Raw genomic sequence first — 114,263 nt, 5'->3', positions numbered from 1 at the left:
CGCAGTGTGTCACACCGGAGGGCGAGGGAACCGAGTTGGTGCCGAGCTGGGTGAACCCGGTTGTCTTCGGAGGTCTGGTGGTCTGTGTGCTCGCCCTCGGGGCGGGAGTCTCCTCGGGGTGGCGTCGGCGCGCCAACCGGGTGGTGGGTGCAGCAGGGACGGCGAGCCTTGCCGGCGCCGGTCGTTCGGATCAGCCCAGTTCACCGGAGTGAATCCAGACGAAAGACCCGGTCGTTACGCACTTTCGGGCCGCGGCCCGGACGCCGCCGGCGGCCTGCTGAGGCGGCCAGGTGCCGCAGGCGGCGCCCGCAAGGGCCCGCCGTACGGTGCGCCTGAGTTCCGCGTACGTCCTGGAGTGGACGCTGCACCACCTCGACCTGATCGCCCGTCTCCCAGACGTCGCGGGGCCGCCCGCCGAAGGCCTGTCCCGTTCCCGCGCGACGCTGGAAAAGATCGCCGGGGCCGCGTTCCCCACGTCGTTCTCCGACGAGGACGTGCTGCTGATCGGCACCGGACGCCGGGCACCGACCGCCGCGGAGAAGGCCGAACTCGGTGAGCTGGCCGAGAAGCTGCCGCTCGTCCTCGGCCGATACGTCCACTGCAGGCAGACCGAGCAGGTGAGGCGGAGCGAGCAGCCTCACCCGCCGGTGGCACACCGGGCAGACCCTCATCGACGCGCTCAGCATCCAGACAGACGGCCGGTGGATCTGGCCCAGCGACGAAGCCGGTGCTGTTGCTCACCGGTGGGTACGACGTCGGTCCGCCGCCTCGGAACACCGCCGACTCGGCAGGGAGTTGGCGTTCGTCCGGCCGACGTCAGGAGCTCGTGAGGATGACGAGTTGCTGGGTCGCTCGGGTCATCGCGACATAGCGGTCGACCGCTCCTTCGACGCCCTCGCCAAACTCCTCCGGGTCGATGAGGGCGACCAGGTCGAACTCGAGCCCCTTCGACAGCTCCGGGGTCAGCGACCGGACTCGGGACGTCGCCCGGAACGTGGGATCGCCGATGACACAGGCGATCCCCTCGGCACGTGCGGCGAGCCAGGTGTCGAGGATCGAGCTCAGATCCGAAGCAGAGCCGTGTACGACGGGGACGCCGCTGCTGCGGATGGAGGTCGGCACGTTGGCGTCCGGGAGCACGGCCCGGATGACCGGCTCGGCTTCCGCCATGACTTCTTCCGGCGTCCGGTAATTGATGCTCAGGGAGGCCAGGCTGATCCGGTCGAGTCCGATCCGCTCGAGCCGTTCCTGCCACGACTCCGTGAACCCGTGCCTGGCCTGGGCACGGTCCCCGACGATGGTGAAGCTCCGGGACGGGCACCGGAGCAGCAACATCTGCCACTCCGCGTCGGTCAGTTCCTGAGCCTCGTCCACGACGATGTGCGCGAACGGTCCGGCGAGCAGGTCCGGGTCGACGGTGGGCAGTTCGGACTCGTCGACCAGGCTGACCTGGGCGTCCTCGCCGCGCAGCATCGTCACCAGGCCTTCGCCGTCGTCGCCGTCGGCGCCGGAGTCGGCTACGGCCCCGATCAGGTTGTCGACGACCTGCGCCATGCGCTCGCGCTGGGCGGCGATGACGGCCTCGTGCCGACGCTTGCGCCGTGCCGCCTCCGGATCGCCGAGCCGCTGCCGTGCCGCGTCCAGGAGCGGCAGGTCGGACACCGTCCAGGCCTGGGCGTCCCCGCGCTGGAGCCTTTGAACCTCGTCGCGGCTGAGCCAGGGAGCGCACATCCGCAGGTAGGCGGGTACCGACCACAGGTCTCCGACGAGGTCAGCCGCTTCGAGCAGCGGCCACGCGCGGTTGAAGGTCGTGAGCAACTCCCTGTTCTGCAGCAGCGACTTGCGCAGCAGGTCGGCCGAGACATCGCCGTCGTGCTTGTCCACCAGGATCGTGAGCAACTCCTCCCAGACCTGGTCGCGCGCCTCGTTGTGCGGAGTACCGGGATCTGCCGCTTCGAACGCCACGGCCCAGTCGTCGGCGCTCAGCCGGATGTCGGACCAGTGGGTCGTGACCGTCATCCCCTTGGTGGGCGGCTCCTCGTAGAATCTGACGGCCGTCTCGATCGCCTTCACCATGTTCGCGGACGACTTCAGGAGGGCCACGTCCGGGTCGGCCTCGATCGCTGCCGCGGCTCCCTCGGCGACGAGGTCCCGCAGGGTGCAGGTCTGCACGCCCTCCTCTCCGAGGCTGGGGAGGACGTCGGCGACGTAGGCCAGGTAGGGCCGGTGCGGACCGACGAACAGCACGCCGCCCCGACGGTGACCGAGGCGGGGGTCGGAGTGGAGGAGGTAGGCGGAGCGGTGCAGAGCGACGACGGTCTTCCCCGTACCCGGACCGCCGTCGACGACGAGAGCGCCGCGGGATCCCGCGCGGATGATGGCGTCCTGGTCGGCCTGGATGGTGCCGAGCACGTCTCGCATCCGTGCCGACCGGTTGCCGCCCAGGCTGGCGATGAAGGCGGACTGGTCGTCGAGCGCGGCGTGCCCGACAATCCCGTCCGAGGTGAACACCTCGTCCCAGTAGTCGCTGATCCGGCCGTTGGTCCAGCGAAACCTGCGGCGGCTCGCCAGACCCATCGGGTTGGCGTGGGTGGCCCCGAAGAACGGCTCAGCCGCGGGGGAGCGCCAGTCGAGCAGCAGCCGACGACCCGCGCTGTCCGTAAGACCAAGTCGCCCGACGTACACGGGCTCAGGATCGTCCGCGCCGACCATGTGTCCGAGGCACAGGTCCAGGCCGAAGCGGCGCAGTGTGCGCAGGCGAGCGGTCAGCCGGTGGATCTCGACGTCCCGGTCCATGGCCTGCCGGCCTGTGCCGCCGGGCGCCTTGAGCTCGGCGTCGAGGCGGTCGGACAGATCGGCGATCGACTGCTCGAGGCACTCCGCGATGGCCGCGAAATGCTGCTCATCGCCGGCGATCAGCGTCGGGTCGGCCTTGGGGGAGAGGTGGTCGGGTAGGTCAAACGCCCTGGTCGTCAGGGGGTTCACGGTAAGCTCCGATCTGTGGTCACATACGACCATTTCGCGCGGCAAGGCATCTGAACCGGCGTGCCGAACCCGGCGGCCAGGACGAGTAGCGCTCCGCCTGACGTGGACCCCGTGGGCCGTTGTCGGTTCAGGTCGCCAGGGTTTGCACGTTCTCGTGTTCTGGGTGCCGGCTCGACGATCCCGCGTGGTTCACGCGGACACAGGCGGCTTTTCTCGGCTGATCTCGTCGAGCAGCAGCTTCGCGGCCACCGTCGCCCCGTCGCTGCGGATCTCGCCGGCCACGGCGGTCGCCCGTGCGCGGGTCTCGGGGGCCAGAGCCGTGCTGAGCGCGGCCGACAGGGACTCGAAGGTCGGAGTCGGACCAGCGTGTGCCGCGCCGATGCCCAGGTCGGCCACCCGGCCGGCCCAGTACGGCTGGTCCGTCGCCTGGGGTACCACCACCTGAGGCGCGCCGGCCCGGGTGGCCGTCGTAGTGGTGCCCGCGCCGCCATGGTGCACGACGGCGGCCACCCGGCCGAACAGTGCCTGCTGGTTGATCTCGCCGACGACGAAGCAGTCGTCCCGGTTGTCGATCAGGGCCAGGTCGGCCCAGCCGCGCCTGACGAGTGCGCGGCGGCCCTGCGCGCGGATCGCCTCGATGGCCACCTGGGCGACGTCCGTCGATGTGTGCATGGGCATGCTGCCGAAGCCCACGTACACCGGTGGTGCGCCGGCGTCCAGGAACGCCACCAACTCGGCCGGGAGCGGGCGTTCGTCCGGCAGGATCCACGCGCCGGTTTGCACCACGTCGAGGTCCGGCGTCTCCTGCCACGGGTCCAGGATCGGGTCTGTCGCCAACCACGGCTGGCCGCCGATGACGTAGTCGCGAACGTTGTCCACCGGAGGCAGGCCGACTGACGCCCGGTTGGTGTTGAGCGCCTCACCGAACAGCGCGTCGATGCTCTGGGCGTCCAGGTCCCACAGCACCCGGTTGTCAGTCACCTCAGGCGGGAACGGCCGACCCGGATACGCCAGCGGCGGGTGATGCGGCGACGGCAGGGTGAGCTGCTGGAAGGTCACGGACACGGAGCGGATGCCCAGTTTCTCGGCCACCGACCGCGCGCCGGCCGCAGCCGGCATCACGCCGGTCGCCACCAGCGCGTCACATCCCTCGGCCGCCGCCGTCACCGCCTCGAACTGGCCGGCGATCAACTCGGCCGCGCGCTGGGGCAGGTTCGCCGCCGACGGCGGCGGCGCCGCCGCCGTCAGCGCGCGCGCCGACCGGCCGACGGGCACCAGCGGCACACCCACACCGGCCAGCAACTCCGCGAACTCCTCGTCCGGCGGCGCGCACACCCGCACCTCCGCGCCGAGTCCCCGCAACGCCACCGCGAATCCCACCAGCGGTTCGACGTCCCCGCGCGACCCATACGTCGACAACAACACACGCATTCGCGACTCCCCGTTTCTGCAGCTTTTGGCCTCGGCCGGAGATTCTGCTGCACGACCCGGGCCTTGCCGCAAGCCCCCCTGTGCGCTATAAGTTAAGAGTGGCAAGGAGTCGGTACGCTCCTTGCCTTTTGTCGTCCGCCGTGGACGGACGCCTCCTCGGGAAGCGACGGCACGCCGCGTACAACGGGTAGTTCTCCCTTCTTTGCGACGGGCGTAGCCTGCCGGTCTGTCGCGTAGCCGATGCGTCAAGGCAGTCGGCCGGTCCAACCGGTGGGTGTGTGACCCGCAGCGGGGCGCTGTCAGCTCGATCCACGACCTGAGCTCCTGCAGTCGGGTACGGCGACTCACCGCGGGGGCTCCGTGCAAGCGGATCGCGCCGACCAGGGCTGCCTCTGCGGCCCGAACCACCGTACGGGGCCGGGGCGTTGTCAGTGGCGGCTGGCAGGATCGCCGGCATGACGGACAGCATCGACGACTGGCGGTCCCTCCTGGTGCGCTGGAGCCAGGAGTGGGCGGACGCGCAGGACCTGGACGCGCCGGCGGGCGAGCGGCACCCCCGGGACGAGGAACCCCTGGGCACGCGCTGGCTGGGGTTCCCGCCCGCCTCCGAGGAACGGATCCTCGCCGTGGAGGAGCGCCTCGGGCGATGACGAGGCAGGGGCGGCTGATGGCCCGGTAGACCGGGAGCTGGTCCGCTCGCGCGACTCGGACCTGCCGAAACGGTTGGCGAACCGGGCATGCGGCCCGGCTGTCCCCTCGGCTTCGTTTCATTGGCTTCGTTCACGTCTGGTGCTGCGACCGGATAGGTTGGCCGTGTCAGCGGGCGGCAGCCCTGGTCTGCGCGGAGGGCGATGAGCGACAATTACCTGACGGTGATTCCGACCGATCCGTACTGGCAGCCCAGTCAAGCTGAGGCGGATCATGCTGCGGCCGTGTTGTCCGAGATGCTCCCCGACAGCGACGCCCGCAGCGGGATGCAAGTCACATGGCATGACAACGTCGAAGTCGTCCACTGCGGCGCCAACCTGGAGAAGATTTCCTGCTCGGACTGCGGGGCGGATCTAGGTCCATCGGGCTGGTGGGGGGAAACCGTCTCGGAACGCTACTGCGACGGTTTTTCGACACTCGTGATCACGGCCCCCTGTTGTGGCGCTGAGACGTCCCTCAACGAACTGGTCTACGACTGGCCGATGGGATTTGCGAGGTTCAGGATCGAGGTCCTGTACCCGAACCGGGGGTGGCTGACCGACGAGGAGCTGGCCTCCGTTGTAGATGCGTTGGGACATCCACTGCGACAGATCCTTGCGCATTTCTAGCGCCGCATCATCAACGTTCGCCCTGTTGCTGCCTGACGTCAGCTCGTGCTGAGTGGCGTGGTTTGCTCAGCGTCGAGTTGGTGGTCGGCCCAGACGTAGCTTTCGGGGAGCAGGTCGGTGATGGAGGCGGTTCGGAGATGGTCGCCTGCGCCGACGATGACCTTCAGAGCTGGGAAGTAGTCGAGAAGGACTTGGCGGCACCGGCCGCATGGGGGAACGACCCCCCGGTCGCGGTCGCCCACGGCGACGATCGTGTCCAGCTCGTAAGCGCCCTGGGCAGCCGCCGTGCCGACGAGGACCAATTCGGCGCAGGGGCCGCCAGTGAAGTGGTAGGCGTTCACCGCCGTGATGATCCGGCCGTCCCGGGCGCGGGCCGCGGCCGCCATGGTGTGGTTGTCGCCGCGGCATCGAGTGCGCGCGACGTGGGCCGCGGCCTGGATGAGTTCGTGGTCGACGGGGTGGGGATGTGTGGTCATCTTCTCTGCCTTCGTGTGGTGTCAGGCGACGTTGGCGCGCGTGGCGATGGCGCGCAAGCGAATATCGGCGGTGTGCTTGTTCCGCCAGATGATGTAGCGGCGGATCATGCTGCCCCGGGCAGCGGCGAACAGGTGCCGAACGCCGTGCGGGCGGGTGTAGGCCGCTCACCGCCGTGGCCGGGGCTCGCGGTCGGGGTCCTTGTGTCGGCCTCCGCGTTCGACCCCCTGCCGGCCCGGGTGCGGCTGGAGGTTGAGCGGCTCGAACTCGTTCAGGCAGAACACTGCCTCCGGCTCGCCCTCCTCGGGTATGACTTCACGGACGGCGATCGCGTCGTCGACCACCCCCTCGGCGACCAGGAAGTCCGCCAGCCTGGCCAGGTTCCAGGTCGAAAACGGCATCCGAAGTACTCCGGCGGCCGTCCGAAGACCTTCACGCTGCCAGGGCGCCGGGAGATCAAGGAGATCGCCAAGCCCAAGCCGGCCGAGCACGGCCCGTCCTCGTCCCGCCCTGCTACCGGGGCCACGTGGTCGATGGCTCGGCAGTCCGTACTGCACCGGCTACCTCAACCGGCGAGGACGACTGGACGTCCGTCGGCAACGAAGCTCTGACCACCGCCCGAAGGCGGGGCGGCACATAGCGACGATGGTCGCAGTCCTCAAAACCGGGTTCGCCGCGAAAGCCGCATGAGACGAAGCGCGCCCACGCGGCAGGCAACCGGCACGCGGGCGCGCTTACGCCTCACCGCCTGCGGGATAGGCAAACCGGGTAAGGAGATCCGCCAGCTGCTCGGGCTCGCCGGGTCCCAGTTCGGCAACCAGACGCTCAGCCAGCGGCTCCGCCGCCACATGGGCTGCATCGAAAAGTTCGAGTCCCTGAGGCGTGATCTCCACTGCCCGCACCCGCCGGTCCCCCGGAACGGCCTTGCGTACGGCCAGCCCCTTACGTTCCAGGTCGTCCACCACCCGCATGATGCCCGCCTTGTCCGACCCCGTCGCCTCCGCAAGGTCCCGCTGCACAGTGGGCCCGCGGTCGACCAGCACGAGCAGCACGGCAAAATGCCGCACCTCGATGCCGAGCGGCCGAAACGCCTCCGCCATCACCGCGGCCGCGCGCCAGTGCGCCCGGCGCAGCAGCAAGCCGAGAGCGAAAGGCGAGGCATCCCCGGGGCGGTCGGTCGCACGCGAGGCGGTGGAGCTGTGAGGAACGTCGGCGGTCATAACGGCACTTTACCAGCCATCCATTCATTCGAAACGGTATCATTTGAGATTAAATACGGCTTGGATTCCGCCGACCTGAGCCCGGCAGGAGCACCGCATGCTGTCCACCATCGGAGGGGCACCGTGCTGCTCGAGCCCGGTGCCCCGGCCGGGGCGTGCCGCAGCGCAGGCGCACGGGGGTCGTGGAGTCGACGCCCGGCACCGGATCCACGGGGGCGCTGGCGGTGTGCCGCACGGCAGGCGCACATCCGGCGCGCCCGCCTTGCGGCGGCTATGGGGCCCACCAGGCTGCTTGACGACGCAGGCGGCGAAGGGAGCTTGGTCGACGTAGATCCCAACGGGAAAGTCAGTGGCTGTCGAATTACCAATTGGGAGGCACGTCAGAGCCGAAGCCCTTACCGGCTGGACGCTTCTCGAAGTGCAGGTGTGGACCGGTGGCATTTCCGGTGGCGCCGACTTGGGCGATCTTCTGCCCGGCTCGCACGGAACCACCGGTGACGAACCGCTTGGAGAGGTGGCAGTAGTAGTAGTCGGATCCGCCAGAGGTGAGTACGAGGTAGTGGCCGAAGCTGCGGTCTTCCCCGGTGCGGACTGAACCGCTGGTTACAGCGACACAGGGCGTGCCGTGTGCGGCAGCGTAGTCTGCGCCCGTGTGGTAACCCAGGCTCCAGTGCGGCCCCGTCTTGTGATAGGCCGTTGTGACCCCGTGCCCGGGTACGGGCGAGGAGACGTGGCCTTGGCTACGTGTCTTTGGCACGTGGAGGCGATCCCAGGACTGGCGTCCGGGGATGCCGTCAGCATCGCTGCCAGAGAAGCCGAGCTTGCGCTGCCACGCCGCAAAGGACTGACGGTCCGCATCGGTCCACTCGGGGCCCGGTCCCGTGTGATAGTGCCCGCATCCTTCCTCGACGAGACGCTTCCCCATCGCGCGGACTATCGGACTGCGTTGTCCCTTGTGGAAGAACGCCGCTCCAGGGAACGGTTCAAGCCCGGGCATGACTCTCTCCTTAGTAGGGATGTGGGTGTAGGTGCGGATTCGCCTGTTGGACACGCGAGATGTCCCCGTACCTCCCCCAGATATAGTTGATCGCCGCCGCGATATTCGCGACGGGATCATAGATCTGATGGGAGGTACCCTCCTGGTGACTAGCGGCGAACGTTCCGGGAATCACCTGGGCATAACCGCGTGAGCAGTTGAGCTTGGCGCCGTCCGACTGAACCGGTCCCGTTGCATTCCGGTCCTGCATGTTCACCGCGTTGGACCGGAAGGATGACTCTCGCTGTATGAGAGTGAGCAGGCTCGCACCGTTACTGACCCCGGTGACCCAGCTCGGCGGCGCGCCCGTCTTGGTGCATGCCTGTTCGGCAAAAGTGCGCACGGTATCCTTGTCGTTCGGGATGCCAGAGTTCTTTGAGAACCGAACCGAGCTCTTTGCGATGGCCCCTGGGTGTCGACAATCCACGCTAAACCCTGCTCTAGTCCCGAGCTTTGTCAGGGACGAACAGCCGGGGAATCCGTCAGCATCCGCGCCGGTGAAGCCCAGCTTGTGCTGCCAGGCAGCGTACGCAGACTTCGTCTCATCTCCGAAGAACCCCGTGGCTCCTGCCGGGATGCTGAACCCCAAGTCAATCAGGGCGAGTTGAAGGGCCCTTACGTCGTCGTTGTGCTTCCCGAGCCGAACATTGGAAAGGGCAACCATCGGGCCTCCTCCATTTCCAGGCTGGGAGGCTGAAGCAGGGGAATTTGCCCCCATGGAGAGGGGAGTTTGAGGGAGGCGACGCAAGAATCTCTGACCCGCTGCCACGGGCCCCGTGTCCCCCGTATCCACCATGCGCCTGTTGGAAGCCTCTCGCAAACGGAGTAACCTAGCGAGTCGCCGCTATCCTTTCCGGCGACCGTCAGATGCCAGGGACGTTCAGTCTGGCCCAACTGGATTTTGACGGGGATGCCGTCCACGTCGGCGCTGGTACCAGTTACAGTGCGCCTCTTTTGCGCGGCCCGCAGCCGCGTCAGCAGAGGTGCGGCCGCGGGCTCGCGGTCGCCGGGGTTCGCGGTGGTGATCGCGATCATCGGGGCGGCGGCTCGCCGATCGAAAGCTTCGACGAACTGCGCACGGCCCTCGCCGCCAATCGCTCGCAGTTCTACATCGACGTGCCGACGGGTCCGTTCTACGGCTTCAACCGGCCCGGCGTGAAAGTGTCGCAGAGGCTGATCGACGCATCAAGGCGTTCTCCGAGACCGACTTCAACGAGGACCTGAAAAAGATCGACGTCCCGGTCCTTGTCGCCCACGGCGCCGACGATCAGATCGTGCCGTATCCGGACTCAGCGCCGTTGTCGGCCAAGCTCCTGAAACACGGCACCCTGATGAGCTACGAGGGGCTTCCCCACGGCATGTTGTCGACCCATCCGGATATCCTCAATCCCGACATCCTGGCCTTCTTGAAGGCATAGGGCTCGTCAGCGGCAACACCCGCTCTGCGCAGTCGGCAGCCCGGAGTCCGACAGGCCGGCGGTTTCAGGAACTGCCGGAGGAGGCCGCGTCGGCTTCCTTAGCCGCACGCTCCAGTCGGTCTCGATGGTTCTCCCACCACACCGAGTCGCCCGGCGCCATGCTGGCGTTGCCCTTGTTCATCCCCACGGCCCCGTCGATGAGTTCCCGAACGATATCGGCGTGTCCGGCATGCCGGTGCGTATCAGCAATCACGCGCACAACGGCATGATGCAATGTCACCTCGTTTCCGTTGCTCGGCCACCACGGCACCCTGCCGATCGTGTCCAGCGCCAGTGCGTCGATCGTCGCGTCCGCGTGCGCCCACGCCCGGCGGTAAAGCTCCACGATGTGCTCGCGTGACTCGTCGGCGGTGGCCCACATGTCCGCGTTGGGCTCAGCACCGTCTTCGAGCCAGGGCAGCGGCTCGCCGGAGGGCCGTCCGAAGGTGTCGCCGAGGTAGCCCAGCTCCACGCTGGCCACGTGTTTCACCAGGCCCAGGAGGTTGGTGCCGGTCGGCGTCAACGGGCGCCGTATGTCGTACTCCGAGAGTCCTTCGAGCTTCCACAGCAGGGCATCGCGGGCGGACTGCAGGTAGAAGTGGAGGTCAGTCTTGGGATCCGATGCGGTCATGGGGCCATTCTGCCGCTCGCGCGATCTTTGGCCACCGCCTTTTGCCCATTGCTCGCGGCGCACCCCCTTGTGGTCGCGCGTATCTGCCCCATCACCCCAGGCGCTTCGCCCCGGGAAAGCTCTGACATTGAGAGCCCTGCAGTCCCTCGGCTGGATGGCGTTCGCTCTCGTGGCACAGCGGATCAAGGCCGGCGAGCGCGCGGGTATCTGCCCCGAGCGCACTCCCCTGGCTGGTGGCTGTTTCCTGCGCAGGAGGCAGGCCAGCGTGCGACTCTCCCTGGTGAACGGCCACAGCCCGACCTTCAAGAACGCTCGCTCAGCCTCGCGGAGACGCTCGCCCTCCAGTTCTGACACCCGAATGAAGGCCCCCTGGCGTCCTGTTCTCTGCTCCCTCGATATGCCATGCGGCTCGGGTTGGTCAGCGCCCGCATCGTCGTTTCCGCGCGCAGGGCCTTCGGGCTTGTGGCGCTTGTACGACATCGCTCACCAGTAATCAGAGTTCGTGGGCCCTTTCGTGGCGCGGCTCGTAGAGTCCCAGCTCACCACCGCCCGGCAGCCGGATCGCGGTCTTGAGCCCCCACCCGGCGTTGGTGACCGGGGCGCACTCGACCCCCTTCGTCGAGAGCTCATCGACCGTGGCTTTGACGTCATCGCACATCAGGAACAACTCGTGTGACGAACCGTCGGCAGGGTGGACTGCTACTTCGGCGGGAGGCAGCTTGAAGATGAGCCAGCCCTGACCAGCATCGATGTGTGGATACCCCAGAACATCCCTGAAAAAGGCGCGATCCGCCTCCGCGTCCTGGCTGTAGAGGATGACGTGCGCGCCGTTGATCATGCCTGAACGGTACCCAACTCCGGGGATGGAGCCCAGCAACGGCGCATCAACCAGCCTGCTTAAGCCAAACCCGCAACAGTTGAAGACCCTTATGCAGTTACCGAAGCGTCTTCCGGTGCGCGGGCGCCGAGGATGGCGAGACAGTTGCCCCACAGGGGGTTGAGGCGTTGGGTGTCGTTGTACAGCTTGGCGAACAGTACTTGGCCTTCGAGTTGGGCCACGACGGATCGGGCGGCCTCGTGGGTATCGCCGACCGCGACTTCCCCTCGCTCCAGGGCTTCCCGTACGACTTCTTCGACCATGTTCACCTGCGCGTCGAAGATCTCCTGCAGGCGTTCACGGATGGCTTCGGTCTGGTTGCTCATCTCCAGGGTCAGGTTGCCGAACATGCACCCTGAGACAGTTCCACAGCTTTGCTGTCCTGCGCGCTGGCCTGCCTCGGTCTCCTCGAACAGCTGACGCAGTCGCTGAAGCGGCTCTGCGTCGCTGCGCAGGATGCGGGCCCAATCGCTGCACTGGATGGCCCAATGCTCGTCCAGAACAGCCAGGGCGAGCGCTTCCTTGGATTCGAAGAAGTGGTAGAAGCTCCCCTTCGGCACGCCCGCGGCCTTGCAGATCTCGGCGGTACCCAACGCGGAGTAGCCCCGCAGCTCAAGGAGCGACTGCGCGGCGCTAAGGATCCTCTCCCGGGCGTTGCTGGTGCGTCCCATGGGGTCAGTATACGACCGATCTACTACTCCAGAAAATGGACTGTACCGCCGGCGAAAAAGCGGCCGAGGCTGTTGAAGCGCGTGACATCCTCCCCCACAGCGACATCACGGTCCGGTCGGCCGCGGTGCGGCCGGGTGTCCGGCCGACGGAGACCGGCAGGGGCCGCCGTCTTCGCCGTGGCGAATCCCGAGCCGGAGATCCAGCCCGGGGCAGATCAGAAGTGCTCGGCGGTCGTGGTCACGGATGCTTGTCGAGTACGGCCACCGGCACCGTGCCGAAGGCCTCCGACATGGCCTCGACCAGCAGCAGGCCCCGGCCGCCGGTCGACTCCCAGTCCACGATCACCGGCTTGGCGGGCGCGCGGGGCGAGGACTCGCTCACGCTGACGCGCGCCCGGTCCCCGCGGAGCATCAGGTCGGCCTGGACCGGCCCCTGGGTGTGCACCAGCGCGTTGGTGACCAGTTCGGACACGACCAGCAGCACCGTGTCGGCCGCCTCTTCGATCTTCCAGCGGCGCAGGGTGCGCGCGGTGAAGCGGCGGGCGTGCATGACGGCGTCGGGCAGCCGCGGCGGCTGTCATCGGTGGCACAAGCCTGTTCGGGGGGCGTGGTACGACCTGGTCCGCGGTGCTCGGCATGCTGGTCATCCAGTCGGTCGCCTCGGGCATGGCGATCACGGTCACTCCCCCTGCGGTCCAGTTCGTGATCACGGGCGGGGTCCTCTTCGCCGCAGTGGTCATCGACGCACTCTCCCGACGCTCGCAGGAGGCACACGGACGCGCTTGACGCGGTCGATCTGCGTCAGTGCGGCAAGTCGGCGGGCCGCTTCCCGACGTGGGGCCGACCGGACCACGGTGGCCCGGGCCGTACGGTCGGTGCCAACGGGTCAACCGCGCGGTCGCCTACCGTGGAAGCATGAGCGAGATCGTCGTCGTGTACGAGCTCGACAAGCCGGTAGCCACGGGCACCTCCGCGGGCGGTCGGCGTGGTGAGGAACGGAGCGTCCGCCGGGTGCACGCGGCGCCCGCCGCTCCGGGGGCGCCCACCGCGACCGGACCGCGGACCCTCTGCGGCAAGGACACCTTCGCCATGGAGACAGCATGCTGGAAGCCGTCCGGTCACCCTGGGGCGCCATGGTGCCCCGCGGAGTACGCATCCGTGGTCTGCCCCGACTGCGATGCTGTGATGGAGGCCTGACCGGCGAGCCGACCTCCCCGACGTCGTTGCCTCGAGGGAGCCCTACGCCATACCGCCAGGCGCGGCATCCGCCTCAGGAGCGGGTGGCCGGGACGGGGTGCGGTCGGCCCGGCTGGTCACATGATGGTCGGCCCGTCTCGTGTTCCGGACGGCCTGACGATGCCGGGCGCACACTGGAAGCGGAAGGCCAAGCGCCATGAGCCGAATCTGGAGGTGGGCCATGAGCACCCTCGAAGAACAGGTCGAGGTCGGAGTTCCGATCGACAAGGCCTGGGACAGCCTCCACCGGTTGGAGAGCTATCCGGAGTTCGTGGAAGGAGTCCGCGGTGCCCGTACGGAGGCGGGAGGTCGAGCGCATCTCGATGTCGAGGCCGGCGGCCGGGCCCGGGAGTTCGACGCCGAGGTCTCCGACCGCGGGCGGGAACGCGTGATGGAGTGGCACACCACGGCCGCCCCCGAGCTGGCGGGTTCCTTCTCGCTGCAGCCGATCGACAAGAACCGCACCCGGGTCCAGGCACGACTCGAGTACGACCCCGACACGATCAGGGAGACCTTCGGCGGGCCGAAGGGATTCGCCCAGGCGAACGCGATCGAGCGGCACGTCCGCAGCGATCTGGAGCATTTCAAGGAGTACGTGGAACGAGGGCGGTGAGCGGTAGGAAGGGCAACGAAAACAAGGAGAGGATGCGCATCGCGCGGCCGCCTTGGTCGGCAGTACGGCCTGTTCAGGGAGCGGGCTCCTGCCGACAGTCGCCCGCGCTGCCGTCGGGCATCTGAATGCTGCGGCCGCCGCCCTGCCGGAACACCGGGTTTCCCGCCTCGCCGGATCGGAGCGTAGTTGAGCCGGCTGTTCCCCGGAGCCCCGGTGGGGGCGCCGCCCCAGCAGAGTGGGTGGCGCCCCGGTCGGCTGGGTCAGGACACGTCTGTTTGCAGGTATGGGGTCAGGCGGACGGGTCCGATCAGGCCGTGGTCCTGGCGGGCGACAGCCCCGAACACTGCGGGCTGGGCCACCCGGAGACGGTTGATCAGTGGGATCGCGACCTCCACCTCGATCAGATTGGCGCCCCGACGCAGCAGGCCCGGTCCGAGGTCGATGACGGGGTTGAGCCGGTTGACGGGAGGAAGTGGTGTGCCGTTGACCGTGATCCGGCAGGTGTCACTGACCTTGCCGAGCTCCAGGTGGGCGCCGTGGGAAGGGCTCCAGTCGGAGGGCAGGTCGAGCGTGGTGCGGTAGCGGCCGATCCCGGCGCTGTCGGCGAGTTCGGGGATGTTCGACCACGGCAGGAGTGTGTCGAGGGTGAGGGAGACGTCGACGCGTTCCGTGCGGTTCGGGGTGGGGTCGGGACGCCAGTCCTCGACGTCCAGTTGCCACCGGGCAGGGGTGACTGTGGCCGGCAGGGACGGGACCGTGGTGGTGACGGTCCGGCCCCGGTTCAGCCGGGTGGTGTAGGTGCCGGGCGCGCTCGCGCGTACGGCCAGGTGCTCGCCGGTGAAGAGGGCGCTGTCGGCGTCGGTGGCGACGACGTTGCGGCCGGGAGCCGTGACGGTCGCCGAAGAGTCCGGGACGCCCCAGCGCGGTGATCGTCGACTCGCCCGGCTGCAGCCTGATCCGCACGGTGAAGTCGTCGCCGTCCTGGGTGTACTGGGCAAGCCGGACGGCCTCGCCCGACCAGGGGTCGAGAAGGTAGGGCACCGTGCTGCCCGAGCCGTTGCGGCGCAGAGTGACCTCGTGGTCGACGGCGGCGACGGGCGGCTTGACGGATTCCGCGTGCTTGCCGTTGCAGAAGTAGTAGTAGTCCGCTTCCGCTGTCGCGCGATGGGCGTTCAGGAGGGTGGAGGAGGTGGCGTAACGGGCGTCCGGGGTGACGCCGAGCCGGGCCAGAGCGTCCCCGACGGCTGCCTTGTCGGTGACGAGGGCGACGTTCGGCAGAGCGAGCAGCCGGGCGAGGATGTCATGGAGCCGGTCGGCCTCGCCGTCGGCGGGGACGCCCGGGGTCAGGCCCTGGTCGAAGGCGCCCAGTAGGACGACGGGCAGTCCGGCCCGGGCCGGCGCGAGGATCTTGCCGGCGTCGTCGACGGAGAGAGTGGGCGTGGAGCCGTGGAAGAAGTCGCCTTCGACGAACAGTCAGGCGCCGAACCGGCTCCGACCCCAGCACCGGCACCGACGTCTGATCGCGCACCGGCCGGACCACGTCACCGCCGGCGAACCGCCATGTCGACGTCCACCGCCGCGGCCCGCCCTCGCCCAGCATCAGCCGCCCTCGTCCAACATTCAGCCGCTCGCGTACGGCGTCAGCGATGGAGTACGGGGCAATCAGCTGATCCAGCCCGCACCGATCCGACTGCACCAGGTTCGCCCCAGCCCGGGCAGGCTGCGCAGCTCGACGATCCGCAAGAGTCGCGCGCTCTACTTGGCGGAAGGTCGTTCCTTGTTGCCACCTGCGGCTGCTTTCGCGTGGCGGGCGGACCTCAGCTCTTGACGGCCTCTGCGATCTGCAGGGCGGCCTGGGCGGGCGTGAGGTGCGTGGTGTCGACGACCTCGGCCTCGCCGTGCAGCCACGTGCGGGCCGCCTCGGCGTAGGGCTCAAGGTATTTGAGACGGAATGGGGAGTTGGGGCCAAGAACAGTGTCGCCCGCGATGCGTCCGCGGAGGGTGTCCTGGTCAGCGTGGAGGACGAAGTGCCTTACTGGGATGGCATGTTGGGCGAGGCCCGTGCTGATCTCGCGCCAGTACTGCTCGACCAGGACGGTCATGGGCATCACCAGAGTGCCGCCGGTGTAGTCGAGTACGCGACGGGCGGTCTCGACTACGAGCGGCCGCCACGGCGGCCAGTGCTGGAAGTTGTCCGTCGCGGGCAGTCCCGGCGTGATGTCCATGAGTGTCTCGCCGACCTTCTCGGCATCGAACACCCGTGAATCCGGAATCAGTTGCTGCACGAGTGCACTGGTCGTCGTCTTGCCCGCGCCGTGGGTGCCATTGATCCATACGATCACGGGACCTGATGCTAGCGCCGTGCGGGCCGCGGGAACGGGCACGGCAGAAATCAGGCACGGCTACGGCGTTTCCCGGGGTGGTGTCAACCTTCGAGATCAGGTGTCACCTGTCTCGAGTCGCAAGGACGAATCACCCAGTGCGCCTTTGTGGCCAAGTGGCGCTGCGAGTGGCCAACCGTCGCTGCGAGTCACGGCAATAAATCGGTCGACCAAGGTATGTTTCGAATGCGTGCACGAAAAGGGTCGAGGGCTGCCCGCACGGCCCCCGGCCCTGGTCGGTGCCCGGATCCGTTGCCGGGCACCCGTACCGGCCAGGTGGAGTACCCCACTCGGAACCTGGACGGCGTCTTGAATCTCGCGATGCCGGCGGTCCGACCCCGCCCTGTATGTGTCGGGGGGCGCTGCAGGGCGAGGCCGAGCCGGGGCCCTGGCGGACGTACGCCGGCCGAACGGACCAGTAGTGGTGACCGAGACCCGGCAGGTCAAGGGTCAGGACACGGTCTTCGCCCTCGGTGACATCACCGACGTCGCCGAGCCCAAGCAGGCCACTGCGGCGAACCGCCACGTCGAGGTGGTCGCGGGCGACATCAAGGCACAGGTCGAGGGCAAGCGAGAACTCGCCGCCTACCAGCCGCGCCCGGCCGCCGTCATCCTCCCCCTCGGCCCGACCGGGGGAGCGGCCCAGTTGCTGGGCAGGGGAAACGCCGGCCCCGACGCCACCTCCCAGTTCAAGGGCGCGGACCTGTTGACGGGCCGACTCGGCCAGCTGCTCTGCGCGTCTACGGCACCGCCGAACTCGTCGAGCGCCAAGGATACTTCGGGACGGCGGCGTAAACCCGCTCCCGTGTGACGCGTCATCGAAGATCATGGAGGTACCGGTGGGACTGCGCACCCGAATTGCGGACGAGCTCAAGGCGACCGTGCACGGCGGAGAGCTCAAACTGGAGCGTTACACGGGGCCGCCCGGTGATCCCGGACTGCTCGGGATCGCCCCGGACAGCCCCGCATGGCGGGTGCACGGCCATCCGACGGGGATGCTCACCGGCGGGTTCGCGGCGCTCATGCTGCAGTCCCTGCATCCGCTGGCGATGGCCGGGGTCGACCAGCACTCGGACTTCCGCACCGACCCCATCGGCCGCCTCATCCGCACCGCGCGGTTCATCACCACGACCACCTTCGGCTCGGAGCAGGCGGCGCGGGAAGCGATCGACCTGGTGCGGCGGATCCACACCCAGGTGCACGGGACCGCACCGGACGGCCGGCCGTATCGCGCGGACGACCCCGAGCTGCTGACCTGGGTGCACACCGCCGAGGCGTACAGCTTCCTGACGGGATACCAGGTCTACGCACAGCGCCGTTCGCGGCTCACCCCGGCGGAGTGCGGCACCTACTACGCGCAGGTCGCCCCCGTCGCCGAGGCGCTGGGCGCGGTGGAGGTGCCGCGCAGCACACGCGAGGTCACCCGCTATCTGGCCCGCGTGCGCCCCGAACTCCAGGTCACCCCCGCCGCGTTGGAAGCCCTGCGGTTCCTTCGAGGCTTCGGTCGTACTGGGCGGGAACGGCTGGTCGCGGGCCTGCTGATGAACGCCGCCGTGGGGCTGCTCCCGGGCTGGGCACGCGCGGAACTCGGCATCCACCGTCCGGTCCTGGTGCGCTCCGGCTGGGACCGGCCGGTGGCCACCGTGGTCGGCCGCGGGCTCGAGTGGGCTCGCGGCCCGTCCGAGATCCAGGCTGCCGCGCGGGCTCGTCTGGCCGCGGTGGCAGCACCAGGAGTACACGACGGGCCGCCCGCAGAGGGCCGCCCGCCATCCAACTGACGGCCTCTCGGGCTGTCACGTTCTTGGAGAGGACCCAACGTGTCGAACGATCCGAAGGCCGTCGTCAACCGGCTGATCGAGGACGTCATCAACGTCCACCGTCCCGACCTCGCCCACGAGGTGCTCCACCCGAAGCTCCAGCTCCGGCGTATGGGCATGCAGGGATCGGCGCAGTACCTCGGCAGCCTCTGAACTCAACGATCACAGAAGCCTCAGGTTCCATGAACAGGATCACGAGACACTAGGTGGTGTCCATGACCGATGGACCACTCGACGCACGCCTCCAGGACCGCTCCGTGCGTCTTCCGCCTGCCCCTCACCGGTGATCCCGGCCAGTCTCCTCCGACCGGAGGAGCGTGTGGTGACGGTCCCGTACCGCCGATTGCCGGAGCGGTAGACGGGTGCACGAGGCATGGAGAAATATGATTGTTTGTGTTCCCTCGAATTTCCTTTCCTCGCTTTCTGGGTAACTGTTGTTGTGTAAAGAAATAAGCGAGGACACAGAGATAGGCCAGGGCCATGCGTGCGTCGCTCATTCAGCTTTCCGTGGAGGCGTCCGAGACTGCGGAAGAGCGCAGAAGGCGCGCCGCCGCCCTCGTCCTCGAACGGGCCGGCGACGACCTGGTGATGCTCCCGGAAATGTGGACGGTCGGAGCCTGGGCCTACGAGGCGTGGGCCGACGGCGCGGAAGGACTGGACGGTCCGACAGCCGAGGCCATGTCCGCCGCGGCGCGCCGGGCCGGAGTATGGCTTCACGCCGGATCGATCGTCGAACGCGACAGTGACGGGACCCTCTACAACACTGCGCTCGTCTTCGACCGCGACGGCGCGCTGCGCGGCCACTACCGGAAGATCCACCGGTACGGCTTCGACACCGGGGAGGCGGTCCTCCTCGGGGCCGGACGCGAGATCGTCACCGTTCCCACGGACTTCGGAATGCTCGGCCTGGCCATCTGCTACGACTTGCGGTTTCCGGAACTCTTCCGGTCTCTGATCGATGCCGGAGCGGACATTGTGGCCGTGCCGGCGGCGTGGCCTGCGGAGCGGCTGGAGCACTTGCGGCTCTTCGCCCGTACCAGGGCGGTGGAGGAGCAGGTCTTCCTCCTGGCGTGCGTGGCCGCGGGCGAGCACGGCGGAGTGCGTCAGGCCGGACACAGCATGATCGTCGACCCCTGGGGCGACGTGCTCGCCGGAGCGGGCGACGGCGAGCAGACCCTGACGGAAGTTTTCGACATGAGGGACGTCGCGGCATACCGCACCCGTCTGCCGGTGCTCCGGGACCGCGTCCTGGCCGTCGCTGCACCGGGGACGCGCTGAGAGGCGGCTTACGGGCCGGTGCGGGACCGCATCCGTCACGTAGGTACCCGTCACGTATTCGAGGGCCTGCCCCTCCCACCCCGAAGCGTCATGCCGTGAGATTCGCACCGGTCGACTGACCGTCTTCCTCAGGCTGCCGGACTCGCCGGCCCATGCGGTCCATCTCCCGCCACTCCGGCCTGAGCGCAGTCAGGTTCGTGGTGAGGAAGTACGCGGCCCCGCCGGCGAGCAGCACCGGCATGAGTCCGGCGGACGCCACCGAGATCCCGGCGATCAGCCCACCCAGCGGGATACCGGCCCAGGCCAGCGAGTCACCGAGCGCGCTGACCCGGCCCAGCATCCGGCGCGGCACCCGCTCGAAGAGGACGGCCCCGAGCACCGGGTTGAGGAAGCCCGCACCGAATCCACTGACCGCGAACACGGCCAGCACCGCACCCATCGGCGCATCGAAAGCGAGGATCAGGAATTTCGGCGCTCCGGCCAACAGGAATCCGGTGAAGAACACCACCCGGCGCCGCAGCCGGTGCGCGGCCATCGCGGCGATCAGGCTCCCACCGACCGCCGCGGCTCCCATCACGCTGCCCGTCAGGCCGATCGCAGTCGGCCCGTTGCCGGACTCTCTGGCCCAGACGGGCAAGAGCACCGTGGCGAACCCCGCGTCCAGCAGGTTGGTGATTCCGACCATGACGATGACGGTGAGCAGCAACAGCTCGCCACGCAGGAAGGTGAAACCCTCGCCGAATCGTCGCCAGTAACCCGGTCCCGTGGCCCCCGCCTGCGAGGAGTCTTCCTCGACTGCATGCCCCATGCCCCGAGGCAGTGCCAGTCCGATGATCACCGATCCGAGAGCGAAGCAGCCCGCGTTGACGACAAGCCCTGTCAGGGGGCCCAGCAGCGTCACCAGGGAACCGCCGGCCGCCGGGCCGATGGTGGATGCGAGCCGCTCGGTCACGCCGGTCAGACCGGTGGCCCGCTCCAGCGGCACCCCGCTGCGCTCGGCCGCCTCCGGGACCATGACCTCCTTGGCGAGGTCGCCGGGGCCGCGGGCCGCGCCGATCAACGCGACCAGGGCCAGCAGCAGGGGAAAAGACAGCTGGTCCAAGGTGTGCAACAGGGGAACCGCGGCGGCCGCGGTGGCGCTGGCCAGATCGGTGGTCCAGGAAACGGCCCGTGGGCCGATCCGGTCGACCAGTGGCCCGGAGAACGCCTTGACCACCACGTAGGGAGTCATCTCACAGAAGGCGACCAGTCCGGTCTGGGTGGCGCTGCCGGTTGTGATCAGCACGAACCAAGGCAGGGCAACGGCCGAGACCCGGGTGCCGGTGAGCGACACGGCCATGGCCGCCAGCACCCCGCCCAGCGGCCGTAAGGACCGCCTGCTGGATATGTCGTCGGTGCCTGGGGCGTCCGCCATCACGACGTCTCCGTCCCTGTCGCCTTCTGAGGGCTGGACGCGCCCGCTGACGGGGCGAGCGCATCCGGTTCAGGCAGAATCTGCGTGATGACGCCGACCCGCTCGGCTCCCTCGGGGGCCCGCGCCGCCGCCTCGGGGTTATCCGGCCGGTAGCGGGCGATGACTTCCCTCAATTCCTGGTACAGGGTGGCGGTTTCCTCGGGCGTGAGCCGCAGGCCCCAGTCGCTCATGTCGAAGTTGTCCCGCCATGCGCGGGGCATCGTCTGAAGCTCGTTGAGCGTCTGCTGAGTGCGAAGCGTGTAGGTGGCGGCGACGGACTGCAGGTAGGCCAGCGCGGCCTCGGGTTCCCGGTCGGCCAGATTCAGGTCGTTGAACCACGTCCTTCGGTGCACCGAACGCCACCAGCGCTCTCGCGCGTTGCCGCGTTCCGTGTCCTCCTCGACGAACCCGGCCGCGCCGAGCTGGCGCAGATGGTAGCTGGCCGTGCCGGAATTCACGCCCAGTCGCTCCGCGAGACGGGTAGCCGTCGAAGGGCCGTACTTCCGCAGCAGCCCGACCAACTGCACGCGCACCGGATGCGCCAGGGCGCGCAGCCCCTTGGCATCAAGAACAACCGCGTCCGCTTCGACTTGCGGGCCCTTCGGCTCCGCGTCTGTGTCAGTCATGTCGCGCACTCTAGACCGCAAACAGTTCTTCGCGAAGACTTCTTCGCAAAGAACTGTTCGGCTTTTTGGGGACGCCCTGAGCGTCGACCTGCGGTCAGACTGCTCACGTGTAACTGAGCGTCAGCGGCGTCGTCATCGTGCGATTGGCCAGGCGGTGTGTCGTCGGCCGCAGCCCTGTGTCCAACCGGCCCCGACGCAGCGGGGCAGGGGTCCTGCGGCAGAAGCTCGGCCCTTCTACTGACACGGCAGCAGGCGTGCGGCCAGGTCGACGATGGTGTCGGGAGCCGGCGTTGCGTCGAGCTCGGCTCCTCGCTCGTCCGGTCCGAGGGGTTCGAGGGCGGCGATCTGCGAGTCGAGGAGCGATCTCGGCATGAAGTGGCCGGTGCGCCGGCCCAGCCGCTCTGCCAGTAGTTCGTGACTGGCTGTCAGGTGCAGAAAGAAGGCGCCCGGGCAGGCTTCTCGCAGGGTGTCCCGATAGCGTCGCTTCAGTGCGGAGCAGGCGACCACGCCACCGGTGTCGGCGGTGTCGTGCTCGTGCAGCCAGCGGCCTACGGCCTCCAGCCAGGGCTGACGGTCGGCGTCGTCCAGCGGGACACCGGCCGACATCTTGGCGATGTTGGCCGGTGGGTGGAAGTCGTCCGCCTCGGCGAAGGGAATGTCCAGCCGCTTCGCCAGCAGCCGGGCCACCGTGGTCTTGCCCGACCCGGAGACCCCGCTGACCACGATGCACCAGGAGCGAGGGTGGATGCTGGGCGACATCACGGTGCTTTCCTTCGATGACTGGCGCGGCGGCGGTTGTATTGCCGTTCAGGGCGATGGTGTCGAGGACCGGACCTGCCCGCGGGGGAGAGGCCCCGGGACTCGCCGGGTACGAGTGGTCGGGCACGGCTGTTGGCGAGTCGGGCGGCGGCAATCGGCTTGAAGCGGCCGGCGCGCCGGTGCCGGCTTGAAGCGGCCGGCGCGCCGGTGCCGGCTTGAAGCGGCCGGTGCGCCGGTGCCGGCGCCCAGACCGGCCGTCACACATCGCCCGATGGGGCCACCCCTTCGTGGAGCAGGTCCTCCCGCAGTCGGCCGGCTGCGTATGGCTGACGTGGCGGTGGCCCGTCCGAGCCGGCCGGGTACTCCTCCAGTGGAACGAGGTCCCTCTCCCAGGCGGCGAGTACAGGTGCGAGAACCCGCCACGCTTCCTCGGCCTCGTCGCTGCGGATGGACAGGGCGGGATCCCCGTTGAGGACATCCAGCAGGAGCCGTCCGTAGGCCGGCAGGTCGGGTGGTTCCATCTGCGCGGTCAGCGACAGCGGCGTAAGGGCGTGGGCCGTGGAACCGATGGCCGTCAGGTCCAGGATCAGCCCCTCTGGCTCCAGTCCGAAGCGAAGCACGTTGGGCTGGGCTTCTCCGCTGTGGCCAAAGGGCAGGTGAGGGACGGAGCGGAAGCGCACCGCGACCTCCTTGCGGTCCGTCTTGAGTGCTTTGCCGCTGCGGAGCCGGAATGTCGTCCCGGCCCAGCGCCAGCTGTCCAGTTCCAGTTCCACCTCGGCGAAGGTTTCCGTACGGCGCTGCGGGCTCACGCCCTCCTCGTCGGCGTATGCGGGAATGTCGTGATCACCGATCCGGCCGGGCAGGTAGCGCGCGCGGCGGGTGCGCTGCACGACGTCGTGCTCCGTGAGCAGCCGCACGGACCGAAGCACATCGACCTTCCGGTCGCGCAGGTCACGCTCGCCGAGGGTGATGGGCGGTTCCATGGCCACCAGGCAGAGCACCTGCAGTAGGTGGTTCTGCACCATGTCCTTGAGCGCCCCGACGGTGTCGTAGTAGCCGGCTCTGCCTTCCAGCGCGAGAGTCTCGTCCCAGACGATTTCCACCTCGGAGATGTGGGTGCTGTTCCAGATGGGCTCCAGCACGCGGTTGGCGAGCCGACTGCCGAGCACGTTCTGGACGGTCGTCATGGCCAGGAAGTGGTCGACCCGGAACACGGCCTGCTCGGGTACCAGGTCGGCCAACAGTCGGTTCAGCTCCTGTGCGCCGGCCAGGTCTTCACCGAAGGGCTTTTCCAGCACGATCCGGCTCCCTGCGGGCAGGCCCGCCTGGTGCAGAGCGGTCACCACGGCGGGGAAGAGAGCCGGGGGGAGGGCGAGGTAGACGACGACGGGACCCTCACCGGCAATGACTGAGGCAACGTCAGCGGGGTCCGTGACGTCGGCCCGTTGATAGCGGGCAGCGCCCGCGATCGCTGCCTTGGCGTCGGCGGGACAGTGCATGGCATGGCGGTCGATCTGCGCGGTCACCCATTCCCGGTACCGTGCGCCGTCCCACTCTTCCCGGCTCGCGCCCGTCAATTGGAAGTGGTCGCCGAGGACCCCTGCCTCCCTCAGCGCGACCAGTGCCGGCAGTAGGTAGCGTGCGCTGAGGTCACCCGTCGCTCCGAAGATCACGAGCCGGTTGATCATGCGTTGACGCCTGCTTTCGCTCGAGCGAGGTTCACACCACTGGCGGTGATCCCGATGTGGCTGAATGCCTGAGGGAAATTGCCCATGAACGCTCCAGTGGACGGGTCGATCTGCTCCGACAGCAGCCCGAGCGGGCTCGCGCGCGCACACAACGAGGCGTACAGCGTCTCGGCCTCGTCGACCCGACCCTGGGCGGCCAGGTTGTCGACCAGCCAGAAGCTGCACAGCACGAAGGCGCCCTCGTCGCCGGCCAAACCGTCGGGTGACTCATCGTGCAGGTAGCGGTAGAGCAGGCCGTCACCGGCCGACAGACGTTCGGCGACGGCCGTTGCGGTGGCCACCATCCGCGGGTGATCGGCCGGGACAACCTGGCGCAGCGGAAGCGCGAGCAGGCTGGCATCGACAGCGCCGCCGCCGTCGAGATGCGCGCTCAGGGTCTGCGCCTCCTCGTCCCAGGACCTCTCGAGGATGAGCCGGCGAAGCTCGTTGGCCAAAGCTCGCCACTCGGCGACCTTTCCGGGCAGGCCGAGCCTCTCGCCGATCGTCGCAGCCCGGTCCAGGGCCACCTGGCACATCCCGGCCGAGTACGTGAACACCCGGCCTTCGTTGCGCACCTCCCAGATCCCCTGGTCCGGCTGTCGCCACGCCTGTCCTGCGGCGTCGGCCAGCTTGGCGAGGTTGGCCCACAGCGTCGGCTGGATGTCCCCGCCCAGGCGAAGCCACTGGTCGGCGCAGTCCAGGATCTCGCCGTAGACGTCGTGCTGACGCTGGTCGGCGGCTCCGTTGCCCCAGCGCACCGGAGTGGAGCGCTGATAGCCCTCCAACTCGGTGTCCTCCACCTCGTCGGGCACCAGGCTGCCGTCGAGGGCGTACATGATCCGGGGCCGCCGACTGGACTCGAAGGCGTCGAGAACCCATCCGAGAAAGGCGTCGGCCTCCCCGCCGAAGCCGATGCGGCGCAGCGCGAACACGGCGAAGGCCGCGTCCCGGATCCAGGCATAGCGGTAATCCCAGTTGCGGATCCCGCCGATCGGTGCGGGCAGGGAGGAGGTGGGTGCCGCGACGAGCGAGCCGCTGGCCCAGTCGTCGCACAGTTTCAGTGTGATCGCCGCGCGACGGACCAGCGGCTCCTCAGGACCGTGGTACTGGAAATGTCCCATCCAGCGGCGCCATGCGCCGGCGGTGCTCCGCAGCATCGCGTCGGCGTCGAACCGGTGATGGCGGTGGAAGCGGCCCCAGGACAGCACGAGATCGAGGCGTTCACCCTGGCGCAGGTCATGGGTGCAGTGCAGACCGGTCAGGGGACGGTTGGAGCGCAGATGGAGCCGCAAGTCCGGCCGCCGAGACGGTCGAACCTCCAGCCCGCTGAACAACGCCTGCGCCTGCCCGCCGCCCCGCGGCTCCAGGTCCATCCGCAGGCGTACGGTCCCGTCCAGGACCACAGCCGTACGGACGAGCTCGGCTCGGTCGGCAGGGGCGTCATCAGTGAGGTCGGCCCCGGAGCGCAGGACCAGCGCATCGGTGACGCGGACCAGGCCTGTGGCGCTGCGCAACTCGGTCGTCAGCACCCCGGTGTCAGGTTCGTAGCGCTGCCGCGCCTCGACCAGCTCCTCCGGAGCCAGGGTGAAATGCCCGCCGCGTGCGCGGTCCAGCAAGCCGCAGAACAGAGGGTCAGCATCAAAGCGGGGAAGGCACATCCACGGAATGGAACCGTCGAGGCCGACCAGCGCAGCCGTCGCGCCGTCCCCGATGAGGCCGAGATCCTCCAGCGGCAGATAGCCCTCCCGCCGGCGCACCGGCCGGAAAGGGGGGTCGGGGTCGTGCATGCCGTATCTCTTTCTGCAGCGCCGAGTTGGCCACCGACCCATCCGGCTAGAAGGCGATCATTACTTTAACGACGTTGTCGAGTTTCTTGTCGGAGACCTCGAATGCCCGGTCCATGTCGTTGAAGTGAAATTCGTGGGTCGTCAAGTGCGAGGGATCGACAAGTTGTGCTTCCAGCACCCGCAGCAGTCGCTCCATGCGCAACCTGCCTCCAGGGCACAGTCCCGTCGCGATCGTCTTGTCGGCCATTCCAACACCCCACTCGACCCGGGGGATGCGCACAAATTCTCCCTCTCCGAAATAGCCGACATTGGAGACCGTACCCCCGGGCTTCGTGATTTTGACCGCGGTCTGGAACGTCCCGTCCGCGCCAAGCGCCTCGATGGCGGTGTCGACTCCCTCGCCCCGCGTCAGCTCAAGGATCCGCTCTACAACGTTCTCCCTGGTGAAGTCGACGATCTCGCCCGCTCCGTACGTGCGCGCGAGTTTCTGCCGATCGGGAACGGACTCGACTCCGATGACAAGGCCGGCACCGCGGAGCCTGGCACCCGCGGTCGCCATCAGACCCACGGGGCCCTGGGCAAGGACAGCCACGGTTCCGCCGATCGGGATGTTCCCCTTCTCCGCCCCCATGAAGCCGGTCGACAGCATGTCAGCGCAGTAGACCGCGGTTTCATCACTGATGGTGTCGGGGATTTTCGCGAGATTGGCATCGGCATCGTTCACGTGGAAATATTCGGCGAATACCCCGTCCTTGGAGTTCGCGAACTTAAAGCCTCCGAGGGGTCCTCCGGACTGCGACGGGTACCCGTTCTGAGAGGCCGGGTCACCCCAGTCGGGGGTGATGGCGCCGACCAGCACACGGTCGCCGGGCCGGAAGTCCTTCACCTCGCTGCCCACGGCATGCACGATGCCTACCGCTTCGTGGCCCAGCGTGAGGTTCTCTCGCGGACCGATGCCGCCTTGGACGGTGTGGGAGTCGGACGTGCAGATCAGGGCTCGGGTGGTCTGTACGACAGCATCGCCCGGACCCGGCTGCGGAACGGGCTTCTCCATGAATCCCACACGCCCGATCTCCTTCATCACGAATGCCTTCACCTGTCTGTCCTTCTTCCTGGCACACCGCCGCCGCAGCATCGGCGTGTCAACTCGAATCGGCCCGGGCATCCGGCGGCCGGCATCGGCCGCTCGCTCTGTCACTGTCCCAAGGGCGGAGCCTGCTCGCGACCCGACCGCGCCGACGGTAGAGCCACCGTGGTGAAGTGGACTGGCCTGCGCGCACGGCATGCAACGTTGTCTTCGTCTGACGGGAGAGAGCTCATGCAAGAGGCGGCTCTCACCGCGTGGGGCTGGTCATGCCTTGCCGCGGACGACTGTGACGGGGCAGTGCGCGTGGTGCAGCAGTGCCTGGCTCACCGAACCCAGGAGCAGTCCGGCAAAACCGCCGCGCCCCCTGGCTCCGACGACCAGGAGCTGGGCAGTCCTGCTCGCCTCGATCAAAGCTTCGCGGGTTTCACCGCTCACCACCTCGAGTCTGACCGTGACGTCCGGATATCTCTCCGTGCGGCCGGCAACTGCCTGAGCCAGCAGACGCTCCGCGCTCTCAGTGCCCGTGCCGGGCGGCGCATAGTCCGGCAGCCACGCGTGCACGGCCACGATCTCAGCCCCGCGCAGCGCCGCCTCGGAGAAGGCGAAATCGACCGCTTTCTCGCCGACTGAGGAGCCGTCGACGGCCAGCACGATCGGCCCGGCGCCGGCCGGTTCCTCGCGGACCACCATCACCGGACACTGGCCGTGTGAGGCCAGGGACACCGCCGTTGATCCCAGCAGCATGCCGATGAAGCCCCCCGTACCCCTGGAGCCGATGACCACCAGGTCCGCGGCTCGTGATTCGGCCTCCAGCACCGCCACCGCGTCGCCGGTCACCACGGCCTCGGCGACCTCCAGCTCAGGCGCCACGCTCCGGGCATGCTGCGCAGCCTCGTGCACCAGGCGATTGAGCGGCGACGGGTCCAGCGGCGCATACATGGGCCTGACAGGCCAGCTGAAGGCGTGCACCACACGCAGCTCCGCACGACGCCGCTGGGCTTCCGAGGCGGCCTGTTCCACCGCGGCAAGACTCGATGACGAGCCATCCACTCCTACGACGACCAGATTGCCCACCGCTCCTCCACTACTCGCTTCGGCTTCCAAGCTTCACTCCGGCGATGCGTTGCTGCCATCTGGCCAGGCATCCGGCGGCAGCCACATTTCACCCGCCGCACATGTGCGCATGGTGGGTTCGACGACCCGCGGGCAACAGCAGGCATGCTGCGCATGCGGTCGGCGGCCGCTTCGACGACCGGGCTCTTCGCCGCACCTGCACCAAATGGGTGTGCGCTGCGGGCCTCGCTGCCTCACTGGGTTGGACCACCCTACGAACTGCGTCCCCTTCATGGGGACCGGTAGATGGCCCACCGCCCTCACGCTTGCCCGGAACGCTGACGCTGGGCGCGGCCCACCTCGTACTCGACCGGCTGATGAAGATCAGCGGACTCCGACGTTCACCCGGTATGGGTGAGAGACAGGCTGACTGTCCCGGGCGAGATGCGGTGCCCCGGTGCTCACGCTCTGGTGGCGAGGGGGCGCCAGGCGTTCCAGCCGGCCATGGAGACCGACAACGTCCTGGGGGAGTTCCTGAAGGCCCGGCGGGGGCAGGTGCCGCCTTCGCGCGACGTGCCCGCCTCTGGTCGGCGCCGGGTCGCAGGGCTGCGCCGGGAGGAGCCGGCCCGGCTGGCCGGTATCAGCGAGCCGTACCTGACTCGGCTGGAACAAGGCGTCGACCGGCACCCGTCACGCAGGTGCTGCGGGCGCTCGCGCGAGCACTGGAGCTGGACGTCGACACCTCGGCGCACATGTTCGTGCTCGCCGCCTCGCATCCGGTACAGCACGCGGAGACCGAGGACGTGCACCAGTTGCTCGACACGTGGGTGGGCAGTCCGGCGTACGTGCGCAACCGACGGTTCGACGTGCTGGCGGCGAACAAACAAGCTCGCGCGCTGGCACCGATGTACGAGCCCGGGCACAACCTGGCCCGGGACATGTTCCTCGACCCTGACATCCGTCAACTGCTCCCCGACTGGCCGGAGATCGCCGCGCAGACCGTCGCTGCCCTGCGAGCCGAGGCCGACCCGCGCGACCCGAGGACCGCGCGTCTCGTCGCCGAACTGGAGGCGAACGACGACTTCCGCAGCCTCTGGGCGCGGCACGACGCGCGGCCCTCTCGTGATGAACTCAAGCGGTTCGTGCACCCGGTGGTCGGAGAGCTTGCCCTGCGGCGGCAGGCGCTCACCGTAGGGGGCGCAGAACAGCAAGTGATCATCGTCTACCAGGCGGCGCCCGGAAGCCCTTCCGCGGCCGCCCTCGTCCGGCTCCTGTGACGAACGTCCGGCATGGCCGGCGGCGTCGGAGGACAGCCTCATGTACGCCTGCTCGCCTCGGCGTTCAGCGGGGCGCGCGGAAGAACTCGGTGGGGTCGCGTGCGGGGCTGGCCGACGACGACCGAGAGCTTCCCCGGTAACCGGAACCGAAGACCTGCGCCACCCGGCGACACACCACACGCCCCGCGCCCAGGCGACGCAGGGCGTCCTCCCCCGCCAGACCTTCGGGTCCGGCGGGCCGGCGTCCGGAGGGACACGCTCCCCCAACTCTCGGCTGCGCTCGAGCCGGGGGGACCCCCATCCGGGCCGGCTGCGGCTGCCCCGCGCAGCCCACCGGCACCAGGGCATGACGACGATCAGCACACCCGCCCCCGGCCACAGTCCGGGGGATCCCCATCCAGCCGACACCGGCCACGCGGGGCAGCATGGGCACGGCATTCCACCTGCACGCTCACGCCACCCGCCCACGATGGGAAAACCCGTTGCCAGACACCACGTCTGACACAGGATCACTTAGCTGATCAGAGACGCTCGGCCCGCTGATACCCGCCCCCGCCCGCTTCGGCTTTCGGGGGACTGGGCGGTGCCGGATATTTCATGGGGGTGTGCCGTCGCGCCGCCGCGCTGCACCCCGGTTCACGCGCGGCTACTCTGACGCTGTACTTCGCTACTCCTTTTGCGGCTCATTACCCGTCGGGAGTCTCATGGCCACGTCCCAGCCCGTCGTCACGCCGCCCTCCAGGGCGGCGGTCTTCCTGGTGGCCACCGTGGCCCCCGGTGGTGAGGCGACCGTGCACGAGGGGCTCCAGGACCTGGCGGGTCTGACTCGCTCCGTGGCGTTCCGTTCCCCCGATGACGGCCTCACCTGTGTCGTCGGCGTCGGTTCCGAGGCATGGGACCGTCTCGTCGGCGGACCGCGGCCGCGCGAACTGCACCCCTTCCGGCCCCTGAAGGGCCCTCGCCACCGGGCGCCCGCGACGCCGGGAGACCTGCTCTTCCATCTGCGGGCCCGACGCATGGATCTCTGCTTCGAACTGGCCAGGCTGATCGTGGACAGGCTCGGCACCGCGGTGACGGTCGTCGACGAGGTGCACGGCTTCAAGTACTTCGACGAACGTGACCTGCTCGGATTCGTCGACGGCAGCGAGAACCCCGAGGGCAGGGCGGCGGCCGAGGCCGTGTTCATCGGCGACGAGGACCCGCCGTTCCGGGGCGGCAGCTACGTGATCGTGCAGAAGTACCTGCACGACATGGCGGCTTGGACGTCGCTGACCGTCGAGCAGCAGGAGCACGTCATCGGCCGCACCAGGTCGGTCAACGTCGAACTGCCCGACGACGTCAAGCCGGCCGACTCGCACGTTGCGCTCAACACGATCGTCGACGACAACGGCGCCGAGCAGAAGATCGTGCGGGAGAACATGCCGTTCGGACAGGTCGGCCGCAGTGAGTTCGGTACCTACTTCATCGGCTACGCGCGGACGCCCGCGGTGACGGAGCGAATGCTGCGCAACATGTTCATCGGCGATCCACCCGGCACCACGGACCGCATCCTCGACTTCTCCAGGGCCGTGACCGGCGGCCTCTTCTTCGTGCCGAGCGCCGGGCTCCTCGACGACCTTCCCACCCCGCCCCCCGAGGCTGCCTGCTTCGGAGACTCCCTTGCCTGACCACTTCACAGCCGAGCACCCCGAGAGAAGCGGAGGCGAACGACTTGGCGGGGCTCGGAGCGGCGTCCATGCCGCGCTTGGGTGACCCCAGGCCGCAGCCGCCCCGCCGATGCCGAGCAGGGCTCTGGTCGACGTCCTGTGGTTCATCGACGGCAGTGAGGACGAGCAGACGGATCCGGACGACGCCGTCAAGATCCTCGAGGGCGTCGCCCACCTGGTCACCAGGCTGTCGAGTGACCAGCGGGGCGAGTTGATCGACCCACTCGGGGCGATGGCCGCGGCGGAGGTCAATCCGGCTCGGCGCGAGTTCCTGTTCGAAGCGGGCGCGGGGCAGTGGGCAAGGACGGCCTTGAGTCGAAGGCGGTCGGTCTCAGTGAGAGTCTCCGGCCGGCTGAGAATCCATCCTGCGACGACGCGGGGTGACGCAGTGAACGCCTCGTGATCGTGGACGAGCTCGCGGCCACGAAGGTCGGGAAGGTAGGGAAGATCGACAAGAAGGCGCTGCGGGCCGGCATCGCCCGTCGTATGGAGTCCCAAGCCCGCGCGTGTCAAGGAGGGTTGGTCAGCGGCGGCCTCCGGAGGCTGTGTGTTCGTCCTCCGAAGGCCGCCGCCTGCTATGTGCCGGACGTCCGGGGCGGCGTCGCGTGGCGGTCGTGCAGGGCGAAGTCGGCGCGGATGACGCTGCCGGACCGCAGAAGCCTCCGCTGGATCACGGGCTTCCGGCCCGAGGACGACACGACGATGCTCAGATACCCCTCGGGAAGCCCGGTTACGGCGTACTCCCCGTTCGTGTTCGTCGCGGTGGACACCAACTGGTGCCCCTTGGCATCCATGACAGTCACTATGGCGTGGCCTATGGATTGCTGCTCGGCATCGCTGACGGTACCGACCAGAGCCGGCACGGGCTCGCCGAAGTGGTGAGCGTGGACGGGCAGAGCGGTCGGTGTGGGCGTCTCCAGAGAGGGATCGTCGACCGGCGGTTCGGTGACGTCCTCCTGCTCGCTCGCCGCATCCGGTCCGACGGAGGTGCGGCGGTGCCGCCATGCATCGAGCCCCAGCAGTGCGGCGCCGGCTGCGATCCACGCACACAGCACGAGGACGGGCTTGAGGACTCCTGCGCCGTCGAAGTACAGCTCTCCACGCAGGGCGTCCACGGCGTTTGCGAGGGGCATGACCGCGTGCACGTACTGGAAGAACGTCGGCAGCAGCGGGGCGGGTGCGACACCGCCGCTGGTGGGGATGCTCAGTACGATGAACAAGCCCATACCCACCGCGGGGAAGAACTGCTTGGTGAAAGGCGCCAGGCCGGAGGCGAACGTGGCCACCGCCGTGGTGAGCAGGAAGGCGATTGCCATGGCCCAGGGTTTGTCGGGGAGGTATCCGAGCCCTGTGCCGACGAGGTAGCCGACGATACTGAACAGGGCTGCGACGCCCATGATCGTCAGCAGCTTCCTCGGCCGGTTGAAGGTCACCGCGCGCAGCAGGGTCGTCGCCAGGATGTAGCCCGGAATGCTCCAGGCGATCCCGAAGTAGACCAGGGTCGTGCCCATCAGGTCCTTGCTGACGGTGGGCGCCACGTCCCGCACCGCCAACTGCCTGCCGTGTTCGGGCGCGACTGAGGTGAAAGCCTTGGTCAACGCCTGCTCGAGGGACATGCCATTGGCCTTCGCCACGTACAGGACGGGGCTGCGTCCGCCCGTGAACCCCGCCACGGCGTCCCGGTCCAGTACCGCCCGTCGAGCTTCCTGGGCATCCGCCACGGCGGTGATGTCGAAGCCGCCCGGATAGTGCCGCTGCAGAGCGGTGTCGACCTGGCGTTCGAGTGCGGGGCCGACGACCACCACCTTCGCGTGGTGTGGCTGTGGTGCGTGGAGGGCCGGGGCGAAGCAGAACAGAAAGCCCAGGAAGAGGGCCGCCGGAAACCACAAGGCCTCAGTAAGGGTCCTTGCCGCAGCGGCTCTCTGTGGGCGCTCGATGCGGTCGGCGTCGATCTGATGGCCGTCCGTCACTGTTCCTGGCATCCGGCTCTTTCCCTGGTTCTGCCGCCGGCGTCCTTCGTGGACCGGCGCCGTATATACATGTAGTATACACGTATATAGTCGCGCCTGGGGAGCCCTGCTCAACTCGCGGTATGGGCGGCGGTCGGGTCCGGGGACCAAAAAGACAGCTCGCAGTGCCGGGAGCGGGGCGGTCGCCGTCGACGTGGTGAAGGCGACAACGACCGCCGAGACGGCCACGGGCGAAGGTCGTACGGTGCCCGCGACGGCCTCTGCGTCCGCGTCACTGCTCGCTCGGGGTCAGGGTGTACCAGACCGTGTGGGCCTGGATGAGTCTGTCCCTGTCACTTCGATGCCGTCCGCGGCCAGGATCATTGCGCAGCCGCACCGTACGAGGGCCTGGTCATCGGCGATGACGGCGCGCAGCGCCGGCCGGTTCACGTGGTCCGCCACGGGATGTCGGCCGTGATCCGGTAGCCCCCGGTGAGGGTCGGACCGGCTGTCAGTTCACCGCCGTATACCTTCAGCCGCTCGTGCAGCCCGATGAGTCCGCGGCCGTTGCCGTCCGGTGGGGGGACGTCGCGGACGGTGCCGGTGTCCGTGACCTCGATCTTCAGCCGGTCCCCGGCGCAGCGGATCGTGACAGAGGCGTCGGCTCCGGGTGCGTGTTTGATCGTGTTGGTGAGGGCCTCCTGTACGACGCGGTACGCGGCGAGGTCCACGCCGGGCGGCAGTGGGTCCGGGGGCAGCGAAAACGAGGTGCCGACCGGTGTTCCGGCGGCGCGTACCCGCTCGATCAGGGCGTCGAGCTGTCCCAGGCCCGGCTGCGGCTCCAGGGCGTCGGCGGGCGAGTCCGGGCGGCCGGTGTCAGGGGCGGCCAGCAGGCCCATCACATGCCGTAGTTCGGCCATCGCGGCCCGGCCGCCGGCTTCGACCGCCAGCAGCGCCTGCTTCGACCGCTCGGGTGCCGCGTCCATGACCTTGCGTGCCGCACCTGCCTGGATGACCATCACGCTCACATTGTGGGTCACGACGTCGTGCAACTCGGCGGCGATTCGGGCCCGTTCCTCCTCCACGGCCTGGCGTGTCGTCTCTTCCTGCGCCTGCTCCAGGCGGGCGAACCGGTCCCGGCTGGCCGCCAGCCGCCGTTGCCAGAAGCGGACGACGCTGGCCAGTGTCCCGGCGACGAGCAGGACGAACGCGGGGCTCGACCATCCCGGCAGTATGGGGTCCGTCTTCCGGAACGCGAAGCCGGCGAGTACGGCGGCGACGATGAGCCCGGCGGTCGCCCCGGCCCGGTGGCGGCTGTACATGACGGCGCTGTAGGCGCCGATGACGCAGGTCAGCACGTTGATCCAGGAGGCCTCGTCGCCGATGGCCAGCGCCGCGCCGAGCACCACCCCGAACACGGCCAGCGGATATCGGCGCCGGGCCGCCAGCGGCAGCGCCGACAGCACGACCAGGGGCCAGGGGGGAGCGGAGACCCCGTCGTCCACAACCAGTGCACCGGGTGCGGGGGGCCGGGGCGGGATCGGCACCCCGTACTCGGTCTTCGTGCCGACGTGGACCGGCCCGTCGCCCGGGTAACGGGCCGCCACAACCAGCGCGACGACCGTCAGCAGGATGGCCAGCACCACGTCGGCTCGCACCGCCCGTCGCGACAGTGGGGTGCCTTTCGCCTCCGGCCGCACCCCGTGGCGCAGTTGCTGACGCCATCCGCGCCGGTTCTCCGTGTCCATCCGCTCATTGTGCGGTCCCCCCCGCCCGGCGGCGCGTCCGCCTGCACGGCCAACGGACCGTCCTGCAGGTGTACTTCGCAGGGATGACCCCGGTGACCGGATCCTCCGTGGGGAGGGCCGGATGTCGGTGCCGCGGCCGACGCGCCCGGACCGCACCCGTCCGTACGTTCGCCGGGCCGGCACAGGCATGACCCTCACAGCCCTCATGACCCTCACAGCCCTCATGACCCTCACGACTTTCACGACCCCAAGGACGGACACCTGCCATGACTCAAGTGATCGAACTGAAAGGCGTGGCGAAGCGCTACGACAGCGCCGGTACGCCCGCACTAGGACCGCTGGACCTCGCTGTCGCCCAGGGTGAGGCCCTCGCCGTGACCGGCCCCTCCGGCAGCGGCAAGTCCACGCTGCTGAACCTCGTCGCCGGCCTCGACAAGCCGACCGAAGGCACCGTGAGCGTTGCAGGGCAGCGGATCGACCGGCTGAACGAGCACGCGCTGGCCCGGTTCCGCCGGGAACGGATCGGTATGGTCTTCCAGTTCTTCAACCTCCTCGACGACCTCACCGTCGCCGACAACATCCAGCTCCCCGCCCAGCTGACCGGGACCGCGCGGCGCAAGGCAGCGGCGCGGGCGGGAGAGCTCATGGAGGTCCTGGGCATCCACAAGCACGCCCGCGCCTATCCGGGCCGGCTCTCGGGGGGCGAACGCCAACGCGTGGCGGTCGCCAGGGCGTTGGTCAACCGGCCCGCGCTGCTGCTCGCCGATGAACCGACCGGCGCACTCGACAGCGCGTCGGGCCAGGACGTACGGGAGCTGCTGATCGATCTGCACCGCGGCGGGCAGACCATCGTGCTCGTCACCCACGACCTGGCGCTGGCCGAGGCATGCGCGAGCCGCACCATCCATCTGGTCGACGGCCAGGTCGCTCTCGACTCCCACGCGCAGGTCGTCCGATGAAGGGCTTCGGCACGGGCGCGTTTCGCCGCGTCGTACGCTCCGGGGTGGGCCGGCGGCGGGTGCAGACCGTGGTGATCGCCGTGGCGACGATGATGGCCGTGGCGGCGACCGTGGTCGCCGGATCCCTCATGGTCGCCGCGAACGCGCCCTTCGACCACGCCTTCGCCCAGCAGAACGGGGCGCACCTCACCGCCGAGTTCGACCCGGCCAAGGCGAGCACCGAGCAGCTCGAAGCGACCGCACAGCTGGCAGGCGTGAGTGCGAGCGCGGGGCCGTACCCCTCCACGACCTTCCGCTGGACGGACTCGGACGGCAGGAAGAGCCCGACGATCACCCTGGTCGGGCGCCCCGGCCCGCACGCCGATGTGGACGACCTGGACCTGACGTCGGGCCGGTGGGCGGCGAAGGCGGGCGAGGTCGTGCTGAGCGCCTCCTTCCAGGGCCCCGCCTTCAAGCTCGGCTCCACCCTGAAGACCTCCGACGCCGCGGACAGCGCGACCCTCAGGGTCGTCGGCTTCGCCACCTCGGCCAGCAGGACCGCCGACGCCTGGGCGACCTCCGGGCAGGTGCGTGCACTGGCGTCGAAGGACAGCCCGGTGAAGAGTCAGATGCTCTACCGCTTCGACGCGGCGGACACGAAGGGGCAGATCACCGCCGACCGCAAGAAACTCGCCGCCGCCGTACCCTCCGGTGCGCTCCTGGGCACCCACTCCTACCTGGACACCAAGCGTGCCGCCGACAATGGCGCGGCCCCGACGATCCCGTTTCTGATCGCTTTCGGCGTCCTCGGCATCGTCATGTCGGTGATCATCATCGGCAGCGTCATCAGCGGCGCGGTCGGCACCAGCCTGCGTAGGATCGGCATCCTCAAGGCCATCGGCTTCACACCACGCGAAGTCGTGCGTGCCTACGTCGCTCAGGCGCTCATTCCGGCAGCCGCCGGCATCGCACTCGGGGTCGTCCTCGGAAACCTGCTGGCTGTGCCACTCCTCGACGACACCGAGCAGGCGTACGGCACCGCCTCCCTGTCGGTCGCCTGGTGGGTGGACGTCGTGGTCCCCGTCGGCGCGCTGCTCGTCGTGGGCATCGCGGCACTGATCCCCGCGCTGCGGGCCGGCAGGCTGCGCACGGTCGAGGCCATCGCCGTCGGCCGGGCACCGCGCACCGGACGCGGCCAGTGGGCACACCGCGTTGCCGGACGGCTGCCGCTGCCCCGGGCGGTGACCTACGGCCTCGCCAGCCCCTTCACCCACCCGGTCCGCACGCTCGCGATGTTGCTCGCGGTGGCCTTCGGCACGATTGCGGCCACCTTCGCGGTGGGGCTCACGTCCTCCCTGAACGCGGTCGGCAAGGCGCAGGACCCCGAAAGCCGGGCCGCGGTCAGCGTCTTCACCGGCGGCCCGGCCGTCGCGAACGGCGGACCTCCCCCCGCGGAGAGCACACCGGATCCCCTTCAGGCCGACCCGGCAAAGGTGAGCGCCGCCATCGAAGCGCAGAAGGGCACCGCCTCGTACTACGGCCTCACCCAGGAGGAAGCCACTGTGGCCGGAGTCTCCGGCACCGTCCAGGCAAGCCTCTACGAGGGCGACTCGCGCGCCGGCAGCTACGCGATGATCTCCGGCCACTGGGTCGCCGGCCCGGGCCAGGTGGTCGTACCCTCCCGTTTCCTGGAAACCACCGGCACCGAGCTCGGCGACACCGTGCGAGTGACCATCGGGAAGGAGACCGCCACCCTGCGCATCGTCGGTGAAGCCTTCGACACCTCGGACGACACACTGGAAATCCACGCAGACCTCGCCGAATTCCCCGCGGCCGACCCCAAGCTCTTCCTGGTCGAAGTGAAACCGGGCGTCTCCCCGGCCGAGTACGCCAGAAAACTCGCCGGACTGGTACGGCCCCTCGGCGGCGACGCCGAGGCCAACTCCCTCTCCGAACAGGAAAACTTCATCCTCATCCTCGACGCGATGGCCGTACTCCTCACCCTCATGCTCGTCTCCGTGGCCGGCCTCGGCGTGCTCAACTCCGTCGTCCTCGACACCCGGGAGCGCGTCCACGACCTGGGCGTGTGCAAGGCGCTCGGCATGTCGCCGCGGCAGACCGTGAGTCTCGTACTCGCCTCGGTGGCCGGCATCGGCGTGCTCGGCGGCCTCGCCGGCGTCCCCGCCGGGTACGCGCTGCATGGATTCGTGCTCCCGGTGATGGGACACGCCGCAGGCACCGATCTGCCGACATCCGTCCTCGACGTGTACGAGCCCCTGCAACTGGTCCTGCTGGGTCTGGCCGGTATCGTCATCGCCCTGCTGGGCGCGCTGCTCCCGGCGGGCTGGGCGGCCAAGGCCCGAACGGCCACGGCCCTGCGCACGGAGTAGGGGCTACGACGACGGTCTCGACGGCCTCGATGGCCTCGACGGCTTCAGTCTGACGACGAGTTCGCGGGGCAGGCCTTGGGTGTCGTGGAGGCACGCGTGGTCCCGTTCCGCTTGCTCGGCGGCCCTTCGTACTCCGGCCGGGAAAGCTGACGACGCCCTGGCTCCATGAGCCTGTCGAACCGCCGTTGCCCTGCCAGGAGAACGTCGCGAACAGGAGCCGTTGTGCTGAGCAGGCGGAAGCGGTCCGGTGTATGGCGCAGGAGCTCCAGGGGCAGCTCGGACAGCGTACGGCGGGATCACGATGGTGCAGGGAGGCCGGCCCGGACACGGCGCAAGGACTGGCGCCGCCGCGTCTTTCTCGGGGCGTGCTCCTCGCCGGTCGAAGCGCCGTCCTTCGGTTCCTCGGCGGGGCGTTGACCTGGTCGGGGAACTTCTTGACCAGGCCCCGGCAGCCCTCGTCCACCTCCGCCTTGCCCGCGGGGTGGAGGCGGAGCCGGTCCGCGGTGCCCTCGGTGCGCATCGGGGTCTGTTCGTGCCGGCGGCTGGGCCGGTCGGTCCCGGGCCCCAGCAGCCGCCCTACGTCGTCGCTGATGGTGGTCTTGGAGGTGTTCTTCGCCGAAGCGATGCAGCTCCCGCTGACCGCGTTCTGCGGTCCGCATCGAGGCCACTCCGCGGCGGCACGGTACAGCGCGGACGGAATCTTCATGGCCGAATGCGATGAGAACCGGCAATGCACCTGAGCCCTCACGCTGAAGCGGGCATCCGTGGCGACGGTGGCGCGGCAAGGCCCTCAGCCTGCGGACGCCCGGTCATGGGCAAGCCCGAGGTCAGTGGTGTGGGGCTCGGACCGACCCGATCGACGTGCGGCAATCATCAGCACAGCGAGTCCGAGCAGGACGAGGGCGGCGCCGACATACAGCGGAGCGGTGTAGCCGAGGCCGACGCTGATGGCGAAGCCGCCGAGCCAGGCGCCCAGGGCGTTGCCGATGTTGGAGGCAGACACGTTGGCGCTGGCGGCGAGCGGCACCCCGCGAGCGTGGTCGGTGACACGGGTGATCAAGCCGGGAACACTGGCGAACCCGAACAGCCCCGTCAGGAAGACCAGGACCACCGACGCGGTGGGGCTCGCGGCCAGCAGCCCGAACGTGGCGAGAGTGACGGTGAGACCGGCCAAGGACGCGATCAAAGCAAGGTCGCGATTGCGGTCGGCGGCTCGTCCACCGACCATGTTCCCGATCACGAGGCCGCTGCCGTACACGACCAGCAGCCAGGCGACATCCGTGCTCGAGAAGCCGGTGACCCGGGTGAAGGTGTAGGCGAGGTAGCTGAACGCGCCGAACATCCCGCCGTAACCGAGCGCGGTGGCGGCAAGGGTCAGCCAGACCTGCCCCGACCGGAAGGCGCGCAGTTGGGTACGCAGCCCGTCCGCCCGGCCGGTGGCCGTGCCGGAATCCTTGGAGGAATGCGGCCGGCTCGCGGCGCCGGCCCAGCCCGGCACGAACACAGCGATGGCGACCGCGGCGACGACGCCTACGCAGGTGATCGCCCAGAACGTAGCGCGCCAGCCCCAGCGTTCGCCGACCAGGGCGCCGAACGGTACGCCGAGCACGTTCGCGACCGTCAGCCCGGCGAACATCACCGCCACCGCCCTCGACGCCCGCTCGGGGGCGACCAAGCGCCGTGCGACGAGCGAGCCGATGCCGAAGAACGAGCCGTGGCACAGCGCTGCGATCACGCGTCCGAGCAGCATCAGCGGATAGTTCGGTGCGATGGCGGACAGGAGGTTGCCGACGACGAACAGCGCCACCAACCCGGTGAGGACCGTCTTGCGGGGCAGGCCGGCGGTGGCGGCGGTCACCACGATCGCGCCGACCGCGACCGTCAGGGCGTACCCGGAGATCAGCCACCCCGCCGCGGCCTCGGACACCGCCAGACTCCGACCCACTTGAGGGAGCAGCCCTGCGATAACGAACTCGGTCAAGCCGATCCCGAAGCTGCCGAGAGCGAGCGCACCGAGCCCGGCGGGCATCTGCCGTGTACTGCCGATCGGTTGGGTGTTCATCACACCATCATCATGCGGAACGAGCCCGCAAACAGACGGAGCTGCCCGGCGCTGGGGCGGGCCGCTCCTGTCACGGCTCCTGTTCACCGCTCCTGTTCACGGCTCCTGTTCACGGCTCGTGTCACCGCTCAGGTCCCCGGCTCAACGTCGGACCGCCGTCAGAGCTTCAGCCGAACCAGCACCAGGGCCACGGCGGCCACGACGATGCCCATGACCGGGACCGAGATCAGGGCGTCCCACTCCTGCTCGACGCTCTTGTCCTGCTTGTCGATCACGCGGGCCGGGGCCGGTGGCGAACAGCTGTTCCGCCATCGGCCACACCGCGTGGCGGGGGCGGACTCAGGACCGGACGGCGCCTGCCGTACAACCGCGCGTGCGGGTTGACGACGTAACGATCGGGCAGGGTGGGGGGATGCCTGAGTCGTCCTTGCCCGGAGGTTTCGTCAATGCCGTCGTTCGTGTCGGAGACACGGTGCGCCGTCCCGCCTCGGCTCGAACCACGTTCGTGGGTGATCTGCTGAGGCTGCTCGAAGCCGGTGCTTGGAACGGGGCTCCGCGGTTTCTCGGTGTGGACGAGCAGGGTCGTGAGGTCCTCGGTTACCTCGCCGGGCATGTGGCGTGGGAGCCGCGGCAGCCTGCTGCTGTGTCGTCGGACGAAAGTCTGGTGGCGGTTGCCCGGCTTGTGCGTGAGTTCCATGACCTGACGGCCGGGACTCCACTGGCCGGGGACCAGGAGGTCGTGTGTCATAACGACCTCTCGCCCAAGAACACGGTCTATCGGCTGCTCGGTGGCGAGCTTCGGCCGGTGGCCTTCCTTGACTGGGACCTTGCTGCGCCGGGGGCGCGGATCCACGACGTGGCCCATGTCTGCTGGCAGTACCTCGGTCTCGGCCCTGCGGTGGCCGACATCGGGGATGCGTCCAGACGTATGCGGCTGATCGCTGACACTTATGGGCTGTTGGGCCGGCGACGACTTGTGTCCACAATCTTGTGGTGGCAGGACCGGTGCTGGCGGGGCATCGACACGGGGGCGGATGCGGGCGACATCGCGATGGCCCGGCTCCGTGACGCTGGGGTGGTCACAGAAGTGCGGAGGGCGTTTCAGTGGGTCTCCGATCATCGGGATGCCTTGGAACACTCATTGAGGTGAGCGTGCGGTGACGGTCACTCCGCTGCTCCACAGTGGTCACCACGGGCACCGCGACGCGCTCCGCCGTCGCAGGGCGTGTTCGACGGCTTCCTCGGGGTGTGCCCGCCCGTCCAGGAGGTGTACCCCAACGATCCCGGCGCCACCGTTGAAGGTGTCACGGGAGCCGAGTTGACGGCCGACGAGTTGGAGTACGACGCGCCGGAACTGCTCATCGGCTGGGTCTGGACCACCGAGGCGGACCTGCTGTGCCGGCGGGCATCCAGCTGTTCGGTTCACGGTCCCTCGAGCGGGAAACTTCGGATTCGGGGCCTCAGCCTGGCCGTACGCCGGCGACCGGGTCCCGTCCAACAGACGGAACCCGCCTGGGCGGGAGCGGGGAGGGTGTCACCTGCCGGAGCCGAGCGTGAGCACGGGCCGCTCCAGATCGAACCAGACGGCGAGGTCCAGTGTTCTTTCCAGACCGTTGCGGTCTGGGGTGGTGACCTGGCCGGGTTCGGTACGGGTGATCTGCTGCAGTCTGCTGCGGTCCACAAGGTCGAGGGCGGAGTTGTTGCCTTCGGACAGCAGGTCACGGACTTGGTTTTGCAACTCCAGGACATAAGCAGGGTCCTGGGTCGAGGGGTACGGGCTTTTGACTCGTTCGAGGACCGATTGCGGCAGGAGGTCCGTGGTGGCGTGTCTCAGCAGGCTCTTCTCACGGCCGTCGAAGGTCTTCAGTGACCAGGGGGTGTTGAAGACGTACTCGACCAGGCGATGATCGCAGAACGGGACGCGCACCTCCAGGCCGGTGGCCATGCTCATCCGGTCCTTCCGGTCCAGCAGGATGCGCACCATGCGGGTCAGGTGGAGGTAGCTCACCTCCCGCATCCGGCGTTCCAGCGGATCGTGCTCACCGTCGAGGCGCGGCACCTCGGCCAGGGCCTCCTCATAGCGCTGAGCCGTGTAACCCTGCAGGTCCAGGCGCTCCCGCAACCCCGGTTCGAGCACCGAACCGCCGTCGCGGCCGCGCTGGCTCTCCATGGCCACCAGCCAGGGGAAGGTGCCGGCGTCGCGTGCGACAGGGTCGTGGAACCATGCGTAGCCGCCGAAGACCTCGTCTGCGGACTCGCCGGACAACGCCACCGTGGAGTGCTGCCGGATCGCGCGGAACAGCATCAGCAGTGACTGGTCCATGTCGCCGAGACCGAGAGGCAGGTCCCGGGCCCGTACCGCGGCGGCGCGCACGCTGGGTTCCGCCAGTTCCTTGGCGTCGAGCACGATGTCTTCGTGTCTGGTTCCGGCGTGCTGGGCGACCTCGTGCACGTACGGGGTGTCCGGGGTGGCCCGCAGCTCATCGGGGACGAAGTGTTCGGTCTGGCCGACGAAGTCGACGGCGAAGCTGCGTACCTTCTCCTTGCCGCGCAGTTGCTCGGCCGCCAGTGCGGTGATCGCGCTGGAGTCCAAGCCGCCGGACAACAAGATGCACCGCGGCACGTCGGCGACCAGCTGTCGGCGGACGATGTCGTCGAGCAGTTCGCGCACCCGCGCCACGGTGTCCTCGCGGCTGTCCGTGTGCTCCGCCGCGCGCAGGTGCCAGTAGCGGCGTGTACGCACGCCTGTGCGGTCGACGGTCACCACCGTGCCCGGTTCCACCTCGCGCATTCCTGCCCAGACGGCGTGTCCGGGGGTCTTGACCATGGAGAACAGTTCGCGCAGGCCCTCCAGGTCCACTTCGCGGGGCACCATGGGGTTCGCCAGGACGGCCTTGGGTTCGGAACCGAAGAGCACGCCGTCGTCGGTGAGGAAGTAATACAGCGGCTTGATGCCCATCCGGTCACGCATCAGCAGTAGCTGATCGGTCCGGCCGTCCCAGATCGCGAAGGCGTACATGCCGTTCAGCCGCTCGGGGAGCTCGGCGCCCCATTCCAGGTAACCGCGCAGCACCACCTCGGTGTCGCTGTCGGTGTGGAAGCGGTGGCCACGGCGGCGCAGTTCCTCCCGCAGCTCCACGAAGGTGTAGACCTCTCCGGAGTAGACCAGGACCACGTCTCCTTCCGGGGTGTGCTCGACCATCGGCTGGGTGCCCCCGGGCAGGTCGATGATGGCGAGCCGACGGTGGCCCATGGCCGCGTGCTCGTCGAGCCAGAGGCCCTGCGCGTCGGGACCGCGGCAGGCCATCGTGGCGTTCATGGATTCGGCGGTGGAGCGTTCCTGGCGCAGGTCACGCCGGTAGGACACCCAGCCGGAGATTCCGCACATCCGATGGCCCTCCTGGTCGGGGAGAAGTGTCAACAGTCATAAGTGCTCATACTTCTCGTAAGTTATCAAAATGGGCATATTTTGGACTGTGGTGGAGGGCGCCGGCTTCGCCGGCGGAATTTCAACCTGGCCGGTCCAAGGACGGCTGACTCGGTCTCTCGCGCTACGGGGCCGCCTGGATGCGGCCCGCGGGGGTGTGGGCCCGACAGCTCGCCTCGAGCGAGTACTTCACGGAGGACTACCCGTTCGCCGCGCGGCGGAGTGGCGGCACTCGCCCAGGTCTCGCACGTCTGTACCGCCACCGGGGCCTGCCTACGGGTACGTGCCCCAGACATCGTTGAGCAGGCAGAATGAGCTGACGACGGACCTGCCCAGCAGTCACGGCACCGTTGCAGTACCAGGGGATCCGTGCTCCGGAGTCTGGCGAAGTCGGAGGCCTGCGTCGGCCGGCCGATCCGCATCGCCCTCGCGCACCTCGTCCGCGATTGAGCCCGCACGTGCGACGGACCCTGGCCCCTGCCGGGTCCGGGATCCGCTGGTCATTCACGCACTCGACGAGGCGATCGTCAGTCGGTCACTGACCATGGCCCGTTCGGGGTGCCCGGAACCTGGTTGCGGGTGTACCACTTCGCCTTGTACATCGTGCCCTGATAGATCGCGACGTCTCCGGCCTGGAAGATCCTCGACGCGGTCCACATCGGGGTGCCGTCCTCGGCCGGCGTGATCTCCTGCCACGGCCCGGTCGGGTCGCCCGGCTTCTGGTTCTGCGTCCACCACGACGCCTGGTAGAGCTTGCCCTGGTAGCTCACCGTGTCACCGGTGTCGTAGACCGTCGAGGAGTTCCATGCCGTCGGCAGACCGACCGTCACGGTGACCGTGGCGGTCGCCGGGGTCGGCAGGTCACTGCCGGCGTAGGACGCGGTCAGGTCGTGGCTGCCCACGGCCAGAGCGGTCGGCAGGTGTACTGTCCGTACGCGCTGACGTCACACCCGAGACCGGTGAGGGCCCGGCCGCCGACATGCGCGTGCTGCGGCTGGCCAAGGAGTCGGCGGTCAAGGCTCGCACGCAGGCGAAGAACCAGCTCAAGTCCGTGCTGCTCGGAGTCGATCCCGCGTTGGGCGAGGCGCTGTCCACGCTCGGCAACGCAGTCCTGATCGTCGGCTGCGCCGAACTTCCCGGCACTGGCGACGCTGCCGTCTTCACGCTCCGACTGCCGGCCCGGCGCATCCGGCAGCTGTCCGCCGAGGCGAAGGAGTTCGCCCGCGGGGTCACCAACGCAGTCCGTCGCTGGCTTCCGTAGCCTCTGGACATCATCCGCGTCGGCCCGACAGTGCCGCTGCCCTGCTGATCGCCGCCGGCCCCGAGCGGCCGGCCGGCGAGGCGTCATTCGCCGCTCTGTGCGGTCGGCCCTATTGAGCAGCTTGACCGGCCATAACGGCCTACTCGACGGTCCGCTACTCGGGGTGGCCCAGGGCTCCGCCATCCAGCGTCAGGCCCGCGGGGTCCAGGCCGCCACCAGGTCGAGCAGGCCGGGGAACCTGGCGTTGAGGTCGTCGACGCGTACGTGGCTGCGGCGTTCGAGCCCGTACTGGCGCTGACGCGTGACCCCCGCCTCGCGCAGCGCCTTGAAGTGGTGCGTGAGCGATGACTTGGGCCGGTCGAAGCCGAACCAGCCGCAGGTGTGGTCGAAGTCCTCTGACTCCAGGAGGAGTTTGCGGACGATCGTCAGCCGCAAGGGGTCGCTGAGCGCGCCCAGCACGGTCTCCAGACGCAACTCGTCGACTGCCGGCTCCGGCAGCGGTTCGGGCAGGTCGGACGGCTCGGGGAGCACCTTGATGGCGGGTGCGGCGGCCGTGGGTGCGGGCACAGGCAACTCCTTAATGACGCGATTCCTATGTACGACTTCTATCGTACTGCATGCTAAGTTCGACTCAACTCGTACTGCTGGAGAGTCGGCAGAGAGATCGGGAGGAACAGCCATGTCCGAGACCCGGGCCGCATCCGTCCAGGCCATCGACGGGAGGCGACGAACAGACACCGCGGAAGCCGGTGGGCGGTCCGTCGCGCCGCTGAGGTGGGTGTGGCTGGCCGCATGGCCGGTCACCGCCGTCTTCGTGCTCTCGAACGCGGCGACGCCGCTGTATGCGCTGTGGCAGCGCGACATCGGATTCTCCAAGGGCACCCTGACCGTGGTGTTCGCCTTCTACATCGTCGGCCTCCTCGGCTCGCTGCTGGTCTCCGGCGTGGTCTCGGACCGGGTCGGCCGCAAGCCCGTCCTGCTGCCGGCCCTGGTGCTCGCCCTGGCCGCCTGCCTGATCTTCGCGACCGCCACCAGCGTGGCCGCACTGATCGTGGCGCGGCTGTTCACCGGCATCGCGGTCGGCGCCGTCGTCTCGGCCGGCATGGCTGCGGTGACCGACGTCGCCGGACCCGAGCGCAAGCGGATCGCCGCCCTGCTCGCCTCCTGCGCGATGGTCTTCGGCGCCGGACTGGGCCCGCTGCTCGCCGGTGTGCTCTCCGAGGCGGCGCCCGCGCCGACCGTCACCGTCTTCGTCGTCGAGGCCGTACTCCTGATCACCGCGGTGCTCGCCGTGCTGCGCATGCCGGTGCGCCGTCCCGAGGTGCGCGCCAAGGGAGCCTGGGTGCGGGTGCCCGGAGTCCCGCGCGGCAACGGCCGTCAACTCGCCCTGGGCATAGCGGTGTTCGCGCCCGGCATCACTGCCACGTCCTTCGTGCTCTCGCTCGGCCCCTCGCTGCTGTCCGGACTGCTCGGCACCACCAGCCGGATCGTCGCCGGAGCCATGGCGTTCGTGATGTTCCTCGCCGCCACCGGGGTTCAGTTCGCCGTGCAGGGGATGAGTCGCCGCACCATCCTCACGGCCGGCGCGGTGAGCACCACGCTGAGCATGGTCACGCTGATCGTCGCCGTGCACACCTCTTCGGTGCCGGTCCTCGTCATCTCCGCGCTGCTCGCCGGCGCCGGCCAGGGCATGGGTCAGCTCGGCGGCCTGTCGCTGCTCAACTCCAGCATCCCGCCCCAGCGCCTCGCCGAGGCCAACGCCGCGCTCAACGTGGGCGGTTACATTCCGGCCGGCATCCTGCCCGTCTCCGCCGGCTACCTCAGCGACGCGGCGGGCCTGACCAACGGCGCCACGATCTTCGGCGCCGTCCTCATGGGCCTCGCGGTCATCGGCGGCCTGGTGGTCCTCGCCACTCGGCGCCAGGTGACACACCCGGCCTGACAGGCCACGAGAGATGGCGCGCTCCCGGGGAGCGGTGCACCGCTGGACGGCGGTGATACACCGCTCCCCGGGAGCGCGGTGTGCACGGTCGGCCGTGCGTGCGCGCTCAGTCGGCCCGGACCGCACGAGGGCGGGCGCGGGCTACTGTCCGACTGCGGGCGGATCTCGCGGTGGGCATACACGTACGGCTGGAGGCCAGGGGAGTCGCCGAACCCGCCGCTCCGCCACTGTTGCAGCGCCCGCACGGCGCGCCGCAGTCGCGCTTCGTGCCGGTAGCGCACCGAACTGGGGGCCACGGTTCTTCGTACAGACTCGGTGCCTCGAAGGGTTGCCCAAGTCTGGCTGGATGCTGGCTACTTTGTGTACACGGACTTGCCAACGCCTTGACGATTCGTTCCATGTACGTTCAACCAATCGTCTGTGACTGCGTTGTGTGTCGTCCCTAAGGTCCCTGAAGGTTGTGAAAGAAGGGACTCATGGACACACTCCTCGCGGTCCGGGGTCGCGGGATCACCAAGTGTTTCGGCGACGTCGTCGCACTCGACGGCGTCGAACTGGACGTGGCACAGGGGCAGATCCACGGTTTGGTCGGACCGAACGGCGCCGGGAAGACGACATTGCTCGGCCTGCTGCTCGGCCTGGCTGTCGCTGACAGCGGCCGCCTCGAGATCCTGGGTACGCCGGTCGGGCGGGCGCTCGCCGCTCCCGATGGTGTCGCGGGCTTCGTGGACGGGCCCGGTCTCTACCCCTCGCTCACCGCCAGGCAGAACCTCGCCGCGCTGGCCGCTCTCCGCGGTCGCGACGCGCGGACAGCGGGAATCGACGACGTGCTCGACCAGGTCGGGCTCACCGATGTCGCCGACGACGGGACCCGCGGTTTCTCCCTCGGCATGCGTCAGCGGCTCGGGCTCGCCGCCGCCCTGCTCACCAAACCCCGGCTGCTCGTGCTCGACGAACCTTCCAACGGCCTCGACCCGGCCGGGAAAAGACACGTCCACCGTGTCCTCACCCGGCTCGCGGCGGACGGAACCAGTGTCGTGCTCTCGAGCCACCGCATGGACGACCTCGAGGCACTGTGCTCCGAGGTCACCATCCTCGCCACCGGACGGGTCGTCTTCTCCGGCCCGCTGAGCAAGCTGGCCGCCGAGAACCGTGAACTCGACTACCGGCTGGCCACCTCCGACCCGCAGGCCGCCCGCCGGCTGGCCGTTGACACGGCCGGGATCGGCGTCGTAGACGAAGCCGGGGCGCGGCACGACGCCGAGGCGTTCGTCGTGCGCGCGCTGGTGCCCGCCCTCGACGAACTGGTGGTGAGGCTCGTGCACGCGGGCATCGCGGTGCGCGAGCTCGCACCCATGGTGTCGCCGCTGGAAGCCGCCTTCCTCGCCCTCACCGAACAACAGGAGGCGGGCCGATGACCGCGACCGCGACCGTGACCGAGACCGCGATCATTGCCGACGACGACGTCGTCCGGGTCCACCCCGTCTCGGTGGCACGCGCCTACCGCTTCGAACTGGTCAAGCTGGTCTCGCAATGGCGTATCCGTCTGCTGGTTCTCGCCTGTTGGATCGTGCCGGCGCTCTTCGTCGCCGCGGTGAGCCAGCAGAGCACGCTCCCCTCCGACACTCTCTTCGGTCGCTGGATGCACGCCACGGGGTGGGCCGGATCGCTGGTGGTGCTCGGCTTCGCGGGCAGCTGGGCGCTCCCGCTGCTGACCTCGGTGGTCGCCGGCGACGTGTTCGCCTCCGAGGACCGGCTCGGCACCTGGCGCCACCTGCTGGTGGCGGTCCGGTCGCCTCGACGGATCTTCGTGGCGAAGGCGCTGGCCAGCCTCACCGTCATCCTGCTGCTCGTGGCGGGGTTGGCGTGTTCCAGCGCGGTCGGCGGGGTCGTGGCGGTCGGCAACCAGCCGCTGGTCGGCCTCGACGGCCACTTGTTGACGCCTTCGGACGCCGCCGGTGAGGTCATCCTCGCCTGGGTGTGCGTGCTCGCCCCGACGCTGGCCCTCGCCGCGATCGGACTACTCGGGTCGGTCGGGCTGGGGCGGTCCCCGATGGGGCTGCTGCTGCCCGCGCTCGTCGCGCTCGTGATGCAGCTCGCCCAGATGCTGCCGCTGCCCGTGGCCGTACGCCTCGCCCTGCCCGGCTACGCCTTCATCGCCTGGAACGGTCTGTTCACCAGCCCGGCACAGGTCGAACCCCTCCTGATCGGCATCGCGGTCAGCCTGGTGTGGGCCGTGACCGTGACAGCGCTGGCGTACCTCCTTTTCCTGCGGCGCGACTTCACCAACCCGACCAACGAAAGCACGGGGCGCCGCGCGATCACCACCGGACTCCTGCCGCTGGTCGGACTGGTCGCCCTCACGGTTGCGGTCGTCGCCGTGGCGACGCCGTCAATGGGTTCCGGAATCGAGCAGGGCAAGGTCCAGCGGTCGGTCGCCACGGCATTCGCCCACCTCTACCGCACGCAGACCGAGCAGCTCAACCGCCCCGACGTCACCGAGGCACGGCTGCGGGTCACGGCGGCGTGCAACAAGGGCGGCGGCCAAGTCGCCGCCCATGGGCCGGGCAACGACTGGCGTTGCGTCGTCACCTGGCATCTTCCCGGCGTCGAGGCCGCGGGGACGGCCATCTACCAGCTCGACGTCACCTCAGACGGGCGTTTCGTGGCCGATGGCGACGGACCGAAGGAAGTGAACGGCTATTTCCTGGTCCGGACCTCGACCGGGGACGCACCTAACCCGCTGTGGCAGTTCGACGGCAACGTCGAACTACTCTCCACCACCCCGAAGGGATGACTCAATGCAGGTAACACGCCGCCGTCGGCGTGTCGAGAAGGAGCATTTCGTCTTTCTCGGTAGACGCATCGGGCGCCGGATCACACTGGTCACCACGGGTGTCACCGCTGTCGCCGTGGCCGCCGTGGGCACGGCATTCGCCCAGACGCACCAGTTCGGTACCGAGCAGGTCGGCCAGAGCACCGATCAGGGCCAGGTCATCTCGAGCGACCAGTACATCGCCCCGTACGGTGACCGCCTCGTCATCAACAACGGCAAGATCATGTCGTCCTCGGTCAGCCCGGACGGCACCCATCTCGCGGCCTCGGTCACGGACGGTGGGAGTGCGCTGGCCATGGTGGACCTGAAGGACTGGAAGGTGCAGCAACTCGTCGGCACCTCCACGTCGTCGACCCCGCGCATCAGCAGCAACTCCGTGGGCCAGGAAGGCCCCACGTACTCGCCCGACGGCTCGCAGCTGTGGCTGGGCCAGACCGACGGCTACACCAAGTTCACCGTGAACGCGGACGGCACCGTCGCCAACCCCACGTCCGTCAAGATCCCGGCGGACGGATCCACGCACGCGCTGGTCGGCGAGGCGGTGTTCTCGTCCGACGGCTCCACCGTGTACTCCGCGGTCAACGGCCAGAACAGGGTGGTCGCCATCGACGCGGCGACCGGGTCCATCAAACAGAGCTGGGCCGTGGGCAACGCCCCGCGCGACATGGTCACGGTCGGCGACAAGCTCTACGTCAGCAACGAGGGCGGGCGTACGGCGAAGGACGGCGACACCACCATCAACTCGTACGGCACCCAGGTGGTGGCCGACCCGGTGACCGCTGCCACCACCACCGGCACGGTCAGCGTCATCGACCTGGCGAACCCGGATGCTGACGTCGCGAGCATCAAGGTCGGTCTGCACCCGACCGCCCTGTACGCCAAGAAGGGGGCGGTGTTCGTCACCAACACCGCCACCAACGACGTCTCGGTCATCAACACCGCCGGCGACAAGGTAGTGCAGACCATCTCCACCAAGCCGTGGCCTCAGGCCACGGTGGGCTATGAGCCCGACGCGGTGACGCTCACCGACGACGGTCACCTGCTGGTGACGCTCGGCCGCGCCAACGCGGTCGCCGTCTACCGGTACACGAGCCCGCAGGAGCCCGTCAGCTATATCGGCCTGCTCCCGACGGACTACTTCCCCGCGGAGATCGCCACCGTCGGCAACCAGGTCGTGGTCTCCAACACCCGCGGTATCGACTCCCGCCGCCCCACCACCAGCGCCGGGCACGCCACCCACGACACGACGTCGAGCGTGCAGCGGTTCACGCTGCCGGACGACAGCGTCATCAAGTCCGAGACGGCCAAGGTCTTTCAGCAGAACGGCTGGACCAGCGGCTCGGTCAAGCTGGCCAAGGGCAAGAGCACCGCGAAGGCGGTGCCGGTCCCGGGGCGGCTCGGCGACCCCTCGACGATCAAGCACGTCTTCATGATCGTCAAGGAGAACCGGACCTACGACCAGGTCTTCGGTGACATCGCCGAGGGCAACGGCGACTCGTCGCTGGCGCAGTTCGGCGAGAACGTGACGCCGAACCAGCACGCGCTGGCCGAGCAGTTCGGGCTGTACGACAACACGTACGACATCGGCACGAACTCCGCCGAGGGGCACAACTGGCTCATGCAGGCCGACAACCCCGAGTACACCGAGTCCTCGGCCGGTGAGTACGCGCGCAGCTACGACACCGAGGACGACGCGCTCGGCCACCAGAAGTCCGGCTTCCTCTGGACCGGTGCGCAGGCGGCGGGGAAGACCGTGCGGGACTTCGGCGAGTTCCAGCAGTTCCTGACCAAGCCGTCGGACGCGAGCTGGCAGAACCTGTACTGCGACGCCAAGAACATGAAGGCGACCGGGCAGAACACCGCCTACACGCTGAACTCGTCCTCGCCGATCCCGTCGCTCAACAGCGTGTCGGTGTCCGGCTTCCCGAAGTTCGACACCAGCGTCCCGGACATCTACCGGGCCCAGATCTGGAAGCAGGACTTCGAGAAGAACGGGCCGGCGAACCTGAACATGTTCTGGCTCTCCAGCGACCACACCGGCGGTCCGGCGAACTCGGCCGCTCAGGTCGCGGACAACGACCTCGCGGTCGGCGAGATCGTTGACGAGATCTCGCACAGCAAGTACTGGAAGGACTCCGCGATCTTCGTGGTCGAGGACGACTCCCAGGCCGGCCTCGACCACGTCGACGGCCACCGTGCCCCGATCCAGATCATCAGCCCCTGGGCCCAGCACGGCACCGTCGACAGCCACTACTACTCCCAGATCACGATGGTCCGGACCATCGAGCAGATCCTCGGGATCCAGCCGATGAACCAGAAGGACAGCGCGGCCAGCCCGATGACCGCGGCGTTCACCCAGAAGGCGGACTACACGCCGTTCACGGCGTTGCCCAACCGGACCGCGCTGACCGATGGTCTGGCGACCGCGCCTTCCTGCGGCCTGGACACCCCGGCGGCGCAGGACCCCACCGCGGCGGCCGTGCCGACGGCGGAGGTGCCGGCGGACAAGAAGGAGGTCGCGGCGGAGTGGGCGACCTGGAAGAAGAAGCAGCGGCTGACCGGGCCCAACGCCGTGCCCGACTACGCGAACCCCGCGCAGATGAACCACTTCACGTGGTACGAGACGCACGAGTGGAAGAAGCCGTACCCCGGCGAGGACAAGATCTTCGCGCCGGAGGACGTGCCGGGTGCCTACATCCCGTCGTCGGAGTCCGACGGCTGACGTAGGTTGATCGCGTCAAGGGGCCTCTGGCCGGTGTCACCGCCGGCCAGAGGCCCTTCTGACGTGAGCGGGCGGCGGGTTACGACTCGGAACGCGAATTGCAGCTTTGATCCGTGTGAGGAGAAGTGCTGCCCTGTGGCTGATGATCGGTGGATGCGTCCGTTGAAGCACGGCTACACCAACCACACCGTCGGCGATGGAGCCGTCGTGGCGAAGACCTATGAGGGTCCCGATGCCGAGCTCAGGCTCGATGGCGAGTACAAGCTGTTGACCCGGCTCCAGGGGCGGTTGCCTGTGCCGCCGGTGCTCGCAGCGGACGCCGGCACCCTCACGCTCGGCTTCGTGGTCGGCGTGCCCGGCCAGAAACTACTGGACGCCGGTCACTCGGCGGCGGTCCTGGAGACATGCGGGGAGCTGCTGCCCCGCATCCACGGGACCGCGCCGAACGTGCTGGCATCGGGCGCGAGTTGGCCGCTCCCTGGACAGCCCGGTGCGAGTCTGCGCTGCGCGAGCGACGCGGCGGGGGAGCGCAAGCGGGCCGCCGGCGCAGGGCTGGACCACCGACTGGTCTTCACTGTCCGCGTGCTGGTGCCCCTGGCCGTGCTACGCCTGCAGCTGCCGTACGCAGTGCCGTCCCGGAACGATCAGATTGGCCCGGTCGGGCCGGTCGGACCGATCGGTCCGACCCGGGTGACCGCACGGCCCCGGCCTGCTACGCGCCGACGGCCTTGACCCACTCGTCGATCGTGATCACGTCGGCCTGCCGGGGGAAGACCTTCTCCGTGAGCACCCGGTGCACCTCCGGGTCGCCGTCCAGGCAGCCGTCGGACAGGACGGTCAACTCGAAGTCCAGGTCGGCGGCCTGGCGGAGGGTGGACAGGACGACGCCGCTGGTGGCGATGCCGGTCAGTACAAGGTGCCCGGCGTCGGCGCCGCGCAGCACCGTGTCGAGGTCGCTGCCGGCGAAGGCGCTGACCCGCTTCTTGGTGACCACCACGTCGCCGGGCAGCGACGCGACGTCCGGGTGGATCTCGGAACCGGCATCGCTGCCGGTGAACCCACCGGCCCCGGCGATCGCGCTGAACGTCTTGTTGCGTGCGCTGATTTCAGGGTGACCGGCCCGGAAGCCGATGACGACGTAGATCACCGGGACCCCGGCCGCGCGGGCGGCGTCGATCGCCGTGCCGAGCCGCGTCAGGTAGTCGGCGGTGTCGGGGAAGCGGTCGGTGATACCCCGCTGGACGTCCATCACGAGGAGGGCGCTGTTCGTCATGCGTACTGTCCTTCGCCTTGGTTTTTCGGGACCTGGCTGTCCTGAGCGTCCAGCTTGGTCGCGGGCACGGGGGTCGCCGGAGACGAGTGGCGACCGCGCAAGACCGAGGCGAGCGCGGCGACCAGGGACATGGCCGTGGCCACGCCGAACACGGTGACGAGCCCGTCGTGGAACGGACCCGAGACCAGCTCGGGGAAGAAGCGGTGCCCGGTCAGGACCGCGACGTTGTGCGCGGGCAGGGTGTGCAGCACCCCGGTGGGCCCGAGCAGATGACTGATCGGGTTGTTGCCGAGGAACGTGGCGAACAGTGTGCTGACCGGTGGCAGCCCCGCCACCTGCGCCGCCGTCCCCGCGGGCACGCCCTGCGCCTGCAGGCCGCTGCTGAGCGTGTGCGGCAGCGAACCGGCGAGCCCGGCGATCATCAGCGAGAACGACAACCCCATCGACAGGGCGGTGCCCGAGTTCTGGAACGTCGAGCGCATCCCCGACGCCACCCCGCGCTGCTCCGGCGCGACACTGCCCATGATCGCCGAGGTGTTCGGCGCCGAGAACATTCCCTGCCCCAGCCCGCTGAGCAGCAGCAGCCCCGCGAACACCGGATACGAGAAATCGACCGGGATCGACAGCAGCCCGATGAACGAGCAGGCCACCAGCAGCAGCCCCGTCGTGGAGAACAGCCGCGCCCCGAAGCGGTCCGACAGGTACCCCGACACCGGCCCGGCGACGAGGAACCCCAGTGTCAGCGGCAGCATGAAGATGCCCGCCCACAGGGGAGTGCGCTCGAAGTCGTAGCCGTGCAGCGGCAGCCAGATGCCCTGGAGCCAGATGATCAGCATGAACTGCATGCCGCCCCGGGCGATGGAGGTGAGCAGTGCCGCCATGTTCCCGGCGGCGAACGCCCGGTTGCGGAACAGTCCCAGCCGGAACATCGGTTCCGCGATCCGCGTCTCCACGACACAGAACACCACCAGCAGCAGCACGCCCGTACTCAGCCCGCCCACCACCAGCGGATTCGTCCAGCCCGTCGAATGGCCCCCGTACGGCTGGATCCCGTACGTGATCGACGCCAGCAGCGCGCCCGCGCCCGCCGTGAACGTCAGATTCCCGACCCAGTCGATCCGCCCCGGCTTGCGGCTGCCGGTCTCCCGCAGACTGCGGTACGACCAGATGGTGCCGACCACGCCGATCGGCACGCTGACCCAGAACACCGACCGCCAGTCCACGGTGGCCAGCAGCCCGCCCACGACCAGTCCCAGGAACTGGCCCGCCAGCGCGGTGATCTGGTTGACGCCCAGCGCCATCCCGCGCTGCCGCGCCGGGAAGGCGTCGGTGAGGATCGCCGCCGAGTTCGCCGTCAGCATCGACCCGCCGACCGCCTGGACGACCCGGAAGCCGATCAGCCACAGCGCCCCGCTGCCGCCCTTGAACGGATCGAGGGACAGCGCGAGCGAGGCACAGGCGAAGATCGCGAAGCCCATGTTGTACATCCGGACCCGGCCGAACATGTCGCCGAGTCGCCCCAGCGAGACGACGAGCACCGCGGACACCAGCAGATAGCCCAGGATCATCCACAGCAGATAGCCGATGTTGCCCGGCGCGAGCGGATCCAGCCCGATGCCGCGGAAGATCGCGGGCAGAGAGATGATCACGATCGAGCTGTCGATCGTCGCTATCAGCACGCCGAGGGTGGTGTTGGACAGGGCGACCCATTTGTAGCGGTCGTCTTTCTCCTGGCCGGTGCCGGTGCCGGTGCCGGTGCCGGTGCCGGTGCCGGTATCGGCTTTGCCCAGCTTGGGGATTTCGGGCTCGGGGTTTGCGGACATCACAGCCGCTCCGTCAGTCGTTCGAGCAACGGCAGCGCCGCCACGAGTTCCCGCCGCTCGGCGGGCGTGAATTCGGCCTCCACCGCCTCCGCCAGCCGCCGCACGCTCTCCGACCTCCGGTCACCGATCACCTTGCGTCCCGCTTCGGTCACCGTCAGCACCATCCGGCGCCGGTCCGAAGGGTCCGGCCGTCGGCTGACCAGCCCCCGCTGCTCCAGCGCGGCCAGCGTCGTCGCCATGGCCTGCGGCCGGACGCGCTCCTGTTCCGCGAGCGCCCCCGGAGAATCCGGCCCGTCCCGTTCCAGTCGTGCCAGCACAGACACCTCGGACAGCGTCGTGTCCCCGACGGCGTGCGACTGCCGCAGCTTCCTGGCGATCCGGCCGACGATCAGCTTGAGCGCCGCTGCGACCTCGCCAGGGTCGTCAGCGGGCGGTGTTATCTCTGCCATGAATATTTACAATAGGCTTATCAATCTATTGTAACAATATCTGGGCCTTGGGTCGGCGACCTTGGGCCGGGGCGTCGGCTCTGTTTTTGGTGGGGCGTGTGATCGACGACCGTGTCCGGTCTCTGGGGGAGCTGACAGCGCACGTCGCCCGTGAAACGGCTGGACTAGTGGCGCCGCCGTCGGCCTGACACTGCCAACCCGCACATGCTGATCAACAAGTTCACCGCCTTGGGATCCGGCCCAGTCAGTGCGCTGTCCCTGACCGCACCGCTTCGCGGCCACGCCGCCACCCTGGAACAGCTCCGCCTCGACCGGCAGCTCGAAGAAGCCGCGGTTCATGGCCCCGCCCCGGGTCCCACCGGCGACGCCGCCATCGGCCCGTTCCCAAGCAGGTCACTACGACCGGCAGGCGGCCGCGGACGGACCGTGATCACGATCCGTCCGCGGCCGGACCGGTAATGCCGTTGCGTCATGGGTGTACGGCGTATGCCTGTGGTGGGAATGCGCTGGGTGGACGCTGTACCTTCGTCAAGGGGAATGAGGGCCGGCTCCGGGCCTTGCCCATAGGAGAGGGGATGGTGGAGATAACCACGCAGGTCGGCGCCGCCACGCAGCCCCGCGCGCCGTTGAGCAAGGAGCGGGTTCTGAGTGCCGCCGTCGCCCTGGCCGACGAAGGCGGAATGGACGCGCTCAGTATGCGCAGGATCGCGCAGGCGCTCGGTGTCGTGCCCATGGCGCTGTACAAGCACGTGGCCAACAAGAACGAGTTGCTGGACGGCATGATCGACGTCCTGGTCGGCGAGATCGACCCGCCGGCCGGTAACACCGACTGGAAGACCGCCATTCGCCTGCGGGTGCTGTCGGCCCGCCGCATGCTGCTGCGTCACCCGTGGGCACCCGAGGTCATGGAGTCGCGGATCAAGGCGCGGGCCACCCCGACTCCTGCGGTCATGGAGTATCTGGACTCGATGATCGGGATCTTCCGAACCGGGGGGTTCTCGGTCGAACTGGTCCATCACGCGATGCACGTCATGGGGAGCCGCCTGCTGGGCTTCTCTCAGGAGCTGTTCGAGGACGACTCGGACCGCGAGCCGGATCCGGATGCGATGCCGCCTGAGGAGATGGCCGCGCGCTACCCCCACATCACCGAATTGGCCATGGCGGTCGCCCACGATCAGGAGTCCATCGTCGGCTCGGGCTGCGACGACCAGTTCGAGTTCGAGTTCGCTCTGGACCTGACGCTGGACGGCCTCGAGCGGCTCCGGGGCACGATCTGATCCACCGACAAAGGACCCTGGCAGCGCCTGCCTGAGTTCTTCAGTCGTCGCCTCCGTCCAGATGCGCCTCTTTTCCGCCGCATTCCTCCTCTGCACCCCTTGACGGGTGTACGGCGTACACCTACCGTGCGATAGGAGGTGTACGCCGTACACCCGCAACGTCCGCTCCTGGTCGGCCGATGCTGGACCCGGCGATCACGAGGTGATGGGGGGAGCCTTGATGAAAGCGATCATTCAAGAGCGGTTCGGACCGCCGGACGTACTGCGGCTGGCGGACACCGACCGGCCACAGGCCGGGGCCGACCAGGTGCTGGTACGGGTGCACGCCGCCGCCCTCAACCCCTACGACTGGCACATGATGCGCGGCGACCCGTTCGTGGCGCGGCTGATGGGAGTCGGGCTGACCCGGCCGAAGTCCCGGGTGGCCGGGATCGACGCGGCCGGACGGGTGGAGGCGGTCGGTGCCAACGTGCGTGGGCTCCGGCCCGGCGACGAGGTGATGGGCTTCTGCCCGGGCTCCTTCGCCGAGTACGCGCTCACCACCGCGGACCTACTGGTGCCCAAGCCCGCCGGCCTGACCTTCGAACAGGCCGCGGCCGTGCCGATGGGGGCGGTGACCGCCCTGCGTGGCATCCGGACCGCGGGCCAGGCACAGGCCGGGCAGCGGGTGCTGGTCAACGGGGCCGCCGGTGGCGTGGGCACGTTTGCCGTGCAGATCGCCGCGGCCCTGGACGCGGAGGTCACCGGGGTGTGCAGCGCCCGCAACGTCGACCTGGTGCGCTCGCTGGGTGCCGCGCACGTCGTCGACTACAGCCGGGAGGATTTCACCGACGGGCGCGTGCACTACGACGTGATCCTGGACAACGTGGGCAACCGCCCGCTGAGCCGACTGCGCCAGGTGCTCACCCCGGCCGGGATCCTGGTGGCCAACGGCGGCGGCTCGCCCGGCCGCTTCTTCGGAGCGATGGGCTCCATGCTGCGACTGATCGCGGTCAACGCGTTCGTCCGGCAGCGGCTCCGCCCGATCCTCCCGGCGGCCCCGGCCGGGCGGACCCACGAGGACCTGCTCGCCGTCACCGCGTTCATCGAGGCCGGCAAGCTCACCCCGGTGGTCGACCGGACCTACCCCTTGGCCGACACTGCGGACGGCGTGCGCCACGTGGAGCAGGGCCACGCCCGCGGCAAGGCCGTGGTCACCATGCCGTGAGCACGCGTAGCGACGGTTCGAGCCCTGCGCTTCGCCCGCCGCAGCACGGCCGGAGCTGCCCCCGGAGAGCGCGCTGCCCGGGGATGGGGCGGCCGACTGACCGTCGCTGCCCTCGCGGCGCTCCTGCTCGCGCTGGCTGGTGCCGGTGCTGCCGAAGCGGCCGCGCCCCTCGCAGCCCCCACACGGCATCGGCCAATGCCGCCACCACGACGGCCGTGGCCCATGTCCAAGGAAAGACGCCACTGCCCACGCCGCACGTTCGTGGAGCAGGTGGCGGGCCTGACCGAGCCGCGGCGCCGTTCTTCAGCTGCGGCACGTCGGCGATGAGGGCGGCCGCAAGGGAACTCGGCCGACGTCCGGGCCGGCGTACGATTCCGCCTCGCGCGCACTGCTCCAGGCGATGCTGCGGCTGGGCAGCCGGCTGCGCCACGAGCGGCCGACGGGGGCCCTCAGCTCGAACAAGCTCGGCGTACTGAGCCACCTGCGGCGCCACGGCCCGAGCACCCCGAGCGCCATCGCTGCCGCCGAGCACCAGCAGCTCCAGTCACTCACCCGCACCTTCGCGGAGCTGGAGGCGGACGGGCTCGTCACCCGCAGCCCTTCTCCCGCCGACCGCCGCTCGTCCGTGCTGACTGTCACCGAGGCGGGCCGGGCCGCCTTCGCCCGCGACCTCGCCCAGCGCGACGACTGGCTGGCGGCGGCGATGTCCGGGCTGACCGAGATCGAGCGCCAACTCCTGGTCCTTGCCTCCGGCCTGATGCTCCGCCTGGCCGACGCCCCGGGCACTGCCCCCGCGTCCGGCGACGCGGCCACCTGTGACCTCCTCGTTCATTCGGCACAGCGCACGCCCACCCCCACTCATCACGGTAGGCCGGGCGGATGAGCCCGGCCGCCGCGCACCCGGGAACCGGGTCTGGGACCGCGCGCGACGGCCCAACCGTGCTTGTTGTTGGCCGGGAATCAGCAGTTGCGGGAACTGGTGGCAGAGAAGCAGGCGGAGGGCCGGGCGCCGGAGCAGAGGAGATAAAGGGCGATCCGCCCACGCCAAATATCCTCTCAGGCTCGGGACTTGGCATGATTGTGGTGCTCGACTGAGTCGCCGCGGGCGACGAACACGTCGGCGACCAGCGTCGGAGGGAACAGGCCGTGCTCGACGACGCCGGGGGTGGCGCCGAGCAGCGCCGCCAGGCCCGCGAGGTCGTCGATGGCACCGTGGTAGTCCGCGATAACACCGCCGTCGGGGCTGCGTGGCGCGTCGCGCAGGGAGACCGGGTGGAGCAGGCGCATGGTCGCGGCCAGCCCGAACTCGAGCAGCTCGAGCGGGACCGGCGGGTGCAGCGCTGTCACTCGTTTGCTCGAGTCGGCGATCACGACGAAGCGGTCGGCAGCCGCCGCGACAATCTTCTCCCTGGTGTGCGCGGCGCCGCCGCCCTTGACGAGCCAGCCGTCCGGCGCTATCTGGTCCGCACCGTCAATCGTGATGTCGAAGCGGTCGATGCTGCCGAACGGTTCGACCCGCAGATCGAGCATCAGGGCCGCCTCCTCGGTCCGCGGCGACGTCGCGACACACCGCAGTGACAGACCGCGGCGGGCCAGCGCAGGCAGGAGGTAGGCGACGGTCGAGCCGGTGCCGAGGCCGACGGTCATGCCGTCCTCTACCAGCTCGGCCGCAGCCTCGGCGGCACGTTGCTTCTCATGCTCGACGCTCACGTTCCTCCTCCTTGACCAGGCCAGGTCTCAGGCTCAGGACAGCCAGGCTCGGGCATGCGGTGATGCGGGTCACAGGATGAACTGCTCGACCGCGTTCGCGAAGCCCTCCTCCTCGTTGCTCGTTGTAACCCGCCTCGCCGCGCGCTGGACCTCGTGGCTGGCGTTGCCCATCGCGATGGACAGTCCCGAGTGGGCGAACATCAGTACGTCGTTGGGCATGTCGCCGATCGTGGCGATCTGTTCGGGGGAAATCTGGAGCTTGGCGGACCAGTACTTGACGACACCGCCCTTGTTGGCCTGCGGATGGGTCACATCGAGGTAGTAAGGCTGCGAGCGGGCGGCCGAGACATGCTCGCCGAACTGCGCGCGAGCTGCGACCGCGGCCGCCTCGACGACCTGGTGGTCATCGCTGACCCCGACGACCTTGGCGGTGCCCTGCTCGAGCCCGTCGAAGCCGGGAACGAGCGTGGGCGCGAACTGCACCGTCCAGCTCTCGCGATCCACGTGCGGCCCCTTCACGTCGCGGACGTACCAGTCGGCACCCCGGTAGATCCAGACGCTGAGGCCGAACGACTCCATCAGCGCGACGACCGGGGCCACCACCTCCGCGGGAATGACCTGCTGCTCGACAACGGTCATATCCGGGTTGACGATGAGACCACCATTGAAGGCGGCGAGTTCAGTGGTCAGCGCCAGGGGCTCGATGATCATGGACATGCCGCGGGGCGGTCTCCCGCTGGTCACCGCGAAGAGGACGTCGGCGTCGTAGAGCTTGTGGACCGCACGGACGGCGCGGTCGGTGAGGACCTTGTCGCTCGTGACCAGAGTGCCGTCGACGTCGGCAAGAAGCAGGCGGGTCGGGCGGGTTGGCATCACGCCTCCGTAAGCTCTGGTCGCGGCCGGTCCGGGTGGGGAGAGGCAACGGCTCATGGATGCGCGGGACCTGCGGGACGGGTTCCCGAATCGGCTTGATTTCCGAAAGTTGCAGGAGGTTACCGTCGCGGCTGGCATGAGTCCCAGTCGCGTTCCTCTCGAACAGAGGGGAAGGTCAATGCCGTTGAGGGCGCGCAATGCTTGGATGTACCCCTTGGGCTTCGATATAACCCTATAAGGGCGATGTGGCGAATATAAGGGACATGTGCGAGTGTTAAGAATTATATGGCGAAGCTCATTCGGGGCCTGACGTTCAAAATTCACACAACACATTTTGGGCCAGCCCCTGAGGGGAGCGGGCAGTGGCGCAGGCAAGTCTGGACAAGACGGCCCACGTGCTGGGGGTCGACATCGGCGGGACCGGTATCAAGGGAGCACCGGTCGACCTCGAGCTCGGCAGCCTCATCGGTGAGCGGGTCCGGATCCCGACCCCGCATCCGTCGACCCCGGGGGCAGTCGCGGACGTGGTCGTGCAGGTGCTCTCGCAGATCGGCGTCCCAGGACCGGTCGGGCTGACTCTCCCGGCAGTCATCCGGGGCGGCAAAGTCCAGACGACGTCCAATATCGACCCGTCCTGGATGGAGAAGGACGCGGCCCACCTCTTCGCACGAGCCACCGGCCGCGACGTGAGGGTAGTGAACGACGCCGACGCGGCAGGGATCGCCGAGATGCGCTTCGGCGCCGGCAAGGGACGCAAGGGCGTCGTCGTGATGGTGACGCTCGGCACCGGTATCGGCAGCGCCGTCTTCTCCGACGGGTTCCTGGTGCCCAACAGCGAGCTGGGGCATCTGCCGCTGCACCACGGGGATGCCGAGGACTGGGCCGCGGAGTCGGTGCGCGAGCACGACGACCTGTCCTGGAAGAAATGGGCGCACCGTCTGGAGACGTATCTCGAGCTCGTCCAGCGGCTGCTGTGGCCCGACCTGATCGTCATCGGCGGCGGCGTCAGCAAGAAGGCCGACAAGTTCCTGCCGTACATCGAGCTCAGGACCGAGATCGTGCCGGCGCAGCTGTTGAACGATGCGGGCATTGTCGGCGCGGCGCTCTTCGCCCCGGCCGGGAAAGCTCAACCCTAGTCTGCCGCGCTCGATATGAGCGCAGGGGCAGCACCTTCAGGGAGGCTCGCATTGAGCAACAACGACCTGGAAACACTTTCCGTCAACACGATCCGCACTCTGTGCATGGACGCCATCCAGGCGGCCGACTCCGGCCATCCGGGGACACCGATGGGAATCGCCCCGGTCGCGTACACGCTCTGGCAACGTTTCCTGCGCTTCGACCCGGCCGACCCGATCTGGCCCAACCGCGACCGCTTCGTGCTGTCGGAAGGACATGCCTCCGCGTTGCTCTGGTCGCTGCTCCACCTCACCGGCGTGCAGGCTGTCGACCCCGACTACGAGGTCCTCGGCCGACCCGCCGTGACCCTCGACGACCTCAAGACGTTCCGCCAGCTCGGTTCGCGCTGCCCCGGGCACCCGGAGTACCGGTGGACCAGCGGCGTGGAGACCACGACCGGCCCGCTCGGCCAGGGCGTTGCGACCTCAGTCGGGATGGCGATCGGCGGACAGTGGCTCGCCGCCCGGTACAACCGCGACGACTTCACCGTCTTCGACTTCGACGTGTACGCGATGGCCGGCGACGGCTGCATGCAGGAGGGGATCTCCTCGGAGGCTGCCTCGCTCGCAGCCCACCAGCGGCTGTCGAACCTTTGCTGGATCTACGACTCCAACCGGGTGACGATCGAGGGCCACACCGACATCGCGTTCACCGAGGATGTGGCGGCCCGGTTCATCGGCTACGGCTGGAACGTCACCACCGTGGCCGACGCCAACGACCTCGACTCCGTGGCCCGCGCGCTGCACACCTTCAAGTCCGAGAATGAGCGCCCGACGCTCATCGTGGTGCACAGCCACATCGGCTACGGGTCACCGGTCGAGGACACCCCGAAGGCGCACGGCGCGCCGTTCGGCGTGGAGGGCGTCAAGTCAACCAAGCGATTCCTCGGGATGCCGGAAGACAAGGACTTCTTCGTTCCCGACGGCGTCTACGAGCACTTCGCCGCAGGCATCGGCGCGCGCGGTCGCGAAGCCCGGACGAGCTGGGAGGCTCGAATCGAGGCCTACCGAACCACCCATCCCGAGCTCGCCGACGAGCTGGAGCGCATCCAGCGGCGTAACCTGCCGGAGGGCTGGGAGTCGGCGCTGCCGACCTTCCCGGCCGACCCCAAAGGCATCGCCAGCCGTGACTCCAGCGGCCAGGTGCTCAACGCGCTTGCCCAAGCCGTGCCGTGGATGCTTGGCGGGTCGGCGGACCTTTCACCGTCGACCAAAACCAACCTCACGTTCCCCGGCGCCGGCGACTTCCAGGCCGATGACCGCTCGGGGCGCAACCTCCACTTCGGGATCCGCGAGCACGCCGCCACCGCGATCACGAACGGGATGGCGCTGACCAAGCTGCGCCCGTACTGGTCGGGGTTCCTGATCTTCTCGGACTACGCACGCGGCGCGATCCGGCTTTCAGCGCTGATGGAGATCCCGGTCGTGCACATCTTCACCCACGACTCGATCGGGGTCGGCGAGGACGGTCCCACCCACCAGCCCGTCGAGCAGCTCGCGTCGCTGCGCGCGATGCCGGGACTGCTGGTATTCCGCCCGGCCGACGCGAACGAGGTCGTCGAGACCTGGCGGATCGTCGCCGCGCTCAGACACGAGCCGGCGGTGCTGGTCCTTTCCCGTCAGGCACTGCCGACCCTCGACCGCTCCGAGATGGGGGCCGCATCCGGGGTGGCCAGGGGAGCCTATGTTCTGGTCGACGCGGCGGACGGCAAGCCCGACGTCATCCTGCTCGCCACCGGGTCGGAGGTGCAACTCGCGCTCGCGGCCCGTGACGAGCTCGCCGCCGAGGGCCTCGCGGCTCGCGTGGTCAGTATGCCCTGCTGGGAATTGTTCGACCGCCAGCCCAAGGAATACCGCGACTCGGTCATCCCGCCCGGGGTCAGGGCCCGGGTCGCCATCGAGCAGGCGGCGACCCTCGGCTGGGACCGTTACGTCGGCGACGGCGGCGCGGTCGTCGGCATGCACACGTTCGGGGCATCGGCGCCGCTCAAGATGCTGCTGACCAAATTCGGCTTCACTCCCGAGAAGGTCACCCAAGTTGCCCGCGAGTGCGTGGCCGCCGGTAGGGAGCAGGCGTGAACGTAACCCAGGCGCTCCATGAGCAGGGCCAGAGCATCTGGCTGGACAACAACGACGCGATCCGCGCGAAGGCGGCGGGCGGGCACAAGGGCGAGGAGCTGTTCTTCGAGCCGGCCATCGAGGACCTGCAGCGGGCCGCCGACCTGTTCCTGCCCATCCACGAACGCACCGACGGCGTCGACGGCTGGGTCTCGCTGGAGGTCTCGCCGCTGCTCGCCTACGACACGCAACGAACGGTGGCGGCCGCCCAGGCGCTGCACGCCAGGGCCGACCGACGCAACCTCTTCATCAAGATCCCCGGGACGCCCGAGGGGCTGCCGGCGATCGAGGAGGCCATCGCCTCGGGCGTTCCGGTGAACGTGACGCTGCTGTTCTCGGCAGACCACTACCGGGCCGCGGCTGACGCCTACCTGCGTGGCGTCGAGCGCCGGGTGCAGGCCGGCCACGACCCCGCTGTCGGCTCGGTCGCGTCGGTGTTCATGTCACGCTGGGACGTGGCGGTCAAGGACACCGCACCGGCCGGCCTCACCGACACCCTCGCCCTCGCCGTCGGCCTCGACGTGTACCGGGCGTACCGCGAAGTGATGGGCTCGCAGCGCTTCCAGCGGCTGGAGAACGCCGGCGCGCGAATGCAGCGGCTGCTCCGGGCCAGCACCAGGACGAAGGACCCGGCCGCCTCCGACACGCTTTACGTCCACGGTCTGGCCGCGCCGTTCACGGTCAACACGATGCCCGACGACACCCTGAAAGCCTTCTTCGACCATGGCGAGATCGGAGAGACCCTGCCGTCGGACGGGGGCGAATCCGAGGCAATGCCGGCCCGCTTCGCGAGCGCGGGCGTCGACGTCAAGGCGCTTGCCGCCACGTTGCAAAGCGAAGGCGCCAAGTCCTTTGTCGCGGCCTGGAACGACCTCATGGAGCGAATCGACGTGCAGAGCAAGGCCGTGGCCTGACCTCGGCGCCGAGCGGCCGGACTGAACCCATCAGAGGAGCAAGCCATGCCATCGACCGCGCTGCGCGAGCGTCCTGCGTGGAAGGCGCTCGCGGACCATCACTCCGAGATCGCCGGGCGCCACCTGCGCGAGCTGTTCGCCGCCGATCCGGGACGCGGCGAGCGGATGGCGGCCGAGGCCACCGGCCTGTACCTGGACTACTCGAAGAACCGGATCACCGACGAGACCTTGCGACTGCTGCTCCAGCTCGCCGAGGAATCGGGACTGCGCGAGCACATCGACCAGATGTTCGCCGGCGATCGGATCAACGTCTCGGAGCACCGGCCGGTGCTGCACGTGGCGTTGCGGATGCCGAAGGAGTCCTCGCTCGTCGTCGGCGGAGTGGACGTCGTCGCGCAGGTGCACGAGGTGCTCGACCGGATGGAGGAGTTCGCGGACCAGATCCGCTCGGGCGCCTGGAGAGGCGCCACCGGCAAGCCGATCCGCAACATCGTCAACGTCGGCATCGGCGGCTCCGACCTCGGGCCCGTCATGGCCTACGAGGCGCTGCGCCATTACAGCCGGCGCGATCTCACGTTCAGGTTCGTGTCCAACGTCGACTCGACGGACATCGTCGAGGCGACCCGTGATCTGGCCGCTGAAGAGACACTGTTCATCATCGCCTCGAAGACGTTCGGGACGCTGGAGACGATGACCAATGCCCGCTCTGCGCGTGAATGGGTCCTGGCGCAGCTCGGTGACGAGGCGGCGGTAGCCAGGCATTTCGTGGCGGTGTCCACGAACGCGCAACGGGTCACCGAGTTCGGCATCGACACCGCGAACATGTTCGGGTTCTGGGACTGGGTCGGCGGGCGCTACTCGATGGACTCCGCGATCGGTCTCTCGACGATGCTCGCTGTCGGTCCCGACAAGTACCGCGATCTCCTCGCCGGATTCCACGCGATGGACACGCACTTCCGCACCGCGCCGTTCGAACAGAACCTGCCGGTCCTGATGGGACTGCTCGCCGTCTGGTACGGCGACTTCTTCGGCGCCCAGACCGTCGGCGTGATGCCCTACGACCAGTACCTGAAGCGCTTCCCGGCCTACCTGCAGCAACTCACCATGGAGTCCAACGGCAAGCACGTGACGCTTGAGGGCGTGCCGGTGGACTACCAGACCGGCGCGGTGTACTGGGGGGAGCCGGGGACCAATGGGCAGCACAGCTTCTACCAGCTGATCCACCAGGGCACCAAGCTGATCCCGGTGGACCTGATCGGCTTCGGCAAGTCGCTCAACCCGCTCGGCAGCCACCACGACATCCTCTCGTCGAACGTCTTCGCCCAGGCCCAGGCGCTCGGCTTCGGCAGGACCGAGGACGAGGTGCGCGCCGAGGGGACGGCTCAGGACGTGGCGCCGCACCGGGTGATGGAGGGCAACCGCCCGACGAACGTGCTGCTGGCCGAGGTGCTCACCCCGTACCGGCTCGGCACGCTGGTCGCTCTCTACGAGCACAGCGTGTTCACCCAGGGGACGATCTGGGGGATCGACTCCTTCGACCAGTGGGGCGTCGAGCTCGGCAAGGTGCTTGCTGTCGCGATCATCCCGGAGCTCGAGAGCGCGACCGACCCTGAACTCGGCCATGACTCGTCCACGAACGCGCTGATCCGGCACTACCGCACGCTCAAGGACTAGGAGGCGCCACATGGCGACAGACAAGCCCATGCAGCTCGGGATGATCGGGCTCGGCCGGATGGGGGCGAACCTGGTGCGTCGGCTGATGCGAGACGGCCACCAATGCGTCGTGTCCGACGTCAACGCGGCCGCCGTCGCCGAACTGGCCGGCGAGAGCGCGACGGGCGCAGACTCACCCCGGGATCTCGTTGCGAAACTGGACAAGCCACGGGCCGTATGGCTCATGCTTCCGGCTGCGATCGTCGACTCCATCCTCGACCAGCTCGAGCCGTTGCTGGAGCCCGGCGACATCCTGATCGACGGCGGCAATTCCTACTACCGCGACGACATCACACGCGCCAAGCGTCTTGCCGACAAGTCGCTGCACTATGTCGACTGCGGGACCAGCGGTGGTGTCTGGGGCCTGGAGCGCGGCTACTGCCTGATGATCGGCGGCGAGGACGACGTCGTGGCCCATCTCGACCCGATCTTCAAGACGATCGCTCCCGGCGAGGGCAGCGCCGAACCGACGCCGAGCCGGACCCGGACCGACGGCACCGCCCCGCTCGGGTACCTGCACTGCGGGCCGAACGGCGCCGGGCACTTCGTGAAGATGGTCCACAACGGGGTCGAGTACGGGATGATGGCCGCGATCGCCGAGGGCCTCAGCATCATCAAGCGCGCGGACGCCGGCAAAAGCAGGCAAGAGGTCGACGCGGAGACGACGCCCCTGCGCGACGCGTGGGCCTACCAGTACGACATCGACGTCGGAGAGGTGGCCGAGGTCTGGCGGCGCGGCTCGGTCGTCGGCTCGTGGCTGGTCGACCTGATCGCCGACGCCTTCGCCGGCTCGCCCTCCCTCGACGGCTTCGCCGGGCGGGTCTCCGACTCCGGGGAAGGCCGCTGGACCGTCCTCGCCGCGGTGGACGAAGGCGTCCCGGCACCGGTCATCACCACCTCGCTCTACGAGCGCTTCGAGTCCAGGCAGGCCGGGGAGTTCACCGACAAGATCCTCTCGGCGATGCGCTCCGAGTTCGGCGGGCACGCCGAAAAGAAGGGCTGAGGGCTGTGCATCACGAACTCCAGGTCGTCGCCGACCCCGATGCGGTCGCCGGCACCGCGGCGGCGTTCGTGGCGCGGCTGGCCCGGGCCTGCGTGCAAGCCCACGGCCGATTCACGTTCGCCGTCAGCGGGGGACACACGCCCTGGGCGATGTTCGCGCGGCTCGCACATGAGGACGTCCCCTGGGAGCACATGGCGGTGTTCCAGGTCGACGAGCGGGTCGCGCCCGACGGCGACCCGGACCGCAACCTCACCCACCTGCGGGAGAGCCTCGGTGCGGCGCCGGCCGAGGTCATCGCGATGCCCGTGAACGACGCCGACCTTGACGCCGCGGCCGCCGCCTACGGGCGGTCGCTGCCCGAGCGTTTCGACCTCGTTCACCTGGGCCTCGGCCCGGACGGGCACACCGCCTCGCTGGTGCCACGGGACCCGGTACTCGAAGTCTCGGACCGGCTGGTGGCCCTGACGGCGCCCTACATGGGCCACCAGCGCATGACACTCACCTATCCTGCGCTCGCCCGGGCCCAGCAAGTGCTCTGGCTCATCACCGGAGCGGACAAGCGCGAACCGCTCTCGAGGCTCGTTACGGGAGACCGGTCGATTCCCGCCGGCCGGGTCGAGGCGGCGGCGTCGCTCGTCCTCGCGGACGCGGCGGCCGGCCAGGGCCCGGCTCTCGCCGACGCCCAGTCGCCAGCATGACCATGACGCCCGACCTTATTGCCGTGCCGGCCCCGTAAGGGGGATCAGATGGCTTTGAACTCGTCGAACGTTCCCGCAGACGTGCTGGTCATTTTCGGGATCACTGGCGACCTCGCGCGAAAGATGACGTTTCGCTCGCTCTATCGGCTTGAGCGGCGCAAGCTGCTGACCTGCCCGATCGTCGGCGTGGCGCGCGACGGCTGGTCCGACGACGCGCTGCGTGACCACGCCCGCGCGGCGATCAGGGAAGCGGGCGAGTCGCTGGACGAAAGTGTCTTTGCCCGGTTCGCCGCCCGACTCAGCTATGTGCAGGGCGATTACGCCGACGAGGAGACGTTCCATCGCCTCGCCCGGGCGGTCAACGGCAGGCGGCGCCCCGTCTTCTACCTGGAGATCCCGCCGTCGCTGTTTGCCCGGGTGGTCGGGGGCCTGGCAGGCGCCGGGCTGACCAAGGGCGCCCGGGTTGTCGTGGAGAAACCGTTCGGGCATGACCTCGCGTCGGCGCGCGCCCTCAACGCCGAGCTGCGTCAGCTCCTCGACGAAGATCAGCTGCTGAGGATCGACCACTTCCTCGGCAAAGAGCCGGCGATGGACATCCTGTTCCTGCGGTTCGCCAACTCTGTGTTCGAGCCGGTGTGGAACCGCGACCACGTCTCCTGCGTGCAGATCACCATGGCCGAGGACTTCGGGGTCGAGGACCGCGGCCACTTCTACGACCCGGTCGGCGCGCTCCGCGACGTCGTGCAGAACCATCTGCTGCAGCTGCTCGCCCTGGTGGCGTCCGAGCCGCCATCAGCCGCCGATGCGGACGCGCTCCGAGACCGCCGGGTTGATGTGTTCCGGGCGATCCCCGACGCCGACCCGGCCCACTACGTCCGCGGGCAGTACGAGGGGTACCTGCAGGTCCCCGGCGTGCGGCCGCGCTCGCGCACCGAGACCTTCGTCGGGTTGCGGCTGGAGGTCGAGAACTGGCGCTGGTCCGGGGTGCCGTTCTTCATCCGCGCCGGCAAGTCGCTCCCCGAGCGAGTGACCGAGATCCGGATCGTGTTCAAGCGCCCGCCGCGGCTTGCGTTCGCGGAGCGGTTCGCGCCCGAGCCCGACCAGTGGATCCTGCGGATCGATCCGAGCCCTGGCATGAACTTCCGCATCCAGGCCAAGCAGCCGGGCAAGCAGGACACGCAGCTGGTGGACCTTGACCTCCTCTTCGCGGCCGAGCTCGGTGAGGCACCCGAACCGTACGAGCGCCTGCTCAGTGATGCCATGCAAGGCAACGCGAGCCTGTTCACCCGGGAGGACTCGGTGGAGGAGACGTGGCGAATCGTCCAGCCACTGCTGGAGGCGCCCGGCGACCCCGAGCACTACCGGCAGGGGACCTGGGGACCGGCGGGCACGAGCAAGCTCGTCGCCGGATATCCGCGATGGCACGAACCATGGCTGCCGGCGAGGCCTCCCGACTGAGTCCGAGCATTTCCGGGTGATCAGCAGCAAGGAATCGGCCGGTGGGAGGTCTGTTTCTTTGCAAGGAGGCCGAGGCCCGGATGCCAAGCGCTGCATCGTACGGCCCCGCAGCGCGTGCTGCAGGGCCGTACGCCGGTCAGGCGGTGGTCAGCGCGCACTGGCCGCGCTCGGCCTTCATCGGGCCGGCGGCGGTGGGCCGGACGTCGAAGTCGAACATGGCGGTGGGTACGTACAGCGAGCAGCAGGCGTTGGGGATGTCGACGATGCCGCTGATGCGTCCCTCGATGGGGGAGGAGCCGAGCAGCAGGTAGGCCTGCTCTCCGCTGTAGCCGAACTTCTTGAAGTACTCGACGGCGTTGAGGCAGGCCCGGCGGTAGGCCAGCGTCGCGTCCAGGTAGTAGTTCGTGTCCGTGTCGTGGTCGACGGAGATCCCGATGAAGGTGAGGAACTCCGTGTACCTCGGCTCGACGTTGCCGGGAATGAACACGGGGTTGGTGGAGATGCCATACGTTTCCATGCCGCCCTTGATCAGGTCGACGTGGAAGTCGATGAAGCCGCCCATCTCGATGGCGCCACAGAAGGTGATCTCTCCGTCGCCCTGGCTGAAGTGCAGGTCGCCTCCCGAAAGCTTGGCGTCCTTGACGTGTACGGGGTAGAAGACCCTCGATCCCCGGGTGAAGTTCTTGATGTCGTGGTTGCCTCCGTTCTCGCGGGCCGGCACGGTACGTGCGCCTTCTTCGCCGATGCGCTGTGCGAGGTCTCCGGTGGCCGTGCCGGCGAGTGCGTTGGTGGCGTCCGGCGGTACGGCGAGCGGGGGGACCCTGTTCGGGTCGGTGTCGATCAGCGCCTTCTCGCGGGTGTTCCAGCGGGCCAGCATCTCGGCGGACGGGGCGGTTCCGAACAGCCCGGGGTGGGTGATTCCGGTGAAGCGGATCCCAGGAAGGTGGCGGGAGACGGCCTGCTGTCCGTGGAAGTCCCATATCGCCTTGTAGGCGTCCGGGAAGTAGTCGGTCAGGAAGCCTCCGCCGTTGGCCTTGGCGAAGATGCCGGTGTAGCCCCAGCCCTGTCCTGCCGCGTCCCCGGTCTGCTGCGGCACGGGGCCGAGGTCGAGGATGTCGACGACGAGCAGGTCGCCGGGTTCGGCGCCCTCCACGCCTATCGGGCCGCTGAGCATGTGAGGGATGGTCAGGTCGATGTCGCGTACATCGTTGGCGGTGTCGTTGTTGCCGACCTGGCAGTCGGTCCAGTCGCGGCACTCCATGCGGAACTCCGCTCCTGGCTTCACCATGGCAACGGTGGGGACGTCCGGGTGCCACCTGTTGTGTCCGGGAACCGCCTGGTCACGCATCGACTTGCTGTGGTCCACATTGAAGAGAATTTCGGGCATGACAGCTCCTCGTTTCTGATCCGGTCAGGACGTTGTGCCCGTACTTCCGGCCGATCCGGCCGTGGCCGGCTGCCGCGATTTCCTGGTGAGCGGCCACAGCGCCGCGAATACGACGACACCGAAGACCCCGAGGGCGATGGCGATCTCCGTGGTGTGCTTCCAGTAGCCGGACAGCAGCAGCGCCGCGGGAATGACACCGGTGACCCAGCCCTCGATCGCCGTCACCCAGCCCACATACGTGGACAGCTCTGTCTTCTTGAGACCGAGCAGCAGGAAGAACAGGAACCAAAGGAAGGCCCAGTAGAGCCAGATGACTCCGAACGGGTAGTCCTTGAAGAGGTGGAAATTGACGAACGAATACCCTAGGGCGACGATCGCCACGAAGAGGGAGTAGTAGCCGACGCCGATGTTGTCGATGCCGGCGAGCAGGACAATTCCCACATACAGATAGGTGAATCCGAACAGGTAGATCCCGGACGCCGCCAGTACCTTCATGGGGTCATCGCCGGCCGTGAAGATGAGGTAGGTCGGCGTCAGTACCTGCAGTCCACCCACGAAGAGGTTGAACACTGCTGCGGACTTGGCGTCGACCTTCTCCAGCAACAACAGCCCGTTCACGAACAGAACGGCACCGACAAAGAGCAGTCCCACATTTCCCACGGGGACGCACCTCCTAAGTCCGCGTGGGTGGGAATCGCGTTGTGCCCGGGTCGCCGACCGACTGCCGGGGATGCGGCGCCGTTTCCGGCGAGGGTCACGTGATTCCGCATTCCGCGCGCCGCTGCGGGAACGACGTCCGGGTTCCGGCGTCGAAACCCGCGTGAGACGTTCTTCTGCCTTGTCGATCACCGCCCTCAGGGACGCGGCAACCGTGAGAGCGCGGGGTGCGGGTGCCGTTCCACCCTTGTGCGTGGTGGCACTTCGGAGACTACCGCTGGGGCCTCACGGGCCTGCTCCTCCCGCTCATGGAGGGCGGCGGTCGCGCTCGAGGTCACTGAAAGGCCGGGCGCGGAGTACACACGTCTCGCGGCGTCTGCGCAAGCAGGACAGCCGTAAACTCTGGGCGCGGTACCGATAGCCAACCTCACATCGAAAGGCCCACACCGGCTGCATACATATTCATAGGTTGCCATGAGCTGCCTCCGGATGCCGGTGACGCTGGCCAGCCCAAACGTATGCGGCACGCTCCAACAGGCACACACCACACCGCAATTCCTTTTCTAAGGGTAATCCACGTGTCAAGTCGAGAACGTCGTGCAGCCGATGTAGAAACCGGCGTCTGCACATGTCATGACCGGCTCCGGCAGCCCATTTCGTGCGCCGAGACACGTCAGCAGCCCTAGCACGAACGAGCCAGTGATATTGATGAGTCGTCCCCGCCGGGCCAGTGCCGTCCTGCCGATGACCAGGACCAGGTCGGTGGCGGTCAGACCGGCGAACAGAGCAGCAGCGCCGGCAGCAAGGCACCGGACACCTTGATGGCGAACGGCGTCACGGGAAACGTCGCCTCAGGCCAGGGGAAGGCCTCCGGTGCGTAACGGGCCGCACCACCGAGAAGGCGCGCCGAGCGCGATCGCCGCGAGGACGCCCCGGCGCAGACACGAGCGGAACGGCTCGCGTGACGGTTCGAAATCGCCTCCCGGTTCGGATTGGGCACCGGCGAAGCGTGCCGGCTGTCGGGATTCCCTCTCGGGCCCTGATTCGTCTGGGCGCGTCGGAAGGCTCCGCGCACACCGAGTCCCCCCGCTGCTGCCGCGTGCTCGTCGGCGCTTCTGCATCCCTATCCACTGGCCCACTTGCCCAATGTCCCCGGGGATTGCAGCGCCGACGCGTGCTCGACTAAAATTCAAGATCATCGGTGCCCCATCGGCTAAGCGGAGCAGGGGCCTTACCGATGGAGGACGGCCATGGCAAAGATCCTTGCGGTGCTCTATCCGGACCCCGTGGGCGGTTATCCTCCCGACTACGCCCGCGACGAGATTCCGGCCATCACTGGCTATCCGGGCGGTCAGACCGCGCCGACCCCGCAAGCCATAGATTTCACCCCGGGGCAGCTCCTCGGCAGCGTCTCGGGGGAACTGGGACTGCGCCGGTTCCTGGAGGACCGAGGCGACACCTTTGTCGTCACCAGCGACAAGGAAGGCCCGGATTCCACCCTGGACCGTGAGCTGCCCGACACCGACGTGGTGATCTCGCAGCCCTTCTGGCCCGCTTATCTGACCCCCGAGCGGATTGCCGCGGCTCCCCAGCTCAGGCTCGCGATCACCGCCGGGATCGGATCGGACCACGTCGACCTGCCGAGCGCCATCGCCCACGGCATGACGGTGGCGGAGGTGACCTACAGCAACAGCATCAGCGTGTCCGAGCATGCCGTCATGCAGATCCTCACCCTGGTGCACAGCTACATGCCCGCTCACGACTGGGTGACCGCCAAGAAGGGCTGGAACATCGCGGACAGCGTCTCGCGCGCCTATGACCTCGAAGGCATGGACGTCGGCGTCCTCGGCTCCGGCCGTATCGGCCAGGCGGTACTGCGTCGCCTCAAGCCGTTCGACGTCACCCTGCACTACTGCGACGTGCACCGGCTGCCCAAGGAGGTCGAAGAGGAACTGGAGCTGACCTGGCATCCTGACGCGGGTTCGCTGGCCTCCTCGGTCGACGTACTGTCGATCCACGCTCCGCTGCATCCGCAGACGCAGAACCTCTTCGACGATGACCTGATCGGGGTCATGAAGCGCGGTTCGTACATCGTGAACACCGCACGCGCGCTCATCGTCAACCGCGACGCCGTGGTGCGGGCCCTCAACAGCGGCCAGCTGGCCGGTTACGCCGGTGACGTCTGGTATCCGCAGCCGCCACCGCCCGACCATCCCTGGCGCACCATGCCGCATGAAGCGATGACACCGCACGTCTCCGGTTCGACCCTGTCGGCGCAGGCCCGGTACGCGGCCGGCACCCGGGAGATCCTGGAGTGCTGGCTCGACGGACGCCCCATCCGCCCCGAGTACCTGATCGTCGACGGCGGTGGGCTTGCCGGGACAGGAGCGCGCTCTTACACCGTGGCCGGATGACGAATAACGCATAAATGCCGGTGGTCAGATATCGGCAGAGGATTCATTGGAAGATCCGGCACCCGGCACAAGAAGATCCAGTACATGAAGATCCAGTACAAGATCCACCAGGTGGGTGGGCAATGGATCTTCTGGCATGTCATGCCCGCCGCGATTCCATGCTGCTGTGAGTCGACTCACTCCGGCATATGCTGGACGAACGTTTCCGAGACCTTTAGTGTCCGTAAATAGATTAATTTTTCCATATGCGGAGGCATCGGCGCCGCGCATACCGTTTCGCAAGAGAACCAAGGTGAACACCGGGAAGGCGGATCAGTGAGCAGCAGCGACGCCGTGTGGGTACGGGGCGTGAACGGCATTCAAATGCATCACGTGACCGACCTTCAGGATGCCAGCAGGTTTTTGGGTAACGCAGCGATGGCACTGCGGGCCGCACACGTAAGGACTGGCGCCGACCGGTACTCCAGTATCGCCGCCGAGCTCAAGAGCCTGGTGGAGCGAGTACGGGAGCTGGAAGACGAGGCGCGGGGGAGGATGCACGAACTGCACTCCACCGACCCCGAGCGGTTCGTCCGCTGCCGGGATGGTCACGAGCCGTGGCCCGGTGAGATCCCGGCCGGATTCATCCCGCGCCACACTTGCAGGGATGAGTGCCTCTACCACGACCGCGAGGTCCTGAACGCCATCATGCAGTGCACCTGCGGCCGGCCGCCGTGCCGGGCGTGTGAGATCGGCGGGAAGCTCTGACAAGCCCGGGCCCGGGGGGCTCCCTCAGCACCCGCTGACGTTGACCGGGAGCCCGCCGCCGGCCGCTGGTCAGTGGCCGCGGTAGGCCGGCGGCCACGGCGCGTCTCAGCGTGCGCTCGGCCTGAATGTCAGCGGTTGGAAGATCGGTCGTTCCTGCCGGGGTGCTGAAGTCCAGTTTCCAGCCGAGCCCGGCTGCGCCATCAAGGTCCACGGGGCGTGCACCGGGGGAGCGGGGCAGGAGCGAGTGAGAGCATCTCCGCGACGGTATAGACGCGCAGCCGGGCGATCCGGGCGGAGAAGAAGATGCTCAGGGCGAGAAGGCCGAGCCCGATGGAGGCGACCATCCAGGCACCGGACAGATACCCCTCGTCGTATTGAGTGATGATCCCCCATCAGGGTGATCGACCACATGCCGCCCAGCGCGGGGGATGGGGCCGAGGCGGCGGCCGGCGACCAGGAAATCGCTCTTGGACGTGGCGCGTCTTTGCCCCACCACCCGACCCCGATGATGCCCAGCAGATATCCGAGCATCACGACGTAGTCGACGGTCCCGAGGTTCTCCGATCCGGCGCGAGCCATGCCAGCCTGCGCGCGGCACCACCCGACCCGGCGACGACCTCGTCCACCTGGCGGCCCTGGGCACCGCGCTGGCCACGCCGTACCTGAATGTGGACGGCCGGACTCTGCGCGCTAGCAACAGCAGTTGGAGCAGGCTGGACCTGAGGAGGACCTGGCCGAGCTCTACGCGGCGCGGCTGGGGTCTGCAAATGAACGGCTCTGTCCCGTAGCCGGTGGTGTCGAAGCGTGGCCGAGGTCGTCGGTGTCGCGTGCGTGACGTCAACTCCCTTGTGGAAACTGTGTTTTCTGGGTTGTCGGCGCTGGTCGTCGAGGATGCGGAGGGCGGGGGCGAGGTGATCCGTCGGTCGGCGCGAACCCGGCGGAGGCAGTGTCGTGCCCACTGTGCGGGGCACCGGCCGCGAGGGTGTGTGGCTTCCATGGGAGCACGGTCGCGGGCGTGCCGGTGGACGGTCGACGGGTGGTCGACGGGTGGTGGTGTCGGTGCAGGTGCGGCGCCTGATCTGGCCGGTGCTCGGCTGCGCGCGGCAGACCTTCCGCGAGCAGGGTCCCGGTCTGCTGGAGCGTTACGAGCGCCGCACGCCCCGACTGTCGGGGCAACTTGGTTATTTTGTAAAGGAGTTGGCGGGCCGGGCCGGCGCCCTTCTCTCCCGATGCCTCGCCGTCGCGATCTCCCGCTCGACCGCGCTGCGGATGCTCACGAGAGCACGGCAAGCGCGACCACTGAGCCGCCTCTCGCTTCCACGGCCGGGCGTCGTGGCTCCGATGACGTTGCCGGCTTCCGGTTGCTCAGCGGGTGCCGGATTCTTCGTGTTCATTGCCTGATTCTGGTTCCGCGCCGCATGCGACTGCGCCGATGACGTTGGCCGGCTCATGGCCACTTACGGCGCCGGTTTTCTCTTCGCCGCCTTCGCCGGACACGTCCCGCTGTGGCGGAAACAGGCCACGGCGGGAAGCCGTCACGATCACCATCCGCTGCTGAATTGGCCCTGTGGCAATGTGCTGACGAGCAACCATTCATCCTCCCGTGCAGGGGGCTGCGCCGTGCGCAGTCCACCGGGCACACCCCTGCCCCCGGGGGGAGAGCAGCGAGGGAGTTCCATGGCTCTGATATCCCGGCTGACGCTGGGCGCGGCGACCGCCGCGGTCCTGGCTGTCACCGCGGCTTTCCCCTCGACGGCGACCCCGCCGTCCTCGGGGGACGGCGGAAGACCGATCGTCGGCAGTAAGGCGGCGTCGAAGGCAGGCGGTTCGACTGCGACCGTGACTCTGGTCAGCGGTGACAAGGTTCGCGTCACCACCGATGCGCAGGGCCGCAGTTCCGTCGTCGTACTGCCCGACGAGGACGGCAGCGACCCGATCGTCCAGACCCGCCAGGTCGGTGACGACCTGTATGTCTACCCCGCCTCGGCAAGCCGGGCGCTCGCCGACGGCCTGGTCGACGAGGAGCTGTTCAACGTCACCGGCCTGGTCCGGCAGGGCTACGACGACGCGCACTCCGACACCCTCCCGCTCATTGCGACATACCAGGACGGGACCGATGTCGGCCGCAGCCTCCCGGTCACGCCTCGCGGGGCCGAGCGGGGACTGACCCTCTCGGCGGTGGACGGTGTCGCGCTCAAGGCCGACAAGGCCTCCGCCACCGACTTCTGGCAGGACGTCACCGACAAGAAGTCCCGCGCCGCCTCCGCTCTCAAGAAGCTGTGGCTGGACCGTAAGGTAACCGCCACCCTCGACAAGTCGACCGCCCAGGTGAACGCCCCCGCGGCCTGGGCGGCCGGCTACGACGGGACCGGTACGAAGGTCGCCGTGCTGGACACCGGAGTCGACGCCGACCACCCCGACCTGCAGAACCGAGTCGCCGAGTCCAAAGATTTCACCGGATCCAGCAGCGGCACCGCCGACAAGCAGGGCCACGGCACCCACACCGCCTCCACGGTCGGCGGTTCGGGCGCGGCGAGCGACGGCAAGAAGAAGGGCGTCGCCCCCGGCACGTCCCTGCTCATCGGCAAGGTGCTCAACGACTCCGGCGAGGGCGACTCCTCCTGGATCATCGCGGGTATGCAGTGGGCCGTCGACCAGCAGGCCGACGTGGTCTCGATGAGCCTGGGCTCCACAGACGTGGGCGACTGCACCGACGTCATGGCGCAGGCCGCGAAGGAGCTCTCGCAGAGCACCCGTACCCTGTTCGTCGTCGCCGCGGGCAACTCCGGCCCGCACGCCGAGACCGTCTCCTCGCCCGGCTGTGCACCCGGTGTGCTGACCGTCGGCGCAGTCGACCGCGACGACACCACGGCGTCGTTCTCGAGCCGGGGCCCGGTCGCCGTCACCCACACGCTCAAGCCCGAGATCGCTGCCCCCGGCGTCGGGATATCCGCGGCCAACGCGGGCGGCCGCGGCGTGTACGCGTACCAGACGATGTCGGGTACCTCCATGGCCACCCCGCATGTCGCCGGTGCCGCCGCCATCGTCCGCCAGGCGCACCCCGACTGGACCGCGCAGCAGGTCAAGGCCGCCCTGGTCGGCTCCGCCCGGACCGGCGGCAGTGTCGGTGAGGCCGACGAGGTCGGTGCCGGCGTGCTGGACGTCGCCGCCGCGATCGACGAGACGGTGGTCTCCGAGCCCGCCGTCCAGGCCGGTACCTACGACTGGCCGCAGCAGGCGTCCGACCGCACCACCGTGGATGTGCCGTTCACCAACAGCGGCAGCACGGCCGTCACCCTGAAGCTGGACGTCAGCGGGGTGCACGGCAATGACGGCAGCACCGTCACCACCCCGGTGGCCCAGCTGGGCGACAAGAAGGTGACCGTTCCGGCCGGGGGCACCGTCAAGGTGCCGCTGCAGATCGACCCGACCGCGCACCTCAAGGACGACCAGTACGGCGGCGTCACCGGGCGCATCCTGGCCACCGGCGACGGGGTGCACGTCTCCGTGCCGTTCACGCTCTACGTCGAGCCGGAGACCGTGACGCTCAAGGTCAAGGTCCTCGACCGCAACGGCGAGCCCGCGACCGGCGACAGCTCCCTGGACGTCACCGCGATGGACACCGACAGCGCCGAGCGCCGCACCCTCGACGGTGCCGCCGAGGAGGAGTACAGCGTCCGCCCGGGCGACTACACGATCAGCAGCTTCGCGGTGTCGTACGACGACGCGGGTGCGGCCACGTCGGTCAGCTACCTCGCGGACCCGCAGCTGCGGATCACCGGTGACACCACTGTGGTCCTCGACGCAAGGAAGGCCAACCGGCTGAGCGTTGAGACCGAGCGCCCGGCGACCTTGAGCCGGACCACCCTCAGCTACGTCCGGACCTGGGACGACTACTGGCTGATGACCGGCACGCTCACCGCCGGCAGCACCGTGCGGGACTACTACGCGTCGGTGGACGGCCGGGCCAGGACGGGCTCGTACGAGTTCCGCTCCACCTGGCGCCTCGCCGGCTCCGACGCCGACTCGTCCTACGTGTACAACCTCACCTACCCGACCGACGGCCCGATCAAGTCCGACCAGGTGTACCGCGCGAAGAACGCCGGCCTGGCCCAGGTCACCGAGAAGTGGAACGCGGTCGGCAAGGAGGCCGACTACCGCGACTTCCTGTGGGTCCGCCCGTCCTGGAGCGATGACACCTACATCATGGTGAGCGCGGGCGACGCGGTCCACGTGCCCGGTACCCGTACCGCCTACTACACCCCCGGCGACGACGCCTGGTCGCACTACGCGATGACGACCTTCCCCTGGGCCGCCGTCCTGCAGGACCAGGACCGCACCTACCAGGCAGGGCAGAAGGGCACCGAGGAGTGGTACCGCGGCGTGCTGCGCCCGGCCGCGGCGCGCGACGAGAACGGCGCGCTGGAGCTGGCCGCCGAGCGGCAGGGCGACCTGATCGGCTTCCAGAGCGCCTTCTGGCTCGACGGCTCCGGGGACCACTGGTCCTACGGCGGGTCCTTCGGCGACTTCGGCAACCTGGAACTGAAGCGCAACGGTGAGACCATCGGCACCAGCGCCTGGCCCTCCGGCGTGTTCGAGGTACCGGACGAGGACTCCGCGTACGAACTCACCCAGAACCTCTTCAAGTTCGCCAGCTCGGACCGGAACTGGCTGCGCTCCAGCCAGATCACCACGACCTGGAGCTTCCGCTCGCACCTGGAGTCGGACGTCTACTCGCAGGGCCTGCCGATCCTCTTCCCCGCGTACGACGTGCCGGTGGACTCCCTGAACCGGGTGGCCGCCGAGAGCGGGGTCCGGATCGGCCTGTCGGCCGAGGGCCACGCCGGGTACACCCCCGGTGCGATCACGGCGGCCTCGCTGTCCTACTCGTACAACGGCGGCAGCACCTGGACCCAGGCCGAGACCCGGCAGCAGGACGGTGCCTGGACGGCGGTCCTCGACCACACGGGCGCCAGTGGCAAGCCCGTCACGCTGAAGGTCACGCTCACCGACGCGAACGGCAACGCGGTCACCCAGACCGTGACGCGTGCGTACGACGTGAGCTGACACCCGTAGGACACGGCCGCGCCGGCCCCGAAAGGGCCGGCGCGGCCGCATTGCAGCAGCGGTCCACAGGGCGGTCGGTGACCTGCGGGCCCGAAAGTCCTGGGCTGTCGGGGCCGGGTGGAGGCGACGGCGGTGCGGTGGCGCGGGCGCGCCACGGGCATCAGCTTCGTCTCACGGTTGCAGCGCAGGGCCGATTCGAGTACGGGCGAGAGCGTGCCGCCGAGCGCGATGACCCCGGCGGGGTAGAGCGGGCCGCCGGTGGCGGCTACCCGGTCGGTCAGCCACTTGACCGCCTGGCTGGCAGCCGGGACGTTGTCGGCGCGCAGGACCCGCACCGCCGTCGTGATCGCCACGGCAGCGGCAGCCGCGTCGTGAGGTGCGGGAGCGGTGGTTTGCGGTGCTAGGAGGAAACCAGCGGGTTCGCAGAATCTGAGGGCTGCCTTGGCAGGAACCTGCTGGCGGAGGATGGGTTTTGAAGCGAGGAGGCACGCGGGTTCGCCCGGCGCGAGTCTCAGGCTTAAGGATGAGGCCTCCAGCCGGTGCGGAGAGCCTCACGGACCAGCCTGTCAGACACCTTCGTGATCATGAATGCCCAGTCCCGAGTGGGCCGACGTCGTGGCGCCGGATCTCCGACTGACACTTGGCTTGACGCAGAAATCCCTTCGCTGCTGCGGATGCTGTCGCTTTAGGGTGACCAAGTGCTGAGCGACAGTCAGATAAACGAGTTCGCAGAGCGAGGCTTCGTCCTGGTTCCTCAGGTGGTGCAGGGCGATCTTCTGGACCAGGCGGCCAGGCGGGTCGACGAGATCATCGCTGCCGATCCACCTCCCGCCGACACGCACGGCCACCACTTCTACTTCCTCCGGACCAAGGACGAGCCGGCGCTGAGAGCGCCTTTGACCCGTAGCCCTGCATTCGGTCTCGCCGAGGGACTGGCCGGGGCCGGGACGCTGAAGTACCCCTGGCAGGTGCAGGTCGCACTGAACATCCCGCCGTACTCACACCGTCCTGGTGGCCCCCACATTGACGCCGGCAGGCCGGAACCGACCGGTGAGCCAGTGCAGGGCACGTTCACACTTCTGGCCTGCATCCTGATGTCTGATCAGCTGACTGAAAACTCCGGCAATCTCTGGGTCTGGCCAGGCACCCATCTCACACACGCCGTATACTTCCGCGATCACGGCCCGCAGATGTTCTGTGCCTACCCACCGATCGATTGGCCCGAGCCCGAGCAGATCAGGGGACGGGCGGGGGACCTGCTGCTCGCGCACTACCTCCTCGGCCACAACATCGGCGGCAACTACGAATCAGAGCAGACACGACGTGCGCTGTACTTCCGGATCAGCGCTCGGGACCATGACTCCCATCGAAACGAGTTTCTCCAGGACCCGTGGCTCGACTACGGGCCCCTCAGGCCCCAGTCATCGACACCGCCCACCCGTCCTGCATCTGGTTGACCACCAGAGAGATGGGTGATCTGACCACACGACCAGATCCAGCCCAAGCGATGCCGCTCCGTCACCACTCACGATCGGTGGACGTCACGTCTCAAGCCTGGGCGGGATCGATGGTGAAGAACTCCGGGTGAGCAGCACGGACGTAGTGGATCGCAGTGTGCGAGGAAATTCCGAACAAACGCATCAGCCGAACCGGATCCGCGGTCTCTCGTGCCTCATCGAGGAACCGGTCCTGCCGAAGCTGCGTGGCGTTGATCCCGATCCGGTCGCGCATCGCGTGGAAGTTGGAGATGCCGACCGCCGGCCGGTCGACGTGCATGGCGGTGATGGGGCTGACGATCAGATGGGGGTTGCTGCTCAATGGCCAGCGGCGGTGACGCTCAACCAGCCAGTCCTTGACCAGTTGCAGGGCGAACTCGTCCAGGCAGACCTCGTGGTCGAGCCGGTTCGGCCTGCGGATCCGCAGACGCCCTGAGGACCGGTCGAGATCCTCCAGCCGGATCTCGGCGACCTGCTTAGGACGGATGGCATAGACAGCGATCAGGACGAGGGCACGGTGCAGTCAAGCGCCGCGCAGATCTTGTCCAGGTCCTCCAGCCGGACCGTGACCTGCTTACCGCTCCACAACGCAGCGACCTTGCTCAGTGACGGCGTGAACCCCACCTCGGCCAAGACGGCCTGCAGCTGCGTCGGCCGCCAGATGTCACGCTGTGCGGCGACCATCCGCAGATTCCACTTCATCGTTCATGCCTCCATGCTCAGCCGACGGACCGCCCGCCGGGCGGACTGCAGGCTCGCCAGCTCCGGGTCCGCCTGGACGGTCGAGAGGTAGCCGACCGTGGTGCTGGCCCAGATATGGCCAAGAACCTTCTGGACGTCCCACAGCGCCATGCCGCTCTCGTAGAGATGCGTCGCCCGCGCATGCCGCAGCAGGTGAGGAAACAGGCAGGTCACCGGCCCGGGAAGGTAGAGCTTGCCAGCGCTCTTGAGCGCCTTGCGGAACGCGTCAGGCCGCACCGCTGTGGCCACGGCGATGTCCAAGGCAGCCACCGCCCGGGGCCGCCGCTCGGAGGGAAACAGCGGTGCCGCCGGGTCCGAGGCGTCGTCGCTGAACGATCCGCGGACCTCTTCGATGTACCACCACAGCAGTTCGCGTCCCTCCTCGAATAGGTAAGCCTGCCGCTCCCGCTTGCCCGAACCGCCGGCTCCCTTGCCCTGGACCACGAATCTGCCCCACTGACCGAGCTCCCAGTGGATGTCTCCGAGGCGGACCGCGCACAGCTCACTCGCGCGGACCCCGGAGATGTAAGCGATCTTGGCCATCACGTAGTCGCGTACGGCCACCTGGTACTTGCGGGCAGCGGGCAGGGACACCCGCCACCGGGCAAAGCACTCCGTCAGCGCGCGCTGCGACGGGGGAATCCGCAAGCCGAAGTCCCCCCGGTGCACGGGCCTGTTGAACGTGTCGACCGGCGACTCGACGGTTGCGCCGAACCGCCTGGCGATCTCCCCGGCATAGCGCTGTTCCAGAAACGCGAAGTAGTGGTCGACCTTGGACAGCTTGCTCCGCACGGTCGAGCGGGCCCGGCGGCCCTGACCTGCATAGAAGCGGTCCACGTGCCGCGGTGTGAGCCGCCACGGCACCAGGTCGTAGAAGGAGCACAGCTCCAGTACCGGCCGTACCAGATTCTCCAACGTCGTCGAAGCAAGCCCGGCAACATCCCGGGCCCACAGATACTCCGACACGGTCTCCAGATAGAAGCCCTGCTCATCCACGGCATGGGTCTGTGCAGCAGCCCGCCGCTGGAGCACCTGGACATCGGCCAGGCCGCCGTCCTCAGGCCCGCCAGAGCCATGCCCATCGCCGTCGGCCGGCTGCCCGGTGAGCAACGTCAGACGGCGGCGACTTCCCGAATCCCGCATAGCCTCGCAAGTTACTGGCCAAACTCGCAGAATCTGCCAGTAACTCGGAGAAGTTGACACGCACGAGTGACAAACAGCGAGAAGGCTCCCACCTGCTCATTTGCACTGTTCTCCGCGCCACGGTCCTCACGGAACCCGCGTGAACTCCAGTTCCGAACGGAAGACTCGGCCGCGGCCTTCGCGGCACCGTACGGGGCGACGGGTCGGGAAGGCGCTCGCGTCGTAGCGGACGCGTGCCCCGGAGAGCACAGCGTCGCTGGAGACACCGTGACCGGCGTACCGGCGTACCGGTACGCCGGTCACGGTGTCTCGGGCCCCTGGGAGCGGTCAGGCGACCGGTCCGTAGGTGGCGCCCGTGCGTACCCACCCGGTCGGCCCGGTACGGCACCGAACGCTCCGAGGTCGCCCTAACATGTCTTGGCCGCGCCGGACGTTTCGCGGAGTGCCGTAGCCGAACCGGACGTTGCAGCTGCCGTCGTGGAATATGAGAGAAACTGTGGACGGCCACGGCATGTCGAGATGCCAGAAGGCTCTCACGGGTGCCGAGAGGGCATGGACGAGCGCCGCCCGGATCACGGACGATTCGACAATGGCCAGTCCACGATGGGCGTCAGGCGGCAAGTGGCTCAGCCAGTGGGCGGTTCGCAGGCAGAGCTGGCGCACCGACTCGCCGCCGTGCGGTGCAGAATCCGGGTCGGTGAACCAGGCCGAGTACCCGTCGGGGTCGCTGGCGGCGACGTCGGCTACTGCGCGGCCGGACCACTGGCCGTAGTCGAAGTCGCGCAGGGCGGGCTCGGGCATGGCCTCCAGACCGAGGGCAGCGGCGGTTCGCGCGCAGTGGGTCGAAGGTCCGCGGACGGCCAGCGAGTAGGGAGGAAAACCCGTGTGGGGGGAGCGTGGCTGCGGTAGGCCGGTCTCACGGGGGGACGGGTCACCGAAGACCCTCGTCATCTCCTCGGTGGTCGCACTCAGAAACGTCAGAGACATCATCATACGCCTGACCTCCTTAACTGCCGTGCCACGCTGTGTGGTGGGGCACTACACCGTTGGCTGGTGGATGAGATGGCATGTGTTGTGGTGGCGTACAGGGCGTACTCCAGCGGGCGGGCCTCGCCTGAAGAGGCGGCTCCAGGCCAGGGCCGAGAGCACGGCCACCGCGGTGTAGCCGCGAAAGACCGGAAGCGCAGCGGAATCGGCCATGTCGTCGATGCCGAAGGCCTTGATGGCGACGACGTACCGACGTAGGCGGTCAGGGAGACGGAACCGTCGGCGATCACGGGGCGCCCAGCCACCGCGCACGCGTGAGGCGGGCGGTGGCGAACAGGCAGGTGGCCAAGGCCGCCAGGGCGACACCGGTGTTGCCCACAACGGACCAGGTCGTCTGGCTGTGCAGGGCGGCCACCAGTTGCCGGGCAGGCCTGCCCGGCAGGGGTTCGTCGCCGACGGCGTCGGACCACCAGGCCGATGCGGTCGGGCCGCCTTTCCGTGGCCGCGCTCACGGCGGTCTGCGCGCCCGGCACCAGGTGCGGGACCAGCCAGAACCCGCCGTATCCGATCACCGCAAGGGCGGCGCCGCCGGCGGCGATCTTGGCCGGTACGCGGGGCCGGGTGAGGTCGCCCACCGACGGCTCGGGGCCCACGCGCGCCGCGAGCCATGACCAGGATGGCCAGACCGCGGGCCAGGCCCAAACCGACCAACCGTCCAGTCGACGACGCGCGGAAGGGGGAGTCGTCCGTCGGTTTCACGGCGGGCGGCACGGTCGACGGTGTGTCGTGCGTCATGTACTCCAGGGTCCGTGCGCCCTGTCGGTGACGACCATCCAGCAGGTGTCTGGAACCACCCCGCCGACTGGCTGGCGCGGCTGCGCCTCCGGGCAGGATCCGGCGTGCGGCACCAGGCAGGGCGCTCCACAACATGGTACGAATCGGACAGTGGTCCGATGGCGAGTGGAGCACGGGTGATCCGGGTACTGGTGGTCGACGACGAGGCCCTGATCCGCATGGGCTTCCAGCGCATCCTCGACACGGCCGATGGCATCGAGGTCATTGCGGCGGTTTCCGGCGGCCAGGCACTCCGGACGGCGCAGGAGAAAGCCCCCGACGTCGTGCTGCTGGACATCCGGATGCCCGACGTCGACGGACTCACCGTCCTGGCCGAACTCCGCCGGCTCCCGCACCCCCCGGTGGTGGCCATGCTCACGACGTTCGACATGGACGAGTACGTGGCGACGGCGCTCCGCTCGGGCGCCGCGGGGTTCCTGCTCAAGGACACCGACCCCGAGGAGCTGCCGTTCCTGGTGCGTTCCCTGGCCGACGGCGACACCGTACTGTCGTCCAAGGTGACCCGGACCGTGGTGGACGGCTACCTGGACGCCGACTCACAGAACCACGCCTCCGGCCGCCTCGACCGGCTCACCGACCGCGAGCGGGCCGTGCTCCTTCTCATCGCCGAAGGACTCTCCAACACGGACATCGCCACCCGGCTGTACCTGAGCACCGGCACGGTCAAGGACCACGTGAGCGCCATCCTCACCAAGCTGGAGGTGGGCGGCCGGGTGCAGGCCGCCCTGCTCGCCCAGCGGGCCGGCCTCCTCAAGGGGGAAGGGGGCAACCGTTGACGGCTCTGCGCCGCCTGCTCCTGCCGCTGCCGGTCGCCCTGCCGGTCGGCGTCTCGCTGTTCGACACCTGGGTGCACTGGGACGCCCACCAGCAGCTGCGCATGGCCGGTGCCCTCGGGGCCGCATTCGCCCTGCTGCTGCGCCGCCGCCTGCCGCTGTTCACTTTCCTGCTCACCCTTCCCGCCGTGCTGCTCTCCGACGCGGTCACCGCCTCTCTGATCGCGCTGTACACGCTCGCCTCGGTCACCCGCCACCGTGTCCTCCTGGCCGTCTGCGCCCTGGCGTTCACGCTGAGCGACATGACCTCATGGCCGTCCCCGATCTTCGACCTCACGAAGGTGTCCACGCTGATCACGCTCGGCTACACCGGGGCGACGGCAGCCGCGCCCGTCTTCCTCGGCCAGCTCGTCCAGACACGGCGCGACCTGTCGCTGCGACTCGTTGAGATCTCCGAGGCCCGGGACCACGAGCAGCTGCTGACCGCCCAGGCCGTCCTGGCCAGGGAGCGCGCCGAGCTCGCCCGGGAGATGCACGACGTGGTCTCCCACCAGGTCAGTCTGATCGCGGTACGGGCCGGAGCGCTCCAGGTCGGCACCCGCGACGCGGAAGCCAAGGAAGCGGCCGGCACCATCCGGCGGCTCAGCGTCCAGACCCTCGACGAGCTCCGCCACATGGTCAGCGTCCTGCGCGCCTCCGATGGGCGCCCCACCGAACTGACCCCGCAGCCGTCCCTGGCCGACCTCGAGCAGCTGGTCCGCAGCAGCGGCATCGAGGCCCAGCTGACGACGGACCTGCCCGACGGCCTGCCGCCCGCCGTCCAGCGCGCCGTCTACCGCACCGTCCAGGAAGCACTCACCAACGCACGCAAACACGCTCCCGGCGCCACCGCAACGGTGCGCATCCATCACGAGGGCACATGCATCCGCGTCTCCATCACCAACACCGCACCTACCCGGCCCGCCCTGCCCCTGCCCAGCGCGCACTACGGCCTGGTCGGCCTGCGTCAGCGCGCCGCACTCCTCGGCGGCACCGTAACCTTCGGTCCCACGGTCGACGGCGGCTACGAACTACGCCTGGAGCTTCCAGCAGCCGGCACAGCTCCTGGGTAACGCGTGACGCGATGGCCACGTCGGCAAGTCGGCACTTCCGCACAGGGGGCTACGCAAGCCAAGCCGCTGTCACACAACTCGGCACCGAGCGACGCCGGCGGTGTGCCGCGGTGCGCAACTATTGCCGCTGGGCGCACCGTCGTCGAACCGCCCGTCGGCCGAGCATCCGGCTCTCCACGCGATCCGATGGAACAGGCGAGTCATTCACTGACCTGGCCCCTTTGGGGCGGCGTTCGCGGTTCCTGCCGGTCCGGCCCGTTCCCGGAGGCGTTCTCATCACGTCCTACGAGTCGTCGTCCTCCCAGCGGCCTGGCGGCGGTGGGCGGGTCAGCCGACGGGGATGACGTAGGCGCGGGCGAAGTGTGTGCGCCTCAGCCGCGGCCCCGCACCGCTGCGAGGCACTGGTCGTAGAGGTCTGCCAGGTCGAGTCGTCCGTCGTGTCCGGCCCAGAGTTCGGTTGCCGCGTCGACGCAGGCGAAGACCGTCGCGACGATCGCCTTCGCGCCCGGGGCAGGGGGTCGGGCCGGGGCCCAGCCGCGCCTGGATGACGGGGACGAGTTCGGCCTGCCAGCGCAGCGCCTCGTGAAGGAGTTCGAGTCCGAGGGGCTTGTGACCCGGCGGATGAACCCTGAGGACAATCGTTACGTCCTGGCGCAGCTGACACCTGCCGGCGAACGGACCGCGGCTGACCTGGACCAGCGACACCAGGAGTATCAGCGCAGGCTGCTCGACGGCATCACCGTCGACGAACAGTGGGCTCTGCGGCAGGTCCTGCGGCGTCTGGGGACCAATGTCGACTCGATCGGCAGCGATGGCACACGTCCATAGTCGACACCCCGCAATCATGTCCCCCCGTCCGGGACGGAACAGGAGAAGCCCTGATGACGGATGAAGCCACAACTCTTGGCCGGCGCATGTACGAGGCGTTCAACGCGCGCGACCTCACGGCTCTTGAGGCGATCTTCGCGGTGGACTTCGTAAGTCATCCACTGGGAACGACAGGTGTTGCTGCCGTCTCTCGTGCCTGGTCCGGGCTCTTTGCGGCCTATCCCGAGGTTCGGGTCACCGTCGAGGACATGCTCGTCGACCGCGACAAGGTCGCTGTTCGGTCGGTGCTGTGCGGAATTCCGGGCGGCGCCCCCGGCACCGCGCCCACCATGATGGAGATCTTCCGCGTGCACCGCGGACGGATCGCAGAGCTGTGGGGGCTTTCCAGCTTTGCCCGCCAGGGCAGGTGACGCCCCTCGCCGAACCTGGCGGAGGCAGGGCCGGCAGCCGGGACCTGACTGCACTGCGGTCAGCGCCGCAACACGCTGCCCGCTGCCCACCGGGCCATCGGGCTGATGCTCGTCCTCTTCGGCCGGCCGCTCTCCAGGATCGTCAAACTCCGCATTGATCAAGTGCGCGACGGCCCTGATGGACTCCAAGTCAGCTTCGGCTCCGTCTGGTTGAACGTGCCCGAACCGGTGGCGGTCGTGATCCGCGTTCACCTGACGGCTCGCCCTGGCCTCAGCACCGCCGCGAACCCGACCTCCCCCCTGCTATTTCCCGGCTTCATGCCGGGCCGCCCGATGCACGCCGTCGCGAACATTCTCCCCGCGATCGGCATCCGGCCCCTGGCCACCCGCTCGCGCGCCCGGCTCCAGATGGTCCGTGAGGCCCCGCCCACCGACCTCGCGGATGCCCTGGGCGTCAGCGCCACCACCGCGATGCGCTACGCGGAACGGGTCGGCACCGACTGCCTCGCCTACCCGTCGACCGGGAAGCGGTAGACCGTGGACTGTCGGGCCTGGAAGCCGAGACGCTCATACAGCCGGTTCGCCGCCGCACGATCCGGTCGGGAGGTGAGATCAACCGTCCGGGCACCCGCCTCCCGGGCGATCCGCAGGGCCTCCTGGGTGAGAAGACCGGCGACGCCCTGGCCTCGCACCGCACTGTCAACGACCACGTCTTCGACGCGGGCCCGCAAACCGGACGGCAAGGGCAACAGAACCAGCGTCAGGGTGCCGACGATCGCGTCAGGCGTTCGGGCGACGAGCACTGTGTTGGCATCACAGGTCACCATCCGATCGATCGCCTCGTAGTCGAGGGGCTTGGCGGTCGAAGACAACTGCGGAAGCAACCTGCTGAAAGCGTCGACGAGCCCCTGACTCGCCCCCCGGATGATCTCTACACGGATATCCATGCCAGGAGCTTATCCATCGACCGACACTGCTCAGTGCGTCCAGCAGGACGGGTCATAGCCGACCACTCACCCCCAACGAATAGCCGCCCGTACCACCATGACTTCAGAAACCTCCGGCTGCCAACGCTCCGTCAGCCGCCCACCGGGGCCGACGAAGACTTGGCGAACGATCTGCCATGGATGTTCCTCACTCCCCACTACGCGCGACGCGGACACAACCCCTGAAACTGGCCAGCAGTCAGTACGGAGACTGGCGTCCCACCTGGACAGCCCTTCCTGGGCGCACCCCGGGGCTCTGCGGCCCGGAGCGCGGCGCCCGCACACCCTGTGCCCAGCACTCGCCATGGCCCCGGGACGCATCGTGGCCTTGGGCTGCCAGGGCGGCAGGGTCCAGCCGTGGATCCTGTCGCAGGTGGCGGAGGACCTCCTCGACGCCCCTGCTCCGGAAGTCGTGCTGGCCCGCCCCCGCTGGGTCATCGGCTCCCGGGACCTGAACCGTCCGCATCCGACCCTCGTCCTGGAGCCCGGCACACCGGACGCCGAGCAACTGTCCACCGTCGCATGCCGCTCGGGCCCTCACCGCCGAGATCTTCCTTGTCCGTTGTCCGCGGTGGACGGTCAGCCGGTGCCGTCGGTGGTGTCGTGTGCCGTGGCGGGAAAGAGGCGCTGGACGGCGGCGACGACGGCGGCGCGGCGGGCCGGCAGGGAGGGGTCGCGGACCTGGCCGTCGGCGGCGTCGACCAGGTCGAGTTGTCCGGGCCAGGCCATGGCGATCTGGTTGACGAAGACGAGGATGTCGATGGGCTCCCAGGCGGGATCCAGGTAGCCGGCCTCCTGGGCCTTGCGCAGCTGCTCGACCTTGCGTCGGACGGTTTCCCCGGTGGCGGCGTCGGCGGCGCTGCCCGCGAATTCCAGTCGGCCCCAGTGCATGAGCCGGAAACCGTCAGGGTGGCGCAGGAAGTAGTCGTGCACCCGCCCGGCGTATTCGGGCAGGTCGGTGGGGTCCAGGCGGGTCGCCTCCGCCACGGCGGCCATCTCCTGTTCGGCGACGAACCGGTAGAGGGCCTCCTTGCTGCGGAAGTACACGTAGAGGCGTTCCTTGCTGGTCTTCGCGGCCTTGGCAATGCGGTCGATGCGCGCACCGGCGATGCCGTACCGGGAGAACTCGGCCCTGGCCGCGGCAACAATGCGGTCGCGGGTCGAGTCCGCGCCGGTCGAGGAGGTCATACCCCCAGGGTACCCAGCAGAACTGTTCGGTTTGGCGGGGGAGCGAGCGAGGCGTATCGTCAAAACGGAACCGTTTGGTTTGACCAGAGGAGCACGTCATGCAGCACAGGACACTCGGCAGCCAGGGCCTGACCGTCTCGGCGATCGGCTACGGCTCGATGGGCCTCACGATGGCCTACGGCCCCGGCGACGAGCAGGAGGGCATCGCCGCCATCCGGCACGCCCACGACCTGGGCGTCACCTTCTTCGACACCGCGGAGCTCTACGGCTTCGGTACCGGCTCCAACGAGATCCTGGTCGGCAAGGCGGTCAAGGACTTTCGCGACGAGGTGGTCCTGGCCACCAAGTTCGGCTTCGACCTGTCCGTGCCCCGCGAGCAGCTCGGCCGGGCTCTCAACAGCCGACCCGACAACATCCGCAAGGTCACCGACAACAGCCTGCGCTACCTCGGCGTCGACCACATCGACGTCCTTTACCAGCACCGCGTCGACCCGGACGTGCCGATCGAGGACGTCGCGGGCACCGTCAAGGAACTGATCGACGCGGGCAAGGTCAAGTACTTCGGCCTGAGCGAGGCCGGCCCCCAGACCATCCGCAAGGCTCACGCCGTGCAGCCTGTCTCCGTCCTGCAGACCGAGTACTCCCTGTTCGAGCGGGACGTCGAGCAGCTCTTCCCGGTCCTCGACGAACTCGGCATCGGCTTCGTCGCCTACTCCCCGCTCGGCCGCGGCTTCATCACCGGCACCGCCAAGCCCGCCGGCGAGTACGACGCCACCGACATGCGCAACATCGACCCTCGCTGGCAGCCCGGCAACTTCGAGAAGAACGTCGACGCCGTCAACCGGCTCAGCGACCTCGCCGCCGCCCAAGGCATCACCGTCTCCCAACTGGCCCTGGCCTGGCTGCTCACCCGGGGCGAGCACATCGTGCCCATCCCCGGCACCCGCAGCCCCCGCCGCGCCGAGGAGAACACCCGCGCCGCCGACATCACCCTGAGTGAAGCGGACCTCGCCGCGATCGACGAGATCCTGCCCCGCGGCGGCTTCGGCGCCCGCTATGCCCAGATGCCCACCTGGATCTGACTCCCAACTCCGGGCCGGAACCGCCCCCTCACGGGCACTGCCGGGACCCTCTCCGGAGGTCCCGGCGGCACGTCCCGCCCAGGCCTGGAGTCGACAGGCGAGTCCGCCACCGCACGACACCACCGAACAGGACATCGACCAGGAAGCAGCAGACCATCATCACCGGCGCCAGCGCCGGCATCGGATCCGCCGCCGCCCGAACACTGGCCGCCAAGGGCGAGGAAGTCGTCCTCGTGAGCTGGTCGCAGGCCAAGCGGTCGCCTTGCGGCGGAAGGTTCCGCGGGGCTTCAGCCGAACGATCGTCCCCACGGGCAAGGGTGAGGCCGGTGCAGGCGGCCCGGCTGCCGCCCTGGCGATGGTGTTCAAGCTGGTCGAGTCCGCCCAGGAACGCAGGCGATCACTGGGGCCCGCCTGGTCGCGCCGGTCCGCTCGGGCGCGAGGCTGGAGAACGGCGCCCTGGTCGAACGCACGGAGGGAGCCACCGCACCTGATCACACATCACCCGATCCACAACTCTTGACAATTGGTCATGGTCCTGACAGCAGTGGCACTGCACCACTCCCACGAACGGCACCACACCCCGAAGGGGGCGATCAGCGCATGACCAAGCCTGAGAGCGCGGGATACGACTACGACGTCGTCATCAGCGGAGCCGGCCTCGCCGGCAGCGCCGCGGCGATCTTGCTCGCTCGACGCGGTGTCCGCGTCGCACTGCTGGAACGCCGCTCGGACCCTGAAGCGTACAAGGTGCTGTGCACCCACTCCCTCCAGGCCAGCGCCTACCCGGTGCTGGACGAACTCGGCCTCATCCCCGCTCTGGAGAAGGCGGGAGCCGTCCGCAACGAGGCCCGCTGGTACACCCGCTGGGGATGGATCGAGCCGAGGGCCGCGCCGGAGGGCCCCGAGCTGCCGTACGCGTACAACATTCGGCGCAGCACCCTCGACCCGTTGATCAGGTCCCATGCGGCGGAAACCCCTGGCGTCGATCTGCTCCCCGGTCACCATGTGACCGGGCTGGTCCGGGAAGCCGGGCGAACCTTCGGGGTGCGCGCGTCGACACCACAGGGCGAGCGCGAGATCCGGGCCCGCCTGGTGGTCGGCGCCGATGGCAAGGACTCGGCCGTAGCGAAGTTCGCCGGGGTACCTGCCCGGCAGTACGAGAACGCGCGGTTCGGCTACCTCGCGCACTTCCGCAATCTTCCGTTGCACGGCGGGATCGGTCACACCTGGTTCCTCGAGCCCGACATGGCGTACGCGTTTCCGAACGACGACGGGGTGACGGCCATCGCGGTGCTCCCGGACAAGAAGCGGCTGCCGGACTTCCGGGAAGACCTGGAGGGCAGCTTCTTCGAGTTCGTTCGTGCCCTACCCGAAGCACCGCCCATCGACTCCGCCGAGCGCATCACGAAGATCACCGGCACTGTCAACTACCCGCTGCACAGCCGCAAGCCGACCGCACCGGGCGTCGCGCTCATCGGCGACGCCGCCCTGACCGGCGATCCCCTGTGGGGAGTGGGATGCGGGTGGGCTCTGCAGTCCGCGCAATGGTTGGCAGAGGCGGTCGCCTCGGCCGCAACCGGTCGGGGCGACCTCGACAGGTCGCTCGCGGTGTACGCACGCACACACCGGCGCCGGCTGCGCGGTCACCAGTACCTGGCCGCCGACTTCGCCAAGGCCCGTCCGTTCAATCCCTTGGAGCGGCTGATGTTTTCGGCGGCAGCGCGCGATGAGTCGGTGGCGCGGCACATGCATCTGTTTGCATCCCGCCTGATCGGTCCGCTGCGCTTCTTGAACCCCGTGGCACTGGCCAAGGCTTCGGCCGTCAACATCAAGCATCGCCGGGCGGCCGTGCCGCCCGCGCACCTGTCACGCACAGGGTCATGACCGGCTCCCCTCCCAGCGGCTGGAACGACCAGGGCGTTGCCGGCACCGCCGAGCACGCCCACGAGATCGCCGGTCGCCCCGGAGCGCTCCGGCTGCGTGAACGCCTGGTCGGCCTGGACGCCGGACAAGCCCGTGGTCGTCGTCGACGGCGGCCTGTTCGTCGGAGCGGATGCCCTTGATCTGCCGGTCCTCTTCGTCGGCGAAGTGGCCATGCGCGCCCGTTCCTCGACGCGACCGTGCTGTCGGACGAACACGCCGAGGAGGATTCCCCGGCGCGTTCGTCGGCCTGCGGGCCTGGGACCTGACATTCCGCACCTTGGCGTGGCGCGGCGCGACCTGTCAGGGCTGTACGGGCATGCTCCAGCAGTTGGAGGTGGCCTTCTTGCCGGACAGGCGGTCGGTCAGCCAGGAGATGGCGTCGCCCTGGTCGGTCAGCAGTGGTGCGAAGTGGTTGAGGAGCGCGCTGCCGACGCTGGGCAGGACGACGGCCTTGTACGTGACGTCGGCGCCCTTGGCGCACCAGCCGACGGCGAGTTGGCGGGCCTGGGCGTGCGGGACGAGGTTGTCACTGACGCCCGTCACCAGACGGACGGGGCTGGACGGTTTCAGCGTGCCGATGCGCTGGCTGTCCAGGAACGCCTGGAGCGCGGGCGTGGCGGCGATGATGTCGCTGAGGGACTGTCCGTCGGTCGTCCATGTGGTGCTTTTCGTGTAGCCGTAGCCGAGGAGGGCGTCGCCGACGCACATCGTCGACAGATCGGCGAGGGCCGCCTTGCCCGCGGCATTGAGATGCGCCTCGGCGATGGGCTTCAGGGACGGGTCGGACTGGAGGAAGCCGTTGAGGGACCAGCCCAGCGCGCCGGCGAGTTCGCTGCCGTCGATGGCCTTGGTGACCGAGGTCAGGTCGGCGGGCGGTGCGCCCGCGTAGGTCCCGGAAAGGGTGACGTCGGGGGCGTAGGAGGCCTGGAGTTCGGCGGCCGCGGCGGTCGCTCCGCCGCCCTGGCTGTAGCCGAAGAGCCCGACCGGGGAGTCGGAGGTGATCGAGGCGCCGTCGAGCGAGCGGGCGGCGCGGACGGCGTCCAGGACCGCGTGTGCCTCGTCGACCCGGTTGACGTAGGTGTGCAGCCGGTCCGTCGCGCCCATCCCGGCATAGTCGGTGACGACCACGGCGACGCCCTTCGCGAGGAGGCGGTAGATCGCCAGGTCCTCGTAACCGATGGACACCGTCTCGCCGTTGATCGCCAGCGGGTGTTCGAGTCCCATGGACGCGGCGCACTGGTCGCCCTGCCCCACGGTGCCGGGTGCCACCGCGACCAGGGGCCGCGGACCGTCGCCCGTCCAGTCCGCGGACGGTTCGATGTACGCGCCGGTGACGGCGACCGGCTGACCGTTCGAGTCGGTGGACTTGTACATCAGCCGGGTCGCGGTTCCCGGCAGTGTGCCGCTGAGGCCGGGCAGGCTCAGGGCCAGCGGGAGGGGTTCGCTGCGGACCAGGGTGCCGTCGGCGGCGGGCAGGGTGGCAGGTGGGTTGTAGAAGGCGGGGATGGTGACGCCTCGGGACACGACCTCGTCCGTCGCCGTGGCGGCGGTGGCTGCGAGGGCCTGGGTACCGAGGCAGGTGGCGGCGGTGACTGCCGCGGCCAGCAGCCGTCTGCGTGCGGGCATGGCGAACCTCCTGTGAAGCGGTCGGCAGGAAGCGGCCTCCGTGTCAGGCCTTCCGGACCGGCCTGCGGACACAGAGGTGCTGAGCTACGGCGGCACGGTGTCGCACACGCGTCCCCACGGGTTTGCCCGCGCCGCCGGGAAGTGGTTCGCAAGGAACTTACCTGCGAGTAAGTTACTCGTGATAGCAGCCGGTAGGTTACGGTTCGGTAATGTGACTGGCTGTCAAATGATGAGCTGTCGCGGTCACTTATCGCGCACGTCGGCGCAGCGTCAGACGGCCGCCACCTGCCGGAGGAGGTCGGCGACGGCTTCCGGCTCGGTGATCATCAGGTCGTGGCCGGTGTCGATGTCCCACAGACGGCCGGCCGTACGTGCGGGCTCCAGGTCGGCAGGGTCGCGGTGGGGCAGGGTCGACGTGCACACGATCTGAGACTGCGGGATGCCGCGCAGGCTCGCCTCGTTCTCCAGGCGCAGCGGCTGGGCGAAGCACTTCCAGGGGTGGGGAGTGATCTTCGGTGCCAGCCAGGCGATGTCGTCCGGATCGGTCAGGCCGTAGTGCGGCATGGGCCCCTCGCCGGGGAAGTTCACGAGTTCCACGCCGTCGATCACCCGGGCCGAGGCGCGGGAGGCCGCCATGAGCTCCGGTGCGAGGTCGGCCAGGGACTGGCCGTTCGCGGGTGTGGCGGCGTCCAGGTAGACGAGGTGGCCGACGCGGTCGAGGGCACGGTCGGCGACGCCGGTGATGACCATCCCCCCGTAGCTGTGGCCCACCAGGATCACGTCGTCCAGGTCCTCGTACCGCAGGACCTGGACGACGTCGGTGATGTGGGCGTCGAGGTCGATGTCGGGGCCGAGCAGATGCGCTCGCTCGCCGACGCCGGTGAGGGTCGGGGCGTACACGTCGTGGCCGGCCGAGCGTAGGCGGCGGGCGACGCGTTGGTAGCACCATCCGCCGTGACTGCCGCCGTGGACGAGAACGTATGTGGCCATGCGGGGGCCTCCTGTCCAACGCCTGTCGGATAACCATCAGGTGTTGGAAAGGATACGGTTGACGCATGCCAGCGCACCCCCGGACCGTCGTGTTCTTCGTTCCCGCGCCGCCCTCGAAGCCGCTCTGCGGGAACTCGTCACCGAGCGGGACCTGAGCCAGATCACCGTCGCCGACCTCACCAAACGCGCCGGCGTCAACCGGTCGACGTTCTACGAGCACTACGTGGACGTCCACGACCTGGCCGTCGCCGCGTGCACCGCGACCTACGACCAGTTGGTGGCCGTCGCGCCGATTCCGCACGGACCGCGCGAGCCCGACGGCGAGCCGTTGAGCAACCCCATGCCCCAGCTGTTCGCCCACGTGGCCGAGCACGCTCCTCTCTACCGGGCCCTCTTGTGCGACGAGGGCAGCGCCCGGATGATCAACCACCTGCTCCACCGCATCGCGCTCGCCGCCCGCATCAGCCGCGGCCTGGCCGACGAGATGCCGTCCGCCGGATCCGACCACCCCGCCCAGACACCACATGACCCGGTCGCCGCCTTCATGGCGGGCGCCGTCCTGGGCACGGTCATCGACTGGCTGCGGCGCGACTGCCCCGGCACGCCCGAGGAGATCGGCGCTGCGATCTGGCCGTACGCCCTTGCCTGCGCGGAGGTTCCACCCAGCCCGGTACGAAGCGCGTGACCAGCTCGCCGGAACTCGCGCTCTCAGCTTGGGAAGCGACGGCGAGGTGGCTCGCCGGGCGAGCTCGTCGGCGGCTTCGTGGCGACGGCGGTCGTTCTGCCACAGGGGGTTCCGGGTGATCGCCGACGCGGCACCGAAGGACGAGCAGCTGGTGAAGGATCTCGGCGCCGACGTCGTACTTCCCCTCCTCCAAGCTGTGCTCCACCTGCGGCATCCTGCAGCAGCGGATGCCGTCGAACGTCCGTGTCTGGACGTACGGTTGCGGGGCGACCCCTGACCGGGACGTGAACGCGGCGAAGAACCTTCTGGCCGCCGGGCTGACGGTGACAGCCGGGGGAGCTGGTGCAAGCCCTCAACGGAGAACTCCGGGCGGGCAGTCGGCGACGAATGATGTTGAACGCCATATGTGCCCCCACCTGATAAGGGCGACGCCGATGCCTGCTGCCAGTGCGCCGGGAGCGCAGCGCGGTCGGTGGGGCATTGCCGGAGGGGCTGTGGTCAGCCGCAGGACAGCAAGCCCGCCTGCTGCTTGGCGGCCAGGACGCGATGGACACTCTGGTCCACCTGGGTACGGAAGGCCGCGTTCTGTGCCATCCGGGTCTGTACGGCCTTGGTCATGGCAGGGACCAGGTTCGGTTCGACGGTCAGGACCAGGTCCCCGCCGGCGGACAGGAAGTTCAGGGCGCGGTCGGCCACGGGTACGGACTTCACCGCCACCGCCTTCCCGAGGTCGTCCGAGATCACGACGCCCTTGAAGCCCAGTGTCTTGCGGAGCAGTCCCTGGATCACCGTGGAGGAGAACACGGCCTGGTGCTTCGCGTCGATCTTGCTGTACGTGGCCAGTGAGATCATGACGAAAGGAGCACCCGCCTTGATCCCCGACCTGAACGGCGTGATGCTCGCGCTCGTGCTCGTCGTCACCGAGTCCACCACGTTCGCCGTGGTGTCGGTGTTGCCTCGGACGTAGCCGAGTCCCGGGAAGTGCTTCAGCGTGGCCAGCACATTGGACTGGGCGAAGCCCGCGGCGAAGGCGTTGCTGTGGGAGGTCACGATCGCGGCGGTGTGGCCGAACTCGCGGTCGTACCGGCCGATCGGACCGTTGTTCCTGCCCAGGCTGGCCGGGACGACATCGGCGACGGGCGCGAGGTTCAGGTTCACACCGGCCGACTTGAGCTGTTTCGCCCACACGGCGGCCTCACTGCGAAGCTTCGAGGTAGACCAGCTTCCCTGCACCAGCCCGCTCGGTATGGTCGAGAACCCAGGACCGGACAGCACCTGCACCTGGCCGCCCTCCTGATCGGTGGAGACCAGCAGGCCTACGCGATGTCCTGACACCGTGTCGGCCTTCGCCTGAAGACTGTCGGCCAGGGACCTGGTCGCCTTCGTGCCGGACGTGCTCCGTCCGGCCAGGAACACCGACCCGACGTGGTACTGGCGCAGCACCTGGATCCGCTTCTGGTCAGGATTCGAGGCGCTGATGCCTCCCATGAAGAGCTGGCCGACTCGCTGCGGCCCGGTCATCCCCGCGAAGACCTTGTCGACGCAGGTCGCGGTCGTGCTCCTGGTCGCCGAAGCGGGTGCTTCCGGTACGACTGCAGCGTGCGAGGTGTATGTGCCGCCCAGGCCCGCGGCCGCCAGTGAGAGCGTCAGCAGCGGGACGGGCCAGACTGCCCGCTTTCCCTTCGGGCCGTGCGATGGCGCCTGCTGCGAAGTCATGCGGAAGCCCCCTTCCGGTACGCCGACCACGGACCGGGCGGGGCTTGCTCGGCCGTCGACGGCGGTCACACAGCCATTACCACCAAACGTACATCCATTCGGCGGCGTTCGCCTCTGCTGGGGAGGACCTGGCGCGCGAGGCTCGGGGACGTCGTACAGGGCACGCCGGAGCAGGGGTTGGGGCGGGCGGCGTTGGCCAACTCGTGCTCAGGGGCGTGTGGTTGGCGCCGGGAGTTGATGCCGGGTGCGGGGCGCAAGGGACCATGGTGGGGGAGGCCCGGCGGGTTCGTCGGCGGTCGGGGAGGCGTCGAGTAGGGAGAGGACTTTCCAGCGGTGCGGGCGGTGTCTCCGTGCGGGGACGCGAGCCGCGGCCGATTTCCGAATCCGCGACCTTGTCACGCCGGCCGCATCCGCCGGCGTAGAGCCGACCGCCGGTGGTGCGCACTCGGCCGTCACTCCACGACAAAGGAAGCCAGAATCCAACCGTGCCCCTGGCCGGAAAGGGATGGAATCTGTCATTGATCGCCAACGTGCAGCGTCAGCTGACATCGAATCAGCAGGTGACACGCGAGCCGGAGTGTGGCCACGACATCCCCGGCGTGGTCCGCGCCATCGTCGCCGGAAGGCCTCTCCCGAACGGCTTCGGAATCGGGCATGATGGGTCATCTGTACCGGTCAAGCGACGCTGTGCTGTCGTCAAAACTGAACTATTCACCGTTCAAATACGTCGAGCGAAGGTCCCTCCGTCCTACCCGTTGCACGCTGCCCGGTCACGCCCGCGCAGCGGTGCGTTCCGGTGGCACCGCGGCAGCAGCAATGTCGTCAACCTCGGAAGGAAGTGCCGTGGCGCCGGTGCTTGTCGGACACGAAGGACTGCTGGCCGGAGAGCGCATACCGGTGATCGGCACCCAGGTCACTTTCGGACGCAATCCCGAAAACACCGTCGTCATCTCCAGCTTGAGCGTTTCGCGCTTCCACGCGGAAATCGTCCTCGACGACACTCAGGGCTACGTGCTGCGCGACTGCGGCAGCAGCAACGGAACGCTGGTGAACGGTGAGGAGATCGACTCCCGACTCCTCAAGCCCGGGGATGATATCACCATCGGTGACCAGGAGTTCCGCTTCGAGGTTCCGGACGCCATGGAGACGATCATGGCGCTCTCCTTGCCCAGGTCTCTTACCCACGGTGACGAGGAGATCGAACGCGGGCCGGTACTGCGGGTCACCATCGCGGGCGGGGGACCCGTCGGCCTGTCACTCGCCCTGCTGCTGGAGCACTTCCTCGGCGCCCAGGTGAACATCACCGTCTACGACGGTCGATGGCGCAAACAGGGCCGCAAAATCCTCTGGAAGGACGCGAGCCAGGGCAATGTACGGCGCCAGCAGGTGGTGACCGTACAGAGTCGCCAGTACCTCAGCCTGCCCGAGGAGGTGCAGGCCCGGCTCTTCGATCCGGACAACTACACCGAAATGTGGCCCTCCGGACCCGACTCGATCGGCGATCACCACCCGCGCAACATGCGCATCGCTTACATCGAGGACCGGCTCCTCGAAGCGGCGAATGAGAAGCCGAGGCGGATCCAACTGATCCCCACCCGGTTCAGCATCGATGAGCAGCAGGACACTCTGGCCACCCAGCACGTACTGGCGATCTGCGACGGTGGGCGGTCGCGCACCCGTGACCACTTCGCCGCCAAGTTCGGCAAAGCAGACGAATCCATCTACTCGCTGAACGACCGCCATCTGCAGGACGTGGTCCTCGGCCTGCGTGTGAAATCGGGTCTGACCGACCCCATGGCGGTACTGCTGACCGTCGGGCAGAACCGGTTCCTGCTGAACTCCTTGCGTGGCGAGGGCTTCCTCAACATGCGCCTGACGGATGCGGAGACCGCAGAGGTCGTCGGCATCGATCCAGTCCGCCGCGTCTTCGAAGAGTGCATCGCCTCTCGCCCCTGCCTGATGGGGCGCGACGAGTACGGCGACTTCCAGTGCTCCACGCACAGCACCCTGTTCCTGCCGGCCCTCATCAAGGGCTCGGCCCTGTGGAAGCGGGTGGGCGAAGGGCTGCGCCTGTTCGGCGTCGAGCCGGATGACCTGAGCGCGGTCACCTCTTTCCGCCTGGACATGGTGCAACGCCCACGCTTCACCGCCGAGTTGCTGCCACACACGGCCAACTCCGCGGGTACGTACGGCTTTTTGCTGGGCGATGCCGCCAACGCCATCCACTTCTGGCCGGGGCGGGGACTCAACAGTGGCCTGGCCTCCGCGATCTCACTCGCACGGTCCCTCAACGGAGCATGGAACGGGAAGCCCTTCCGGGACGCGGACTTCCTGCGCCACGAGGCCGCCATGTCGATGCTCCAGTATCGCCACAAGAGCCGCGCCTGGAAGGCGATGGTGACCACCGACGACCAGGGAACCACCTGGGCCATCAAGGACATCATCGCGCACGGCATCGACGGAATCGCGGAGGAGCCGGATCGCGAGGCTGACACCGCGACGCTGCTGGAGCGGCTGCGCGGGATCCGCTCCCGACTGGCAACGCGCATGCCCGGTATGCCGGACGACGAGGCGATCCTGGAACGGCTGGGTACCTTGGAGGGCAGCACGCTCCGCATGCTGGTGCTCAGCGGCGCCTGGGACACACTCACCATGGGCGGCGAGGAGGTCGACATCGACATCTTCTACGGTCAGGACTCCGCCGCCGCGGCAGCGGCCGTCGAGGCCCTTGAGCCGGCCACCCAGCTCTGAGGAGCATCGACCCTGTCCGCACGTGCGAACGTGCGGTGACCTCCACGGCCACCGGACATCCAACCCTGCCCACACCCACCCTGACTGCTGCCATTTATGCGTTGGGCCACGGTAGGGATCCGGACCGCGTCGCACCGCCCGTGCATCGGCAGTCATTCACCGGGGTTTCAGGCTGCCGCGTGGCGACGGGGGCGGTAGCGGGAGGCGATGGTGGTGGTCAGGGCCTCGACGGCGTCGACGGTTGCGGTGCTCAGGGCGACGGCGCGGCTGGTCGTGGCGCTGCCGGAGCCGTCGGACGTCTCGGCCAGCAAGCCGGAGCGGGCGGTGAAGGAGTCGAAGACCGACCGCAATGCCCCCGGGGCCACGGTCTCGGCTCCGGCGGCGGCGCGGGCCAGGGCCGTGAGGTGTTCGTGCAGCGGATCGACCAGTTCGGTCAGCTCCGGCACGGTGTCCTGAGGGGCACGCGGCAGGTGTTCGCCCAGCAGGGTGGCGCATCCGGCGACCGTGGACACCTGAGTCCTGATCTGCTCCAGCTGCACACTCGACCAGGGGCCGCGGTGCTCGGCCGGCTCGGCGTGCGAGTGCTCCACCGCGGCCTCCAGGTGTTCCCTGACCTGCCGTGACCGCGCCCGCAGTGCGTCGACGGCTGCCCGGTCGGTCGCCCCGACGTCGGCGTAGCCGGTCAGCAGCTCGGGCAACAGCCGGTCCTGCACCCGCAGCCACTCAGCGAGCAGGCCCGGCACCCGCCGGGTGGACCAGGTCGGCCAGACCAGGAAGATGAGCACGGCGAGCGCGGCGCCGACCACCGTATCGGCCGCCCGGGCCCACGCCGTGGGCCCGGGCAGCCCGCCGACGTGGTGGATCAGGAAGACGATCCAGGTGGTCAGCCACAGGTTGAGCATCAACTGCCCGGTCCGCAGGGTCACGAACGATGCCGCGGCCAGCACCACCGCCACGACCGCGAGGCCGGCGGGCGACCAGGGCGGCAGGGACAGCACCCAGGCGAAGAGGCCCCCCAGCACGGCCCCGGCCGCCCGTCCCCAGCCGCGGGCGAGGGTGTGCCCGTACTCGGGGAAGAGCACCAGCATGGTGGTCAGGGCCACCCAGAAGCCGTGCGCGGAGATGCCAAGCCCGCCCCATCCGCCGATCGACCGGCCGATGACCTCAGCGACCACCACGCCCACAGCGAGCCGCACCGCATGGCGGAAGATCGGCGACTGGGGATACAGCTGTGCCCGGATCCGCCGGGCGGTGCGTGCCACGGAGGGGGTGCCCGTGTACAGGCCCGGCACCTCGGTGTGGGGTTCCAGCACATCGCCGAGGCGGTCGTCGGTCGAGCGCCGAGCCAGCTGCTCGGCCGGCCGCAGCCGCGCGGCCAGGTCGCGCGGGCCGCGCGCGGGCGAGGCGGCCGCCCACGCCTCCAGGAGGGCGTGGACCTCCTCGGGGGTGCGGTGCTCGCGGCCGGAAGCCACCGTACGGGAGATGTTGCCCAGCACCTGCGCGGCGGCGGCCAGTGCCGCCTGGTTCCCGGCCGCTGCCGCCATGGGTACCGTCAGCCGCACCGTGTGCAGCGTACGGCGGATGCGCTCGGCCTCTCCCAGCAGTCCGAACAGGGCCGCCGCCGCCGGCCGGCTGAACTGCGGCAGCAGGTCCAGGGCCTGCCGGGCCGCCGTGAACGGAGCGGACCTGCCCAGGGCGGCGGAGCCGGCCGCGACCGAAACCTCGGCGAGCGACTGGTACAGGGCTGCAAGGGTACGGCGCTGGGCGGCGAACCGCGGACCGTACGGCGGGAGCAGTTGCACCACGACGACGAGTCCGGTCCCGACCGCGATCCATCCGGCCATCACCAGGCCGCCGTGTACGTCGGGAGCGAGATCAGCCGTGATCATCAGCCCGATGACCGTGAGGCACCCCCGGATGCCGGGCGCGAGGCCCATCGTCCGCCACAGCCCGGTGGCGAACGCCGCGACCGCGAGCAGCAGCAGGAACAGCCAGGTGGTGCCGTGCACCAGGGCCCCCAGCACCGCCATCGCGCTGAAGACCGCGGCCATCCCGAGCGCGTTCACCACAGGGTGTCGCAGCGGGCTCAGCAGCGTACCGATGCCGCAGATGAACGCACCGACGCTGGCCATGGCCCCAGCCACCGGGTCGTCCAGCAGCAGGCCCAGGACCGTGGCGAGCAGCACGGCCAGTACCGCCCGTGCGATCGCCGACCGGGCAGCGAATGCCCGTTGAATGCGCAGCCCATCCCGGCCGATCGTGACCAGCGACGACCACCAGCGCATATCCGGGCCTCCTTCGCGGAACGGCGCGGGAGCAGCGCTCTCATCCTCTGCCAGCCCCGGCGTGGCTGCCACTCACCGCACCTGGACGGCGCCGCTCCGGGTGGTGAGGCAGGCGGTGACCGTGCGCTCGTCTCTTCGCGATCAGCCGTTCTGCCCTGGGGGCACCTCATGGCTGGGGTCGGGCCCGTACGGTCGGCGAGAGCGGCGGGCCGAACGCTCGTCGAGCAAGGCAAGCGCGGCATGCGGCTGACCACGGGCTCGACGTCGGCGGCGCTCAGCAAGCACTCGTACCGACTGGGGAGACAGCCCGTCAGGCTTCCGGCAGTTCGAACGGGCCGTCGTCAACTGCGCGGCAGGGCTCGTAGCACGGAGCCGCGGGCTGCCTGCCGCAGCTGCTGCTCGTTCTCCGGTTCCAGGACATCGACAGGAGCCGAGCGGTGCCGGCGTCCCCGGGCCGGGGACACGCACCAAGAGGGCGCCGTGCGCGGCGGGAAGGTGCCGGGCGCCCGGGGGTGCGTGATCCTGTAGGGGTGCGTGGTGTTCGTGCCGGTCGGATCCCGGCGGCCTATGCCGCCTCGGGCCGCCGGGCGGTACGCCTGGCCCTGGTCGCCGCGGCCGGTTTCTACCTCTTCCGCTACGGCCTCGACCGCCCCGTCGCGGCCACCTACGCCCTGTTCGCCGCCGTGGCGCTGGGCGGACTCTCCAAGATCCCCGGTACCGGGCGGCAGCGAGCCGCGGTGGTGCTGGGCCTGCTGCCCGTGTGCTGGCTGCTGGTGGTCATCGGCACCTATCTCTCGGTGCAGACCTGGAGCGCCGTCGTCGGCATGCTCGTGGTCGGCTTCGCGCTGGCCTTCGCCGCCGTGGGCGGACCCCGCCCGGCGGGCGCGGCGCCGGGCCTGCAACTCCTCTACATTCTGCCGTCCTTTCCCCCGTACGATCCCGCCTCACTCGGCGATCGGCTGATCGGGACGACCACGGGGCTGGCCCTGTTCGTCGCCGCCGAGGCTCTGATCTTCCCCGGACCTGCCCCGCCGCCGTACCGGGAGCGGGCCGCGCACGCCGCGCAGGACGCCGCGCACTGTGCGGCACTCCTGGCCGCTCCTCCGTATGCCCTGACCGGCGCGGATATCCGGGCGGCCGGTGAGGCCGGCCAGGCGCTGCGGGCCGTGACCGTGCCGGAGGCGGAACGTCCGGCGGGACCGGGGGTGCGCGACCGCGCCCTTGCGCAGACCGGTCTGGCGACTCGCGCACTGCTCAGCCGACTGACGCAACTGCCTGCCGCGCCTGGCGACTGTCCGGGACCTGACGTGAGCGCCGTACTGCACGCGGTGGCGCGACTGGCCACGGCGACCACGGCCTGCCTGAGGGCGGGACCGTCGCCGGTGGCAGCGTATGAGGAATTGGTTGCGGCCCGCGCACACCTGTCGGCCTCGTCCGCGGGCCCCGCCGCCCCCGGTGCGTGTGCGTCCGGCTCCGCCGACGGGACCGCTCCGCCGTCCGTTTTCCCGCCCGCTGTACTGCGCCGGCATGCCGCCGTGCTGGAGATCGCCGATGCTGCGCTGGCCATGGGGACGGCAGCCGATCTCGCGATGCGCGGCCGTCAGGCCTCGGTGGAGGTGCCGCCGGGTCGCTTCTGGTACGCCAGGACCTGGGCCCCGCTTCTGTGGTGGCACCGGCTGCGAGGCCATGCCGGGCGCCGGTCGGTGCTCTTCCAGAACTCCTGGCGCATCGCCATGGCCCTGACCGCGGCCCGGCTCGTGGCCGGGGTGGACACGCTGCCCCACGGGTTCTGGGCCATGCTGGCGACGCTCACCCTCACCCGGACCACCATGGACGCGACCTGGACCACCATCCGCCGGGCTCTCGCGGGCACGCTGGCCGGGGCGCTGGTCACTGCGGGGATGCTGGCCCTGGTCGGTGCCGATACCGCGGTGTACGCCGCCGTGCTGCCGGTGTGGATGCTGATCGCCTACACTGTGGGGCCGGTCAAGGGCGTCGGCTGGGCGCAGGGCCTGTTCACCGTGCTCGTGGCACTGGTCTTCGCACAGTTGGCGCCGACAACGTGGCAGCTGGCGGAGGTCCGGTTGCTGGACGTCCTGGTGGGCAGTGCGATCGGCGCCGTCTTCGGCCTGCTCGCCTGGCCCCGCGGGGCCCACGAAGAGCTGCGGTACGCGGCGGCGAGTCTCCTGCGCAGGGCGGCGGAGATCGTGGTGGCGACCAGTGCCTCGGTGGCGGAGGGCGGGAGGACGGCCGCGCCGTCCGGGGCGCCCGGCCATCGGTCGCTCCAGCAGGCGGTCATCCTCGCGGAGTCCGCGTACGCGCAGTTCCAGAGCGAGCCGACGCCGTTCGGCGGCGGGCGGCGCGGGGTGGCGATGCCCGATGTGGACTGGCAGGCAACGCTGATGGCCGGTCACCACACCCTGTGGGGGGCGGACCGGCTGTCGGAGTCGCCGCACACGGGGCTGGGCCCGGCGGCGGCCGAATCGCTCAGCGGGCTGGGCGATCGTGTGGCCGGGCGGATGTTGCTTGTCTCGGCAGCGGTGGATCCCGGCGGTGACACTCCGACTGCGCCCCTGCCGTTGATCGACCCGGCTCTCCCGGGGTTCGCCGCGGAGCCGTCCGGTGCGCCGCGGCTTTACTACGCCACCGTGTCGTGGCTGGACGCGCTGATGACCGATCTGGCACGGATCGCACACGGCGGGCACGGACCCGAGCGCGAGGGAACGACCACTGCGCACTGAGGCCCTGACCGCAGCGGCCGCCCCCCTTGAGCGACAGATGCGGCGCTCGGGGCGTCTGCGCGCGCACCAGGCCCTTCCTTCCGCCCGCAGCGCAGCCACCGCGGCCGTGCCCCATCCACTCGGCCACCTGGTCGATCAGCATGTCCCGCATGGGGATGGGGTCACCCGTCGGCGAGCCGCCTGACGTACTCGCCGGCCTCCAGCGCACCCTGCACCGCCTGATCCGGCACAGGGCGGGCCTCGAGGGCGGAACGGACCTGGCCACGCAACAGGGGCTGCGCCTCCCTGAGGTGGAGGTGCTGACCGAACTCGACCACCCCGTCCGCTGGTTCCCCGTTCCGGGCATGTTCGGGGGTTTCGAGGACATCGAACGGGGCGGTCCAAGGAACGGTCTTGAAGCCGTTCGCGGGATCGTGACGAGAGCGGTCCCTCTTTCAGGAGCGTGCGCTCGCCGTCCGCGACACGCCTGGTCGGGCCTGCTCCTTGTTGACGGTGTGTGCGGGCCGTCAGGCCGGGCTGTCGGCGGGCGCCTCGTCGGAGTCGAGGATCGAGATCTCCAGTTTGCGCAGCAGCCGGGCGAGCTGACGGCGTTCGGAGGGGGAGAGTCCGGCCAGCATCCGCCGCTCGTTGTCCAGGTGCTCGGCGAAAACAGTGTCGACCGTGGCCAGGCCCTGCTCGGTGAGACGTGAATACACGACCCTGCGGTCGTCGGCATCCCGTTCGCGGACGATCAGCCCGTCCTTCTCCAGCCGGTCGATCCGCAGAGTCACCCCGGCCGAGGAGACCAGGCCGGAGTCGGCGAGCTGTCCGGCCGTCAGCCGGAATGGCTCACCGGACCGCCGGAGCGCGGTGAGCACGTCGAAGCCGGCGACGGACAGGCCTTGGCGCTCGATCGAGGAGGTGAGCCGGGTGTTGTACCGCAGGAAGGAACGGTGCAGCCGGGCGAGGACCTCCAACGGGCTGGTGTCCAGCTCGGGGCGTTCACGCGCCCAGTCCTCTATCACATGCGCCACGGCGTCCAGGTCCGTCGGCCTCGATGCAGCCATGATCATCCCCTCGTACAGCGGCCGCGAAGATTCTCACGGTGCTGAGAATCTTACTGCTGAAAGGACGGACCCCCGCCGGGGAGGCCGTGCCGGTCAGTCGGCCGAACGCCGCCGCAGCGCCCGGATCAGCACGACGGCGACCAGGAGCGCCGCCGCTCCGGCTGGGCGGCCTCGGTGCCCACGGCACAATTCGCCCCCGCGGCGGCAGAGGTACTGGCCACGGCCTTCGGCGATATGGACACGCGGGGCGCGGAGTGTCCGGATGCGGCCGACACGGACGCGCGGGACCCATCCGAAGGGGACATCGATGCGACCACGGGGGACACGGATGCGGCCACGGACACCGGCGCGCCCGCGACGGTACGGCCGGACCGCTGAGCGGGAGCGCGACAGGGACGACCGCCGGATCGTCTGGTCGTTTCTCACCCCGGAGGCAGGCCCGGCGGCGCGTATCCGTGTCGCATGGTCGGTCGGTGCGGGAGCGCGAACTGCTCGGCCGGCACCGGGGGACCGGCGCCGGGGGACCGGCGCCGGCTCACCGGACTGTTCGTCGGCCTGGGGCGGTCGCTCGAGCAGTGGTGTGGCAGCCGGACGGCGACGGATGAAAGGGGCCGGTGGTTCCGGGCGTCGCGCTCGGCACCACCGGCCCCGGCCGGGCGTCGCGCTGGGCACCGTCTGCCCCGGCCGCTTGACGCCTACGGCGCCTCAGGAGTTGAGCTCCTCGAGCGTCCTCCCCTTGGTTTCGACGGCGAACCAGGCGATCACCGCGCCGACCACGGCCACCACGGCGAGCTGGGCGAAGACCAGGGACAGGCTGCCGCCCGCCCCGATGATCGCGCCCACCGCAACCGGCCCGAGGATGACGCCGATCCGGTTCGACAGACCGCCGAACGCGGCACCTCGGGCCCGGTTGACCGTGGGGTACAGCTCCGGCGAGTAGAGGTAGAGCCCGGCGTTGATCGCGTACAGGAAGAACGTCGTACAGGAGGCGAACACCGCGACCTGGCTGCCCGAGGTCGCGCCGGCCAGCGCGAGCACGGCCAGCGAGAGCGCGGTGCCGACCAGCGCGCCCAGCAGTGCGGGCCTGCGGCCGAGCCGGTCGATCAGCATGGCCATCACGAACGTGCCGAGCAGCCCGGTGACATTGCTGAGCAGGGTGTAGACGAGCGCCGAGGTCAGATCCAGGCCGAACTCCCTGGTGTAGAGCGACGGCAACCAGGTGGAGATGCCGTGGTTGACGTAGTACGCCACGAACCACAGGCCGGACAGGACCGCGGTACGCCGCAGATAGCGTCCCCGGAAGAGATCCATCAGGCTGCCCTTGGGCTCCGGGGTGTCGGGGGTGGTGGTGGGGGCGGGCAGTGCCTCGGCGGTCGTGCGGGCGACCTCCGCCTCGATACGGGCGATGGTCGCCTCGGCCTCGGCCGTGCGCCCCCGGGCCAGCAGCCAGCGCGGGGACTCCTCGACCTGTCGGGGGAGCGCGACGGCGAGCAGCGCCGGCAGGGCACCGACGAGGAACATGGCGCGCCAGCCGAACTGGGGGACGACCCACACGGCGAGCAGGGTGGCGGCCGCCAGGCCGGCCGGGAAGATCATCTCGTAGAGCAGGACGAAGCGGCCCCGTTTGTCGGAGCGGGCGATCTCGTTGATGTAGGTGGCGGCGACCGGGACCACGCCGCCGATGCCCAGCCCCTGGAGGAACCGGAACAGCGAGAACAGCTCGATGTTCTGGGAGAGGGCCACGGCCAGGCTGGACAGTCCGGTGACGGCGATGCCCAGGGCGACGGTGCGCACCCGGCCGATGCGGTCGCCCAGCCAGCCCGCGGCCAGCGCTCCGAGCAGCATGCCGATGGAGGCGGAGGTGACCGCGAAGGTGGCCTGGCCGGTGGTCAGGTGCCATTCCTTCGTCAGGACGGGCAGGGCGGAGGCGGCCAGCAGCTGGTCGAACGCCTCGAAGAAGGTGACGGTGCCGATCAGGAACCGGACTTTGACATGCCAGCGTGAGTGCGGCAGTCGTTCGAGTCGCGCGGCTATCGAGCCGAGCGCTGGCTTGCCGACCACAGTCGTCATGGAGGAAGTCCTTCCGCGGGCAGAGGAGTTGCGGAGACACTAGGTTCCTGTATCTAAGCGGTCAATGGTTAAGGGCTTAAGAAGTTCTGTTGCGGCAACATGACGGCCATCTTCGCGCCTGTGCAGGTCAAGCTCAAGGTCTGTCGGTGAGAGATTTCGGCACGGGGCCTTGCGGGAAATTAGTTAAGCGCTTAGATTTCTAGCACTTCGGCAGTCCCGGTGAGCGGCGGCGCGCAGGACGCGCCCGCCTCCGGGGAGCCGACCGCCTTCCCGCCCGCCTCGCCCGGAGGTCCACCGTGCCCCAGTACTCCACCGACATCCTGATCGCGGGCCAGTGGCGCCGTGGTGCGGGCGAGCCCGTCGACACCGTCGACCCGGCGACCGGCCGAGTCCTGGCCACCGTGCACACGGCCTCGGCCGACGAGGTCGCGGAAGCGGCCGAGGCCGCCGCGGTCGCGATGGCGGAGCCGGCCTGGCGGGATCTGCTTCCCCACGAACGGGCCCGGCTGCTGTACCGCATCGCCGAGCTGACCGAACAGGCGGCCGGTGAGCTCTCCGCACTCCAGACCGCCGACACCGGCAAGACCCTCACCGAGACCCGCGCCCTCGCCCTCAGCGCGGCCGGCACCTTCCGCTACATGGGTGCCGCCCTGGAAACCGCCGAGGACCGTCTCACCCCGTCGCGCGGCCCCTACGCCACCATGAGCGTGTACGAACCCGTCGGGGTCGTGGGCGCGATCAACCCCTGGAACTCGCCCGTCGCCAGCGACGCGCAGAAGATCGCGCCCGCGCTCGCCGCCGGCAACGCGGTCCTGCTCAAGCCCGCCGCCTGGACCCCGCTGGTCTCGCTGGCACTGGGCCGGCTGATCACCCAGGCCCTCGACGAACTCCGCCTGCCCGCCGCCCTGTTGTCGGTACTGCCCGGCAGCGGCCGCGTCGTCGGCGACGCCATCGTGCGCCACCCGCTCGTCGCCCGCATCGGCTTCACCGGCGGCACGGAAACGGGCCGCTCCATCGCCGAGGCCGCGGCACGCAAGCTCATCCCCGCCTCCCTGGAGCTCGGCGGCAAGTCGCCCACCATCGTGCGGGCCGACGCCGACATCGAACAAGCCCTGGCCGGAGTGCTGTTCGGGATCTTCTCCTCCAGCGGCCAGTCCTGCATCGCCGGGTCCCGGCTCTTCGTGGCCCGCGAGATCTACGACTCCTTCGTCGCGGAACTCGTCGAACGCGTCCGCAAGCTGCGTGTCGGCCCCGGCACCGACCCGGCCACCCAGGTCGGCCCCCTGGTCCACCACCGCCACCGCGACTCCGTCGCCGGCTACGTCGACCTCGCCCGCTCCGAGGGCGCCAGGGTGCTGTGCGGCGGCGCCGCCCCCGAAGGAGAGGAGTACGCGGACGGCGCGTACTACCTGCCCACCGTCCTCGACGGGCTGGCGAACACCTCCCGCACCTGCCAGGAAGAGATCTTCGGCCCCGTCCTGGTCGCCCTGCCCTACGACGACGAGGACGACCTCGTCCGCCAGGCCAACGACTCCGTCTACGGACTGGCCTGCGGCATCTGGACCCGGGACCTCGGCGCCGCCTGGCGGATCGCCCGCCGGATCGAGGCCGGCACCGTCTGGATCAACACCTACAAGCAGTTCAGCGCCTCCACCCCGTTCAGCGGATGGAAGGACAGCGGCCTCGGCACCGAGAAGGGCCGGGACGCGATCCGCGCCTACCAGCGCCAGAAGTCCTTGTACTGGGGCACCTCGAGCCACCGGCTTCCCTGGGCCGGCTGACCCCCGGCACGCCCGCCCGTACGCCCGCCCCGCCCGTCTGGAGAGAACCGATGCACCCACCACCCCCCGGCCCGATCGCCCGGCTCCGCTCCCTGCGCTACGTCGAGCTGCACACCCCGGCCTTCACCGAAGCCGCCGACTTCTACGAAGAGGTCTGGGGCCTGGAGACGGTCGAGTCCGACAGCGGCGCCCGCTGGCTGCGCGGCACCGGCGACGAACACCACGTCTTGCACCTGACCGAACGGGACCGGGTCGGCCTCGGACGCATCGCCTTCGCCGTCGCCACCCCCGCCGAGGTCGACGAGGCCGCGCGGCGCCTTCAGGCCCACTCCCTCGTCCCTGTCGCCGGACCCGGACCGCTGGACCAGGCCGGCGGCGGCTACGGACTGCGCTTCACCGACCCCGAGGGCCGGCTCATCGAGATCAGCGCCCAGGTCGAGGCCGTCCTCCCGCGCGGCCGGGACGGCGCCGTGCCCGTCGGGGTCACGCACGCCGTGCTCAACACCACCGACATCGACGCCGCCGTCGCCTTCTTCTGCGACGTCCTCGGACTGCGGGTCTCGGACTGGTCCGAACACCAGATGGCGTTCCTGCGCTGCAACAGCGACCACCACTGCATCGCCTTCAACCAGGCCGAGTGGACCTCGCTGAACCACGTGGCCTACGAGATGTCCTCCGTGGACCACTTCATGCGGGGCCTCGGACGGCTGCGCCACCACGGCATCACCCCGCAGTGGGGCCCCGGCCGGCACGGCCCCGGCAACAACACCTTCTCCTACTTCACCGATCCTTCCGGACTGGTCTGCGAATACACCTCGGAGGTCGCCCAGATCGTCGAGGACGCCTGGATCGCCCGGGTGTGGCGGCGGGTGCCGGACCTGTCCGACCTGTGGGGGACGGCCGGAGCGCCGTCCAAGGAGATCCGCTGCCACATGGCCGGCGTACCCGACCCGGGACCGCTCGCCCCCGTCGACGCCCAGGAGGCCCTCGCATGAGCACCGTACGCAAGGTCGGCGTCGTCGGCTGGGGCGCGATCGGACGGGTCGTCGGCACCGCACTCGCCGAAGGGCGGGTGGCCGGAGCCGAACTCGTCTGCGTCGTCGACAACCGGCCCCTCGGCGAGGCGGCCCCGGCCCGCCAGGTCCCCCTGGAGGAGGCCCTCGGCATCTGCGACCTGATCGTGGAGGCGGCCGGCCAGGGCCTCGTACGGCAATGGGGCGAGAAGGTGCTGGCCTCCGGCACCGATCTGCTGATCGCCTCCACCGGCGCGCTCACCGACGACGACCTCGCCAAACGGCTCCTCGCGGCCGGACCCGGCCGGGTGTACTTCACCGGCGGCGCGGTCGGCGGCCTGGACCTGCTCCAGGCGGTCAGCCTGCTCGGCCCGCTGGACGAGGTCAGGCTCACCACCACCAAGCTGCCCTCGACCCTCGAACAGCCCTGGATGGACGAGGAACTGCTGACCCGGATGCGGACCGCGACCGAACCGGTCGAGGTGATGTCCGGCACCGCGCGCGAGGTGCCCGGCAAGTTCCCCAAATCCACGAACGTGGCCGCCTCGGTCGCGCTGGCCGTCGGCGACCTGGACACTGTGCGGGTCCAGGTCGTCGCCGACCCGGCCGCCCGGCACACCCGCCATGTCATCGAGGCCCAAGGAGCCCACGGCTCCTACCGGTTCGAGGTCGCCCACCTGCCCGACCCCGGCAACCCCGCCACCAGCCAGGTGGTGCCGTACGCCGTGCTGCGCAGCCTCGCCGCGCTCGCCGGCCGCAGCGGGCAGATCCTGTGAGCGCCCGCACCACCGGCATCCATGTCGAGGAGGCCGGCGACCGGGGACCCCTGCTGCTGTGCCTGCACGGCATCGGATCGTCCTCCGCCGCGTTCGCCCCACAGCTCGCCGAACTCTCCGCCCACGCGAGGGTCGTGGCCTGGGACGCCCCCGGATACGCCAGGTCCGCCGACCCCGAGACCCCCTACGGCCTCGACGACTACGCGGACGCCGCCGCCGCGCTGATCCGCGAACGCGGCACCAGCGCCCATGTCCTCGGCGTCTCCTGGGGCGGCGTCATCGCGCTGCGCCTGGCCACCCGCCACCCCGGACTCGTCGACTCCCTGATCGTCGCCGACTCCAGCCCCGGCTCCGGCACCGACCCGGCCAGGGCCGAGGCCATGCGGGCCCGCGCCACCGACCTCGCCGAAGTCGGCCCGCGCGCCTTCGCCGAGGCCCGGGGCCCGCGGCTGGTCTCGCCCGACGCACCGGAGGAACTGGTGCGCCGCGTCGTGGACACCATGGCCGCCTCCGTACGCCTGCCGGGCTACGCCTACGCCGCGCAGTCCATGGCCGCCGCCGACCTGCGTGCCGAACTTCCCTCGATCGCCGCGCCCACCCTCGTCCTGTGCGGCGAACACGACCGGGTCACCGGCGTCGAGGCGAGTCAGGCCATCGCCGGGGCCATCCACAAGACCGCCTACGTGATCGTCAAGGACGCCGGTCACCTGGCCAACCAGGAGCAGCCCGAGCGCTTCGACGCCTGGGTCCTCTCCCACCTCCGTATCACCGCAACCCTCCCTGAACAGGAGCTCACCTCATGCCACTGACCACCGACGCGTACGACAACGGCAGCGACCTCGCCGCGTACACCGACTCCCTCGTCGCCACCAAGGCCTCCCGGGTCGCCGACTTCGACACCCTCTCCTTCCAGGAGAAGGCCGGCCCGCAGTACCGCCGCGGCCAGATCCGCTACGTCGGCTCCGGCGCCACAGGCAACCACGAGAGCGACAGCCGCATCCTCCCGTCCGGCGGCTTCACCTTCTCCAACATGCTGCTGCCGCCGGGCGCCGAGGGCCCGGCCCACACCCACCACGACGTGGAAGAGGCCTTCTTCGTCCTGGAGGGCGAGGTCAAGGTCGGC

The 114,263-nt window shown here is 69.1% G+C and carries 99 protein-coding genes and 14 pseudogenes (2 of these 113 cut by a window edge); 60 read left to right on the top strand and 53 right to left on the bottom strand.

Annotation, left to right across the window (positions count from 1 at the left end; translation table 11 throughout):
• Positions 1-212: the 3' portion of a hypothetical protein gene (locus ABT114_RS37360; protein WP_351147771.1), read on the top strand. Its footprint begins 298 nt before the window's first position; the window shows 212 of its 510 coding nt (coding positions 299-510); its start codon lies off the left edge, out of view; its stop codon occupies positions 210-212.
• A gap of 129 nt (positions 213-341) precedes the next feature.
• A pseudogene (locus ABT114_RS37355) lies at positions 342-587 on the top strand (maleylpyruvate isomerase N-terminal domain-containing protein); the annotation flags it as partial.
• Between the two features lie 229 nt (positions 588-816).
• Here the strand turns inward: ABT114_RS37355 and helR are convergent.
• A complete protein-coding gene (gene helR / locus ABT114_RS37350) occupies positions 817-2,985 on the bottom strand; it encodes an RNA polymerase recycling motor ATPase HelR (protein ID WP_351147768.1) in 2,169 nt (722 codons plus the stop codon).
• A gap of 189 nt (positions 2,986-3,174) precedes the next feature.
• Entirely contained in the window at positions 3,175-4,416 is a 1,242-nt protein-coding gene (locus ABT114_RS37345) for a glycosyltransferase (RefSeq protein WP_351147766.1), read from the bottom strand.
• Positions 4,417-4,871: 455 nt separating this feature from the next.
• Between ABT114_RS37345 and ABT114_RS37340 the strand changes: the two genes are divergently transcribed.
• The gene (locus ABT114_RS37340) at positions 4,872-5,066 is read left to right on the top strand and encodes a hypothetical protein (protein WP_351147764.1); all 195 of its coding nucleotides are present in this window, start codon (positions 4,872-4,874) and stop codon (positions 5,064-5,066) included.
• A gap of 201 nt (positions 5,067-5,267) precedes the next feature.
• Entirely contained in the window at positions 5,268-5,732 is a 465-nt protein-coding gene (locus ABT114_RS37335; protein WP_351147761.1) for a hypothetical protein, read from the top strand.
• 38 nt (positions 5,733-5,770) lie between these two features.
• Here the strand turns inward: ABT114_RS37335 and ABT114_RS37330 are convergent, their stop codons facing one another.
• From ABT114_RS37330 to ABT114_RS37300, 6 genes and pseudogenes are all read right to left on the bottom strand, one after another.
• Entirely contained in the window at positions 5,771-6,208 is a 438-nt protein-coding gene (locus tag ABT114_RS37330) for a cytidine/deoxycytidylate deaminase family protein (RefSeq protein ID WP_351147758.1), read from the bottom strand.
• A 21-nt stretch (positions 6,209-6,229) separates the two neighbouring features.
• Positions 6,230-6,607: pseudogene (locus ABT114_RS37325) on the bottom strand (hypothetical protein); the annotation flags it as partial.
• A gap of 333 nt (positions 6,608-6,940) precedes the next feature.
• The gene (locus ABT114_RS37315) at positions 6,941-7,426 is read right to left on the bottom strand and encodes a MarR family winged helix-turn-helix transcriptional regulator (protein ID WP_351147755.1); all 486 of its coding nucleotides are present in this window, start codon (positions 7,424-7,426) and stop codon (positions 6,941-6,943) included.
• 361 nt (positions 7,427-7,787) lie between these two features.
• Positions 7,788-8,072 (bottom strand): annotated as a pseudogene (locus ABT114_RS37310) (M23 family metallopeptidase); the annotation flags it as partial.
• A gap of 105 nt (positions 8,073-8,177) precedes the next feature.
• Positions 8,178-8,420: pseudogene (locus ABT114_RS37305) on the bottom strand (peptidoglycan-binding protein); the annotation flags it as partial.
• 13 nt (positions 8,421-8,433) lie between these two features.
• Positions 8,434-9,126: a transglycosylase SLT domain-containing protein gene (locus ABT114_RS37300; protein ID WP_351147753.1), complete on the bottom strand. Its 693-nt coding sequence runs from the start codon at positions 9,124-9,126 to the stop codon at positions 8,434-8,436.
• A gap of 230 nt (positions 9,127-9,356) precedes the next feature.
• On the opposite strand from ABT114_RS37300, the pseudogene ABT114_RS37295 reads away from it, so the two are divergent.
• A pseudogene (locus ABT114_RS37295) lies at positions 9,357-9,880 on the top strand (alpha/beta fold hydrolase); the annotation flags it as partial.
• Between the two features lie 64 nt (positions 9,881-9,944).
• On the opposite strand, the gene ABT114_RS37290 reads toward ABT114_RS37295, so the two are convergent.
• The 4 genes and pseudogenes from ABT114_RS37290 to ABT114_RS37275 form a co-directional block, all read right to left on the bottom strand.
• Complete coding sequence (locus tag ABT114_RS37290) at positions 9,945-10,550, bottom strand: DinB family protein (protein WP_351147750.1); 606 nt, start codon at positions 10,548-10,550, stop codon at positions 9,945-9,947.
• A gap of 493 nt (positions 10,551-11,043) precedes the next feature.
• Complete coding sequence (locus tag ABT114_RS37285) at positions 11,044-11,388, bottom strand: VOC family protein (protein WP_351147747.1); 345 nt, start codon at positions 11,386-11,388, stop codon at positions 11,044-11,046.
• A gap of 89 nt (positions 11,389-11,477) precedes the next feature.
• Entirely contained in the window at positions 11,478-12,098 is a 621-nt protein-coding gene (locus ABT114_RS37280) for a TetR/AcrR family transcriptional regulator (RefSeq protein WP_351147744.1), read from the bottom strand.
• 238 nt (positions 12,099-12,336) lie between these two features.
• Positions 12,337-12,666, bottom strand: a pseudogene (locus tag ABT114_RS37275) (ATP-binding protein); the annotation flags it as partial.
• Here ABT114_RS37275 and ABT114_RS37270 point away from each other — a divergent pair.
• The 3 genes and pseudogenes from ABT114_RS37270 to ABT114_RS37260 form a co-directional block, all read left to right on the top strand.
• Positions 12,660-12,884 (top strand): annotated as a pseudogene (locus tag ABT114_RS37270) (sugar ABC transporter permease); the annotation flags it as partial. The pseudogenes ABT114_RS37275 and ABT114_RS37270 sit on opposite strands and share 7 nt — an antisense overlap.
• Before the next feature lie 129 nt (positions 12,885-13,013).
• Complete coding sequence (locus ABT114_RS37265) at positions 13,014-13,295, top strand: hypothetical protein (protein WP_351147741.1); 282 nt, start codon at positions 13,014-13,016, stop codon at positions 13,293-13,295.
• A 220-nt stretch (positions 13,296-13,515) separates the two neighbouring features.
• Positions 13,516-13,947: an SRPBCC family protein gene (locus ABT114_RS37260; protein ID WP_351147738.1), complete on the top strand. Its 432-nt coding sequence runs from the start codon at positions 13,516-13,518 to the stop codon at positions 13,945-13,947.
• 260 nt (positions 13,948-14,207) lie between these two features.
• Here ABT114_RS37260 and ABT114_RS37255 read toward each other — a convergent pair whose 3' ends face one another.
• Positions 14,208-14,945, bottom strand: a complete 738-nt coding sequence (locus ABT114_RS37255; RefSeq protein WP_351147735.1) for a hypothetical protein — start codon at positions 14,943-14,945, stop codon at positions 14,208-14,210.
• A gap of 166 nt (positions 14,946-15,111) precedes the next feature.
• On the opposite strand from ABT114_RS37255, the gene ABT114_RS37250 reads away from it, so the two are divergent.
• Positions 15,112-15,318, top strand: coding sequence for a hypothetical protein (locus ABT114_RS37250; RefSeq protein ID WP_351147732.1), 207 nt, complete (start codon positions 15,112-15,114; stop codon positions 15,316-15,318).
• Positions 15,319-15,764: 446 nt separating this feature from the next.
• Here ABT114_RS37250 and ABT114_RS37245 read toward each other — a convergent pair whose 3' ends face one another.
• Positions 15,765-16,289, bottom strand: coding sequence for a P-loop nucleotide/nucleoside kinase family protein (locus ABT114_RS37245; RefSeq protein WP_351147730.1), 525 nt, complete (start codon positions 16,287-16,289; stop codon positions 15,765-15,767).
• 463 nt (positions 16,290-16,752) lie between these two features.
• On the opposite strand from ABT114_RS37245, the gene ABT114_RS37240 reads away from it, so the two are divergent.
• The 4 genes from ABT114_RS37240 (at position 16,753) to ABT114_RS37225 (ending at position 19,423) form a co-directional block, all read left to right on the top strand.
• Positions 16,753-17,139: a hypothetical protein gene (locus tag ABT114_RS37240; protein ID WP_351147727.1), complete on the top strand. Its 387-nt coding sequence runs from the start codon at positions 16,753-16,755 to the stop codon at positions 17,137-17,139.
• Between the two features lie 28 nt (positions 17,140-17,167).
• Entirely contained in the window at positions 17,168-18,106 is a 939-nt protein-coding gene (locus tag ABT114_RS37235; protein ID WP_351147724.1) for an oxygenase MpaB family protein, read from the top strand.
• Positions 18,107-18,145: 39 nt separating this feature from the next.
• A complete protein-coding gene (locus tag ABT114_RS37230; RefSeq protein ID WP_351147721.1) occupies positions 18,146-18,298 on the top strand; it encodes a hypothetical protein in 153 nt (50 codons plus the stop codon).
• 327 nt (positions 18,299-18,625) lie between these two features.
• Positions 18,626-19,423, top strand: coding sequence for a nitrilase-related carbon-nitrogen hydrolase (locus ABT114_RS37225; RefSeq protein WP_351147718.1), 798 nt, complete (start codon positions 18,626-18,628; stop codon positions 19,421-19,423).
• 88 nt (positions 19,424-19,511) lie between these two features.
• On the opposite strand, the gene ABT114_RS37220 is transcribed toward ABT114_RS37225, so the two are convergent.
• From ABT114_RS37220 to ABT114_RS37190, 7 genes are all read right to left on the bottom strand, one after another.
• On the bottom strand, positions 19,512-20,837 hold the full coding sequence (locus ABT114_RS37220; protein ID WP_351147715.1) for an MFS transporter: 1,326 nt from the start codon (positions 20,835-20,837) through the stop codon (positions 19,512-19,514).
• Positions 20,837-21,502 (bottom strand): ArsR/SmtB family transcription factor, encoded by a 666-nt coding sequence (locus ABT114_RS37215; protein ID WP_351147713.1) that lies wholly within the window; start codon positions 21,500-21,502, stop codon positions 20,837-20,839. Before ABT114_RS37215 ends, ABT114_RS37220 begins: the two co-directional genes overlap by 1 nt.
• Before the next feature lie 234 nt (positions 21,503-21,736).
• Positions 21,737-22,261 (bottom strand): gluconokinase, encoded by a 525-nt coding sequence (locus tag ABT114_RS37210; protein WP_351147710.1) that lies wholly within the window; start codon positions 22,259-22,261, stop codon positions 21,737-21,739.
• Between the two features lie 257 nt (positions 22,262-22,518).
• Positions 22,519-23,949 (bottom strand): glucose-6-phosphate dehydrogenase, encoded by a 1,431-nt coding sequence (locus tag ABT114_RS37205; protein ID WP_351147707.1) that lies wholly within the window; start codon positions 23,947-23,949, stop codon positions 22,519-22,521.
• Positions 23,946-25,775, bottom strand: coding sequence for a glycoside hydrolase family 15 protein (locus ABT114_RS37200; RefSeq protein ID WP_351147704.1), 1,830 nt, complete (start codon positions 25,773-25,775; stop codon positions 23,946-23,948). The genes ABT114_RS37205 and ABT114_RS37200 overlap by 4 nt, the downstream gene beginning before the upstream one ends.
• A gap of 46 nt (positions 25,776-25,821) precedes the next feature.
• On the bottom strand, positions 25,822-26,871 hold the full coding sequence (locus ABT114_RS37195; RefSeq protein ID WP_351147701.1) for an NAD(P)-dependent alcohol dehydrogenase: 1,050 nt from the start codon (positions 26,869-26,871) through the stop codon (positions 25,822-25,824).
• 255 nt (positions 26,872-27,126) lie between these two features.
• Complete coding sequence (locus ABT114_RS37190; protein ID WP_351147698.1) at positions 27,127-27,936, bottom strand: universal stress protein; 810 nt, start codon at positions 27,934-27,936, stop codon at positions 27,127-27,129.
• 677 nt (positions 27,937-28,613) lie between these two features.
• Between ABT114_RS37190 and ABT114_RS37185 the strand changes: the two genes are divergently transcribed.
• The 3 genes from ABT114_RS37185 (at position 28,614) to ABT114_RS37175 (ending at position 31,301) form a co-directional block, all read left to right on the top strand.
• Entirely contained in the window at positions 28,614-29,192 is a 579-nt protein-coding gene (locus ABT114_RS37185; RefSeq protein ID WP_351147696.1) for an MmyB family transcriptional regulator, read from the top strand.
• A 704-nt stretch (positions 29,193-29,896) separates the two neighbouring features.
• On the top strand, positions 29,897-30,859 hold the full coding sequence (locus ABT114_RS37180; RefSeq protein ID WP_351147694.1) for a Dyp-type peroxidase: 963 nt from the start codon (positions 29,897-29,899) through the stop codon (positions 30,857-30,859).
• 109 nt (positions 30,860-30,968) lie between these two features.
• The gene (locus ABT114_RS37175; protein WP_351147691.1) at positions 30,969-31,301 is read left to right on the top strand and encodes a hypothetical protein; all 333 of its coding nucleotides are present in this window, start codon (positions 30,969-30,971) and stop codon (positions 31,299-31,301) included.
• A 172-nt stretch (positions 31,302-31,473) separates the two neighbouring features.
• Here ABT114_RS37175 and ABT114_RS37170 read toward each other — a convergent pair whose 3' ends face one another.
• The 3 genes and pseudogenes from ABT114_RS37170 to ABT114_RS37160 form a co-directional block, all read right to left on the bottom strand.
• A complete protein-coding gene (locus ABT114_RS37170; protein ID WP_351147689.1) occupies positions 31,474-32,880 on the bottom strand; it encodes a carboxypeptidase regulatory-like domain-containing protein in 1,407 nt (468 codons plus the stop codon).
• A gap of 318 nt (positions 32,881-33,198) precedes the next feature.
• Positions 33,199-33,309 (bottom strand): annotated as a pseudogene (locus ABT114_RS37165) (DNA-binding response regulator); the annotation flags it as partial.
• Positions 33,294-34,595 carry a sensor histidine kinase gene (locus ABT114_RS37160; RefSeq protein WP_351147686.1) on the bottom strand — a complete coding sequence of 434 codons (1,302 nt, stop codon included), beginning with the start codon at positions 34,593-34,595 and terminating at the stop codon, positions 33,294-33,296. The pseudogene ABT114_RS37165 and the gene ABT114_RS37160, both read right to left, overlap by 16 nt.
• 266 nt (positions 34,596-34,861) lie before the next feature.
• Here ABT114_RS37160 and ABT114_RS37155 point away from each other — a divergent pair, with 266 nt between their 5' ends.
• Positions 34,862-35,554, top strand: coding sequence for an ABC transporter ATP-binding protein (locus ABT114_RS37155; protein ID WP_351147683.1), 693 nt, complete (start codon positions 34,862-34,864; stop codon positions 35,552-35,554).
• Positions 35,551-37,923 (top strand): ABC transporter permease, encoded by a 2,373-nt coding sequence (locus tag ABT114_RS37150; protein WP_351147680.1) that lies wholly within the window; start codon positions 35,551-35,553, stop codon positions 37,921-37,923. The genes ABT114_RS37155 and ABT114_RS37150 overlap by 4 nt, the downstream gene beginning before the upstream one ends.
• 790 nt (positions 37,924-38,713) lie before the next feature.
• On the opposite strand, the gene ABT114_RS37145 is transcribed toward ABT114_RS37150, so the two are convergent.
• The gene (locus tag ABT114_RS37145) at positions 38,714-39,952 is read right to left on the bottom strand and encodes an MFS transporter (RefSeq protein ID WP_351147831.1); all 1,239 of its coding nucleotides are present in this window, start codon (positions 39,950-39,952) and stop codon (positions 38,714-38,716) included.
• A 445-nt stretch (positions 39,953-40,397) separates the two neighbouring features.
• Here ABT114_RS37145 and ABT114_RS37140 point away from each other — a divergent pair, with 445 nt between their 5' ends.
• The gene (locus ABT114_RS37140; protein WP_351147677.1) at positions 40,398-41,135 is read left to right on the top strand and encodes a phosphotransferase; all 738 of its coding nucleotides are present in this window, start codon (positions 40,398-40,400) and stop codon (positions 41,133-41,135) included.
• 384 nt (positions 41,136-41,519) lie between these two features.
• On the opposite strand, the gene asnB is transcribed toward ABT114_RS37140, so the two are convergent.
• Positions 41,520-43,373 carry an asparagine synthase (glutamine-hydrolyzing) gene (gene asnB / locus ABT114_RS37135; RefSeq protein ID WP_351147674.1) on the bottom strand — a complete coding sequence of 618 codons (1,854 nt, stop codon included), beginning with the start codon at positions 43,371-43,373 and terminating at the stop codon, positions 41,520-41,522.
• Positions 43,374-43,939: 566 nt separating this feature from the next.
• Positions 43,940-44,314 (bottom strand): carbohydrate-binding protein, encoded by a 375-nt coding sequence (locus ABT114_RS37130; RefSeq protein WP_351147672.1) that lies wholly within the window; start codon positions 44,312-44,314, stop codon positions 43,940-43,942.
• 77 nt (positions 44,315-44,391) lie between these two features.
• Between ABT114_RS37130 and ABT114_RS37125 the strand changes: the two genes are divergently transcribed.
• Positions 44,392-44,673: a hypothetical protein gene (locus tag ABT114_RS37125; RefSeq protein ID WP_351147669.1), complete on the top strand. Its 282-nt coding sequence runs from the start codon at positions 44,392-44,394 to the stop codon at positions 44,671-44,673.
• Between the two features lie 189 nt (positions 44,674-44,862).
• On the opposite strand, the gene ABT114_RS37120 is transcribed toward ABT114_RS37125, so the two are convergent.
• Positions 44,863-45,240, bottom strand: coding sequence for an ArsR/SmtB family transcription factor (locus tag ABT114_RS37120; protein ID WP_351147666.1), 378 nt, complete (start codon positions 45,238-45,240; stop codon positions 44,863-44,865).
• Between the two features lie 112 nt (positions 45,241-45,352).
• Between ABT114_RS37120 and ABT114_RS37115 the strand changes: the two genes are divergently transcribed.
• From ABT114_RS37115 to ABT114_RS37095, 5 genes are all read left to right on the top strand, one after another.
• On the top strand, positions 45,353-46,615 hold the full coding sequence (locus ABT114_RS37115) for an MFS transporter (protein ID WP_351147663.1): 1,263 nt from the start codon (positions 45,353-45,355) through the stop codon (positions 46,613-46,615).
• A 476-nt stretch (positions 46,616-47,091) separates the two neighbouring features.
• Positions 47,092-48,033, top strand: a complete 942-nt coding sequence (locus tag ABT114_RS37110; RefSeq protein WP_351147660.1) for an ABC transporter ATP-binding protein — start codon at positions 47,092-47,094, stop codon at positions 48,031-48,033.
• Complete coding sequence (locus tag ABT114_RS37105) at positions 48,030-49,412, top strand: ABC transporter permease (protein ID WP_351147658.1); 1,383 nt, start codon at positions 48,030-48,032, stop codon at positions 49,410-49,412. The genes ABT114_RS37110 and ABT114_RS37105 overlap by 4 nt, the downstream gene beginning before the upstream one ends.
• A gap of 4 nt (positions 49,413-49,416) precedes the next feature.
• Positions 49,417-52,173, top strand: coding sequence for an alkaline phosphatase family protein (locus tag ABT114_RS37100; protein ID WP_351147656.1), 2,757 nt, complete (start codon positions 49,417-49,419; stop codon positions 52,171-52,173).
• Between the two features lie 153 nt (positions 52,174-52,326).
• Positions 52,327-52,905 (top strand): phosphotransferase, encoded by a 579-nt coding sequence (locus ABT114_RS37095; RefSeq protein WP_351147654.1) that lies wholly within the window; start codon positions 52,327-52,329, stop codon positions 52,903-52,905.
• On the opposite strand, the gene ABT114_RS37090 is transcribed toward ABT114_RS37095, so the two are convergent.
• The 3 genes from ABT114_RS37090 to ABT114_RS37080 are packed head-to-tail and all read right to left on the bottom strand — an operon-like array spanning position 52,886 to position 55,718.
• Positions 52,886-53,446, bottom strand: coding sequence for a cysteine hydrolase family protein (locus tag ABT114_RS37090; RefSeq protein ID WP_351147651.1), 561 nt, complete (start codon positions 53,444-53,446; stop codon positions 52,886-52,888). The two genes, ABT114_RS37095 and ABT114_RS37090, sit on opposite strands and share 20 nt — an antisense overlap.
• Positions 53,443-55,269: an MFS transporter gene (locus ABT114_RS37085; protein WP_351147648.1), complete on the bottom strand. Its 1,827-nt coding sequence runs from the start codon at positions 55,267-55,269 to the stop codon at positions 53,443-53,445. Before ABT114_RS37085 ends, ABT114_RS37090 begins: the two co-directional genes overlap by 4 nt.
• On the bottom strand, positions 55,269-55,718 hold the full coding sequence (locus ABT114_RS37080) for a MarR family winged helix-turn-helix transcriptional regulator (RefSeq protein WP_351147645.1): 450 nt from the start codon (positions 55,716-55,718) through the stop codon (positions 55,269-55,271). The genes ABT114_RS37085 and ABT114_RS37080 overlap by 1 nt, the downstream gene beginning before the upstream one ends.
• A gap of 575 nt (positions 55,719-56,293) precedes the next feature.
• Between ABT114_RS37080 and ABT114_RS37075 the strand changes: the two genes are divergently transcribed.
• From ABT114_RS37075 to ABT114_RS37065, 3 genes are all read left to right on the top strand, one after another.
• Positions 56,294-56,995 (top strand): TetR/AcrR family transcriptional regulator C-terminal domain-containing protein, encoded by a 702-nt coding sequence (locus ABT114_RS37075; protein WP_351147642.1) that lies wholly within the window; start codon positions 56,294-56,296, stop codon positions 56,993-56,995.
• A gap of 220 nt (positions 56,996-57,215) precedes the next feature.
• Positions 57,216-58,202 (top strand): NAD(P)-dependent alcohol dehydrogenase, encoded by a 987-nt coding sequence (locus ABT114_RS37070; protein ID WP_351147639.1) that lies wholly within the window; start codon positions 57,216-57,218, stop codon positions 58,200-58,202.
• Between the two features lie 400 nt (positions 58,203-58,602).
• A complete protein-coding gene (locus tag ABT114_RS37065) occupies positions 58,603-59,085 on the top strand; it encodes a MarR family winged helix-turn-helix transcriptional regulator (RefSeq protein ID WP_351147636.1) in 483 nt (160 codons plus the stop codon).
• A gap of 173 nt (positions 59,086-59,258) precedes the next feature.
• Here the strand turns inward: ABT114_RS37065 and rpiA are convergent, their stop codons facing one another.
• Together rpiA and ABT114_RS37055 are read right to left on the bottom strand one after the other, a co-directional pair.
• Entirely contained in the window at positions 59,259-59,912 is a 654-nt protein-coding gene (gene rpiA / locus ABT114_RS37060) for a ribose 5-phosphate isomerase A (protein WP_351147634.1), read from the bottom strand.
• A gap of 69 nt (positions 59,913-59,981) precedes the next feature.
• Entirely contained in the window at positions 59,982-60,785 is an 804-nt protein-coding gene (locus ABT114_RS37055) for a Cof-type HAD-IIB family hydrolase (RefSeq protein ID WP_351147631.1), read from the bottom strand.
• A 362-nt stretch (positions 60,786-61,147) separates the two neighbouring features.
• Between ABT114_RS37055 and ppgK the strand changes: the two genes are divergently transcribed.
• The 7 genes from ppgK to zwf are packed head-to-tail and all read left to right on the top strand — an operon-like array spanning position 61,148 to position 69,864.
• On the top strand, positions 61,148-61,921 hold the full coding sequence (gene ppgK / locus ABT114_RS37050) for a polyphosphate--glucose phosphotransferase (RefSeq protein ID WP_351147628.1): 774 nt from the start codon (positions 61,148-61,150) through the stop codon (positions 61,919-61,921).
• Between the two features lie 51 nt (positions 61,922-61,972).
• Positions 61,973-64,039, top strand: a complete 2,067-nt coding sequence (gene tkt / locus ABT114_RS37045; RefSeq protein ID WP_351147625.1) for a transketolase — start codon at positions 61,973-61,975, stop codon at positions 64,037-64,039.
• Positions 64,036-64,992 (top strand): transaldolase family protein, encoded by a 957-nt coding sequence (locus ABT114_RS37040; RefSeq protein WP_351147622.1) that lies wholly within the window; start codon positions 64,036-64,038, stop codon positions 64,990-64,992. Before tkt ends, ABT114_RS37040 begins: the two co-directional genes overlap by 4 nt.
• Before the next feature lie 45 nt (positions 64,993-65,037).
• A complete protein-coding gene (pgi, locus tag ABT114_RS37035) occupies positions 65,038-66,666 on the top strand; it encodes a glucose-6-phosphate isomerase (protein ID WP_351147619.1) in 1,629 nt (542 codons plus the stop codon).
• A gap of 10 nt (positions 66,667-66,676) precedes the next feature.
• Positions 66,677-67,708, top strand: a complete 1,032-nt coding sequence (gene gnd, locus ABT114_RS37030) for a phosphogluconate dehydrogenase (NAD(+)-dependent, decarboxylating) (protein ID WP_502988454.1) — start codon at positions 66,677-66,679, stop codon at positions 67,706-67,708.
• Positions 67,709-67,713: 5 nt separating this feature from the next.
• Positions 67,714-68,406, top strand: coding sequence for a 6-phosphogluconolactonase (gene pgl, locus ABT114_RS37025; protein ID WP_351147616.1), 693 nt, complete (start codon positions 67,714-67,716; stop codon positions 68,404-68,406).
• A gap of 48 nt (positions 68,407-68,454) precedes the next feature.
• Complete coding sequence (gene zwf / locus ABT114_RS37020; RefSeq protein WP_351147613.1) at positions 68,455-69,864, top strand: glucose-6-phosphate dehydrogenase; 1,410 nt, start codon at positions 68,455-68,457, stop codon at positions 69,862-69,864.
• A 136-nt stretch (positions 69,865-70,000) separates the two neighbouring features.
• On the opposite strand, the gene fmdA is transcribed toward zwf, so the two are convergent.
• The 4 genes from fmdA to ABT114_RS37000 form a co-directional block, all read right to left on the bottom strand.
• A complete protein-coding gene (gene fmdA, locus ABT114_RS37015) occupies positions 70,001-71,251 on the bottom strand; it encodes a formamidase (RefSeq protein WP_351147610.1) in 1,251 nt (416 codons plus the stop codon).
• Positions 71,252-71,275: 24 nt separating this feature from the next.
• Positions 71,276-71,911, bottom strand: a complete 636-nt coding sequence (locus tag ABT114_RS37010; RefSeq protein WP_351147608.1) for an AmiS/UreI family transporter — start codon at positions 71,909-71,911, stop codon at positions 71,276-71,278.
• A 194-nt stretch (positions 71,912-72,105) separates the two neighbouring features.
• On the bottom strand, positions 72,106-72,384 hold the full coding sequence (locus ABT114_RS37005; protein ID WP_351147606.1) for an FmdB family zinc ribbon protein: 279 nt from the start codon (positions 72,382-72,384) through the stop codon (positions 72,106-72,108).
• Between the two features lie 293 nt (positions 72,385-72,677).
• Entirely contained in the window at positions 72,678-72,908 is a 231-nt protein-coding gene (locus ABT114_RS37000; protein ID WP_351147605.1) for a hypothetical protein, read from the bottom strand.
• A 250-nt stretch (positions 72,909-73,158) separates the two neighbouring features.
• On the opposite strand from ABT114_RS37000, the gene ABT114_RS36995 reads away from it, so the two are divergent.
• Positions 73,159-74,322 (top strand): NAD-dependent formate dehydrogenase, encoded by a 1,164-nt coding sequence (locus ABT114_RS36995; RefSeq protein ID WP_351147604.1) that lies wholly within the window; start codon positions 73,159-73,161, stop codon positions 74,320-74,322.
• Positions 74,323-74,346: 24 nt separating this feature from the next.
• Here ABT114_RS36995 and ABT114_RS36990 read toward each other — a convergent pair whose 3' ends face one another.
• Complete coding sequence (locus tag ABT114_RS36990) at positions 74,347-74,622, bottom strand: hypothetical protein (protein WP_351147602.1); 276 nt, start codon at positions 74,620-74,622, stop codon at positions 74,347-74,349.
• A 63-nt stretch (positions 74,623-74,685) separates the two neighbouring features.
• Between ABT114_RS36990 and ABT114_RS36985 the strand changes: the two genes are divergently transcribed.
• The gene (locus tag ABT114_RS36985) at positions 74,686-75,069 is read left to right on the top strand and encodes a hypothetical protein (protein WP_351147826.1); all 384 of its coding nucleotides are present in this window, start codon (positions 74,686-74,688) and stop codon (positions 75,067-75,069) included.
• A gap of 200 nt (positions 75,070-75,269) precedes the next feature.
• On the opposite strand, the gene ABT114_RS50725 is transcribed toward ABT114_RS36985, so the two are convergent.
• The gene (locus tag ABT114_RS50725; RefSeq protein ID WP_502988456.1) at positions 75,270-75,413 is read right to left on the bottom strand and encodes a hypothetical protein; all 144 of its coding nucleotides are present in this window, start codon (positions 75,411-75,413) and stop codon (positions 75,270-75,272) included.
• 483 nt (positions 75,414-75,896) lie between these two features.
• On the opposite strand from ABT114_RS50725, the pseudogene ABT114_RS36975 reads away from it, so the two are divergent.
• A pseudogene (locus tag ABT114_RS36975) lies at positions 75,897-76,350 on the top strand (ISL3 family transposase); the annotation flags it as partial.
• 84 nt (positions 76,351-76,434) lie between these two features.
• Here the strand turns inward: ABT114_RS36975 and ABT114_RS36970 are convergent.
• Positions 76,435-76,662, bottom strand: a complete 228-nt coding sequence (locus tag ABT114_RS36970) for a hypothetical protein (protein ID WP_351147600.1) — start codon at positions 76,660-76,662, stop codon at positions 76,435-76,437.
• Between the two features lie 84 nt (positions 76,663-76,746).
• On the opposite strand from ABT114_RS36970, the gene ABT114_RS36965 reads away from it, so the two are divergent.
• The 3 genes from ABT114_RS36965 (at position 76,747) to ABT114_RS36955 (ending at position 82,068) form a co-directional block, all read left to right on the top strand.
• Positions 76,747-80,136 carry a S8 family peptidase gene (locus ABT114_RS36965; RefSeq protein WP_351147598.1) on the top strand — a complete coding sequence of 1,130 codons (3,390 nt, stop codon included), beginning with the start codon at positions 76,747-76,749 and terminating at the stop codon, positions 80,134-80,136.
• Between the two features lie 698 nt (positions 80,137-80,834).
• Positions 80,835-81,593, top strand: coding sequence for a phytanoyl-CoA dioxygenase family protein (locus ABT114_RS36960; RefSeq protein ID WP_351147596.1), 759 nt, complete (start codon positions 80,835-80,837; stop codon positions 81,591-81,593).
• A 127-nt stretch (positions 81,594-81,720) separates the two neighbouring features.
• Positions 81,721-82,068, top strand: coding sequence for a hypothetical protein (locus ABT114_RS36955; protein WP_351147594.1), 348 nt, complete (start codon positions 81,721-81,723; stop codon positions 82,066-82,068).
• Positions 82,069-82,145: 77 nt separating this feature from the next.
• Here ABT114_RS36955 and ABT114_RS36950 read toward each other — a convergent pair.
• The 4 genes and pseudogenes from ABT114_RS36950 to ABT114_RS36935 form a co-directional block, all read right to left on the bottom strand.
• A pseudogene (locus tag ABT114_RS36950) lies at positions 82,146-82,334 on the bottom strand (helix-turn-helix domain-containing protein); the annotation flags it as partial.
• Positions 82,335-82,337: 3 nt separating this feature from the next.
• Entirely contained in the window at positions 82,338-83,369 is a 1,032-nt protein-coding gene (locus ABT114_RS36945; RefSeq protein WP_351147592.1) for a tyrosine-type recombinase/integrase, read from the bottom strand.
• 474 nt (positions 83,370-83,843) lie between these two features.
• Entirely contained in the window at positions 83,844-84,467 is a 624-nt protein-coding gene (locus ABT114_RS36940) for a histidine phosphatase family protein (RefSeq protein ID WP_351147823.1), read from the bottom strand.
• Positions 84,468-84,789: 322 nt separating this feature from the next.
• Entirely contained in the window at positions 84,790-84,918 is a 129-nt protein-coding gene (locus ABT114_RS36935) for a hypothetical protein (RefSeq protein ID WP_351147591.1), read from the bottom strand.
• 556 nt (positions 84,919-85,474) lie between these two features.
• On the opposite strand from ABT114_RS36935, the gene ABT114_RS36930 reads away from it, so the two are divergent.
• The 5 genes from ABT114_RS36930 to ABT114_RS36910 all read left to right on the top strand — a co-directional run bounded on the left by ABT114_RS36930 (position 85,475) and on the right by ABT114_RS36910 (position 89,015).
• Complete coding sequence (locus tag ABT114_RS36930) at positions 85,475-86,134, top strand: response regulator (RefSeq protein WP_351147821.1); 660 nt, start codon at positions 85,475-85,477, stop codon at positions 86,132-86,134.
• On the top strand, positions 86,131-87,243 hold the full coding sequence (locus tag ABT114_RS36925; RefSeq protein WP_502988453.1) for a sensor histidine kinase: 1,113 nt from the start codon (positions 86,131-86,133) through the stop codon (positions 87,241-87,243). The genes ABT114_RS36930 and ABT114_RS36925 overlap by 4 nt, the downstream gene beginning before the upstream one ends.
• Positions 87,244-87,825: 582 nt before the next feature.
• The gene (locus ABT114_RS36920; RefSeq protein ID WP_351147589.1) at positions 87,826-88,071 is read left to right on the top strand and encodes a MarR family winged helix-turn-helix transcriptional regulator; all 246 of its coding nucleotides are present in this window, start codon (positions 87,826-87,828) and stop codon (positions 88,069-88,071) included.
• Positions 88,072-88,124: 53 nt separating this feature from the next.
• Positions 88,125-88,481: an ester cyclase gene (locus tag ABT114_RS36915; RefSeq protein WP_351147587.1), complete on the top strand. Its 357-nt coding sequence runs from the start codon at positions 88,125-88,127 to the stop codon at positions 88,479-88,481.
• Positions 88,482-88,586: 105 nt separating this feature from the next.
• On the top strand, positions 88,587-89,015 hold the full coding sequence (locus ABT114_RS36910; RefSeq protein ID WP_351147586.1) for a hypothetical protein: 429 nt from the start codon (positions 88,587-88,589) through the stop codon (positions 89,013-89,015).
• On the opposite strand, the gene ABT114_RS36905 is transcribed toward ABT114_RS36910, so the two are convergent.
• Both ABT114_RS36905 and ABT114_RS36900 read right to left on the bottom strand, forming a co-directional pair.
• Positions 88,991-89,428 (bottom strand): GNAT family N-acetyltransferase, encoded by a 438-nt coding sequence (locus ABT114_RS36905; protein WP_351147584.1) that lies wholly within the window; start codon positions 89,426-89,428, stop codon positions 88,991-88,993. The two genes, ABT114_RS36910 and ABT114_RS36905, sit on opposite strands and share 25 nt — an antisense overlap.
• 618 nt (positions 89,429-90,046) lie before the next feature.
• A complete protein-coding gene (locus ABT114_RS36900) occupies positions 90,047-90,655 on the bottom strand; it encodes a TetR/AcrR family transcriptional regulator (protein ID WP_351147582.1) in 609 nt (202 codons plus the stop codon).
• 98 nt (positions 90,656-90,753) lie between these two features.
• Between ABT114_RS36900 and ABT114_RS36895 the strand changes: the two genes are divergently transcribed.
• The 5 genes and pseudogenes from ABT114_RS36895 to ABT114_RS50710 form a co-directional block, all read left to right on the top strand.
• Positions 90,754-91,737: an aldo/keto reductase gene (locus tag ABT114_RS36895; protein ID WP_351147580.1), complete on the top strand. Its 984-nt coding sequence runs from the start codon at positions 90,754-90,756 to the stop codon at positions 91,735-91,737.
• Positions 91,728-91,982, top strand: a pseudogene (locus tag ABT114_RS50720) (hypothetical protein); the annotation flags it as partial. The gene ABT114_RS36895 and the pseudogene ABT114_RS50720, both read left to right, overlap by 10 nt.
• 80 nt (positions 91,983-92,062) lie before the next feature.
• Positions 92,063-92,217 (top strand): annotated as a pseudogene (locus ABT114_RS50715) (IS256 family transposase); the annotation flags it as partial.
• A 120-nt stretch (positions 92,218-92,337) separates the two neighbouring features.
• Positions 92,338-93,621, top strand: coding sequence for an NAD(P)/FAD-dependent oxidoreductase (locus ABT114_RS36885; RefSeq protein ID WP_351147578.1), 1,284 nt, complete (start codon positions 92,338-92,340; stop codon positions 93,619-93,621).
• 14 nt (positions 93,622-93,635) lie between these two features.
• Positions 93,636-93,777: pseudogene (locus tag ABT114_RS50710) on the top strand (oxidoreductase); the annotation flags it as partial.
• A gap of 183 nt (positions 93,778-93,960) precedes the next feature.
• Here the strand turns inward: ABT114_RS50710 and ABT114_RS36880 are convergent.
• Positions 93,961-95,286 (bottom strand): alpha/beta fold hydrolase, encoded by a 1,326-nt coding sequence (locus ABT114_RS36880; RefSeq protein WP_351147576.1) that lies wholly within the window; start codon positions 95,284-95,286, stop codon positions 93,961-93,963.
• A gap of 270 nt (positions 95,287-95,556) precedes the next feature.
• A complete protein-coding gene (locus tag ABT114_RS36875; RefSeq protein ID WP_351147574.1) occupies positions 95,557-96,276 on the bottom strand; it encodes an alpha/beta fold hydrolase in 720 nt (239 codons plus the stop codon).
• A gap of 58 nt (positions 96,277-96,334) precedes the next feature.
• Between ABT114_RS36875 and ABT114_RS36870 the strand changes: the two genes are divergently transcribed.
• Together ABT114_RS36870 and ABT114_RS36865 are read left to right on the top strand one after the other, a co-directional pair.
• Positions 96,335-96,961, top strand: coding sequence for a TetR/AcrR family transcriptional regulator (locus ABT114_RS36870; RefSeq protein WP_351147572.1), 627 nt, complete (start codon positions 96,335-96,337; stop codon positions 96,959-96,961).
• 176 nt (positions 96,962-97,137) lie between these two features.
• Positions 97,138-97,347 (top strand): annotated as a pseudogene (locus tag ABT114_RS36865) (zinc ribbon domain-containing protein); the annotation flags it as partial.
• A 112-nt stretch (positions 97,348-97,459) separates the two neighbouring features.
• Here ABT114_RS36865 and ABT114_RS36860 read toward each other — a convergent pair.
• The gene (locus tag ABT114_RS36860; protein ID WP_351147570.1) at positions 97,460-98,677 is read right to left on the bottom strand and encodes a glycoside hydrolase family 3 N-terminal domain-containing protein; all 1,218 of its coding nucleotides are present in this window, start codon (positions 98,675-98,677) and stop codon (positions 97,460-97,462) included.
• Between the two features lie 579 nt (positions 98,678-99,256).
• On the opposite strand from ABT114_RS36860, the gene ABT114_RS36855 reads away from it, so the two are divergent.
• Positions 99,257-101,428 (top strand): FHA domain-containing protein, encoded by a 2,172-nt coding sequence (locus tag ABT114_RS36855; RefSeq protein ID WP_351147568.1) that lies wholly within the window; start codon positions 99,257-99,259, stop codon positions 101,426-101,428.
• 167 nt (positions 101,429-101,595) lie between these two features.
• On the opposite strand, the gene ABT114_RS36850 is transcribed toward ABT114_RS36855, so the two are convergent.
• Positions 101,596-103,713 (bottom strand): FUSC family protein, encoded by a 2,118-nt coding sequence (locus ABT114_RS36850; RefSeq protein ID WP_351147566.1) that lies wholly within the window; start codon positions 103,711-103,713, stop codon positions 101,596-101,598.
• Between the two features lie 530 nt (positions 103,714-104,243).
• Between ABT114_RS36850 and ABT114_RS36845 the strand changes: the two genes are divergently transcribed.
• Complete coding sequence (locus tag ABT114_RS36845) at positions 104,244-106,454, top strand: FUSC family protein (RefSeq protein WP_351147564.1); 2,211 nt, start codon at positions 104,244-104,246, stop codon at positions 106,452-106,454.
• A gap of 161 nt (positions 106,455-106,615) precedes the next feature.
• Here the strand turns inward: ABT114_RS36845 and ABT114_RS36840 are convergent, their stop codons facing one another.
• From ABT114_RS36840 to ABT114_RS36830, 3 genes are all read right to left on the bottom strand, one after another.
• The gene (locus ABT114_RS36840; RefSeq protein WP_351147562.1) at positions 106,616-106,771 is read right to left on the bottom strand and encodes a hypothetical protein; all 156 of its coding nucleotides are present in this window, start codon (positions 106,769-106,771) and stop codon (positions 106,616-106,618) included.
• Positions 106,772-106,960: 189 nt separating this feature from the next.
• Positions 106,961-107,506 carry a MarR family winged helix-turn-helix transcriptional regulator gene (locus ABT114_RS36835; protein WP_351147561.1) on the bottom strand — a complete coding sequence of 182 codons (546 nt, stop codon included), beginning with the start codon at positions 107,504-107,506 and terminating at the stop codon, positions 106,961-106,963.
• 699 nt (positions 107,507-108,205) lie between these two features.
• Entirely contained in the window at positions 108,206-109,570 is a 1,365-nt protein-coding gene (locus tag ABT114_RS36830) for an MFS transporter (RefSeq protein ID WP_351147559.1), read from the bottom strand.
• A gap of 296 nt (positions 109,571-109,866) precedes the next feature.
• On the opposite strand from ABT114_RS36830, the gene ABT114_RS36825 reads away from it, so the two are divergent.
• The 5 genes in view from ABT114_RS36825 to ABT114_RS36805 are tightly spaced (at most 50 nt apart) and all read left to right on the top strand, a layout consistent with a single transcriptional unit that may run on beyond the window.
• Positions 109,867-111,351, top strand: coding sequence for an aldehyde dehydrogenase (locus ABT114_RS36825; RefSeq protein WP_351147558.1), 1,485 nt, complete (start codon positions 109,867-109,869; stop codon positions 111,349-111,351).
• A 50-nt stretch (positions 111,352-111,401) separates the two neighbouring features.
• Positions 111,402-112,346, top strand: coding sequence for a VOC family protein (locus tag ABT114_RS36820; RefSeq protein ID WP_351147556.1), 945 nt, complete (start codon positions 111,402-111,404; stop codon positions 112,344-112,346).
• The gene (locus tag ABT114_RS36815; RefSeq protein WP_351147554.1) at positions 112,343-113,140 is read left to right on the top strand and encodes an aspartate dehydrogenase domain-containing protein; all 798 of its coding nucleotides are present in this window, start codon (positions 112,343-112,345) and stop codon (positions 113,138-113,140) included. The genes ABT114_RS36820 and ABT114_RS36815 overlap by 4 nt, the downstream gene beginning before the upstream one ends.
• Positions 113,137-113,949: an alpha/beta fold hydrolase gene (locus ABT114_RS36810; protein WP_351147552.1), complete on the top strand. Its 813-nt coding sequence runs from the start codon at positions 113,137-113,139 to the stop codon at positions 113,947-113,949. Before ABT114_RS36815 ends, ABT114_RS36810 begins: the two co-directional genes overlap by 4 nt.
• Positions 113,940-114,263, top strand: partial view of a cupin domain-containing protein gene (locus tag ABT114_RS36805; RefSeq protein WP_351147550.1) — the 5' portion only. It continues 198 nt past the right edge of the window; the window shows 324 of its 522 coding nt (coding positions 1-324); it begins with the start codon at positions 113,940-113,942; its stop codon lies beyond the right edge, outside the window. Before ABT114_RS36810 ends, ABT114_RS36805 begins: the two co-directional genes overlap by 10 nt.

The sequence above is a fragment of the Streptomyces sp. NPDC002088 genome (genome assembly GCF_040296605.1).
Classification (GTDB): Bacteria; Actinomycetota; Actinomycetes; order Streptomycetales; family Streptomycetaceae; genus Streptomyces.
The sequence above is the reverse complement of the archived record's forward strand: the minus strand, read 5'-3'. Positions and strand labels throughout refer to the sequence as shown.

Bases quoted from the DNA above. Each gene is read 5' to 3' on its own strand.
- ABT114_RS37345 (WP_351147766.1), bottom strand. From the start codon at position 4,416: ATGCGTGTGTTGTTGTCGACGTATGGGTCGCGCGGGGACGTCGAACCG.
- ABT114_RS37340 (WP_351147764.1), top strand. From the start codon at position 4,872: ATGACGGACAGCATCGACGACTGGCGGTCCCTCCTGGTGCGCTGGAGC.
- ABT114_RS37335 (WP_351147761.1), top strand. From the start codon at position 5,268: ATGAGCGACAATTACCTGACGGTGATTCCGACCGATCCGTACTGGCAG.
- ABT114_RS37330 (WP_351147758.1), bottom strand. From the start codon at position 6,208: ATGACCACACATCCCCACCCCGTCGACCACGAACTCATCCAGGCCGCG.
- ABT114_RS37315 (WP_351147755.1), bottom strand. From the start codon at position 7,426: ATGACCGCCGACGTTCCTCACAGCTCCACCGCCTCGCGTGCGACCGAC.
- ABT114_RS37300 (WP_351147753.1), bottom strand. From the start codon at position 9,126: ATGGTTGCCCTTTCCAATGTTCGGCTCGGGAAGCACAACGACGACGTA.
- ABT114_RS37290 (WP_351147750.1), bottom strand. From the start codon at position 10,550: ATGACCGCATCGGATCCCAAGACTGACCTCCACTTCTACCTGCAGTCC.
- ABT114_RS37285 (WP_351147747.1), bottom strand. From the start codon at position 11,388: ATGATCAACGGCGCGCACGTCATCCTCTACAGCCAGGACGCGGAGGCG.
- ABT114_RS37280 (WP_351147744.1), bottom strand. From the start codon at position 12,098: ATGGGACGCACCAGCAACGCCCGGGAGAGGATCCTTAGCGCCGCGCAG.
- ABT114_RS37265 (WP_351147741.1), top strand. From the start codon at position 13,014: ATGAGCGAGATCGTCGTCGTGTACGAGCTCGACAAGCCGGTAGCCACG.
- ABT114_RS37260 (WP_351147738.1), top strand. From the start codon at position 13,516: ATGAGCACCCTCGAAGAACAGGTCGAGGTCGGAGTTCCGATCGACAAG.
- ABT114_RS37250 (WP_351147732.1), top strand. From the start codon at position 15,112: ATGGGCGTTCAGGAGGGTGGAGGAGGTGGCGTAACGGGCGTCCGGGGT.
- ABT114_RS37225 (WP_351147718.1), top strand. From the start codon at position 18,626: ATGCGTGCGTCGCTCATTCAGCTTTCCGTGGAGGCGTCCGAGACTGCG.
- ABT114_RS37220 (WP_351147715.1), bottom strand. From the start codon at position 20,837: ATGGCGGACGCCCCAGGCACCGACGACATATCCAGCAGGCGGTCCTTA.
- ABT114_RS37215 (WP_351147713.1), bottom strand. From the start codon at position 21,502: ATGACTGACACAGACGCGGAGCCGAAGGGCCCGCAAGTCGAAGCGGAC.
- ABT114_RS37210 (WP_351147710.1), bottom strand. From the start codon at position 22,261: ATGTCGCCCAGCATCCACCCTCGCTCCTGGTGCATCGTGGTCAGCGGG.
- ABT114_RS37205 (WP_351147707.1), bottom strand. From the start codon at position 23,949: ATGATCAACCGGCTCGTGATCTTCGGAGCGACGGGTGACCTCAGCGCA.
- ABT114_RS37200 (WP_351147704.1), bottom strand. From the start codon at position 25,775: ATGCACGACCCCGACCCCCCTTTCCGGCCGGTGCGCCGGCGGGAGGGC.
- ABT114_RS37180 (WP_351147694.1), top strand. From the start codon at position 29,897: ATGGCCACGTCCCAGCCCGTCGTCACGCCGCCCTCCAGGGCGGCGGTC.
- ABT114_RS37175 (WP_351147691.1), top strand. From the start codon at position 30,969: ATGCCGAGCAGGGCTCTGGTCGACGTCCTGTGGTTCATCGACGGCAGT.
- ABT114_RS37170 (WP_351147689.1), bottom strand. From the start codon at position 32,880: ATGCCAGGAACAGTGACGGACGGCCATCAGATCGACGCCGACCGCATC.
- ABT114_RS37160 (WP_351147686.1), bottom strand. From the start codon at position 34,595: ATGGACACGGAGAACCGGCGCGGATGGCGTCAGCAACTGCGCCACGGG.
- ABT114_RS37155 (WP_351147683.1), top strand. From the start codon at position 34,862: ATGACTCAAGTGATCGAACTGAAAGGCGTGGCGAAGCGCTACGACAGC.
- ABT114_RS37150 (WP_351147680.1), top strand. From the start codon at position 35,551: ATGAAGGGCTTCGGCACGGGCGCGTTTCGCCGCGTCGTACGCTCCGGG.
- ABT114_RS37145 (WP_351147831.1), bottom strand. From the start codon at position 39,952: ATGCCCGCCGGGCTCGGTGCGCTCGCTCTCGGCAGCTTCGGGATCGGC.
- ABT114_RS37140 (WP_351147677.1), top strand. From the start codon at position 40,398: ATGCCTGAGTCGTCCTTGCCCGGAGGTTTCGTCAATGCCGTCGTTCGT.
- asnB (WP_351147674.1), bottom strand. From the start codon at position 43,373: ATGTGCGGAATCTCCGGCTGGGTGTCCTACCGGCGTGACCTGCGCCAG.
- ABT114_RS37125 (WP_351147669.1), top strand. From the start codon at position 44,392: ATGCGCGTGCTGCGGCTGGCCAAGGAGTCGGCGGTCAAGGCTCGCACG.
- ABT114_RS37115 (WP_351147663.1), top strand. From the start codon at position 45,353: ATGTCCGAGACCCGGGCCGCATCCGTCCAGGCCATCGACGGGAGGCGA.
- ABT114_RS37110 (WP_351147660.1), top strand. From the start codon at position 47,092: ATGGACACACTCCTCGCGGTCCGGGGTCGCGGGATCACCAAGTGTTTC.
- ABT114_RS37105 (WP_351147658.1), top strand. From the start codon at position 48,030: ATGACCGCGACCGCGACCGTGACCGAGACCGCGATCATTGCCGACGAC.
- ABT114_RS37100 (WP_351147656.1), top strand. From the start codon at position 49,417: ATGCAGGTAACACGCCGCCGTCGGCGTGTCGAGAAGGAGCATTTCGTC.
- ABT114_RS37095 (WP_351147654.1), top strand. From the start codon at position 52,327: ATGCGTCCGTTGAAGCACGGCTACACCAACCACACCGTCGGCGATGGA.
- ABT114_RS37090 (WP_351147651.1), bottom strand. From the start codon at position 53,446: ATGACGAACAGCGCCCTCCTCGTGATGGACGTCCAGCGGGGTATCACC.
- ABT114_RS37085 (WP_351147648.1), bottom strand. From the start codon at position 55,269: ATGTCCGCAAACCCCGAGCCCGAAATCCCCAAGCTGGGCAAAGCCGAT.
- ABT114_RS37080 (WP_351147645.1), bottom strand. From the start codon at position 55,718: ATGGCAGAGATAACACCGCCCGCTGACGACCCTGGCGAGGTCGCAGCG.
- ABT114_RS37075 (WP_351147642.1), top strand. From the start codon at position 56,294: ATGGTGGAGATAACCACGCAGGTCGGCGCCGCCACGCAGCCCCGCGCG.
- ABT114_RS37070 (WP_351147639.1), top strand. From the start codon at position 57,216: ATGAAAGCGATCATTCAAGAGCGGTTCGGACCGCCGGACGTACTGCGG.
- ABT114_RS37065 (WP_351147636.1), top strand. From the start codon at position 58,603: ATGCTGCGGCTGGGCAGCCGGCTGCGCCACGAGCGGCCGACGGGGGCC.
- ABT114_RS37055 (WP_351147631.1), bottom strand. From the start codon at position 60,785: ATGCCAACCCGCCCGACCCGCCTGCTTCTTGCCGACGTCGACGGCACT.
- pgi (WP_351147619.1), top strand. From the start codon at position 65,038: ATGCCATCGACCGCGCTGCGCGAGCGTCCTGCGTGGAAGGCGCTCGCG.
- gnd (WP_502988454.1), top strand. From the start codon at position 66,677: ATGGCGACAGACAAGCCCATGCAGCTCGGGATGATCGGGCTCGGCCGG.
- zwf (WP_351147613.1), top strand. From the start codon at position 68,455: ATGGCTTTGAACTCGTCGAACGTTCCCGCAGACGTGCTGGTCATTTTC.
- fmdA (WP_351147610.1), bottom strand. From the start codon at position 71,251: ATGCCCGAAATTCTCTTCAATGTGGACCACAGCAAGTCGATGCGTGAC.
- ABT114_RS37005 (WP_351147606.1), bottom strand. From the start codon at position 72,384: ATGGCAACCTATGAATATGTATGCAGCCGGTGTGGGCCTTTCGATGTG.
- ABT114_RS36995 (WP_351147604.1), top strand. From the start codon at position 73,159: ATGGCAAAGATCCTTGCGGTGCTCTATCCGGACCCCGTGGGCGGTTAT.
- ABT114_RS36985 (WP_351147826.1), top strand. From the start codon at position 74,686: ATGCATCACGTGACCGACCTTCAGGATGCCAGCAGGTTTTTGGGTAAC.
- ABT114_RS50725 (WP_502988456.1), bottom strand. From the start codon at position 75,413: ATGGTCGCCTCCATCGGGCTCGGCCTTCTCGCCCTGAGCATCTTCTTC.
- ABT114_RS36970 (WP_351147600.1), bottom strand. From the start codon at position 76,662: ATGGTTGCTCGTCAGCACATTGCCACAGGGCCAATTCAGCAGCGGATG.
- ABT114_RS36965 (WP_351147598.1), top strand. From the start codon at position 76,747: ATGGCTCTGATATCCCGGCTGACGCTGGGCGCGGCGACCGCCGCGGTC.
- ABT114_RS36940 (WP_351147823.1), bottom strand. From the start codon at position 84,467: ATGACGAGGGTCTTCGGTGACCCGTCCCCCCGTGAGACCGGCCTACCG.
- ABT114_RS36915 (WP_351147587.1), top strand. From the start codon at position 88,125: ATGACGGATGAAGCCACAACTCTTGGCCGGCGCATGTACGAGGCGTTC.
- ABT114_RS36910 (WP_351147586.1), top strand. From the start codon at position 88,587: ATGCTCGTCCTCTTCGGCCGGCCGCTCTCCAGGATCGTCAAACTCCGC.
- ABT114_RS36905 (WP_351147584.1), bottom strand. From the start codon at position 89,428: ATGGATATCCGTGTAGAGATCATCCGGGGGGCGAGTCAGGGGCTCGTC.
- ABT114_RS36900 (WP_351147582.1), bottom strand. From the start codon at position 90,655: ATGACCTCCTCGACCGGCGCGGACTCGACCCGCGACCGCATTGTTGCC.
- ABT114_RS36895 (WP_351147580.1), top strand. From the start codon at position 90,754: ATGCAGCACAGGACACTCGGCAGCCAGGGCCTGACCGTCTCGGCGATC.
- ABT114_RS36885 (WP_351147578.1), top strand. From the start codon at position 92,338: ATGACCAAGCCTGAGAGCGCGGGATACGACTACGACGTCGTCATCAGC.
- ABT114_RS36880 (WP_351147576.1), bottom strand. From the start codon at position 95,286: ATGCCCGCACGCAGACGGCTGCTGGCCGCGGCAGTCACCGCCGCCACC.
- ABT114_RS36875 (WP_351147574.1), bottom strand. From the start codon at position 96,276: ATGGCCACATACGTTCTCGTCCACGGCGGCAGTCACGGCGGATGGTGC.
- ABT114_RS36860 (WP_351147570.1), bottom strand. From the start codon at position 98,677: ATGACTTCGCAGCAGGCGCCATCGCACGGCCCGAAGGGAAAGCGGGCA.
- ABT114_RS36850 (WP_351147566.1), bottom strand. From the start codon at position 103,713: ATGCGCTGGTGGTCGTCGCTGGTCACGATCGGCCGGGATGGGCTGCGC.
- ABT114_RS36835 (WP_351147561.1), bottom strand. From the start codon at position 107,506: ATGATCATGGCTGCATCGAGGCCGACGGACCTGGACGCCGTGGCGCAT.
- ABT114_RS36830 (WP_351147559.1), bottom strand. From the start codon at position 109,570: ATGACGACTGTGGTCGGCAAGCCAGCGCTCGGCTCGATAGCCGCGCGA.
- ABT114_RS36820 (WP_351147556.1), top strand. From the start codon at position 111,402: ATGCACCCACCACCCCCCGGCCCGATCGCCCGGCTCCGCTCCCTGCGC.
- ABT114_RS36815 (WP_351147554.1), top strand. From the start codon at position 112,343: ATGAGCACCGTACGCAAGGTCGGCGTCGTCGGCTGGGGCGCGATCGGA.